Origin of the sequence: Kitasatospora sp. NPDC058218 (assembly GCF_042882445.1) — a bacterium.
In the GTDB taxonomy this organism is placed as follows: Bacteria; Actinomycetota; Actinomycetes; order Streptomycetales; family Streptomycetaceae; genus Kitasatospora.
The window spans coordinates 51341-165694 of record NZ_JBHVWC010000002.1 but is presented as its reverse complement, the minus strand read 5'-3'; the positions used below and the strand labels follow the sequence as shown (position 1 = coordinate 165694).

Sequence of the window (114354 nt, the reverse complement as noted above, 5' to 3'; positions counted from 1 at the left end):
GTCCGGCCTACCGGAACCGCCCACCCTGCCCTGCCCCGCCACCGCACGCTCCCCTTATTTCTTGTGGCTCGGCTCGCTCCGGGCCGCTCGACCCGGCGCCGACGGTCGGCGCTCCGTCGCTCCTTCGTCGCTCCCGCGCTTGCCCTCCTTGCCCGCCAGCGGGCAGGAGGGGCCCACCCTTTCGGCACCGGCGCGGCCCTTCGGCTCGCTCGCCCGTGCACGGGTGAGCGGAACCAGCCGCGGCCGTGGAACGGGTGGACGAACGGCCCGGCACCCGGGTTCGGGTGGCGGGCCGCCGTACCGCCTCAGCTGTCCGTGAGGTCCCGGACCGCTGCGGCGAAGAGGTCGCCGCGCTCGCCGTAGTTGGTGAACATGTCCATCGAGGCGCAGGCCGGAGCCAGCAGCACCGTGTCACCCGATCGGGCGAGCGACGCGGCCGTCCGGACCACCTCGGCCATCGCCACCGCGCCAGTCTGGCCCTCGGCCGCCTCGATCACCGGGACATCCGGCGCGTGTCGCGCCAGCGCCTCCCGGATCAGCGCACGGTCCTCGCCGATCAGCACCGCCGCGCGCAGCCGCTCGGCCGCGCCCTGCACCAGGTCGTCGAACGCGGCGCCCTTGGCCAGGCCGCCGGCGATCCAGACGACCGGCCGGTACGCGGCCAGCGAGGCCGCGGCGGCATGGGTGTTGGTGGCCTTGGAGTCGTCGATGTACGTGACCCCGTCGACCACACCGACCTCGGCGATCCGGTGGGCGTCCGGACGGAAGGCCCGCAGGCCCTCCCGGACGGCCGCGGCGTCCACCCCGTACGCCCGGGCGAGGGCGGCGGCGGCGAGGGCGTTGGCGATGTTGTGCGGGGCCGGCGGGTGGACGTCAGCGACCGAGCCCAGCTCGGCGGCGTTCTTGGCCCGGTCCGGCACGAAGGCGCGGTCCACCAGCAGGCCGTCGACCACGCCGAGGTTCGACGGGCCGGGCGAGCCGAGGCCGAACCCGATCGCCCGGCAGCCCTCCTCGACGTCGGCCTCGCGGACCAGCGCCTCGGTGGCCGGGTCGGCCAGGTTGTAGACGCAGGCGACGACGTTGCCCTCGTAGATCCGGCCCTTGTCGGCGGCGTACGCCTCCATCGAGCCGTGCCAGTCGAGGTGGTCGGGCGCCAGGTTGAGCACGGCCGCCGCGTACGGGCGCAGCGAGGGCGCCCAGTGCAGCTGGTAGCTGGAGAGTTCGACGGCGAGCACGTCGTACGGCTCCTCGTCGAGCACCGCGTCCAGCACCGAGACCCCGACGTTGCCGACGGCGGCGGTGCGCCGGCCGGCGGCGGTCAGGATCGAGGCGAGCATCTGGACGGTGGTGGTCTTGCCGTTGGTGCCGGTGACGGCCAGCCAGGGGGCCGGCTCGCCGGTGGACGCCAGCGGCCTGCGCAGGCGCCAGGCCAGTTCGACGTCGCCCCAGACCTCGGCGCCGGCCGCCTCCGCGGCGGCGAACAGCGGGCTGCTGGGCGGCCAGCCCGGCGAGGTGACGACCAGCCGGGTGCCCTCGGGCAGGCTGTCGCCGTCGCCGAGGCGGACGGTCACACCCTGGGCCCGCAGCTCGGCGGCGCGGGCCTCCAGGCCCGGGCCGGAGCCGCCGTCCACGACGGTGACCAGCGCGCCGAGGCCGTGCAGCACCCGGGCGGCGCTGATCCCGGAGACACCGAGGCCGGCGACGGCGACCGGCAGTCCGGTCCACTCCGGTCCGGTCATCCCGTCACCCATCCCGCGTAGAAGAGGCCGAGGCCGACGGCCACGCAGAGGCCCTGGATGATCCAGAACCGGACCACGATCAGGACTTCGGTCCAGCCCTTGAGTTCGAAGTGGTGCTGCAGCGGGGCCATCTTGAAGACACGCTTGCCGGTCATCCGGAAGGAGCCGACCTGGATGATCACCGAGAGGGTGATGATCACGTAGAGGCCGCCGAGCAGCGCGAGCAGCAGCTCGGTGCGCGAGCAGATCGCCAGACCGGCCAGGGCGCCGCCGAGGGCCAGCGAGCCGGTGTCGCCCATGAAGATCTTGGCGGGCGAGGTGTTCCACCACAGGAAGCCGAAGCAGGAGCCCATCAGGGCGGCGGCGACCACCGCGAGGTCCAGCGGGTCGCGGACGTCGTAGCAGTTGGGGGTGGCCGAGATCGAGTAGGCGCAGCTCTGGCCGTACTCCCAGACGCCGATGAAGGTGTAGGCGCCGAAGACCATCACCGAGGCACCGGTGGCCAGACCGTCCAGACCGTCCGTCAGGTTCACGCCGTTCGACATCGCGGCGATCATGAAGTACGCGAAGATCACGAACAGCACCGGGCCGACGGACCAGCCGAAGTCCCGGACGAAGGAGAGGTGCTGGGAGGCCGGCGAGAGCCCGCGGTCGTCGCTGAACTGCAGGGCCAGGATCGCGAAAGCGAGGCCCACGAACGACTGGCCGAAGAGCTTCGCCTTGGCCCGCAGGCCGAGCGAGCGGCGCTTGACGACCTTGATGTAGTCGTCCAGGAAGCCGACCAGGCCCAGACCCACCGTCAGGAACAGCACCAGCAGACCGGAGGCGGTCGGGGACTCGCCCGTTATCGCCTTGGTCGCGAAGTAGGCGATCAGCGTCGCCAGGATGAAGGCGATGCCGCCCATGGTGGGCGTGCCCTTCTTGCTGTGGTGCGCCTTGGGGCCGTCGTCGCGGATGTACTGGCCGTAGCCGCGCTTGGCGAGCAGCTTGATCAGGGCCGGGGTCCCGAGCAGCGAGAGGACCAGGCCGATCATGCCGGAGAAGAGGATCTGCTTCATTACTCGGCCGCACCGTCCGCGAGAAGTGTCTCGGCCACCTTCTCCAGCCCCACCGAACGGGACGCCTTCACCAGGACCACATCCCCCGGCCGAAGCTGACTGCGCAGCAGTTCGACCGCCGCGTCCGCGTCGGACACCAGCACCGACTCCTCACCCCACGAACCTTCGTTCCTAGCGCCCAGTTCCATGCAGGCCGCCTCGCGTCCGCCGACCGCCACCAGCTTGGTGACGTCCAGCCGTACCGCGAGCCGCCCGATGGCGTCGTGCTCGGCCAGGCTCTCCTCGCCGAGCTCCCGCATCTCGCCGAGCACCGCCCAGGTGCGGCGGCGCTCCGGACCGCGCCCTCCGATCGAGACCAGCGCCCGCAGCGCGGCCCGCATCGAGTCGGGGTTCGCGTTGTAGGCGTCGTTCACGACGGTGACACCATCGGCCCGGTCGACGACCTCCATGCGCCAGCGGGACAGCGCACCCGCCTCGCTCAGCGCTTCGGCGGTGTCGTCGACGGACATCCCGAGCTCCACCGCCACCGCGGCGGCGGCGAGGGCGTTCGAGACGTGGTGCTCACCGTACAGGCGCAGCTGCACGGGTGCGGAACCGGCCGGGGTGGTCAGCGTGAACGATGGCCGTCCGGTGGAGTCCAGGCGAACGTCCTGTGCCCGGATGTGGGCTTCCCGGGACTCCCCGAAGTACACCACCCGGGCCCTGGTGCGGGAGGCCATCGCGCGCACCAGCGGGTCGTCGGCGTTGAGGATCGCCGCGCCGTCCGCCGGCAGTGCCTCGACCAGCTCGCCCTTCGCCTCGGCGATCGCCTCCTGGGAGCCGAACTCGCCGACGTGCGCGGTGCCGACGTTCAGCACCAGGCCGATCCGCGGCGGGGTGATCGAGGTGAGGTACTCGATGTCGCCCTTGTGCCGGGCGCCCATCTCCATCACCAGGTGCCGGGTGCCGGACTCGACCCGCAGCGCGGTCATCGGGTGCCCGATCTCGTTGTTGAGCGAGCCTGGCGGGTAGACGGTCTCGCCGAGCCGCTGGAGCAGCTGGGCGATCAGGTCCTTGGTGCTGGTCTTGCCGGCCGAGCCGGTCAGCGCGACCACGGTGGTGGCCTCGGCCCGGGCCACCACGGTCCGGGCCAGCTTGCCGAGCGCGTCCACCACGCTGTCGACCAGCACGGCGGGCACCCCGACCGGGCGGGAGGCCAGCACCGCGACGGCGCCGGCGGCGACCGCCTGCTCGGCGTAGTCGTGGCCGTCCACGTGCTCGCCGGCGAAGGCCGCGAACAGGCAGCCGGGGCGCACCTTGCGGGAGTCGACCTCGACCGGGCCGGTCACCGGGGTGTCCGGGTCGGCGCCGTCCAGGGTGCCTCCGACGGCTGCGGCCACCTCTGCGAGGGTCAGTGCGATCACGGCTGCTCTACTCCTCCGGTGCCCCGGGCGGCCGTGGTCCGCGTGATCGAGTCCCGCAGTACCTCCCGGTCGTCGAAGGGGCGGATCTCGTCTCGTACGTACTGGCCGAGCTCGTGGCCCTTGCCGGCCACCAGCACGGTGTCGCCGGCCTGGGCGCGGGCCACCGCGAGGTGGACCGCCTCGGCCCGGTCGGGGACGACCAGGACGGCGCCCCGCTCGGCCTCGGGCACCGAGGCGGCGCCCGTCAGCATGGTGGCGAGGATCGCCAACGGGTCCTCGCTGCGCGGGTTGTCACTGGTCAGCAGGGCGGTGTCGGCGAGCCCTGCGGCGATCGCGCCCATCGGGGCGCGCTTGTGCGGGTCGCGGTCGCCGCCGCAGCCCACCACCACGTGCAGCCGGCCCTTGGTGACCTCGCGCAGCGAGGCGAGCACGGCCCGCAGGGCGTCCGGCTTGTGGGCGTAGTCGACCACCGCGACGAACGGCTGTCCGGCGTCCACCCGCTCCAGCCGGCCCGGCACGCCGGGCACCGCGGCGATCCCGGCGACGACCTGCTCCAGCGGCAGCCCGGCGGTCACCAGCACGGTGATCGCGGCCAGCGCGTTGGCGACGTTGAACGGTCCCGGCAGCGGGACGGAAGCGTCGGCCTCGGCACCGTCGGGGCCGAGCACCCGGAAGGTCGACCCGACCGGGCCGAGCTGGACGTCGACCGCCCGCCAGTCGGCCTGCGCCGCGCCGGTCGCCGAGAACGAGGTGACCGGGATCTTCGCCTCGGCGACCAGCCGGCGCCCGTACGCGTCGTCCAGGTTGGCCACGCCGAGCCGGGACTTGCCGGGCTGGAAGAGCCGGGCCTTCGCCTGGAAGTAGTCCTCCATGTCCGGGTGGAAGTCGAGGTGCTCGGGCGTGAGGTTGTTGAACAGCGCGACGTCGTAGACCACGCCGTCGGTGCGGCCGAAGACCAGTGCGTGGCTGGAGACCTCCATGGTCACCGCGTCCGCGCCGCGCTCGCCCATCACGGCGAGGATCGCGTGCAGGTCGGTGGCCTCGGGGGTGGTGCGCTCGCTCTTGATCCGCTCGTCGCCGACCCGCATCTCCACGGTGCCGATCACCCCGGGGCTGCGCCCGGCGCCGCGCAGGCCGCCCTCGACCAGGTAGGACGTGGTGGTCTTGCCGTTGGTGCCGGTCAGCCCGATCATCAGCAGCCGCTCGGAGGGGCGGCCGTAGACCGCGGCGGCGAGTTCGCCCATCCGGGCCCGCGGCCGGTCGACCACCAGCGGCGGCAGGCCGGAGCCGGCCGCCAGCTCGGCGCCGGCCGGGTCGGTGAGCAGCGCCACCGCGCCCGCGGCGGCGGCCTGGGCCGCGAAGGCCGCGCCGTGGTGGTTGGCGCCCGGGAAGGCCACGTAGACATCGCCCGGGCGCACCGCGCGGGAGTCGTGGGTGACACCGGTGACCGGTGCCCCCTCGACCGGCGCGAGGCCGAGCAGACGGGCCAGCTCGGCGAGCGGCAGGGCCCGCACCCCGACGGGGCGGGGCGGGCTCACGGTGATTTGATCGGGTTTCGGCACGGCGGGAAGGCTATCCGCCGGAGGGCGTCCAGGGCCAAACCGGGCCTTCGCCGTGCCGTCGTGCCGCCCGGCCCGCTCGTTGCTCATGGTCGATCACGGCTTCCACTCGACGGGCAGGTTGGGTGCCTCGCTGCCGCTCGGCGGCACCTGCAGGGTCTTCAGGGTGAACTCCATCACCTGCTTGAACACCGGGCCGCAGAGCTGGCCGCCGAAGTGGCCGTTGACCGGGTCCTGGATCACGCAGGAGACGGTGACCCGGGGCTGGTCGGCCGGGGCGAAGCCGATGAAGGAGGCGGTGTAGCCGCGGTAGCCGCCGGTCTTCGGGTCCACCCGGTTGGCGGTGCCGGTCTTGCCGGCCACCCGGTAGCCGGGGATGGCCGCCTTGCCGCCGGTGCCCTGCTCGTCGGTGACGACCGACTCCAGCATCTCGGTGAGCGTCTTCGCGGTCTGCTCGCCGACCACCCGGGACTGTGCCCCGGGTGCGGCCGGGGTGAACCGCCCGTCCGGCGCGGTGGTGCCCTGGACGACGCTGGGGGCCACCCGCACCCCGCCGTTGGCGATGGTGGAGAAGACCGAGGTGGCCTGCAGCGCGTTCACCGAGAGGCCCTGGCCGAACGGGATGGTGTACTGCTTCGAGGCCTTCCAGTCCTCCGGCTTGTCCAGCAGGCCGGCGGTCTCGCCGGGGAACCCGAGGCCGGTCTGCTCGCCGATGCCGAACTTGCGCAGGTAGTCGTAGAGCACCTTGTTGGCCTCGGGCTGGGTCGCGCCGAGGGTCTGGGCGGCCTCGATGGTGCCGATGTTGGACGACTTGGCGAGCACGCCGGCCAGCGTCAGGTACCAGGTGTCGTGCCAGACGTCGTCCTTGAACGCCACGTCGCCGCGGACCAGCGGGTACGGCACGGTCACCTTGGTGTCCCAGGTGGCCTTGCCGGTGTCCAGGACGGCGGCCATGGTCATCAGCTTGGCGGTGCTGCCCGGCTCGTAGGCGTCCTGCAGGGCCGTGTTGCCGAGCTGGGAGGACTTGGCCGTGCTCAGGTCGTTGGGGTTGAAGCCGGGCGAGGTGGCCATCGCCAGGACCTGGCCGTTCTTCACGTCCTGGACGATCACGTAGCCCTTCTCCGCCCCGGCGTTGGCGACCTGGTCGGTGATGGCGCGCTGGGCGGCCCACTGGATGTCCCGGTTGATGGTCAGCCGCAGGTCGGTGCCGGGCACGGCCGGGTCCAGCGAGCCCCCGGCGGTGGGCACCAGGCGGCCGCCCGCCTGGGCGTAGCTGCTGTGGCCGTCCTTGCCGGCCAGCACCTTCTGGTACTGCGACTCCAGGCCGCCGGCGCCCTCGCCCTCGGCGTTGACGAAGCCGACCAGGTTGGCGGCCAGGCCGTCCGAGGGGTAGACCCGCTTCTGGGTCTCCCGGTTGAACACCCCGGCCAGCGGGTTGACGCACTCGTTGTCCAGCCTGGTCCGGCCGCCCTCGTCCACGGTCTTGTTGAGCAGGCGCTTCTGGGCCGCGCAGGCCCGCGAGCCGGCCTGCTTCTCCAGGCCCGCCTTGAGGTCGCTGATCTGGTTCTTGACGTCCGGGCTCTGCTGGGCGGCGAGCCGCTTGTAGCGGGTCTTGGGGGTGTGCAGATCGGCGGCGATCTTCTCCTTGGGCAGGCCGAGGATCGGGGCCAGCAGCGCGGCCGCCTGCTCGGGGGCGTCCGGGATGCCGGCCGCCCCCGGGGTGAACATGGCCGGGTCGGCGGTGATGTCGTACGCGTCGACGGTGGTGGCCAGTGCCACGCCGTCGGCGGACGTTATCGAGCCGCGCTCGGCGGTGATCGGGATGTCCAGGTAGCGGTTGGTGTTGGCGTCGGCGGCCAGCGCGTCGGAGTCCAGCAGCTGGAGCTGGACGAGGCGGCCGGCGAAGACCGAGAACACCAGGGAGAGCGCCACGGTGACCACCCGCAGCCGGCGGCGCGGGTCGGCCAGCCGGATCGCCCTCGACTGCGGGCGCTGCGCCGGACGGGACTTCGGGCGCGGCCGGCCGGCTGCCTGGCCCCGCAGGGGCGGGCGGCCCTCCGGGCGGCGCTGCTGCGGGGTCCGGGCCGACCGGCCGGCGGCATTCGGGTCCCGGGCCTTGGCCGGCTGGGCCGCCCTGGACGCCTGGGCCTTGGGTGCCTGGGGCTTGGGTGCCTGGGCTTTCTGGGGCTGCGCCGCCGGCGGCTGCTTCGACCGGGCGGGCTGCGGCTTGGCCGGCTGCGCCTTGGCGGGCTGTGCCTTCGGGGGCTGGGCCTTGCCGGCCTGGCCGCGCGGGGTCTGCCGCGGGGCGGCGCCCTTGGCGACGGGTCGGCGGCCACCGGCGCCGCCGGTCCCACCGGTGGGCTGTCGGGGCGTGCTCATGCGCCCACCTCGCTACGCTCGGCAAGCGCCTCGCACAACGCGCACCCTCCGATGACTCGCTCGCTCCGCTCACTCATGCGCCCACCCCGCCACACTCGGCAAGCGCCTCACGCAACGCGCACCCTCTGACGACTCGCTCGCTCATCGGCCCGCACCTCCGGTCGTGGTCGGCGCCGGCTGGGGCGCGGCCGGCGAACCGGCGGGAACGGGAGCGGCCGGAGCGGCCGGATTGATCTGGACGGTGGTGTCACCGCCGGGCGCCGGAGCGGCCGGGGCACCCGGCTGGGTGCTCGGCGACGGCTGCTTCCCGGGCCACGGTTCGGTGGTGGACCGTTTCACCGGGGGGCTGTCCTGGGCCGGTCCGGGCGTACCGAGCACCTTGCCGCCGTTCGGGACGTCCAGGAAGGCCATCCCCCCGGCAGGCACCATGCCGAGCTCGGCGGCCCGGCGGGCGAGCGCGTCCGGCGCGGAGTTCTGGTCGATCTGGTGCTGCAGGCCCTGCTGCTCGTCGGTGAGCACGGTGGTCTGCCGCTGGAGTCTGGACAGCTCGAAGGAGCCCTCGTTGAGTGCGGTGTTCAGGGCCAGCAGTCCGAGCAGCCCGGCCGCGAGCAGGACCACGACCAGGACCGCGAACGGCGTCCTCCCCCGTACTGGGCGCCGCCCCGGCCGGACCGTGATCCGCGCCCTGCCGCCCTGCCCGGGGAGCACCGCGCTCCCCGCCCCGCCTCCGGCCAACGGCCCCACGCTGTCTCCTCCGCCCTTCGGACCCGCCCCGCGAACCTGGTCAGCCCCGGGTGCTTCGGTCCCTGATCCTCTCCGCCACCCGCAGCCGCACGGGCGCGGCGCGCCGGTTCTCCTCGATCTCCGCCTCGGTGGCCAGCTCGGCACCGCGAGTGATCAGCTTCAGCCAGGGCTGGTGCTCCTCCGGGACGAACGGCAGCCCCGGCGGGGCGGTGGTGGTCGCGCCCGCCGCGAGGTACTGCTTGACCAGGCGGTCCTCGAGCGACTGGTAGGACATCACGACGATCCGCCCGCCCAGCGCCAGCGCCTCCAGCGCACCCGGGATCGCCCGGTCCAGCACCTCCAGCTCGCCGTTGACCTCGATCCGCAGCGCCTGGAAGGTGCGCTTGGCCGGGTTCCCGCCGGTACGGCGGGTGGCGGCCGGAATGGCGTTGCGCACCAGATCGACCAGACGCGCGCTGTTGGTGAACGGTTCCTTCTCCCGCTCGCGCAGGATCACCGAGGCGATCTTCCCGGCGAACCGCTCCTCGCCGTACACCTTGAGGATCCTGGCCAGCTGCCCGTGGCTGTAGGTGTTCAGCACCTCGGCCGCGCTCAGGCCCCGGGTCTGGTCCATCCGCATGTCCAGCGGGGCGTCCTGGGAGTAGGCGAAGCCGCGCTCGGCCTCGTCCAGCTGCATCGAGGAGACGCCGAGGTCGAACAGGACGCCCTGCACCCGGGGGATGTCCAGGCGCTCCAGCACCTCGGGGATCTCGTCGTAGACGGCGTGCACCAGGGTGGCCCGGTCGCCGAACGGCGCCAGCCGCTCGGCGGAGAGCTTCAGGGCCGCCGGGTCGCGGTCCACCGCGACCAGCCGGACCTCCGGGAACTGGGTCAGCAGGGCCTCGCTGTGCCCGCCGAGGCCGAGCGTGGCGTCCACCACCACGGCGCCGGGCTGCGAGATCGCCGGGGCCAGCGCGTCCATGCACCGCTGCAACATCACGGGGACGTGCTTGGGGGCCGGATCGTTGGTGCTCATGCGCGGTGGCGCCCTTCTTCGGTGCGAAGCAGCCCGACGTCCGGGAGCTCCGACCATTTTGGCCCACTGTGTGCCGGAGTCGGCGCCTGGGGCGGCGGGTGGCAGCCGCCGGCGGCCGGGACGCGGCCCGTGGTCCCCGCCCGCTCAGGGGGAAGATCGTGACCGCCCGGCGCCGGGGAAGGTGCGCCAGGTGGCACGGAGCGGGTGGAGGCCACCGGCCGCGTCGGCCGTCGCACCGGCCGGAAAACGCCCGGTTGACGGGCCTCGGCGAGTGTGCTCCACTGCGCCGCAACTCTATCGCGGACACCCCGTCAGTCAATGGTCCGCTCCGGCGCACCACCCGGGCGGCGGTACGGATCACCGCAGGTCGCGGCCGTCCGACGGGCCGTCGGGGGCGCCGCCCGGAGGTCGCGCGGCGCGGCCGCGCGCCCCGACCCCGACGAGGCCGGACAAACCCGCCCGGAACACCTCACCGGCCCGTCCGCGATCCCGCCCCGTTGTCGATATGCACTCGGTCACAGCCGCCCGCTCTGTAGCCCTCGGCCCCACCACGGACGCCGAAATCGCACTAACGTCTTCACCATGACAGTGACCCCCGACCGGCCCACGCCGACAGCCGCTGCCGACACCACCGAACCGAACATCATCGACCGCTTCGTGGCGGCCAACCGCGAGTACGCGGTGACCTTCCGCGACGGCGGCATGGACGCCCGACCCGTCCAGCGCATCGCCGTGGTCGCCTGCATGGACGCCCGACTCGACCTGTTCGCCGCGCTCGGCCTCGAACTGGGCGACGCCCACGTCATCCGCAACGCCGGCGGCGTGGTCACCGACGACACCATCCGCTCGCTCACCATCAGCCAGCGCGCCCTCGGCACCCGCTCGGTCGCCCTGATCCACCACACCGGCTGCGGTCTGCTCGGCCTCACCGAGGACTTCCGGCGCGAGCTGGAGCTGGAGGTCGGCCAGCGTCCGCAGTGGGCGGTCGAGGCCTTCGTCGACCTCGACAGCGACGTCCGGCAGTCCATGCAGCGGGTCCGCACCTCGCCCTTCCTGCCGCACACCGACGACGTCCGGGGCTTCGTCTTCGACGTCCACACCGGGCTGCTCCGCGAGATCGCCTGACCCACCCCCCACCGGCCGCTTCCGGCCCGGCCAACGACGTCCGGGCCCCGCCGGAACCCCTCCGCCGCACTCCCCCGCTCCCGACCGGGTGCCCCGCCACCCCACGGCTTCCCGGGCGCTTTCGGCCGGGTGGTGACTTCTGGCCACCGCCCGGGGGAGAATGCGCCTGCCGGTCGGACCCCGAACCACCTGGGGCGGCCAGCCGCAGGCCCCACCCCGGCACCGGCTCCCGCCACGGAACCGCTCCCGGAGGAGCCGCGTCCAGCATGGGGTGGGGGCCCGCCTCGGGGTGAGGCGGGCGCAGTGTGCCAGGGAGCGTACGGGTGACGAGCTACAACGATCAGGCCGGTCTCGAAGGTCGCGCGGGGAGCGACCAGGGGGCGCAGGGCTACCGCCCGGTCGGCCTGCCCGAGCTCGCCGCCGTGGTGGAGCGGGTCCGGGCCAACATCGAGAGCGTGATCGAGGGCAAGCCGGAGGCCGTCCGGATCGCGCTGACGGTCCTGCTCGCCGAGGGCCACCTGCTGCTGGAGGACGTCCCCGGCGTCGGCAAGACCATGCTGGCCAAGGCGCTGGCCCGGTCCGTCGACTGCACGGTGCGACGCATCCAGTTCACTCCGGACCTGCTGCCCTCCGACGTCACCGGCACCAACATCTTCGACCAGCACCAGCGCGACTTCGAGTTCCGCCCGGGCGCGATCTTCGCCCAGATCGTGGTCGGCGACGAGATCAACCGGGCCTCGCCGAAGACCCAGTCCGCGCTGCTGGAGTCGATGGAGGAGCGCCAGGTCACCATCGACGGCACCAGCTACGAGCTGCCCTCGCCGTTCATGGTGGTCGCCACCCAGAACCCGGTCGAGATGGAGGGCACCTACCCCCTCCCGGAGGCCCAGCGGGACCGCTTCATGGCCCGGATCTCGATCGGCTACCCGAGCCCCGAGGCCGAGTTCGCGATGCTCGACGTGCACGGCGGCGCCAGCCCGCTGGAGGACCTCCAGCCGGTCGCGCACGCCTCCGACATCCTCAAGCTGATCGACCTGGTGCGCACCGTGCACATCGCCGACCCGGTCCGCCGCTACGCCGTCGACCTGGTCGGCGCCACCCGCACCAGCCACGAGCTGCGCCTGGGCGCCTCGCCGCGCGCCACCCTGCACCTGGTCCGGGCCGCCCGCGCCGCCGCCGCGCTGGACGGACGCGACTACGTCACCCCGGACGACATCCAGCGCCTGGCCGTCCCGGTGCTCGCCCACCGCCTGATGCCGACCGCCGAGACCCAGCTGAGCCGCCGCACCTCCGAGCAGATCGTGGCCGACCTGGTCGCCCGGCTGCCGCTGCCGCGCCCGCAGGGCCAGGCCGGCCCGGCCCTGCGGAGGGGCTGAGGTGGGACCGTCCGACGCACCGTCGGGCCTGCGCGCCGGCCTGAACGGCCTCACCACCCGGGGCCGCTCCTTCCTCGCCGCCGGGGCCACCTCGGTGGTCTGCGCCTACCTGCTCGACCAGGACGCGCTGCTGCGCGTCGGCGTCCTGCTGGCGGCGCTGCCGCTGGCCGCCGCCCTGCTGCTGGCCAACACCCGCTACCGGGTGGCCAGCGGACGCCGGCTCAGCCCGCGCCGCGCCGTCGCCGGCCACGAGGCCCGGGTCCACCTGCGGGTGGACAACGTCTCCCGGGTGCCCACCGGCCTGCTGCTGCTGGAGGACAAGGTCCCGTACGTGCTCGGGCCGCGCCCGCGCTTCGTGCTGGACCGGGTCGAGCCGCACGGGCACCGCGAGGTCTCCTACCGGGTCCGCTCCGACCTGCGCGGCCGCTACCCGCTCGGCCCGCTCCAGCTGCGGCTCTCCGACCCGTTCGGGATGTGCGAGGTCAACCGCTCCTTCACCGCCGCCGACGTGCTCACCGTCGTGCCGCAGGTGCAGCGGCTGCCGCACGTACGGCTCAGCGGCGAGTGGGTCGGCCAGGGCGAGAGCCACACCCGCACCCTGGCGCTGGCCGGTGACGACGACGTCATCCTGCGCGAGTACCGGCCCGGTGACGACCTGCGCCGGGTGCACTGGAAGTCCACCGCCCGGTACGGCGAGCTGATGGTCCGGCGCGAGGAGCAGCCGAAGAAGGCCCGGGCCACCGTCCTGCTGGACACCCGGGAGACCGGCCACCGCGGCAGCGGCCCGGCGTCCTCCTTCGAATGGGCGGTCAGCTGCGCCGCCTCGGTCTCCGTGCACCTGCTGGAGCTCGGCTACCAGACCCGGCTGCTCACCGACACCGGCCACTGCGTACCCGGCCCGGCCGCCGGCGGCGGGAACACCGCCGCCGACGCCTCCGGCCAGATCCTGGACGCGCTCGCGGTGGTCGACCTCTCCGACGGCGGCGGGCTCTCCCGCGCCGAGGAGCCCCTGCGCAACTCCGGCGAGGGCCTGCTGGTCGCCGTCCTCGGCGACCTGGACGAGGCCCAGACCGCCCGGCTGGCCCGACTGCGGGGCCGCACCGGCGGCGCCGTCGTCTTCCTGCTCGACACCGGCACCTGGGCCGGCCTGCGGATGCTCGCGCCCGACACCGGCGGGGAGGAGTTCCGCGACCGGGTGCGGCAGCTGCGCGAGGCCGGCTGGACCGTCCTGCCGGTCCGCGCCGGGGACTCCGCGCCGGAGCTCTGGCAGGCCGCCGACCGGACTGAGTCGCCCTCCCCCTACCGAGATGAGGCCGGCGCGTGACCACCCGGGCCAAACTGACCGTGTACTCGGCGCTGGCCACCGCCCTGGCCGCGCTCTGCCTGATCCCGCTGCTCACCACCAAGGGCTGGATCACCCACGCCTACCTGGTGATCGCGGTGGTCGCGGCAGCCGGCGCGGGTCTGCGCCGGACCCCGTTCTACCGCTGGACGGTGCCGCTCGGGCAGCTGCTCGTCCTGTTCGTGCTGCTGCTGGTCGGCTTCGCGAGCTCCACCGCCCTCTGGGGCGGCGTGCTGCCCGGCCCCGAGTCGGTGCACACCCTCGGGCAGGTCCTGCGCAGCGGGCTGGACGACATCCAGGAGTACGCCATCCCCGCGCCGCCCGACCCGGGCCTGCGGCTGATCCTGGTCGGCTCCGTCGGTCTGATCGCCATCGCGGTGGACACCGTCGCGGTCACCTACCGGCGCTCCGCGCTGGCCGGGCTGCCGCTGCTGGCGCTCTACTCGGTCGGCAACGGGCTGGCCGGCGACGGCGGCAGCTGGGTCTGGTTCGGCCTCGCCGCCGCCGGCTACCTGGTGCTGCTCTTCGCCGAGGGGCAGGACCGGGTCTCCCGCTGGGGCCGGGTCTTCCGCGGCACTCGCCAGGGCGAGGGCTCCGGCACGCTCAGCCAGGGCGGCCAGCGGATCGGTGTCCTGGCGCTCGCGCTGGCCCTGCTGGTGCCGGCCTTCCTGCCGCGCTGGGAGGGCGGCCTGGTCCACACCGGCTCGGCCGGCGGCTCGGGCGGCATCGGCGCCGGAGGCGTCACCACCCTCGATCCGATGGTCACCCTGGAGGCCGCCCTGGCCGCCCCCAGCGACGTCGAGCTGCTCACCTACCGGATGGACAGCAGCCTCGCGGACACCGCGTACCTGCGCACCGGCTCGCTGGACCAGTTCGACGGCACGGCGTGGAAGCTCAGCAACCCCGCGACGACCGACCTCAAGGACGGCCTCCTCGCGCCCGAGGGCCTGGCGAAGACCGACATCCCGACGGAGCAGGGCGACTTCCAGGCCACCGACAAGCTGGAGTCGAGCTGGCTCCCGATGCCCTACCCGGCCAGCGGCGTCAGCGTCCCCAACCCCGGCGACTGGAAGGTGGACACCCTCACCGGCACGGTGCTCTCCACCAAGGACAAGGCGATCAAGGGCCTGCGCTACAAGGCCACCGCCTACGACGTCCGGCCCACCGCGGCCGAGCTGCGCAGCGCGGGGCCGGTACCGCCCAGGCTCGTCGAGCACTACACCGAGCTGCCCAAGGACCTTCCGCCGGTGGTCCGGGAGAAGGCCCAGGACATCACCAGGAACGCGTCCAACGCGTACGACCGGGCGCTCGCGCTGCAGGACTGGTTCACCGGTCCCGAGTTCTCCTACAACACCAAGATCAAGGCCGGTACCGGCAGCACCGCGATCGCGGACTTCCTGCGCGACCGCAAGGGCTTCTGCGTGCACTTCGCCTCCACCATGGCGGCGATGTCCCGCACCCTGGGCATCCCCTCGCGGGTCGCGGTCGGCTTCACCCCGGGCGACGCCAAGGGCGGCGACCGCTACTCGGTGAACGGCCTGATGTACCACGCCTGGCCCGAGCTGTACTTCCAGGGCTTCGGCTGGCTGCGCTTCGAGCCCACGCCGACCCGTGGCGTGCAGCCCCGCTACACCGAGCCGGTCGCGGCGCCCACCACCGCACCGACCCAGCAGCCGAGCGCCGCCGCGCAGAGCACCGCCCCGGTCGCGGCGCCCTCCAGCAGCAGCGACTGCGACCCCAAGCTGCGCCGCATGGGTGAGTGCGGGGACACGGGCAAGGCCGCGGCCGGCGCCCACGAGGACTCGTGGCTGCTCTCCTGGCAGGTGCTCACCACCCTGGCCGCGGTGCTGCTGGTGCTCGCCCTGCTGCTCACCCCGATGGTCTGGCGGGAGTTGCTGCGCCGCCGCCGGCTCGGTGCGGCCGGGCGACGCCGGCCCGGCGGGGACGGCCCGACCGAGCCGACCGACGCGCAGGTGCTGGCCGCCTGGGACGAGCTGATCGACTCCGCCTGGGACCTCGGCATCCCGCCGGACGAGTCGCGCACCCCGCGCGCCGCCGTCCGCCGGATCGCCGAGGCGGCCGAGCTCGACGAGGCCTCGGCGGCCGCCGCCGGGCGGGTCGCCCTGGCCACCGAGCGGGTGCTCTACGCCCGCTCGGCCGAGGTGTCCACGCCCGTGGCGGCGGACGTCCGGACCGCCCGGAACGGCCTGCGGGCCGGCGCCGGCCGGGCCGGCCGGACGAAGGCGGTGCTGCTGCCGCCGTCCTCGGCCAAGCTCTGGTGGCAGCTCTCGGACGCGGTGCTGGCGGCCCGGCTCGCGGCACGCGGCCGGGTCTCCCGAGCGGCCGCGCCGCTGCGCCGGGGCCGGGAGCGGCTGCGCCGCCGCAAGAGTGGGGACCGCGAGGCGTCCTGACACGGGACGCACACGGAACGCCGACACCGGGCGCACACGAAACGCGAGGGCGGGCAGTCGGATCGACTGCCCGCCCTCGCGGTGTTCCTCGGTGCGGCCGGTGGCTCAGAAGCCGCCGGTCTGCTCGTCCCGGCGGCGCTGCCAGCGCTGCTCCACCCGGTCCATCACCCCCGCCTTGCGGCGCGGCGCCGCAGCCGGCCGGGGGCCGGAGGCCTGGCCCGCGGGCCCGCGGCGCCAGCCGGTGACGGCGAAGACCGCGCACCCGAGCATCACCAGGAACCCGACCACGCTGACCCAGATCTGGTCCGGGACGACCATGCCGCCCATCAGCAGGCCGATGCCCACCACGAAGCCACCGACGGCCAGGTAGACCCGCCGACGTGTGTAGGTGCGCAGGCCGGTTCCCTCGAGCGCCGTCGCGAATTTGGGATCTTCGGCATACAGCGCTCGCTCCATCTGGTCGAGCAGTCGCTGCTCGTGCTCCGAGAGCGGCACGGAGTCCTCCTACTCGTCGGTCGCCGGTGCGACCGGTCCGCCGCCCCGGTCGGGGTGGCAAAGTCCAATCAGCCTTCAGAACACGCGGTCGGACGCCTGTACGGGGGCCCAGGCCCGTGTCGTCCATATGCCCCATGCATCCGGCTGTCATGCTTTCCGGCTTTACCCAGATCATACGGTCCACGGGCCCGTTGCGGGGTGGTCGGCCACGCGAGGGCCGGGCCGTACCGGGCGGTCCGGGCCGCACAGTGCTCAACGCGGCCGGTCCCGGACAAGTGCCCGAGCCGGTGGAATCGGCCGGGACCTGGGGAGCTTCGGCGCAGACGACGAGGAGACCGGCCGGAGAACCGTGGGAGACGCCGGGGTCAGGCCAGGGTGGCCAGCAGGTGGAGCTGGGTGGCCACGGCGTGGAAGGCCGGCTGCTCGGCGGCGGCCGCCTCCAGCTTGAGCAGCGCCTCCAGCGAACCCGGCTCGGTGTCCACCAGGACCCCGGGCACCAGGTCGGCGAAGACCCGGACGCCGTGCACCGAGTCCACCCGCAGGCCGGCGCCGACGGCCAGCCGGTCGAGCTCCTCGCCGGTGAAGCGGCGCGGCATCGGGTCGCTCGCGCCCCAGCGGCCGTCGGCGGCCTCCAGGACGGTGCGGGCGTCGGTGAAGTGGCCCCCGAGCGCGCGGGCCAGCACCGCGCCGTTGCGGTTCGCGGCCAGCAGGCTGACGAAGCCGCCGCGGCGCAGGGTGCCGGCCAGGCTGCCGAGCGCCTCGGCCGGGTCGTCCACGACCTCCAGCACCCCGTGGCAGAGCACCGCGTCGACGGTGCCGGGGGCGACCAGCTCGGGCAGCGTCTGGGTGTCGCCCTGGACGGCGCGGACCAGGTCGGTGACACCGGCCTCGGCGGCCCGGCGCTCCAGCGCGAACAGCGCGTCGGGGCTCGGGTCGACCACGGTCACCCGGTGGCCGAGCCGGGCGACCGGCACCGCGAAGTTGCCGGTGCCGCCGCCGGTGTCGACCACGTCTAGCACGGGCTGGTCCAGCTCGGCCGCCCGCTTCTCCAGGGCTGCCCGCACCACCTCCCACACCACGGCGGTACGCAGGGCGCTGCGGGGACGCGTCGGGTACAAGGTCGGGCTCCTTGGCACGTGCAGATCGATCAGGATGCCTCCACCTTAGGCCCTGTCCGGGCCGGGGGCCGGGCCGCTCCGGCCGTCACCGCCGCGGGGCCGGGTCGTGGCCGTCGCCCTCTCCGTCGTCCGGCGGCAGTCGCGGGGCGGGCGGCGTCGAACGCAGGCCGAGCAGCCGCTCGACCAGCCGGAGGAAGAGCGCGGAGTTGCGGATCAGGTCGTCGGCGTCGCGGGCCGAGGCGGCGCCCCGGATCCCGGCCTCGGCGGCGGCCCGGCGGCGGGCGCCGGCCGCGAAGTACACCGCCCACTCGGCGAGCTCCGGGGCGATCTCGGGCAGCACCTCCCAGGCGCTGCGGATGGCCTGGCGGCGCCGGGGGCTCTTCTCCGGCCGGCCACGCGCGGCGAGCACCGCCGCGACGGTGCGCAGCGCGGCGAGGTGGGCGGCGGCGTACCGCTCCAACGGGTCCTCCCGGGCGCGGGCCCCGGCGAGGGTGCGGTGCGCGTCCGCGAGCAGGTCGAGGGCGGCGGGCGGAGCGGCGACCCGACGCACCACCGGATGGACGTCCCCGGCGGCGGGGCGGTGGGCGTCCGGTCGGTGCGCGGCGGAGTGGAGGCGGGTGGTGACGGGCTCAGGACGGCTGATGGTCATGGTCTCCCCCGGTCCGAGGCAGCGCACGGACCGGGTGGTCCGTGCTCCTCCATCGTGACCGGGGCCACTGACAATGCGGCCGTGCGGCGGTGCACACCCGTTCCGGCCGCGGACACGCGTGCGGGCGGCGGTCCGCCGGCCGGCTCCCGCCGGCCCTGCGCCCCACCGCCCCGCGCCCCGCCGAAGCGCCGCCCCCCACGGTCGCCGCTTCGCAACCCCCTCCGGGTCGCCGGTCCCCCTGACCCCGCTCCGCCGCCCCGTGTCGGCGGTGCGCGGCCTGCGACCGGCTCCGGTGCGGACTCACCGGTGACGTCCGCGGCCCCCGTGCCCGCTGGACGGCACCTGTCCGCCGTCCCGGGGCCGCAGCGCCCGACGCGCCGCCGTCCCGGTGTCACTACTGTCCCGTCTCCGCAGGTCGGAGGCCATCCGCTCAACTACTCAACCGGGCTTCTGAGTATCCGTACTCAGTTCCGCGGGGGCGGGAACCGGCGGCCGCCCGACCGGCGTCCCGGTACGGTACGGCGAGCCGGGCGGATCCCGGCGGGCGCCACGAGGAGGAACGGATGACGATCGTTCCGCTGATCTTCACCAGCGGACTGGCGAGCGGGATCAACGCGTACGCGGTGGTGCTGCTCCTCGGGCTGCTGGGCCGGTTCGCCGGGGCCGAGTCGGTGCCGCCCGCACTGGAGCGCACCGATGTGCTGGTCGCCGCCGCGGTGCTGTTCCTGCTGGAGGCGGTGGCCGACAAGATCCCGTACGTGGACAGCCTCTGGGACACCGTCCACACGGTGGTCCGCCCGATCGCGGGCGCCACCGTCGGCGCGCTGCTGGCGAGCGCCGACCCGGGCTCGCTGGGCGAGGTCGCGGCGGGGGCGATGGGCGGCACCACCGCGTTGGTCAGCCATCTGGTGAAGGCCTCGCTGCGGATGGCGGTCAACACCTCGCCCGAACCGGCCAGCAACATCGTGGTGAGCCTGGCCGAGGACGTCTCGGTCGCCGCACTGGTCACCCTGGCGATCTTCCACCCGTGGCTGGCCGCCTCGATCGCCGCCGTGCTGCTGGCCGTCGGCCTGCTGCTGGTCTGGTTCGCGATCAGCCGGATCCGCCGCTTCCGGGATCGCCGCCGCGAGCGCCGGGCCGCCCGTGCGGCGGGCGTACGACCGGCCGAGAGGGTGCCCGTACCCCGGCCGTAGGATGCGGTCCATGGCACGGATCGTCATCATCGGCGCAGGAATGAGCGGGCTCGCGACGGCCTCCCGGCTGGCGACCCTCGGCCACCGGGTGACGGTCTGCGAGGCGGGCGGGACGTACGGCGGCATGGTCGGCCGGTACGAGCGCGACGGCTTCGCGTTCGACACCGGGCCCGGGCTGCTCACCCTCCCGGCCGTCTACCGCGACCTCGCGCTGAAGACCGGCCGGGAGCCGCTGGAACAGCTGGTCGAGCTGGCCCCGGTGGACCCGGAGAGCCGGCACCTGTTCCCCGACGGCACCGACCTGCTGCTGCCCAACGCGTCCCGCGGCGGCGTGATCCAGGCCCTGGACGCGGCGTTCGGCGCCGGCTCGGGCGCCCGCTGGGCCGAGGTCGTGAACGACGGCCGCACGGTCTGGGAGGCCACCCGCCGCCCGCTGCTGGAGGAACCGCTCCCGGCCGACCCCGGGCCGCTGCGCACCGACCCGTACCCGGCGGCGCCGCCCGCGCCCGGCCTGCTCGCCCGCCTGTTCGGCGCCAAGCCGTGGACCCTCGCCGACGTCGCCGCCCGGCAGCTCGGCGGCCACGACGGGCTGACCGCCCTGCTGCACGAGCACGCCCTGCGCTTCGGCTTCGACCCGCGCACCGCGCCGGCCGGGGCCACCGTACTGCCGTACATGGAGCAGTCCTTCGGCGTCTGGTACGTCAGGGGCGGCATCCGCGCGCTGGCCGACGCGGTGTACCGGCGGTGCGAGCAGCGCGGGGTGGAGTTCCGCTTCGACACCCGGGTCGAGGAGGTGGTGGAAGCGGACGGCCGGGCGTGCGGCGTCGAGACCACGGCCGGCCGGATCGACGCCGACGTGGTGGTCTCCGCGATGGACGCCCGGGTGGTGTTCTCCGAGTACCTCGGCACGGCCGGCTCCCAGGACGACTGGCCGTCGTCGATGCAGCGGCTGCACGACGCCCCCGGCCGCGTCGTGGTGCTCCTCGCGCTGCGCGGGGAGCGTCCCGCCGGCACCGCGCACCGGACGGTGGTGCACGCCGCGGACCGCGCCGCCGAACTGGACGGGATCTTCGGCGCCGGCACCCCGCTCGCGGAACGGCCGACCGTCCAGGTGCTGCGTCCGGACGACGCCTCGCTGCACCCCGTGGGTCACGAGGCCGTGGTGCTCACCGCGACGACCCCGGCGATGGGGCTCGACTGGACCGCTCCGGGCGTTGCCGACCGCTTCGCCGACCGGATGGTCGCGCACGTGGACGCCGCCGGTCTGGGCCTCGGCGAACGGGTGCTCTGGCGGGTGGTGCGCACCCCCGCGGACACCGAGCGGGAGACCGGGTCCTTCTTCGGCTCCGTCCCGCTGCCCGCGCTGGCCGGCGCGCGCGGCGCCTACCTGCAGGCCCCGACCGAGGAGGCGCCCGGTTTCTACCTGGTGGGCGGCGCGGCCCACCCCGGCGGCGGGCTGGCCCGGGTCGGCATGTCGGCCTGCATCGCGGCCAACCTCATCGGCCCGGCCTGAAGCGGCGGCCTGAGAAGTCGCCCGAGCGGTCCGAACAGCGGTCCGGGGAGCGGGCTCAGCCCTGCTGCTGCCAGGTGGTCTGCTGCTGGTAGCCGTAGTCGTAGCCGGGCTGCTGCGGGATGCCCTGCTGGGGCTGCTGGGCCTGCTGCTGGTCGAACTGCTGCTGCGGCTGCTGCCACTGCTGCTGGGCCTGCTGGTCGTAGCCGTACTGGTCGGGCTGCTGCTGGCCGTGCTGCTGCTGGAAGGCGCCGTACGCGTCCACCTGCTGCTGCTGGTACCCCGCGTACGGGTCCGGCTGCTGCTGGTAGGTGCCGTAGCCCTGGTCGTAGGCGAAGGCCGGCTGCTGCTGGGTCTGCCACTGCTGCTGGGCGTTCGCGTCCCAGACGGGCTGCTGCTGCGGGGCGTCGTAGCCGGCCTGGTAGGCCTCGGCGTACGGGTCGGGCTGGGCCTGCGGGGCGGGCTGCTGCTCGTAGTAGCCGGGGGCGTAGACGCCGTCCGCGGCGAGCTCCTGCATCTCGAAGGCGGCGGTCTGCTCGACGGCCGGGACGTCCTCGGTCACCGCGACCGGCACCGGGGTCTCCTCGACCGCGCTGACCGTGCCGATCCGGTCGGCCGCCACCGCGGTGGCCACCGCCGCGCCACCGGTCAGCGCGGCCAGCAGGGGCACCTTGGCCAGCGGGCCGGGCAGGCCGCCGTCGGCCCGGCGCAGCGACCAGCCGGCCGCGTAGCCGCGCTTCACGGAGAGGGTGACGAGGGTCTGGCCGAGCGCGAACAGCGCGGCGCCCGCGCCGATCACCACGACCGAGCCGGCCGCCATCCCGGCGGACACCCCGAGGAAGCCGGCCAGGGCGAGCGCGCGCCAGTGCACCGGGGCGCGGTTCTGCAGCAGCAGCTCGGCCAGCAGCCAGAGCGCCACCACCGCCAACGCGGCGTACAGCAGCAGGTATCCGATGCCCATCCGCCCGCTACCTCCAGTCGTGCCCGCGCGCGCCGCGCGTGTGCGGCGACTGTACCGGTTGAACGGCCCGGGTACCGCATTGCGTTCCCGGCCCGTCCGTGGGCCGGGCCGGCCGGGAACGGCGGCCCGATCAGCGCTGGTGCAGGCCGAGGTTCTGGTAGATCTCCAGCGTCGCGGTCGAGTGGTTGAGCGTGATGAAGTGCAGCCCGGGGGCGCCCTCCGCCAGCAGCCGCTCGGACATCGCGGTGGCGTGCTCCATGCCGATCGCGCGCAGCGCCGCCGGGTCGTCGATGGCGCCCCGCAGCCGCTCCTCCAGGTCGACCGGGAAGGCCGACCCGCTCAGCTGCGGGAAGCGCTCCAGCTGCTTGGCGTTGGTGACCGGCATGATCTCCGGGATGATCGGCGCCTCGCAGCCCGCGGCCGCGACGCGGTCGCGCAGCCGCAGGTAGTCGTCGACCTCGAAGAACATCTGGGTGATCGCGTAGTCGGCCCCGGAGCGGATCTTCGCCACGAAGTGCCGGATGTCCTCGTCCCAGTCGGTCGAGCGCGGGTGCATGTTCGGCGAGGCGGCGACGCCCACGCAGAAGTCGCCGATCCCCTTGATCAGCTCCACCAGCTCGTAGGCGTAGGTGACGCCCTCCGGGTGGCTCACCCACTCGCCCGTCGGGTCGCCGGGCGGGTCGCCGCGCACGGCGAGGACGTTCCGCACGCCCTGGTCGGCGTAGTGGCCGATGATGTTGCGCAGCTCGGCGACCGAGTGGTCCACCGCGGTCAGGTGGGCCACCGGGGTCAGCGTGGTCTCGGTGGCGATCCGACCGACCATGTTGACCGTGCGCTCGCGCGAGGAGCCGCCGGCTCCGTACGTCATGCAGACGAAGTTTGGGTCGAGCGGTTCGAGGCGGCGGATGGCGTCCCAGAGGCGGTGCTCGCCGACCTCGGTGCGCGGGGGCATGAACTCGAAGGAGAAGGACCGCTTGCCGGCCGCCAGAAGCTCGCGGACCGTCGAAGCGCGGTCTGTTCTGGTGGTAGCGATGCCTAGTGCCATGGTGGCAGGTTAACCGTCGGCTCAAGGGCACGGACAACCCGGTTCCAGGTATTGAGACAATCGATGGACGACATTCCGCTTGTCGCACGACCGGATGCCGGGCCTCGTCCGTACAGCCGTTCGCGTCCGCCCGGCTACGCTTGCCGCACCCCCAGCGAAACCTCCGGAGCCTCATCGTGACCTCGTCCAGCAACCGGCCGGCCAACCCGATTGACGTGGAGGACGTGCGCGAGCGCGTCAACGCCGCCCTCGCCGGGTTCATGGACGGCCAGTCGGCCCTGCTGGGGAAGATCTCCCCGCAGCTGACGCCCGCCGTCGAGGCACTGCGCGACTTCCTGCTGGACGGCGGCAAGCGGCTGCGCCCGGCGTTCTGCTACTGGGGCTGGCGCGGCGCCGGCGGCGCCGCCGACGGCGAGGGCATCGCGCACGCCGCGGCCGCCCTGGAGCTGCTGCAGGCCAGCGCGCTGGTCCACGACGACCTGATGGACCGCAGCGACACCCGGCGCGGCCTGCCCTCCGTCCACCGCCGCTTCGAGGCGCTGCACCGGGCGAGCGGCTGGCGCGGCGACCGCGAGCAGTTCGGCGCCTCGGCGGCGGTGCTGCTCGGCGACCTGCTGCTGATCTGGTGCGACGAGCTGTTCCTGCGCTCGGGCCTGGACCCGGCCGCCGTGCTGGCCGCCAAGCCGGTGTTCGACCTGATGCGCACCGAGGTCATGGTCGGCCAGTACCTGGACGTCCTGGAGCCGGTCGCCGGGGACTCCACGGACGAGGGCGCGCTGGACCGGGCGCGGACCGTGCTGCACTACAAATCGGCCAAGTACACGATCGAGCGGCCGCTGCAGGTCGGCGCGCTGCTGGCGGGCGCCGGGCCGGAGCTGGTCGAGGCGTACGGGGCGTTCGGGCTGCCGCTGGGCGAGGCGTTCCAGCTGCGGGACGACCTGCTCGGCGTCTTCGGGGACCCGGCGGTCACCGGCAAGCCCGCCGGGGACGACCTGCGCGAGGGCAAGCGGACGCTGCTGGTCGCGCACGCGATGCGGGGGCTGCCCGCGGCCGACGCCCGTCATCTGGACGAGCGGCTCGGCGCGCCGGACCTGGCGCCCGAGGAGGTGGCCCGGCTGCGCGAGCTGGTCGGGCGCAGCGGCGCGCCCGAGCGGGTGGAGCAGCGGATCGAGGAGCTGATGCGGCAGTCGCTGGCCGCGCTGGAGGCGGCGCCGCTGGCCGACGAGCGGGCCCGCGAGGCGCTGCTGGCGCTGGCCGAGGCCGCCACCGTCCGCAAGTACTGAGAGCCTCCGGCACGGGGGCGTCCACCCCTGAGGTGCCGGAGGCTCCGACCGCGGGTCCGGGAACCCGCGGCCCGGGACCGGCTGCCCGGGCCGCCGGGGACGGCGGCGGCCGTCCGGGTCAGACCGCCCGCAGCCGCCGGGCGAACGCGGCGGCCGCCGCCTGCGGGTCGTCCGCGGCGGTGATGGCGCGCACCACCACGACCCGGCTCGCGCCGGCCGCCAGCACCTCGTCCAGGTTGTCGAGGTCGATGCCGCCGATGGCGAACCACGGCCGGTCGGTGGTCCGCTTCGCCGCGTAGGCGACCAGGCCGAGGCCGGGCGCGTGACGGCCCGGCTTGGTCGGGGTGGGCCAGACCGGGCCGGTGCAGAAGTAGTCCACGCCGGGCTCGGCGATCGCCGCGTCCACCTCGGACTCGGCGTGGCAGGAGCGGCCGATCAGCACGTCCTCGCCGAGGATCGCCCGGGCGGCCGGCACCGGCAGGTCGTCCTGCCCGAGGTGCAGCACGTCGGGCCGGGCCGCGTGCGCGACATCGGCGCGGTCGTTGACGGCGAGCAGCTTCCCGTGGCGGCGGCAGGCGTCGGCGAAGACCTCCAGCGCCGCCAGCTCCTGCTTGGCCTCCAGGCCCTTGTCGCGGAGCTGGACGACGTCCACCCCGCCGGCCAGCGCCGCGTCCAGGAACTGCGCGAGGTCGCCCTGCTCGCGGCGGGCGTCGGTGCACAGGTAGAGCCGGGCGTCGGCGAACCGCCGGCGCGGCGTGTCCGCCGCCATCAGATCAGCATCGCCTGGGCGCGGCGCTTCACCTCGGTGCCACGGTTCTCCTGCAGCGCCTGGATCGGGCTGCCGGGCAGCGACGGGTCCTCGGTGAAGAGCCACTCCAGGATCTCCACGTCGTTGTACCCGCAGTCGCGCAGCACCGTCAGGGTGCCGGACAGGTGCTTGACCAGGCCCGGGCCGTCGATGAACGCGGCCGGCACCTGGAGCGACCTGTTCGGGCCGCGCCGGACGGCGATCAGCCCGCCGTTCTTGACCAGGTCGCGCACCTCGGTGACCCGGACCCCCCACTGCTCCGAGATGTCGGGCAGGTACATCCACTCGGTGACCAGGGCTTCAATCTTGCTTTCGATCTCACTCACGTCACCAGACTGCCACCTCCACGGCCCGCCGCGCACCAATCCGCCGCCGGGGCTACCCCGCGACGGCCGACTTCAGCGCCACCGCCGGGTCCGCCGCCCGCACCGGATCGAGCACCGCCGCGCGCTCGACCAGTCGGCGGCCCTGGGTCAGATCGCGCGGGCGGTCCACCGTCAACAGGGCGCGCAGCGCGCCGTCGCGCAGCCAGAGCACCGCCCAGGAGCGGTCCTGCGGTGAGCCGCGCCAGAGCAGCTCGTCGCCCTCGCCGTGCCGCCCGGCGTACTGCACCATCCGGCCGAACTGCTCCGACCAGAAGTACGGCACCGGGTCGTACGGCAGGTCCGCGCCGAGCACGGCGGCGGCGGCCGCCCCGCCGGACTGCAGCGCGTGGTCCCAGTGCTGGACGGTCAGCCGGGCGCCGGCGCGGGCCGACGGGTAGCTCACGCAGTCGCCGGCCGCGTAGACGCCGGGCAGGGTGGTGCGCAGCCGCTCGTCCACCAGGACGGCGCCGGCGGCGTCCAGCCCGACTCCGGAGCCGGCCAGCCAGTCGGTGGCCGGGCGGGCGCCGATGCCGACCACGACCTCGTCGGCGGGCAGGTGCGAGCCGTCCGCCAGCAGCACCGCGCCGGGCTCGACCGCCGCGACCCCGACCCCGCAGCGCAGCTCCACGCCGGCCTCCGCGTACCAGGCCGCCATCGCCCGGCCGATCCCGGCCGGCAGTGCGCCGGGGACGGGCGCCGGGCCCGCCTCGACGACGGTGACCTCGCAGCCGGCCGCCCGGGCGGCGGTGGCCACCTCGGCGCCGATCCAGCCCGCGCCGACCAGGACCAGGCGAAGACCCGGGCGGAGCAGGGCGCGCAGCGCCAGCGCGTCGTCCAGGGTGTGCAGCAGATGGGCGCGCTCGGCGCCGGGCAGCGCGCGCGGGGTGGCGCCGGTGGCGAGCACCAGGGCGTCGTACGGCAGGTCGCCGCCGTCGGTGCGCAGCACGCCGGGGGTGAGACCGGTGGCACGGCGGCCGGTGAGCAGCTCGACGCCCAGCTGCGCGAGGTCGAGGTCGAGCGGGGTGGCGTCGGCCTTGCCGAGCAGCACCTCCTTGGAGAGCGGCGGCCGGTCGTACGGCTGGTGCGGCTCCTCGCCGACCAGGACGATCCGCCCCCGCCAGCCGCCCCGCCGCAGGCCCGCGGCGCAGTGCGCCCCGGCCAGCCCGGCCCCGACCACGACCACCTGATCCGTCCCGCTCAGCTCTGCCACGCCCGTCACTGTACTGGCGCCCGCCCGGGGCACCAGAGGGCCGTCGGCCCTCGCGCCCGACCCGCCGGGTGGCCCGCCGTCCACCCCGCCGTCCACCCCTCGTACGCGCCTTCGGCGGCGACAACCCCCGGAGTTATGGTGGGGGCACCATCACGGGAGCCCGGCGGACCGGGCTGAGAGGCGGGCTCACACGGCCTGCGACCGTCCGAACCTGATCCGGGTCATACCGGCGAAGGGAGAGCAGCGACTTTGACACGCTTGGCAGCGGACACCCATGCCGACGTCCTGGTCGTCGGCGGCGGCATCATCGGCCTCGCCGTCGCCTGGCGGGCGGCCCGGCGCGGGGTGAAGAACATCGTGGTGGTCGACCCGGACCCGGGCGGCGGCGCCGCCCGGGTGGCGGCCGGCATGCTCGCCCCCGTCACCGAACTCCAGTACGGCGAGGAGCCGTTGCTGCGCCTCGGGATGGCCTCCAACGAGCGGTACGCGGCCTTCGCCGCCGAGCTCGGCGAGGCCTCCGGCGGCCAGGACACCGGCTACCGCCAGTGCGGCACCGTCGCCGTCGCCCTCGACTCCGACGACCGCGAGGAACTGCGCGAACTGCACGCCTTCCACCGGCGGCTCGGCCTCGACTCGCAGTGGCTCACCGGCCGGGAGGCCCGCAAGCTGGAGCCGATGCTCGCCCCGGGCGTCCGCGGCGGCCTGCACGTCACCGACGACCACCAGGTGGACGGCCGCCGGCTGGCCGGGGCCCTGGTCCTCGCCTGCGAGCGGGCGGACGTGCGGCTGCACCGCGCCGAGGCCACCGAGCTGCTGGTCGAGAACGGCCGGGCCGTCGGCGTCCGGCTGGGCACCGCGCAGACCCTGACCGCCGACCGGGTCGTGCTCGCCGCCGGCTCCCGCAGTCATCTGCTGCCGGGCCTGCCCGAGGGCGTGCTGCCGGCGATCCGCCCGGTGAAGGGCCAGATCCTGCGGCTGCGGATCCCGCCGGCCTACCGGCCGTTCCTCTCCCGCAACGTCCGCGCGGTGGTGCGCGGTCAGCACCTCTACCTGGTGCCGCGCGAGAACGGCGAGCTGGTGATCGGCGCGACCAGCGAGGAGCAGGGCTACGACACCACCGTCACCGCCGGCGGGGTGTACGAGCTGCTGCGCGACGCCCACGAGCTGGTCCCCGGCATCACCGAGCTGCCCCTGGTGGAGACCTCCGCCGGGCTGCGCCCGGGCTCGCCGGACAACGCACCGCTGCTCGGGCCGACCGCCCTGCCCGGCCTGGTCGCCGCCACCGGCCACTACCGCAACGGCGTGCTGCTCACCCCGGTGACGGCCGACCTGATCGCCGAGTACCTGGTCACCGGCACGACGCCCGAGCTCGCCGCGCCGTTCTCCCCCACCCGCTTCACCACGAAGGTCCCCGCATGAGCGAGATCGAACTCACCGTCAACGGCGAGCCCCGCCGGGTGCCCGCCGCCACCACCCTGGCCGAGGTGGTGACCACCCTCAGCCGGGCCAACTCCGGCGTCGCCGCCGCGCTCAACGAGGCCGTGGTGCCGCGCGGTTCGTGGCCGCTGACCCAGCTGGCCGCCGGCGACCGGGTCGAGATCCTCACCGCCGTCCAGGGAGGCTGACCATGGCCGACGACGTGTTCACCATCGCCGGGACGGCCTTCGGCTCGCGCCTGATCATGGGCACCGGCGGCGCCCCCAGCCTGGAGGTCCTGGAGCAGGCGCTGCGGGTCTCCGGCACCGAGCTGACCACCGTGGCGATGCGCCGGGTCGACGCCACCACCCAGGGCTCCGTCCTGGACGTACTGACCCGCAACGGCATCCGCGTCCTGCCCAACACGGCCGGCTGCTTCACCGCCGGCGAGGCCGTACTGACGGCCAGGCTGGCCCGCGAGGCGCTCGGCACCGACTGGGTGAAGCTGGAGGTCATCGCCGACGAGCGGACCCTGCTGCCCGACCCGATCGAGCTGCTGGACGCGGCCGAGACACTGGTCGACGACGGCTTCACCGTCCTGCCCTACACCAACGACGACCCGGTACTGGCCCGGAAGCTGGAGGACGTCGGCTGTGCGGCGATCATGCCGCTGGGCTCGCCGATCGGCTCCGGCCTGGGCATCCGCAACCCGCACAACTTCCAGCTGATCGTGGAGGGCGCCGGCGTCCCGGTGATCCTGGACGCCGGCGCCGGCACCGCCTCGGACGTCGCCCTGGCGATGGAGCTGGGCTGCGCCGCGGTGATGCTCGCCTCGGCGGTGACCCGTGCCCAGGAGCCGGTGCTGATGGCCGACGCGATGCGGCACGCCGTCGAGGCCGGCCGGCTCGCCCACCGGGCGGGCCGGATCCCGCGCCGCTTCCACGCCGAGGCCTCCTCGGCGATGGCCGGCCGGGCCGACCTGGACACCCGCGAGCGCCCGGCGTTCTGGGGTCCGCCTTCGGACTCCCGTCTGCGGGGCGCTTGAGGACGGACCCAGCGGCGTGTCACAAGCCGGGCACAGACCGCCCCGGGAGCGCTGCCTCCCGGGGCCGGCGCCGGCCCGAGCACTAGACTCGCCGGGTGGACATGGCATTGCACGACCCCCTGATCGGTACCCTGCTCGACGGCCGGTACCGGGTCGAGCAGCGCATCGCGGCCGGCGGGATGTCCACCGTCTACCGGGGCACCGACACCCGGCTGGACCGGGTCGTGGCGGTCAAGGTGATGCACCCCTCGCTCGCCGGCGACGAGGACTTCACCGGCCGGTTCATCCGCGAGGCCAAGGCGGTGGCCCGGCTCGCGCACCCCAACGTGGTCAACGTCTTCGACCAGGGCGCGGACGGCGCCAACGTGTTCCTCGCGATGGAGTACGTCCCCGGCCGGACCTTGCGCGACCTGCTGCGGGACCGGGGCGCGCTGTCCATCCGGGCCGCCCTGGACGTCCTGGAGCCGGTGCTCGCCGCGCTCGGCGCCGCCCACCGGGCCGGCCTGGTCCACCGCGACGTCAAACCCGAGAACGTGCTGATCACCGACGGCGGCCTGGTCAAGGTCGCCGACTTCGGCCTGGTCCGGGTGCTGAACGCCGGCGACGGCCAGGCGAGCTCCGGCACCGCGACCACCGGCACCGTCCTCGGCACCGTCTCCTACCTGGCCCCCGAGCAGATCCGCCCCGGCGCCGGGACCGACCAGCGGGTGGACGTCTACGCGGCCGGCATCCTGCTGTACGAGATGCTCACCGGCCACCGCCCGCACACCGGCGAGAACCCCGTCCAGGTCATGTACCGGCACCTGCACGAGGACGTCCCGGCGCCGTCGCTGACCGTGCCGGGCGTCGTCCCCGAGCTGGACGCGATAGTGGCCGCGGCCTGCGCGCGTGACCCCCAGGCCCGCCCGTACGACGCGGTCGAGCTGCTGGCCGCCCTCCAGCGGGCCCGCCGCGCGCTCACCCCGGCCCAGCTGGACGCCGAGCCGCCCGCCTCCACCCGGCCCAGCCCGCAGTACCCGACCAATGAGCCGACCTCGGTGATCCGGCCGGCCGTCGTGGCGCCGCCGGTCGAGCGCACCAGCGTGCTGGACGTCCCGCCGGAGGTGATGGACCAGCTGCTCACCGAGCCGCGCCCGTACGACGAGCCGCCGCCGGTGCGCACCCGACGCCGCGGCCCGTGGCGCCGCCTCCCGCGCAAGCCGCTGATCTGGACCTCCGTGCTGGCCGCCCTGGTACTGCTGGTCGGCGGCACCACCTACGCGCTCTCCGGCGCGCTGTACGCGACGGTGCCCGGCGTGATCGGCAAGGACCGGGCCGAGGCGCAGCGGATCCTGGACGGCGCGGGGATGCACGGGCGGTTCAGCGAGGTGTACAGCGAGAGCGTCCCGGCCGGGCAGGTGATCTCCACCGATCCCGGGGTCGGGGCGCGGGCCCGCAAGAGCGACGCGGTCGGTGTCACCGTCTCCCGGGGCCCGAAGCGGATCGCGGTGCCCGAGCTGGTCGGCCGGCCCGCCGAGCAGGCCGCCGCCGCCCTGACCGGGGTCCAGCTGGCACGCGGCGGTGTCACCGAGACGTACAACGACACCGTGCCGGAGGGCTCGGTGATCAGCAGCTCGCCGGTGGCCGGACAGCAGGTGCCGGAGAACACACCGGTGTCGCTGGTGGTCAGCAAGGGCATGGTGCCCGTCCCGGACGTCACCGGGATGTCCAAGGACGACGCCGCGAAGGCGCTGCAGGCGGCCGGGTTCGCGATGCAGAGCAGCGGCGTCAACCTGTTCGGCACCGGCAAGGTCTCCAGCCAGTCCCCCGCCCCGGGCGAGCGCCGCCCGCAACGCTCCGTGGTGACGGTCAACTTCCCTTTCCTCTAAGGATTTTGCCCAGCCTTGGGGTCACCCGGCGTAGCGTGGAACCAGGCCTGCCCGGCCCCGCCTGCCACGGCCAGGAGGGCTGCGGCGCCGGGACCTCCGGACGGGGCTGCGCGGCGGCCGGTACCCGAGGATGTGGTCGTCATGGGCGGACAAGCCGTCGACGGCTTGAGGGAGCGCGTACGGGGCGCGGTGATCACCCCCGCGGACGAGGGCTACGAAGAGGCCCGCCGGGTCTACAACGGCATGGTGGACCGCCGGCCGGCGGCGGTCGTCCGGGTGGCCAACGCCGGGGACGTGATGGCCGCCGTCGACTTCGCCCGGGAGAACGCGCTGGAGCTGGCGGTGCGCGGCGGCGCCCACAGCGCGCCCGGCTTCGGCACCTGCGACGACGGCCTGGTGATCGACTTCTCCGGTCTGCGCGGCGTCCGGATCGACCCGGTGCGCCGGACGGCCCGCTGCGAGGGCGGCGTCACCTGGGGCGATCTCAACGACGCCGGGTACGCCTTCGGACTGGGGGTGACCGGCGGGATCATCTCCACCACCGGCATCGCCGGGCTGACCCTCAACGGCGGCTTCGGTCACCTCGCCCGGGGGCTGGGGCTGAGCAGCGACAACCTGATCTCGGCCGACGTGGTCACCGCCGACGGGCGGTTCCGGACGGTGAGCGAGGAGGAGGAGCCGGACCTCTTCTGGGCCCTGCGGGGCGGCGGCGGCAACTTCGGCGCGGTGACGTCCTTCGAGTACCGGCTGAGCCCGGTCAAGGACGTGGTCGCCGGGCCGTTCGTCTACGAGCTGGAGCACACGGCCGATGTGCTGCGGTTCTACCGCGAGTACATCCGGGAGGCCCCCGAACAGCTGGGCCTCTTCCCCGGCTTCCACCTCGCGCCGCCACTGCCGTTCGTCCCCGAGGACCGGGTCGGCGACCCCTTCATCCTGCTGATCCCGTGCTGGTCGGGGCCGCCGGAGCAGGCCGAGGAGGTGCTGGCCCCGCTGCGGGACGCCGCGCCCGTGTTCGCCGAGGGGGTCGGCCCGGTGCCGTACCCGGCGTTCGCGTCGGCCTTCGACCCGCTGGTGCCGCCCGGCCTCCAGCAGTACTGGAAGGGCGTCTTCGCGAGCGAGCTGACGGACGGCGCGATCGCCGCGCACGCCGAGCACGGCCCGCTGGTGCCGACGGTCAACTCGGCGGTGCACATCTACCCGATCAACGGCGCCTGCCACCGGGTGCCCGCCGACGCGACGGCCTTCGCGCACCGGGAGGCGACCTTCGCCACCGTGATCCTGGCGGCCTGGCCGGACCCGGTCGACGACGCGGCGAACACCGCCTTCGTGCGCGACTACTACGCCGCGCTCGCCCCGCACTCCGACGAGGGCGGCTACGTCGGCTTCATGGACCACGACGACCAGCACCGGATCGAGGCCAACTACCGGGGCAACTACACCCGCCTGGCCGAGCTGAAGCGGCGGTACGACCCGGGCAACCTGTTCCACCTGAACCAGAACATCCGGCCCTAGCCGGCCGTCCGGCTACCGCAGCGGGCCGTCCCCCGGCTCCTCCTGGTGGGAGTAGCGCTGCTCGCGCCAGGGGTCGGCCAGGTTGTGGTACCCGCGCTCCTCCCAGAAACCGCGCCGGTCGGCCCGCATGTACTCGACCGCCCGCACCCACTTGGGCCCCTTCCAGGCGTAGAGGTGCGGGACGACCAGCCGGACGGGGAAGCCGTGCTCGGCGGTGAGCGGCTCGCCGTTGCGGTGGGTGGCGAAGAGCGTCGCGGGGTCGGCGAAGTCGGCCAGCCGCAGATTGGCGCTGTAGCCGTACTCGGCCCAGACCATCACATGGGTGACGCCGGGTGCCGGAGGCACCTGCTCCAGCACGGCCGAGGCCGACACGCCCGTCCAGTCGTTGCCGAGAATCGAGAACTTGGTCACGCAGTGGAAGTCGGCGCGGACGGTCGTACGGGGCAGGGCGGTGAAGCCGGCGAAGTCCCAGCGGTGCTTCTCGGCCGAGGCGGTGGCGCCGAACACCTGGAAGTCCCAGGTCAGTGGCTTGAAGCGGGGCACGGGCCCGTAGTGCAGGGCGGGCCAGCCACGTTGCGTCCGCTGCCCCGGGGGGAGTCTCGGGTCAGACGGCGGAAGTGGTTCTTGTTCGGACTGACCCATGGCTCCATGGTGACAGACGGCGGACGACGCCCGACGCGCGCCCCTTTCGGGTGCCGTGCGCCCCGCCCGGACGGCCCATTGAGCGACCAAATCGGATATTCCGACACATGTCCTAGTGAGTGTGAACTTACTGGAATTTCGCCCCGGCGCGGTGCCAGGATGCGTGCAGCCGGAGGGTACGGCCGTGATTCCCGGACGCGAAGCAGGAAGGCACCGCCATGAAGGGCGACGCAGAGGTCATCGAATTCCTCAACGAGCAGCTCACCGCCGAGCTGACCGCCATCAACCAGTACTTCCTGCACGCGAAGATGCAGGAGAACTTCGGCTGGACGAAGCTCGCCAAGTACACCCGGCACGAGTCCTTCGACGAGATGAAGCACGCCGAGGTGCTCACCGACCGGATCCTCTTCCTGGACGGGCTGCCCAACTACCAGCGGCTGTTCCACGTCCGGATCGGCCAGACCGTCAAGGAGATGTTCGAGGCGGACCGCCAGGTCGAGGTCGAGGCGATCGACCGGCTGAAGCGCGGGATCGTGGTGATGCGGGCCAAGAACGACGTCACCTCGGCGAACATCTTCGAGTCCATCCTGGCCGACGAGGAGCACCACATCGACTACCTCGACACCCAGCTGGAACTCCTGGAGAAGCTCGGGGAGGCGCTCTACCTCGCCCAGCTGATCGAGCAGCCGGAGTCCTGAGCCCCCGGCCGTGCCCTCAGGCCGCGCGCAGCGCCCGGGCCGGTGGGGCGACCGGAGCCCCGGCCCCGTCCTGCGGCTCGGCCTCCGAGTCGGCCAGCCCCAGCTTGGCCGCCAGGCGGGCGGTCGGGCAGGGCCGTGCGCCGTGCTCGCCGAGCAGCGCCTGGATGCGGCGGACGCAGGAGCCGCAGTCGGTGCCGGCCTTGCAGCCCCGGGCTATCTGGCGCGGGGTGTTGGCACCCGCGTCGATCTCCTTCTTCACCTGGGCCTCGGTGACCGCATGGCACATGCACACGTACATCGCGGGCTCTCCCGGGGTGGCGCGAGGACGACTGGCTCGAATCGATCTTGACTAAGGCATGCCTTAGCTCACTAAGCCTCACCTTACCCGGCGATCCGGGCATGAAAAAGCCCCTCCGGGCTCGGGAATCCCGAATCCGGAGGGGCTTTCGTCACATCGCGGCCGGCCTCGGGGCCTGCCGGGGGCGACGGCTCAGTTGCCGCCGCGGTACATCTCGGCCACCAGGAAGGCCAGGTCCAGCGACTGGCTGCGGTTGAGCCGCGGGTCGCAGGCCGTCTCGTAGCGCTGGTGCAGGTCGTCGACCAGCACCTCGTCGCCGCCGCCGACGCACTCGGTGACGTCGTCGCCGGTCAGCTCCACGTGGATGCCGCCCGGGTGGGTGCCGAGCCCGCGGTGCACCTCGAAGAAGCCCTTGACCTCGTCGAGCACGTCGTCGAAGCGGCGGGTCTTGTGGCCGCTGGAGGCCTCGAAGGTGTTGCCGTGCATCGGGTCGCAGATCCAGACCGGCTGGGCACCGGAGGCGGTGACCTTCTCCACCAGGGTGGGCAGGTGCTCGCGGATCTTGCCCGCGCCCATCCGGGTGATGAAGGTGAGCCGACCGGGCTCGCGCTCCGGGTCCAGCTTCTCGATCAGGGTGAGCGCCTCGTCGACCGAGGTGGTCGGGCCGAGCTTCACCCCGATCGGGTTGCGGATCTTGGACGCGAACTCGATGTGCGCGTGGTCCAGCTGGCGGGTGCGCTCGCCGATCCAGACCATGTGGCCCGAGACGTCGTACAGCTCGCCGGTGCGCGAGTCCACGCGGGTCAGCGCGGTCTCGTAGTCGAGGATCAGCGCCTCGTGCGAGGAGTAGAACTCGACGGTCTTGAACTCCTCCGGCGCCACGCCGCAGGCGTTCATGAACGCCAGCGCGTTGTCGATCTCGCGGGCAAGCTGCTCGTAGCGCTGGCCGGCCGGCGAGTTGCGCACGAAGTCCTGGTTCCAGGCGTGCACCTGGCGCAGGTCCGCGTACCCACCGGTGGTGAAGGCGCGGACCAGGTTGAGCGTCGCGGCGGAGGCGTTGTACATCCGCTTCAGGCGCTCGGGGTCCGGGTTGCGGGACTCGGGGGTGAAGTCGAAGCCGTTCACCGAGTCGCCGCGGTAGACCGGCAGCGTCACGCCGTCGCGGGTCTCGGTCGACTTGGAGCGCGGCTTGGAGTACTGGCCGGCGATCCGGCCGACCTTCACCACGGGGACGGAGGCGGCGTACGTCAGCACGGCCGCCATCTGCAGCAGGGTCTTCAGCTTGTTCCGGATGTGCTCGGCCGAGACACCGTCGAAGGCCTCGGCGCAGTCACCGCCCTGCAGGAGGAACGCCTCACCACGCGCCACGGCACCGAGCCGGGCGCGCAGCTGGTCGCACTCGCCGGCGAAGACGAGCGGCGGATAGGAGGCGAGCTCCGCAAGGGTCTTGCGCAGAGCCTCGTGGTCCGGCCATTCAGGCTGCTGCGCCGCGGGCAGGGACTGCCAGGGGTGGGGATTCGTCACGGTCACACGGCAAGGCTACGGGGTGGGACAACCGATTTGTGACCGCCGCTCGCTGGGTGAGACACCCGGTGGACAATCGTGTGAGGCGCCTCACGCCGCCCGCGGGATCCGCTACTCTCGACGCATGAACACGCCGCACACCTTCTCCTGGTGGTGGGCCGACCCCTCGGGTGGCCCACAGAACGCGCGTTCCTAGACGAACACGACGGCCGCCCCTCGGGGCGGCCGTCGGCGTTTGCGCAGACGGCCCTCCCGGGAGCGGAACCCCGAGCCACACCCCGCCCTCCCCGGAAGGAAGCCGCCACCGTGACCACCGCTGCCGACCTGCTCGCCCGCCTCACCGGCCCCGACGCCCCGGCCTTCGCCCTGCTGCACCGCCGCGCCCCCCGGCTCGCCCCGGACACCGTCGAGGTGCTGCTCGGCACCGTCGACAGCTACGAGCGCCTCGCCGACCTGCCGGTCCGCGCGGGCGTCCCGGCCGGCGGCCCGGTGCACGACCTGCTCGCGCTCGTCCCCTACCGGCAGATCCGCGAGCGCGGTTTCGAGGCGGTGGACGACGCCACCCCGTTGCAGGCGCTGTCGGTGACCGAGCAGTACGCCCTCCCGCTGGCCGAACTGACCCGCGCACTCCCGCAGGTGCCGGTCGCGCTGACCGGCGGCGCGTTCGACATCGACGACCAGGAGTACGCCGGCATCGTCCGCCGGGTGATCGCGGACGAGATCGGGCGCGGCGAGGGCGCCAACTTCGTGATCCGGCGCGACTTCACCGCCACCCTGGAGGACTACTCCCCCGCACTCGCGCTGACGCTGTTCCGCCGGCTGCTCGAACAGGAGCGCGGCGCCTACTGGACCTTCCTGGTGCACACCGGCGAGCGCGTCCTGGTCGGCGCCTCGCCCGAGGTGCACGTCCGGCAGAGCGGCGGCACGGTCGTGATGAACCCGATCTCCGGCACCTACCGCTACCCGGCCGGCGGCTCCGACATCGACTCGCTGCTCGCCTTCCTCCGCGACCCCAAGGAGCTGGAGGAGCTCACCATGGTGGTCGACGAGGAACTCAAGATGATGTGCACCGTCGGCGACCTCGGCGGCCAGGTGCTCGGCCCCCGGCTCAAGGAGATGTCCCACCTCGCGCACACCGAGTACGAGCTGCGCGGGCGCACCTCGCTGGACGTCCGCGAGGTGCTGAAGGAGACCATGTTCGCCGCCACCGTCACCGGCAGCCCGGTCCAGAACGCCACCCGGGTGATCAGCCGTTACGAGCGCGGCGGGCGCGGCTACTACGCCGGCGCGCTCGCCCTGATCGGCCGCTCGGCCAGCGGCGGTCAGCAACTGGACTCCCCGATCTGCATCCGTGCCGCCGACGTCGACCCGGCCACCGGCGGCCTGGTCGTCCGGGTCGGGGCGACCCTGGTCCGCCACTCCGACCCGGAGTCCGAGGTCGCCGAGACCCATGCCAAGGCGGCCGGGGTGCTCACCGCGATCGGCGCCCGCCCGGCCCCCGCCCGGGTGCCGAACCCGTCCGGCCCGCGACTCGCCGACGACCACCGGGTCCAGGCCGCGCTGGACGCCCGGCGCGCCGACCTCGCCCCGTTCTGGCTGCGGATGCAGGAGCCGGCCGCGGTCACCCAGGCCGCGCCGACCCTGGTGGTGGACGGCGAGGACACCTTCACCTCGATGCTCGCCCACCTGCTGACCTCGCTCGGCCACCAGGTCACCGTGGCCCGCTTCGACGAGCCCGGCCTGCGCGAGCGGGTCGCCGCCCACCCCGGCCCGCTGGTGCTCGGCCCCGGCCCGGGGGACCCGGCCGCCGCCGACGACCCCAAGATGGCCGTGCTGCGCCCGATCGTCGCCGACGCGCTGGCCGCCGTCCGCTCCGGCGCCCGCACCGCGCCGCTGCTCGCCGTCTGCCTGAGCCACCAGCTGCTCGCCGACGTCCTCGGCCTGCCGCTGACCCGCAAGGCCGTGCCCCACCAGGGTGCGCAGGAGACGATCGACCTCTTCGGCGCCCGGCACACGGTGGGCTTCTACAACACCTTCACCGCGCGCTGCTCGGACGAGGACGCGGCCCGGCTCGCCGCCGAGGGCGTCGAGGTCTCCCGGGACGTCCTGACCGGTGACGTCCACGCGCTACGCGGCCCCGGCTTCGCCGGCCTGCAGTTCCACCCCGAGTCGGTGCTCACCCGGGACGGCGTCGGCATCGTCGCCGGACTTCTGCGGGCGGCCGCCGCCGTCCGCGGCTGAGGCCCCGGGCGGGGCGTGCCGGACGGCGCGCCCCGCCCGGATCGGGTCGGACCGCGTCAGATCTCGTCGTCCAGGCCCTGCTCGATCGCGTACCGGACCAGCTCGACCCGGTTGTGCAGCTGGAGCTTGCCGAGGGTGTTCTGGACGTGGTTCTGCACCGTGCGGTGGGAGAGCACCAGCCGGTCGGCGATCTGCCGGTAGGACAGGCCCTTGGCGACCAGCCGCAGCACCTCGGTCTCCCGCGCCGTCAACTGCGGGGCGGCGGGGGCCGTCGGGGCGGCCGGCTCGGCGGCCAGCCGGCGGAACTCCCCGAGCACCAGCCCGGCCAGGCCCGGGGTGAAGACCGCGTCGCCGACGGCGGTGCGGCGCACCGCGTCCAGCAGCTCCTCGCGGCCGGCCGACTTCACCAGGTAGCCGGTCGCCCCGGACTTCACCGCCTCCAGCACGTCGGCGTGCTCACCGCTCGCGGAGAGCACCAGGACGCGCACCGAAGGGTCCTGGGCGACCACCTGGCGGCAGGCCTCGGCGCCGGACAGGCCGGGCAGGTTGAGGTCGAGCACCACCACCTGCGGGGCGCAGGCGCGGGCCCGCCGGACGGCCTCCTCGCCGTCCCCGGCGGTGGCCACCACGTCCAGCCCGGCCTCGGCCAGGTCGCGCGAGACGGCGTCGCGCCACATCGGGTGGTCGTCCACGACCATCACCCGCACCGGCGCCTCGGCGGCCGCCTGCCGGTCGGTCATCGGCTGGTCAGTCATCAGAGCCCTTCCTCGGGACGCGCAGTTCGACCTCGACGCCCTCCCCGGGCACCGAGTACAGCTCGGCCGTGCCGCCGAGGTCCAGCAGCCGGCCGCGGATCGACTGGGAGACGCCCAGCCGGCCGGCCTGCTCCGCCTCGCCGAGCCGGCCGGGCGCGAAGCCCGGACCGTCGTCGCGGACGCTGACCGTGACGGCCTGCGGCTCGTCCTCCAGCAGGATCCAGGCGCGCGCCCCCGGACCGGCGTGCCGGCGGACGTTGTCCACCGCGGCGCCGACGGCCGCGGCCAGCTCGCCCGCCACCGGGCCGGGCAGCAGGACCGGGGTGCCGGGGGCGGAGAGGGTGATCCGCTCGTCCGTGTGGGGGCCGAGCAGGGTGCGCAGGTCCTGCGGCTCCAGCGGCGCGCGCTGGGCGGGCAGCGGGCCGCCGCTCATCAGCGCCCGCAGCGCGCGCTCCTGCTCCCCGGCCAGCCGGCCGAGCTCGGCGAAGTCCGCCCCCCGGCCGGCGCCCTGCTCGCCGCCGCGGCGCTGGACCAGGGCGAGCACCTGGAGCACGCCGTCGTGGATGTCCCGGGAGAGCCGCTCGCGCTCCCGGTTCGCGGCCTCGACCTGGAGCGCCCGGGTCAGCGTCGCCTCGCTGGCGCGGGCGAGTTCGATGACGTAGCCGATCGCGCAGCCGGCCACCATCAGCAGCACGATGTTGTGGATGTTGTCGCCGGTCGGACCGCCGTGGCCGAGGATGTTGGCCACCCCGATCACCGACCCGGCCGCCGCCGCCCAGCGCCAGCCGCCCCGGCCGGCGAAGCCCAGGACGGTGCCGGCCGCCCAGATGGTGGGCAGGGTGGGCGCGCCGTGGGCGATCCGGGCCGGGTCGTCGGTCATCCCGCTCATCACGATGCCGGTGACGACGAGGGTGAGGTCGGTGCCGAGCACGTACCAGGTGCAGCGCTGCGGTCCGGCGAAGGCACGGGTGCTGGCCAGCGTCCAGAGCGTCAGCGCGCCGAGGTAGATCCAGCCGGCGACGGGGTGCAGGAAGTCCAGGTAGGAGTTGAAGTAGCGCAGCACCGCGTAGCAGAGCGCCAGCACCCGGAAGAACGAGATGGCCCGCCAGAGCGGCAGTTCGACGGACATGCCGCCGGCCGCGACCGCTGCGCCGACCGACCCCGTTCTGCTGCCGTCCGCCATCTCCGCGCCCCTCCCCCGGCGGGCGGGCCTACGCCGACCCGCTCTCCTTCTGCTCCTGCTCGGCGGCCTTCTGGGCCTTCTCCGCCTCGGCCTTCTCGGCCTTGGCGGCGGCCTGTTCGGCCTTCTGGACGGCCTTGCGCTCGGCGTCGGCGCGCTTCTTGTCGTCGGCGATCTGCCGCTTGGCGGCGGTCGCGTAGATGTCCACGTACTCCTGGCCGGAGAGCCGCATGATCTCGTACATCACCTCGTCCGTCACCGAACGGAGGATGAAGCGGTCGTTCTCCATGCCGTGGTAGCGGGAGAAGTCCAGCGGCCGGCCGATCCGGATGCCCGGACGGGTGCCGAAGTTGGGCACGACCTGACCGGGCGGCTGCACCTTCTCGGTGTCGATCATCGCGACCGGGATCACCGGCGCGCCGGTGGCCAGCGCGACGCGGGCCAGGCCGCCGACCTTGCCGCGGTACAGCTTGCCGTCGGGCGAGCGGGTGCCCTCCGGGTAGACGCCGAACAGCTCACCGCGCTCCAGCACGGCGATCGCGCTGCGGATCGCCGCCTCGCCGGCGCCGCGCACGCCCGAGCGGTCCACCGGCAGCTGGCCGACGCCCTTGAAGAAGGCGGCCGTCAGCTTGCCCTTCAGGCCGGGCGTGTTGAAGTACTCCGCCTTGGCGATGAAGGTCACCCGGCGCTTGATCAGCGCGGGGAAGAAGAAGGAGTCCGAGAACGAGAGGTGGTTGCTCGCGATGATCGCGGCGCCCTCGGTGGGGATGTTCTCCTCACCCTCGATCCACGGCCGGAAGAAGATCCGTAGCAGTGGCGCGACGATCATCTTCATCAGTCGGTAGAACAACCCGGGCCTCCTGTTATGCGGACCGGTCGATCCTAATGCCCCGCGGCCACCGCCCGCGCCCCGCCCCGCCCCGGCGGGGTGTCCGGCAGGGGTGTACGGCGTGTGCGGGCGCGTGGGACGATGCGGTTTCCGCAGCCTGCCGTTCCACCGCCCCCCTTTCCCAACGCGCCGCCGCCCGCGAAGGAGCCCGCCATGCCGCTGCTGCCCGGTGCCGAACCGTACCGCCACCGGGGCGGGCCGGTGGGCGTCCTGCTCTGCCACGGGTTCACCGGGTCACCGCAGTCGCTGCGCCCGTGGGCCGAGGAGCTGGCGGCGGCCGGGTTCACCGTCTCGCTGCCGCTGCTGCCCGGCCACGGCACCCACTGGCAGGACATGCAGGTGACCCGCTGGGAGGACTGGTACGCGGAGGTCGAGCGGGAGTTGCTGGCGCTGGCCGCCGAGTGCGAGCAGGTCTTCGTGTTCGCCCTGTCGATGGGCGGCGCGCTGGCACTGCGGCTGGCCGCGCTGCACGGCCCGGTGATCTCCGGACTGGTGCTGGTCAACCCGTCGGTGCGTTCCGACAACCCCGCGAGTGTGCTGCTTCCGGTCCTGCGCCACCTGGTGCCGAGCCTGCCAGGGATCGCCGACGACATCGCCCGTCCGGGCTCGGTCGAGGTCGGCTACGACCGGACGCCGCTGCACGCCGCCTGGTCACTGGCCCGGCTCTGGAAGGACGTCCAGAAGCGGCTGCCGCAGGTGACCCAGCCGGTGCTGCTCTTCCACAGCCCGCAGGACCACGTCGTCTCCTCGGCCAACTCGGAACTGGTGCTGGCGCGGATATCCTCGACCGATGTGACGGAGCGGTTGTGCCAGCGCAGCTACCACGTCGCGACGCTGGACCACGACGCGGCGGAAATATTCGCGGCCGGCCAGGACTTCATCCGACGGCTGGCTCCCGCACACGCGGCGGGCGTCACCCGGGTCGAATCCGACGATCACCAAGGCTGAAGGGCCGGAAGTGCACGAGAGCAGCACGGCGGGCGGCGAGGACGAGGCGCCCCGCGAGGACGCGGAGAACACGAAGGCCGACGCCGCCAAGGCCGACGGGGTGAAGGCCGAGGGCGCCAAGGGCGGGGGCGCCGCGGGAGAGGCCGCGGAGGCTGCTCCGGCGCCCGAACCGCCCCGGGTGCGGCGCGCGCCCGAGCGCAGCCAGGCCGAGCAGGACGCGATCTTCGCCGCGCTGGTCGCCCAGTTCGACGACCCCGTCGATCTCAACAACCCGAACTGGCCGGAGGTCGAGGACCTCCGGGCGCGCGGCGAGTTCAAGGGCGGCTTCAAGGAGGGCCCGGACCACCGCGCCGGCCCGGACGACCTCGCCGACCTGGCGCCGCAGCCCCGGCCCCGCTCCGGTCGGCCGGTGATGCCGGCGGGCGGCTCGGGCCCGCGCGACTTCGAGCTGACCGAGGAGGCGGACGAGGGCCACTTCGTCCCGCCGGAGCCGCCGCCGCTGCCCGCCGCCGACGTCACCGCCAAGTTCGCCTGGCTCGCCGTGCTCGGCGGGCCGGCCCTGCTGCTGTTCGACGCGGTGGTCTGGCGCGAGGTGTCCGGCTGGCCGGCCTGGGTCGGCGTGACCGCCTTCCTCGGCGGCTTCGTCACCCTGGTGGTCCGGATGAAGGAGCGCGACGAGGACGAGCCGGAGGACCCGCACGGCGGTGCCGTCGTCTAGGACCGGTCCGGCGTCGCGCGCCCGACCGGTCCGGCCGGATCGGTCCGGGGTCCGGTCCGGCCGGTCCTTCGGCCCCGGCGGTCAGCCGGCCGGGAGCTCCAGGACGGCGAGCACCGGCAGGTGGTCGGTGGCGGCCCGCAGATCGGCCTCGGTGACACCCGGCAGGCCGTGCGGCACCCCGCAGGCGAGGACCCGGATGCCGGGGCCGGCGAAGACGGCGTCGATCCGCTGGTAGGGGTTCTCCGGGACGGACGTGAAAGTGCCGCCCCAGGGCGCCGCGAGGTGGCCGTCCTGCAGCCGGCCGGCCAGCAGCCGCCAGCCGGCGCCGTCCGGGTGCTCGTTGAAGTCCCCTGCCACGACGCCGAGTTCGGTGATCTTCAGCTGGTCGAGCAGCAGCTCGAACTGGCCGTACCGCTCCTCGGCGTCCAGGCTCAGATGGCAGCTGGTGACGGTGAACGGCGCCGAGCCGGCCACCCGGACCAGCGCGCTCGCGAAGCCGCGCGCGTGCAGCCCGCGGGTCTTGGGCAGCAACCGGTCGTGGACGGCGAGCACCTCCACGCCGAGCCGGCCGAGCAGCAGCGGTCCGGCGGCGGTCCGGCCGCCGCCGGCCAGCACCACGGTGCCGGTCTGTTGCGCGAGCCAGGCCGCCCGGCCCTCCGGGCGCCAGTAGCGCGGTGACTCCTGGATGCAGACCACGTCCGGTTCGCAGGCCCGGATCACCCGAACGAGGGCACGCCGGTCGTCGCGCAGCGAGCGGATGTTGTAGCTGAGCAGCCGCAGCCGCCGCGGCCCGGGCGGCGGCAGGTCGGTCGGTCCGGTGGTCATGGCGGTCCTCCCCTTTCGTCCGGTGACGACCGTACGGCAGGGGGCCGCCGGGGCGGGCGGAACACGACGGCGGGCGCGGGTCAGACGGTACGGGCCAGGTCCGCCGCGCCGGCGATCCCGGCGGCGGAGCCCATCGAGGCGAGCACCACCTCGGCGCGCGGGCGGTGCACCCCGCCGGTCAGGTAGTGCTCGAAGGCCTTGACGACCGGGTCGAGCAGCAGCCGGCCGGAGTCGGAGACCCCGCCGCCCAGCACGAAGACGGCCGGGTCGAAGAGCGCGGCGAGGTCGGTCATGCCCCGGCCCAGCCAGTCGGCCAGCTCCGCGTAGCACTCCAGGGCGAGCGGGTCGCCCGCCTCGGCCGCCTCGGTGATGTGGATGCCGCGGATGGTCTCGGCGACACCGTCGTTGAGCTCCAGCATCCGCAGGCCGCGCACCGGGTCGGCGGCGGCCAGCTCCCGGCCGTAGCGGCGCAGCGCCCGGCCGGAGCCGTACTGCTCCCAGCAGCCCTTGCCGCCGCAGCCGCAGGGCAGGCCGTCGGGGACCATGTTGAGGTGGCCGATCTCGCCGGCCACGCCGAAGCGGCCGCGGTGCAGGCGGCCGTCCAGCACGATCCCGCCGCCGATGCCGGTGCCGACGGTGATCAGCACCATGTCCGAGTACTCGGCGGCGGCGCCGAAGCGGAACTCGGCCCAGGCGGCGCAGTTGGCGTCGTTCTCGACCACGGTGTCCAGGCCGGTGAGCTCCTCGATCCGGCCGCGCAGCGGCTCGTCCTCCCAGTCGATGTTGGGGGCGAAGATCACCGTGGAGCGGTCGCGGTCGACGAAGCCGGGGGCGCCGACACCGGCCGCCACCACGTCGGGGTACTGCTCCTTGAGCTCGCGCACGGCCTGCGCGATGGCGTCGACCGCCCACTGCGGGTCGGCCGGGGTGGGCACCCTGGTCCGGGCCAGGATCTCGCCCGCCTCGTTGACCACGCCTGCCGCGATCTTGGTCCCGCCGACGTCGACGCCGATGGTCAGAGCCATGTGTCCCTCAGCTATTCACTCGTTCCCGCTGGACGGAACGGTACCGCCCAACCCTGCCCCCGTACACACCGTCGCCTACATTAACCGAAGACAATTCGCATCCAAGCTCGCCGATCAGCTTCAAAAGTCGTACATTCCGCCCCGCTCCGTCACAGCGAGGGTCCACACGGTCACTACACGGGGGTCAGGGCTTCACTGCTTGTCGGACGGTCCGTCAGGCGTGTCGAGGTCGATCCGCTCGCTGCGGGCGCCGTCGCCGGCCGTCCAGCGGTACTCGTGGCCGGCCACGGCGGCCCGGTAGGCGGCCAGCAGCTCGCTGCCCGCGGCGGCCAGGCCGGTACCGGCGGCCGACAGGTGCTCGTACACCTCGGGCTGCTTCTCGCGCAGGCGGTCGGCGAGGCCGGCCAGCGAGATCAGGGTCTCGGCGCTCGTCTCCTGGGCCTTCTGGCCGACGACGGCGGCGAACCGGCGCACCTCGTCCACCAGCGGGCCCAGCTCCGGGCCGAACGGGTGCTCGGCGGCCTGCTCGGTGCGGTCGTCGGCAGTGGTCATCGCGGGCGTCTCCTCAGCTCCGGCCGCGCCTGCGGCCCCTGGGCCCGACGCTACCGGACGGACTCCACCGCCCCGACGGGCTCCGCCCCGGGGCGGGAAGGCACCGCCGGCGGTGCCGAAGGCGGCTCAGCCGCGCGGCCAGAGCGCCGGATCGGGCGCGAAGCGGACGGCGAGCGCCCCGTCCTGCAGGCCCGCGCCCGCGACCGTGCAGCGGCGCAACGCCGAGGGCAGCGCGAGCACCCGCCGGTGGGCGCCGAGGCCGACCACGAGTTCGTCGCCGCGCCGCACCAGGTCCAGGTCGGCCCGCTCCGCGCCGGGCAGCGGGAGGTGCCAGACGAGCAGCCCGTCCTCGGCCAGCCGGTCCTCGACGGTCCACGGCTCGGGGTCGAGCGGAGCCGGGCCGGGGCCGGGGCCGTAGAGGCGGTCGGCGACCGCCTCCAGGGTGACCTCGGCGAGACCGGTGACCAGCACCGGGACGTCGCTCGCGGCCGCCAGCGCGGCCAGCTCCTCCTGCCGGCGGCGGGCCAGCCCGGCCAGCCACGGGTCCGCCGAGTCGGCGGCGGCGTCCGGCAGCGCGCCGTGCACCACCACGGCGTCCGGCCGGTGACCGTGCAGGGCCAGGCCGGCCCGGATCCGGCGCAGCTCCTCGTACGGGTGGGCGTCGGCGGCGGTGACCAGGCGGACACCGGTGCCGGGCGCGGCGATCGCCGCGCGGGCCTCGGCGAGGACGGCGGCCGCCTTGGTCCGGCCCTCGTAGAGCCAGTCGGCGGGCATCGGCACCCCGGCCAGGCCGGCCAGCAGCGGGCGCAGCGCCCGGGCGGCCTGACGCTGCTCGGGCACGAGCCGGGCCAGGTAGCGCTCCAGCTGTTCGGGCAGGGCGAGCGCGGCGATCAGCTCGGCGGGCGGCGGGGCGAGCACCACCAGGACGTCGGCCTCGGCGGCGGGCAGGGCGCGGAGCAGGGCGAGCCGGGCGGTGCCGGGCAGGGCGGTGAGCTCCTCGGGGTCGAGCGGCTCCGCGCCGAGCAGGTCGAGCGCGGGCTTGATCCGGCCGCCGATCTCGCCGAGGGCGTGGCGGAACGCGGCCTGCTCGTCGATCCGGGCCACGGTCAGGCCGGGGGCGTACACGGCCGGTTCGGGCTCCAACCGCGCACCGAGGACGGTGTCCAGGGTGCGGTGCGGGTCGTCGGCGGCCAGCAGCAGGGTGCGCCGGCCCTGCCGGGCGGCGTGCAGGGCGGTGGCGGCCGCCACCATGGGTGCCCCCGAGTCGCCGCTGACCAGGATGGTGCGTGTCGCCGTCATGCCGTGCGGCCCCGTCTTCTCGGCGTCAGCCTTCGACGCGCTTCTTCAGCCCGGCCAGGGCCCGGTCGATGATGACCTTCTCGGCCTTGCGCTTGATCATCCCGAGCATCGGGATCTTCACGTCGACGGCCAGCTGGTAGGTGACCTCGGTCCGGCCGCCGTCCAGCGGGGCGAGCGAGTAGGAGCCGTCCAGCGAGCGGAGCATCTGGCTGCGCACCAGCGTCCACCCCACCTCGCGGTCGCCGTCCCAGGTGTAGGCGAGGACGTGCTCGTCACGGATGGCGCCGGCGTCGAGCAGCAGGCGCACCTGGGCGGCGCGGCCGTTCTCGGCGGTCTCCAGCACCTCGATCTCCTTCACCTCACCGGTCCAGGCCGGGTAGGCGGCGAAGTCGGCGATCACGGCCATGACCTTCGCCGGGGTCGCGTCGATGGTGATGCTCGACCTGGTGTGCTCCGCCATGGAATGGCCCTCCGCGTCGTCCCGTGCTGCCGGCCCGGCCGAGCCTGCTCGGTCGGGTGCGCCCGGAGCAGGCTATCGCGACCGGCGATCCCTCAGGTCCAGGGCTCTCAGGTGCGAAGTCCCGGGCGCGGGGGCACCCGCAGGCTACCGGTCGGTCACCCTCGGGCTGCCGTAGGGTGCCATTCGAACGACCCGGTCACGGCCTGGTCGGACCGGGTAAAGGTGTGACACTTCGAACACCGGAGCCGACCCCCCTGGTCGAAGCTGCCTACCGGGCAGTAACGTCCTGCCGTCCCGCAGCGTCGCGAACGAGGAGCAGTCTTGCTCGACTTCAGCCTTCCGGCCCTCTACCAGGTACCGAGCGGCGGTAACCTCTCCGACCTCGTGCACCAGAACGCCGAGCGACACCCGGACGTCGTGGTGCTCAGCCGCAAGGTGGACGGCCGGTGGCAGGAGTTGACCGCCGCCCAGTTCCTGGTCGAGGTGCACGCCGCCGCGAAGGGACTGATCGCCGCGGGCATCGAGCCCGGCGACCGGGTGGGCATCATGTCCCGCACCCGCTACGAGTGGACGCTGCTGGACTTCGCGATCTGGACGGCCGGCGCGATCACCGTGCCGGTGTACGAGACCTCCTCCGCCGAACAGGTGGAGTGGATCCTCGGCGACTCCGGGGCGGTGGCCGTGCTCACCGAGACCGCCCAGCACGCGACGGTGGTCGAGGAGGTCCGCCGGCGCCTGCCGCTGCTGCGGCAGACCTGGCAGATCGAGGGCGGCGCGCTGGCCGCGCTGGCCGAGGCGGGGCAGCACGTCCCCGACACCACCGTCACCGAGCGCCGCTCGATGGCGACGGCCGACTCGATCGCCACCATCGTCTACACCTCGGGCACCACCGGCCGCCCCAAGGGCTGTCAGCTGACCCACGCCAACTTCATGGCCGAGTGCGGCAACATCGTGGAGCGGCTGGCCCCGCTGTTCCGCACCGGCGAGAGCTCGGTCCTGCTCTTCCTGCCGCTGGCCCACGTGCTCGGCCGGATCGCGGAGATCGCCCCCGCGATGGCCCCGATCAAGCTCGGCCACGTGTCGGACATCAAGGACGTCACCGCCGAGCTGGCGGCGTTCCGGCCCACCCTGATCCTGGGCGTGCCGCGCGTGTTCGAGAAGGTCTACAACACCGCCCGTGCGAAGGCCCAGGCCGACGGCAAGGGCAAGATCTTCGACCGGGCCGCCGACACCGCGATCGCGTACAGCCGGGCGCTGGACGCCGGCGGTGCGGGCCTGGGCCTGCGGATCAAGCACAAGATCTTCGACAAGCTGGTCTACAGCAAGCTGCGCGCCGCGCTCGGCGGCCGGGCCACCCACGCGATCTCCGGCGGCGCCCCGCTCGGCGAGCGGCTCGGCCACTTCTACCGGGGCATCGGCTTCACCGTGCTGGAGGGCTACGGCCTGACCGAGACCTGCGCGGCCACCGCCTTCAACCCGTGGGACAAGCCGAAGATCGGCACGGTCGGCCAGCCGCTGCCCGGCGCCGCGGTACGGATCGCCGAGGACGGCGAGGTCCTGTTCAAGGGCCCGCAGGTGTTCACCGGCTACTGGAACAACCCGCGGGCCACCGCCGACGCGCTGAAGGACGGCTGGATCTCCACCGGGGACATCGGCTCGCTGGACTCCGAGGGCTACCTCACCATCACCGGCCGCAAGAAGGAGATCATCGTCACCGCGGGCGGCAAGAACGTCGCCCCGGCCGTGATCGAGGACCGGATCCGCGCGCACGCGCTGATCGGCGAGGTGATGGTGGTCGGCGACCGCAAGCCGTTCATCGGCTGCCTGGTCACCGTGGACGAGGACTTCTTCCCCAAGTGGAAGGAGCTGAACGGCAAGCCGGCCACCGCCACGGTGGCCGAGCTGCGCGAGGACCCGGACCTGCTCGCCGCCGTCCAGGCCGCCGTGGACGACGGCAACGCCGCCGTCTCGCACGCCGAGGCCGTGAAGAAGTTCCGTCTGCTGGACACCGTCCTCTCCGAGGAGAGCGGTCACCTCACGCCGTCGCTCAAGCTCAAGCGCAACCTCGTGCTGAAGGACTTCGCGGCCGACGTCGAGGCGATCTACCAGCGCTGACCGTACGGTGCGGGGCCCTGCCGCGGCGGGGCCCCGCACCGCGCCGTCAACCGGCCAGCAGCGAGGTGAGCCGCCCGGCGAGCAGGTCCCACCGCCAGGAGCGGTCCACCCAGCGCCGTCCGGCCTCGCCGAGGCGCCGGCGCAGCTCCTCGTCGTTCAGCAGCCGGACGATCCGCTCGGCCGCGGCGGCCGGCGAGCCGCCCGGCACCACGTAGCCGGTCTCCCCCTCAAGCACCGCGTCCGGCGCGCCGCCGGAGTCCCCCGCCACCACCGGCAGTCCGGTCGCCGAGGCCTCCAGGTAGACGATGCCCAGGCCCTCGACGTCCAGCCCGCCCCGCCGGGTGCGGCAGGGCATCGCGAAGACGTCCCCGGCGCCGTAGTGCGCGGGCAGCTCCGACCACGGCACCGCCCCGGTGAACCGCACCGCCGCGCGGACGCCCCGGGCGTCGGCGAGCTTCTCCAGGTCCGCCCGGTAGGGGCCGTCGCCGACGATCAGCAGTACGGTGTCCGGCACCTCGGCGAGGATCTGCGGCATCGCCTCGATCAGGGTGTCCTGGCCCTTGCGCGGCACCAGTCGGGAGACGCAGACCACCACCGGCCGGTCGGCGAGCCCGAGCCGGCGGCGCAGCTCGGCGCCGCCCGAGTCGGGGTGGAAGGTCTGCTCGTCGACCCCCGGCGGCAGCTGCACCATCCGGGCCGCCGCCTGCGGGCCGACCGCGTCGGCGATCCGGGAACGGGTGTACTCGCCGAGGTAGGTGAGGGTGTCGGTGCCGGCGCCGATCCGGCGCAACAGCTGCCGGGCCGCCGGGAGCTGGGCCCAGGCGGCCTCGTGCCCGTGCGTCATGCCGAGCAGCCGCCGGGCCCCGGCGCGGCGCAGCGCGGGTGCCATCAGCCCGAGCGGGGCGGCCGCCCCGAACCAGACCGAGTCGCACTTCTCGGCCCGGAGGATCTCGGCGGCCCGGCGGGTGACCCGCGGTGTGGGAACCATCACCTTCGTCCGGTCGCGGATCACCGGGAACGGCTGTTCGGCGTCGAAGCGGGCGACCTCGCCGCCGTCACGCCAGGTCGACGCGTAGACCACCACGCTCCCGGCGGGCTGACGGACAGCCATGTTGTGGACGAAGGCCTGGATGCCGCCGGGTCGCGGCGGGAAGTCGTTGGTGACGATCAAGGTCTTGTGCATCAGGCCACGGCTCGCTCGGTCGGGGGGTGCTCGGTGTACCGCTGGGTGATCCGTACGATAGGTCAACACCATGACCCGCCGGGAACGGATCCGCGCACGGCAACCGTTTCACCCCCGGGTCTGTCCTAGAACCTAGGCAGCCGTTGTGGCCCCGCCGAACGTGGCGCCGCGCCCGGCACCGGCCGCCCGGGCGTCCGTCGCGCGACGCCTCCGGTGGGACGTCCGAGACGAACGAGGGAGCGCAGTGGAGTTGGCCCCGGCCACCAAGTCCGGTTCACCCAGCGGCGCCGACGGATCCGGCACGGCGCTGGCCGTCCGCCAGGAGCCCGTACCGGCCCCCGCAGGCCCCTCCCGGCGCACCGGGGCACTCTGTGCGCTCGTCGGAACGTGGCTGGCCTCCCGGACCCTGCTGCTGCTGCTGGTGACCGGCGTGCTGCGGATGGCCGGCGGGGACATCACCACCGACGTCTGGCTGATCTACCACGGCTGGTACGGCGTCCTGCAGACCGGCACCTTCCCGCTGGACGACGTGACCTGGCAGTACCCGCCCGGCGCCGCCCTGGTGATCATGCTGCCCGGGCTGCTGCCCTGGTCGTACGTGGTCTCGTTCTGGGTGATCTGCGGGATCGCCGACGCCGCCGCGATGGCCCTGCTGGTGCGGACCGGACTGCGCAAGGGCCGGGCGCTGACCGGCGCCTGGGTCTGGGTGGCCGGCGTGCCGCTGCTCGGCCCGATGATCTACAACCGGTACGACGTCATCGTCACCGCGGTCGCGGTGGCCGGCCTGCTCGCGCTGATCCGGCGCCCGGCGATCGGCGGGCTCCTGCTGGGGCTGGGCGGGATCATCAAGGTCTGGCCGCTGATCGGCCTGATCGGCACCCCGTCCGGCCGCCGCACCCGCCGTGCGTGGACCGCCGCCGCGGCCACCGCCGTCTCGGTGGGCTTCCTGCTCACGGCCGGGATGAACGGCGCGTTCGAGTTCCTGACCTTCCAGAAGGACCGCGGCGTCGAGGTGGAGTCGGTGGGCGCCCTGCCCCTGCACTTCGCCCGGATGGCCGGCGCCTGGGACGGCAGGGTGACGATGAACTACGGCTCGGTCGAGATGCTCGGGCCGTGGGTGTACGTGGTCGGCAAGGTGATGATGGCCGGCAGCCTGCTGGGCTTCGCCTGGCTGCTGCTCTGGCGCTTCACCGCCAAGCGCCGCAACGCGGCCACCATGTACGACGCGGCGCTGGCCGCGCTGCTGATCTTCATCGTGACCAGCCGGGTGATCAGCCCGCAGTACCTCGTCTGGCTGGTCGGCGTGGCGGCGGTCTGCCTGACCGTGCGCGGTACCAGCCAGCGGCCGGTGGCGCTGCTGATCCTGGCCGCGACGCCGCTGACCCTGGTGGAGTTCCCGCTGCTCTTCAGCGACCTGGTCAACAGCGAGCCCTGGGCCGTCACCGCGCTGACCCTGCGCAACCTGCTGCTGCTGGCCGCCACCGGGCTCTCCTGCGTCCGGCTCTGGCGTTCGACCCGCGGGTCCGCCCAGCTCCCGGCCACCGTCGTGCTGGACCGCGCGGAGCCGGGGTCGGCCACCGGCTACCCGGTGCGCCCGGGGATCGCGTACGAGCAGGACCTGCTGGACGGCATCGACCGGCCGGGACCGCCGGCCCAGCGACGCCGCTAGGGTCCGTCCGGTCGGCCGGACGCCGTCGGTGCGGGGCCTACCCCGCGAGCCGGCGGACCTCGGCGGCCCAGAGCTCGGTGAACTCGCCCAGTCCGAGCCCCAGCTCGTCCCGCAGGACGCGGTCCGACTGCTGCTCCCGGCCGGCGCCCGCACCCGCCGCGCCGACCGCCCGGTAGTAGGCGACCAGCCGGTCCGCCCCGAAGCGGCGGGCGATCAGGTCGCAGGCCAGCCAGGACTGCTCGTAGGCCTGGGCGATGCCGGCCGCGCCCGCGGTGAAGTCCCGGTCGGCGGGCAGCGCCGAGGGCACCTTCCCGGCGGCGACGTCACGGGCCAGCTCGGGGGCGATCTGCCGCGGGGAGCGGCCGGAGTCCCGGTAGCCCGTCCAGTCGGCGACGCCCTCGGAGAGCCAGAGCGGCGTCCAGGCGCGGGTGTCGGCCCGGGTCGCCACGTGCACCGCCTCGTGGGTGGTCACCACCTGGCGGCCGAAGTCGCTGAGCCCCTGGTAGGCCTCGGGGTTGACCAGCACCCGGTCCGCCGGGGTGTGCCAGGGGGCGCCGGGCGCCGCGGTGGTGACGGCCGCCATGCCGGTCCAGCCGGCCGGGTCGGCGTCCAGCAGCCGGCCGAACTGCTCCTCGGTGGCGGGCAGCTCCAGCAGCAGCCGGCCCGCCCAGGCGGTGCCCCAGAGGGCGGTGACGGCCGGGACGGCCCGGTCGGCCACGGCCGCGAGCTGTGCTGGGTCCGGCCCGCCGGCCAGGCCGAGCACCAGGCAGTGCGCGCCGCTCGCCGCGCGGACGCTCCCGAGGTCCCAGAGCGGCGCCGGCCCGCCGGTGCCCTCCTCCCGTTCGACCCGCCAGCCGTCGCGCGCGCGCAGCAGTACCAGCCGGCGCGGGTGGACCACCGGGTACTCGTCGTAGCCGGCCACCCGGACGGTCAGTTCGGCGGTGACTGTGAGCCGGTCCGGCTCACCGGCCGGCCCGAGCACGAGGTTCCGGTAGGCCGCCTCGACCGGGGGTGCGGCCGGCCCGGCGCCCAGCGCCCGGGCCCGCTCGGCCAGCAGCCCGCTCACCTCGGCCCGGTGGTCCGCCGGCAGCCCGGCCAGGGGGGCCGCCGGAGCCGCCCGGGGCAGCGAGAGCTGGGCCAGTCCACCCGCCGCGAGCAGCAGCGCACCGCGCCGGGACAGCACGCGGCGGCGTACCCCGGCTTCGGCGGGAGGTGTCGGGCCGGGCCGGCTCAGAGCCGGATCACCTCCGCGACGGGCATCGCGTTGACGCTCTCGTAGCGGACCTTGGCGCCCGGGTAGGGGGCGTGCACGATCACCCCGCCGCCGGCGTACATGCCGACGTGGTGCATGTCCCGGTAGAAGATCACCAGGTCTCCCGGTCGCGCGTCGGAGATGCCGACCCGCCGGCCGGCGTACGCCTGGGCCTGCGAGGTGCGCGGCAGGGTCACTCCGGCCTGCCGCCAGCTCCAGTACATCAGACCGGAACAGTCGAACGCCCGGGGCCCGGTGGATCCGTACACATAGGGCGAACCGATCATCTTCACGGCGGCGGCCAGCGCGGCGGCGCCGCGTTCGGAGGCGGGCGGGGCGGTGCCGAGGTCGAGCCGGTCGGTGCCGCGGGTGGCGCGCTGCTCGGCCTCGCGGGCGTCCTGGGCCGCCATCCGGGCCCGCTCGCCGACACCCAGGCTGTTGAGCAGCCGCTGCGCCTTGGCCAGCCGCTGCTGGATCTGCTGCTTGCTCTCGGCGAGGGCGCTGCGGGTCTGCTCCAGTTCGGAGAGCTTCACGGAGGTCTCGGCACGGCGCTGGTCGAGCCGGCGCTGACGGGCCACCACCTCGTGCAGCGTCTCGTTCTGCCGCTCGGCGGCCTGGTCCAGGGTGCGGGCCCTGGTGAGATAACCCTCCGGGTCGCTGGAGAGCATCAGCTGGACGGTCTGCGCCATCCCGCCGCCCCGGTACTCGGCGCCGGCCACGGTGGCGAGGTCGCCGCGCAGCTGGTTGAGCTCGTCCTGGCCGACGGCGACCTGCTGCTGGAGCGTGCCGGTCTCGTGCTGGAGGCGCTGCTGGGCGTCCAGTGCCGCGTTGTACTTCTCCGAGGCCTGCTCGGCCTCGTCGTACAGCTGCTCCACCTGCGCCTTGACGTCCTTGCGGTTCGACGGCCCGTCCGGCGCGCCCGGGGCGGCCTGGGCGGTACCACCCGTCGCCACCCCCAGCGCGGTGGTGGCCGCGGCGGTCAGCACCAGCGCGCGGGCGAGCGCGCCCGGCAGGGGGGAACGGCGGTGCACGGCCATACGACAGTGGCTCCGATCCTGCGACCCGGCCCCGCCGCCGCACCGGAGCGGGCGGCTCTCAAGCGGGAGTCCGGTGGCAGACGTTAGCGAGTCCGGGCGATCGAGTCCAAACCCCTCCCAACCCGAATATTTGACCCGCAATCGGACACCAGCGCGGTCCTGCCCGAAAGCCGCAGGCCCGGCCTCCCGCGAGGGGAGACCGGGCCCGTGCAGGCGGACGCCGGATCAGACGCGCACGATGGCGTTGATCGGCAGCATGCTGGCGGTCTCGTACCGGACGTTCGCACCGGGCTTCGGCGCGTGGATGACCTGGCCGCCGCCCACGTAGATCGCGACGTGGCTGCGGTCCGAGCGGTAGATGATCAGGTCACCGGGCTGGGCGTTGGCGATGTTGGTGCCGACGTTGGTGCCGATGGTGGCCTGGGCCTGCGAGGTGCGCGGCAGCGACACGTCCGCCTGGGCGTAGGCCCAGCTGGTGAGGCCGGAGCAGTCGAACGAGCCCGGGCCGGAGGCGCCGTAGACGTACGGCGCACCCAGCTTGCTCTCGGCGGCGGCGATCGCGGCGGCGGCGCGCGAGCCGTTGGCGGCGGGCGCGGACGGCGCGGGGGCCGGGGAGGACGCGGCGGGCTTGGCAGCCGTCGACGAGGACGAGCCGGCCAGGTTGTCGCGGCTGTTGTCGCGGGAGGCGCGGTCGGCGTCCGCCTTGGCCTTGGCCTCGGCCTTGGCGGCGTCCGCCTTGGCCTTCGCCTCGGCGGCGGCCTTCTCCTCGGCCGCGCGCAGCGCCTCGCGCTCCTGCTCGGTCAGCGTGTTGAGCAGGTCCTGGGCCTTGGCCAGCTTGCCCTGGACCTCGTCCTTGGAGGCCTTCAGCTGCTGGGTGGTGGCCTCGAGCTCGCCGAGCTTGCCCTGCGCCTCGTTGCGGTCCTGGTCGAGCCTGCGCTGCTGCTCCTGGAGGTCCTTCAGCGCGTTGGACTGGGTGCTGCCGGCCTGGTTGATCGCACCGGCCTGGGTGAGGAAGCTGTCCGGGCTGGACGAGAGCATCAGCTGGACGGTCGGCGATATGCCGCCGTTGCGGTACTGCTCGCCGGCGATCTCGGCGAGGCCGCCCTGGGCCTCGGTCACCGAGGCCTGCTGGCGGGCCACCTTGTCCTGCAGCTCACCGACCTGCTTCTGCAGCTCCTGCTGCTTGGCCTGGGCGCCGTTGAGCTTCTCGGTCGCCTGCTCGGCCTGCTCGTTGAGCTGGTCGACCTGCTCCTTGACCTGGTCCTTGGTCGGCGTCGGGTCGGCGTGGGCGCCGGACTGCGCGGAGAGGGCGACCGCGGCAGCGGCGACACCGGTCATGATCGAGACCCGGGCGCGGCCGGCGGGCTTGGGACGACGATGGGACGCCACGAAGGCGGACTCCTTCTTCCTACGTCCGCCTACCGGGTGAGCTGACGGGTTCGGGCCGGAAGCATTGCCCTACGACGCCTCACCGACCGCTGCTGCGGTCGCCCTGGCGCCGATTCACCCCGGAGGAACATGGTTCCCCGGCTCCGTTCCACAGCGCCCCCGACTACTGGGCTCCCCGTCGGGCAGATGCTCTGCCCCGCTGCTTCGCGAACTCGGCGGTAAACCTCCGCCGCCACCCCTGCTGGGTGATCGACTGTGCGGTGGTTCGAGGCACGACCCTAGTAACAGAACCGTGATCCGTTCAAATCCTTGTCAGAAAAATGCCGAAAGAAGATCCAAGGTCATGCGCGAATATGACCGGGCGTGATCACTTGCCCACACGGAGCTGATCGTTTGTCATCAAGCAGCCGCAGACGCCGACGCCACCCCCGATCAGGAGGTGGCGCGGATCACAGGGCCGGATCCCGGCCCGTGGGCGTGTCGGTCCGTCAGACCCGGCGGATCGCGTTGATCGGCATCGCGTCGGCCTTCATCACCTTGACCACGTCACCGGTGTGCGGCGCGTGGACCACCATCCCGTTGCCGATGTACATCCCGACGTGGCTGCGGTCGGCGCGGTAGATGATGAGGTCGCCCGGCTGGGCCTCGGCGAGCGAGGGCACCTTCGAGCCGTAGTTGGCCTGCGCCTGCGAGGTGCGCGGCAGCGAGACACCGGCCTTCGCGTACGACCAGACCATCAGGCCGGAGCAGTCGAAGCCGCTCGGGCCGACGGCGCCCCACTGGTACGGCGAGCCCTGCTTGCTCATCGCGTTGGCGACGGCCGCCCCGGCCATGCCACTGCCCTGCGGCAGGCTGCCCAGGTCGGTCCGCTCGCTGCCGCGCGAGGCGCGGTCCGCCTGCTGCTGAGCGGCCTTCAGCGCGGCCCGGTCCGCCGCACTGAGGGAGTTCAGCAGGTCCTGGGCCTCCTTGAGCTTCTTGTTGACCTCGGCCTTGGACTGGTTCAGGTCCTTGGTGGTGCTGTCCAGGGAGGCCAGAATCGCGGCCGCCTCGGCCTTCTGCTGGTCCAGCCGGCGCTGCTGGTCCTGCAGGCCCTTGAGCGCCTCGGTCTGGCTGGAGCTGGCCTGCTGGACGCTGGAGGCCTTGTCCAGGTAGCCGGAGGGGTCGGAGGAGAGCATCAGCTGGACGGACGGGTCGATGCCGCCGGTGCGGTACTGCTCGGCCGCCACCTCGGCCAGCCCGCCCTGGAGCTGGGTCATCTGGTCCTGGCCGCGGGCCACCTGGTCCTGGAGCTGGTCCGACTGCTTGCGCAGCTGGTCGGCCCGCTCCTTGGCGCCGTTGAACTTCTCGGTGGCCTGCTCGGCCTCCTCCTGCAACTGGTCGATCTGCGCCTTCACGTCCTCCTTCTTGGGGGAGGGAGTGGGCGCGGCGTGCGCGGCGACCTGGGCGGAGAGGGCGACCGCGGTCGCCGCGGCAGCGGTGAGCACGGAGACCCGCGCGCGGCTCGGCTGCTTGGGACGGCGGTGGGTGGCCAAGAGACCGGCTCCTTCTTCCAACGGGACTCACCCGATTGGGTGAGAATCCGGAAAATAGGTTTGACGCCAGACCCTAGTGAAGATCCACGCTTTCCGCCACTCCCCCGATGGCGTGAACTTCCGCTCCCCGCCATGACTTCACCGGACCCACACATCCCCGCAAACCGGGCGCTGACCAGGCGTCACTTCGACCTGGACAGCACCCGGACGCGGTCAGGGCCGGGCCAACCGGTTCAACAGCAGAACGGAAGCCACGGGGCGCGCGCCCGCCTTCCGCACGCCCTCCGCGACCTCCCGGTCGGCGGAGACCACCACCACCGGACGCCCCTGCGGCTCGGCCCGCACCAGCCGGCGGATCAGCTCGTCCGCCGTCTCCCCGGTCCGACTGAACCGCACCCGGACCCCGCGCGGCGGCGCCATGATCACCGGCACGTCGAGGTCCTGCCCGTCGAACACGCAGGTGACCTCCGCCTGCGTGCGCTGGGCCAGCATCGCCAGCCCGCCCAGCAGCCGGATCCGCTGCTGCTCCAGCGGCAGCGTCGGATAGCCGGTCTTGGTCACGTTGTAGCCGTCCACCACCAGGTGGACCTGCGGGATCGCCAGCAACTGGTCCAGCAGCGCCGGGTCGTCCTCGGCCAGGCCGCGCCGCGCCACGTCGTGCGGCGAGGCCGAGCCCGGCACCACCGCCTCCACCAGGTCGGCCGGACGGATCTGGGAGACCGGCAGGGCCAGCTCCCGCTGGAGCCCCTGCGCCGACTGCAGCACGGTGTCCAGCAGCAGCCGCAGCCGCATGTCCTCGACGCTGCGCCCCTCGCGGGCCGAACGGCGGCCCTGCTCGGCGGCGTTCTCCAACTCGGAGATCCGGTGCCGCAGCCGGCGCACCTCGCTCTCGCCGGCGCCGCGCTCGGCGGCCGACTGCGCCTTCAGCGCCTCCAGCTCCCCGGTGAGCCGACGGGTCTCGGCCTGCGCCCGGCGGGTGTCGCTCTCCAGCGAACGCACCTTCTTGCGCAGCGACTCCGCCTCCTTGCGGACGTCCTCCGACTCGGCCCGCTGCCGGTCCAGGTCGGCCCGGGCGGCGGTGCGCACCTCGGCCAGCTCCGCCTGCAGCTTCTCCGCCAGCCTGGTCGCCTCCGCCGCCGCGCCCTCGGCGCCGGCCCGTTCGGCCTCCTCGCCGGCCTCGGTGACCAGCCGACTCCAGCCCGCCGAGCGCACCAGGTAGGCCGCGGCCGCCACGTCCATCGGATCGGCGGCACCCGGCACGTTGCCCGACTCCAGCGCCCTGACCAGGTCCGGCTGCCCGAGCCGCAGTCGCTCCGCTATCCGCACCCGGAACGCCGGCTCGGACTCCAGCGCCGCGGCCAGCGCGGTGGCTGCGTACTTGGCCCGGCGCGCCGGGGTGAACTTGGCGTACGGGCGCAGGGTCTGCGGCAGCTCAGCGAGCGGCAGCCCGCCGAGCGCGTCCGCGGCGAGGCCCACCACGCGCCGGCGCACCCCCTCGGGCAGCGGCCGGTCGAGCTTCTCCGCCGCGCGGCCTGCCGCCGGCTCCTCACCGCCGGAGCCGCCCGACTCCTCGCCGGCGGCCTCCTCGGCGGGGGCGCCGGTACCGGGTGCGGCAGCCTCGACCGCGTCCGGCGCCTGCGCGTCCACAGCGGGCTGCCGCCCCTGCGGCCCGGCGGGCTCCTTCGCTGCGTCCACCACGTCCTCGGCTCCGATCCTCGTCCAGCGGGGTACGGCCGTCGGCCGTACCCCTGGTCGTCACGCTCCGTGCGCTCTGTCTGTATTGTCCCGCGCGGCGGACGGCCGTGCCGCGCACCGTCCGCCGCGGGGGGCGGGCATCAAGCCTGCTCGGCGGCCTCGGCGGCCTCGGCTCCCGGGCGGGCCACCAGCTCGACCTGGTCCACCGCGTTGCACCAGCGGCAGCGCACCGACTCGATGGTCTCGCTGAGGACCTCGGTCTCCTCCACCTTGGACTCGCCGGCCAGGTCGAAGTGCAGGAACTCGGTCACCCGGGCGGAACGGGTGACGTCGAAGCGGGTCAGGTTGCCGCACAGGGTGCAGCGCCAACGCGTCTCTGCGGTCAGGGCGGGGACGGTCATCTGGGGTCCTCTCGGGTGGTCCCTGGGTGGGCTCAGGCGCTCCCCCCGGAGCCCCGGCATCGGCGGCGGGAGGCGGGATTGCCCGCCCCAAGCCTATTGCCTGAGGCAACCGGCCCGGCCACCGGTCACGGCGATCGCGGGGGTGGTCCACCTGCCGTACAACGCGGTGTCGCCCGCGCCGGACGGAGGGATGCTTGGTCGCATGGCGCTCCCGGTCCTCGACCACACCGGCGCGCGGGGCGGCCGCCCGGCCGCACCCGTCCCGGCCGTCAGCTACGCGCTGATCGCACTCAACGTCCTGGTCTTCCTGATCGGCCCGGCGGCCGGGCTCAATCCGCTGTACGGCCGCGGCCAGGACCGGGTCTGCGCGGAGCAGCGGTACGAGCAGCGCTGGGGTGCCGTCCCGGCCGAGCTGCTGGCCGGGCGCCCGCTGAGCGCCGAGCAGCTGGCCGAGGCCCCCGATCCGGTACCGGGCTGCCCGGCCGCCCCGACCCCGGGCAAGCACCCGGCCCTGTCGGTCCTCAGCTCGCTCTTCGTGCACGCCGGCTGGCTGCACCTGCTGGGCAACCTGCTCTTCCTCCAGGTCTTCGGCCCCACGATCGAGGAACGCTTCGGCCGGGTCCGCTTCGCCCTCTTCTACCTGGCGGCCGGCTCGCTGGCCACCTACGGCTTCGCGCTGGCCGAGGCGCACTCGGCGAACTCGACCCGGGTGCTGATCGGCGCCTCGGGGGCGATCGCCGCCGTCCTCGGCGCCTACCTGCGGCTGCACCCGCGCGCCCGGGTGACCACGCTCGTCCCGCTGCTGCTCTTCCTGCCGCTGCGGTTCCCGGCCTGGCTGGTGCTCGGCCTCTGGTTCGCGCTGCAGTGGTGGTCGGTGCACTCGGCCGGGCCGGGCGTCGCCTACCTGTGCCATGTGATCGGCTTCTCGGCCGGCTTCCTGTACGCCTGCACGTTGGCCACCCGCCCCTCGCGACGGCCCGGCTGACGCCCGATACCCTGGCGACACCTCACAAAGGAGCCCGAAAAGTGATCACCGCCATCGTCCTGATCAAGACCAGCGTCGACCGCATCCCGGAGATCGCCGAGGCGATCGCGGCCATCGAGGGCGTCAGCGAGGTCTACTCGGTCACCGGCGGCTACGACCTGGTGGCGATGGTGCGGGTACGCCGGCACGACGACCTCGCCGAGGTGATCCCCGGCCGGCTGAACAAGGTCCCGGGCGTGGCCCACACCGAGACCCAGATCGCCTTCCGCACCTACTCCCAGCACGACCTGGAGACCGCCTTCGCCCTGGGCCTCGGCGAGTAGCCTCCCCCGCTCAGCCCTCGCGCCGGCCCCTGTCGATCTGCACAGTGGCGACGCAGCGGCCGCCCTCGTTGCGGTAGCTCCAGGCCGCGCCGTCCGTGACCAGCTCGCGGACGGCGGTCAGGAACCGCTCGATGTGCTCGTCCGGGGTGCCCGCACCGAAGCTGACCCGGATCGCGTTCAGGCTGCGCTCCCCCGGCAGCGACGCCTCCGGCGCACCGCACTCGGAGGGCGCCACGTCCTCGTCGCCGAGCAGGGTGCGCACCAGCGGGTGCGCACAGAACAGGCCGTCACGCACCCCGATGCCGTACTCGGCGGAGAGCGCGGCCGAGAAGTGCGAGCTGTTCCAGCCCTGGACGACGAAGGAGAGCACACCCACCCGGGCCGAGTCGTCGCCGAACAGGTTCAGCACCCGCACCTGCGGGACCTCCGCCAGGCCGGCCTTCAGCCGGGCGACCAGCTGCCGCTCACGGGCCTCCAGCGCGTCGAAGCCGGCCTCGGTCAGCGCCCGGCAGGCCGAGGCGATGGAGTAGGCGCCGATCACGTTCGGCGAACCGGCCTCGTGCCGGGCCGGGCCGGTGTGCCACTGCACGGCCACCGAGCCGTCGGCCTCCCGGGCCACCGTGCGGGTCGCACCGCCGCCGGCCAGGTACGGCTCGGCCTCGTCCAGCCAGTCCGCCCGGCCGGCCAGCACCCCGGCGCCGAACGGCGCGTAGATCTTGTGCCCCGAGAAGGCGATCCAGTCCACGCCCAGCTCCCGCACCGAGACCCGGTGGTGCGGGGCGAGCTGCGCGGCGTCCAGCACCACCCGGGCCCCGTGCCGGTGGGCGGTCTCGGTCAGCTCGGCGACCGGCCAGAGCTCACCGGTGACGTTGGAGGCGCCGGTGACGCAGAGCAGCTTGGGGCCCTCGGGGGCCTCGGCCAGCGCGGCGTCCAGGGCGGCGACCGCCTCGGCCCGCGAGCGCGGGGCGCGCAGGTAGGTGACGCTCAGCCCGGCGTGGCGCCAGGGCAGCAGCGAGGCGTGGTGCTCGGTCTCGAAGGCGAAGACCCGGGTACCGGCCGGGACGGCGCCGGCCAGCAGGTTCAGCGAGTCGGTGGTGGCCCGGGTGAAGACCACCTGGTCGCCCTCCCGCAGGTCGAGGAAGTCCGCGACGGTGCGGCGGCTCTGCTCGAAGAGGTCGGTGGAGAGCTGGGAGAGGTAGCCGGCGCCCCGGTGCACGCTGCCGTAGTAGGGGGCGTAGGCGGCGACGTCGTCCCAGACCCGCTGCAGCGCCGGGGAGCTGGCGGCGTAGTCGAGCGCGGCGTAGGTGACCTTGTCACCGTTGACCAGCGGGACCTCGACGTCGTGGCCGAGGACGGGGAGCGGGGCGCAGATTTCGGTGGCGACGGACATGGGGGTGCACTCCTTCGACGGGTAAGGACCCCGGGAGTGCGTGTCACCGGCGTCCGCGCTTGTCGCGCGGACGGATTGCCGCGAGACCCGGTCCTCACCCAGGGCACCCCGCCACGGACGGAGGGTTGCCGGACAGCCAGCTGGGGCTTGACGCTGTCACTCATGACCTGGCGAAGACTCTAGGTCGCGTCCGCCGAGTGGTCAAACAAGAGTCCACCATCCGGACTGCTTTGTCGCCCGCTCGCCTCCGGGCCGCTTAACCCGGCGCCGACGGTCGGCGCGGCCCTTCGGCTCGGGGCGGGTTTGGCGCGGGGCGGGGCTCAAGACGGGTGGGGCGGGGCTCAATGCGGGCGGGGCGGGGCTCAATGCGGGCGGGCGGGGCGGGGGTTCGGCTCCGGGTTGGGGCGGGTGGGGCCGGAGGGTGCGCGAAGGCCCGCGGGGGGTGTCCCCCGCAGGCCTCAACTGTCGGTTCATGACCTGGTGGTGGCCTCCGACCAGCGGCGGAGCAGGTCCTGGGCGGCGCCCGAGTCGATGGCCGCCGCGGCCCGCTCCATCCCGGCCGCCAGTTGCTCGGCGAGCGGTGCGTCGGTGAGGTCCAGCGCCACCAGCGCCGTCGCCGTGTTCATCAGGACGGCGTCCCGCACCGGCCCGCGCTCGCCGGCCAGCAGCCGGCGCGCGACGTCCGCGTTGAAGGCCGGGTCGCCGCCGCGCAGTGCCTCGATGCCGGTCAGCTCGATGCCGACCTCGCGCGGGTCGAAGGAGGTCTCGGTGACCTCGCCGTCGCGCACGATCCAGATCCGCGAGGTGGTGGTGATGGTCAGCTCGTCCAGGCCGTCGTCGCCGCGGAAGACCAGCGCGGTGGATCCGCGCCGGGCCAGCACTCCGGCGATCAGGGAGGCCAGCCGGGTGTCGAAGCAGCCGATGGCGTGCGCGGTCACCTTGGCCGGGTTGGTCAGCGGGCCGAGGGTGTTGAACGCGGTGGGCACCCCGAGGCCGCTGCGGGCCGGGGCGGTGTGCCGCATCGCGGGGTGGAACTTGGCCGCGAAGCAGAAGGTCAGCCCGACCTCCTCGGCGACCTCGGCGACCCGTCGGGCCGAGAGGTCCAGATTGACGCCGAGCTTCTCCAGCACGTCCGAGGAGCCGCTCGCCGAGGAGGCGGCCCGGTTGCCGTGCTTGACCACCTTGGCGCCGGCCGCCGCGGCGACGATCGCCGACATGGTCGAGATGTTGACGGTCTTCGCCCGGTCGCCGCCGGTGCCCACGATGTCCACCGCCGGGCCGGGGATGGAGAGCGGTTCGGCGTGCGCGTACATCGAGTCCACCAGGCCGACGATCTCGTCGACCGTCTCGCCCTTGGCCCGCAGGGCGACCATGAAGCCCGCCATCTGCACCGCGGACGCCTCGCCGCTCATGATCCGGTCCATCGCCCAGGCGGTGTCCGCCCGGCTCAGGTCCTCGCCCCGCAGCAGTGCCGAGAGGATGTCCGGCCAGGTGCGGACCACCTGCACGGGGTCCTTGCCGCCGTTCGCAGGGTTCACGTTCACCATGGCTGACTCCAGCTCTTGTCGGTTCCCCGAGGGGATGTCCGTAAGGATGGAGCCAGCCTATCGAGCGGCGGGACGCCACCGCCCCGCCGCGGCCTTCACTTCTCTCGTACTGAGACGCGCCCCTCTACCGGGCGGCCGGCGCCCGCTTCGCCAAGCGGGCCCGGAGCAGGGCGGCGGCCGCCTCGGCCAGCGCCACCGGGTCGACCGGGTGGGAGATGGCGGCATCGGCCCGGCTCCAGGCGGCCAGCCAGGAGTCCTGCGGCCGGCCGATCAGCACCAGCAGCGGCGGGCAGCCGTAGATCTCGTCCTTCAACTGCCGGGCGAGCCCCAGGCCGCCGGCCGGCACCGCCTCGCCGTCCAGCACGCAGAGGTCCACGCCCCCCTTCTCCAGTGCCTTCAGCACCGCGGGGGTGGTCGCGCACTCCAGGTAGGTCAGCTCCGGCAGATCCTCGGCGGGCCGGCGGCCGAGGGCCGTCAGCACCTGCTCGCGGGTGTTGCGGTCGTGGCTGTAGACGAGAACGGTCAGCGTCTCGTCGGTGGTGTCCGCCATGGGCCCTGCTCCCTCAAGTGTGATCCGGACCACGTTCGCCTCAACCCGGATGCTACTCCCGATCACCGCCCGCCGAGCCACTCCCGCGCGATCCATCTCAAGCCGCCGCGCCCACGACTCACCCGCTCGGAGGACAGCTCGTCACCCCCGGCGGCGCGGTCCACCCGTACGGCCGACGCAACGGCCGATCCCTTACTCCCGACCGCCCCCGAAGGGGTGGAGCGACACGCGGGGCAACAGGGTCGAAGGCGCCTTCGAGGAACCGTCAGAAAAGGGACACGCCGCTGCTCAGCCGCCATCCGGACCCCTCGACGGCCGTCACCGGGGCATACCGCACGCACCGGACACTCCGAGGGAGACCCCCCGGCGTGAAGACGGAATAAGGGACCGACATAATGTCCGTCGTGGCGACAGCAACAGCAGTAGAAACCGGGCACGCGCACGGATCGGTCAACCGGCCGAACATGGTCAGCGTCGGAACGATCGTCTGGCTCAGTTCCGAGTTGATGTTCTTCGCGGCCCTCTTCGCGATGTACTTCACGCTCCGCTCCGTCAAGGGAGCCGAGTTCTGGAGCGAGAAGGCGCACGCCCTCAACGTGCCCTTCTCCTCGGTCAACACCACGATCCTGGTGCTCTCCTCTCTCACCTGCCAGCTCGGCGTGTTCGCTGCCGAGCGCGGGGACGTGAAGAAGCTCCGCTCGTGGTTCGTCATCACCTTCGTGATGGGCGCGATCTTCATCGGCGGCCAGATCTTCGAGTACACCGAGCTGGTCAAGAAGGACGGCCTCTCGCTGTCCTCCGACCCGTACGGCACGGTGTTCTACCTGACCACCGGCTTCCACGGTATGCACGTGACGGGTGGTCTGATCGCCTTCCTGCTGGTCCTCGGACGGACGTACGCAGCCAAGCGCTTCACGCACGAGCAGGCCACCGCCGCCATCGTGGTGTCGTACTACTGGCACTTCGTCGACGTCGTGTGGATCGGCCTGTTCGCGACCATCTACCTGATCAAGTAACCAGCTGATCAGGTCGCTGGCCACCGGCCCCGGGTCCCGCCCTCACCGGCGACGGCCCGATTTGCCGGTGCCTACGCTCCCAACCGACCGACCGCGCGCGCAGCCCTAGACAGGCCGCCTCGTGCCGGCCAGACCGGCCGCCGGGTGCACCCACCAGTCGACCAGATCCTGACACCGGGGTTATTCCGTGAAAAAGCTCTCCGCACGACGGCGCCACCCACTGGCGGCGCTGGTCGTCCTACTTCTCGCCCTGGCGGCAACCGGGGGGCTGTACGCCGCGTTCGCGCCCGCCGACAAGGCGCAGGCCGACGTCGCCGCGCAGTCGCTCGCGATCGATGAGGGCAAGAAGCTCTTCGCCGTGGGCTGCTCCTCCTGCCACGGCCTGAACGGCCAGGGCAGCAGCGACGGTCCCAGCCTGGTCGGCGTCGGCTCCGCCGCAGTCGACTTCCAGGTCGGAACCGGCCGCATGCCGGCCCAGCAGCCCGGCGCCCAGGTGCCGGCCAAGAAGAACATCTACGCGCAGGCGGAGATCGACCAGCTCGCCGCCTTCGTGGCTTCGCTCGGCCCCGGCCCGGTGATCCCGACCGAGGAGCAGTACACCTCGACCAACCCCGAGGACCTCTCCAAGGGTGGCGAGCTGTTCCGCACCAACTGCGCCCAGTGCCACAACTTCGCCGGTCAGGGCGGTGCCCTGACCAAGGGCAAGTACGCCCCGTCGCTGGAGGGTGTGGACGCCAAGCACATCTACGAGGCCATGCAGACCGGCCCGCAGAACATGCCGTCGTTCCCGGACACCACCATGCCCGAGGAGCAGAAGAAGCAGATCGTGGCCTTCGTCCGCCACACCACCAACGATGAGCCCAACCCCGGCGGTCTCACGCTCGGCAGCCTCGGTCCGGTGACCGAGGGTCTGTTCGGCTGGATCTTCGGTCTCGGCACGCTCATCGCGGTCGCGATCTGGGTCGCCGCCCACACCACCAAGGCCAAGAAGTCATGAGCCACGACATGTCAGAAGAGAAGCTCCCGGAGTCGCACGGCTCCGCCGGGCACCACGAGGTGGCCGCCCACGGCGATCCGTTCGCCGACCCGGGCCTGCCGGCCCACGAACCGCGTCGCACCGACATCGACGAGCGGGCCGCCAAGCGGGCCGAGCGTCAGGTCTCGCTGATGTTCGTGGTCTCGATGCTCGCCACCGTGGGCTTCATCGCCTCCTACGTGGCCATCGACCCGGACAAGATCGTCTTCATCTGGCCGCTGGGCCACATCAGCGCGCTGAACTTCGCGCTGGGGATGACGCTCGGCGTCGCGCTGTTCTGCATCGGCGCGGGCGCGGTCCACTGGGCCCGCACGCTGATGTCGGACCACGAGATCCCGGCCGAGCGCCACCCGATCGAGGCCGACGACGAGGTCCGCGCGGACGTCATCGAGCAGTTCAGGACCGGCGCCGCCGAGTCCGGCTTCGGCCGCCGCAAGATGATCCGCAACACCCTCATCGGTTCGATGGCGCTGGTGCCGCTCTCCGGCGTGGTGCTGCTGCGCGACCTGGGGCCGCTGCCCGAGGACAAGCTGGCGCACACCGGCTGGCGCGAGGCCACCGATGCCAAGCCGCTGCAGCTCATCAACATGAACACCAACCTGCCGATGAAGGCCGAGGACCTCATCGTCGGCTCGCTGACCTTCGCCATGCCGGAGGGTCTGAGCACGCACGACGAGGACTTCCAGCAGCAGATCGCCAAGGACGCCCTGATGCTGGTGCGCATCGCACCGGAGGACATCAAGGACAACGAGTCCCGGGAGAAGGGCTTCGAGGGCATCCTCGCCTACTCCAAGATCTGCACCCACGTCGGCTGCCCGATCAGCCTGTACGAGCAGCAGACCCACCACGCGCTCTGCCCCTGCCACCAGTCGACCTTCGACCTGGCGGACGGCGCGCGCGTCATCTTCGGCCCGGCCGGCCACCCGCTGCCGCAGCTGAAGATCACCACTGATGAGAAGGGCTTCCTGATCGCCACCGGCGACTTCGACGAGCCCGTCGGCCCGAGCTACTGGGAGCGTGCTCGATGAGTAGCGCGAGCAGCACCACCTCCGGTGCCGCCAAGCCCGCCGGCAGCACGCGTGCCAAGCCCGCCAACAAGTGGGAGCAGGCTGCTGACTGGACGGACGGCCGGCTGGGGATCTACTCCCTCGCCAAGGCCAACCTGCGGAAGATCTTCCCGGACCACTGGTCCTTCATGCTGGGCGAGATCTGCCTCTACACCTTCGTCATCATCATCCTGACGGGTGTCTACCTGACGCTGTTCTTCAAGCCCAGCATGGGCGAGGTCATCTACGACGGCTCGTACGTCCCGCTCAAGGGCATCCCGATGTCCGAGGCGTACGCGTCGACGGTGGACATCAGCTTCGAGGTCCGCGGCGGTCTGCTGGTCCGCCAGATCCACCACTGGGCCGCGCTGGTCTTCGTGGCGGCGATGCTCGTGCACATGCTGCGCGTGTTCTTCACCGGCGCGTTCCGCAAGCCCCGTGAGATCAACTGGGTCTTCGGCTTCCTGCTGCTGGTCCTGGGCATGTTCGACGGCTTCTTCGGCTACTCGCTGCCCGACGACCTGCTCTCCGGCACCGGCATCCGGTTCATGGAGGGCGCCGTCCTGGCGACTCCGCTGATCGGCACCTACATCCAGATGTTCCTGTTCGGGGGCGAGTTCCCCGGCCACGACATCGTGCCGCGGTTCTTCACCATCCACGTCCTGCTGATCCCGGGCATCATGCTCGGCCTGCTGGTCGCGCACCTGATCCTGGTCTTCTACCACAAGCACACCCAGTGGGCGGGCCCGGGCAAGACCGAGAAGAACGTCGTCGGCATGCCGCTGATGCCGGTCTACATGGCCAAGGCCGGTGGCTTCTTCTTCCTCGTCTTCGGTCTGATCGCGGTCATCTCCGCGGTCGCCTCGATCAACCCGATCTGGGCGTACGGCCCGTACCGCCCCGACCAGGTGTCCACGGACGCCCAGCCGGACTGGTACATGGGCTTCTCCGAGGGCCTGATCCGCATCATGCCGGGCTGGGAGATCGGCCTCTGGGGCCACACCCTGAACCTGGGTGTGTTCATCCCGCTGATGGTGGTCTTCCCGCTGGTCCTGGTCTCCATCGCGGCCTACCCGTTCATCGAGGGCTGGGTCACCGGCGACAAGCGCGAGCACCACATCCTGGACCGCCCGCGCAACGCCCCGGTCCGCACCGCGCTGGGTGCCGCCTGGATCAGCCTGTACCTGGTGCTGCTGGTGGCCGGTGGCAACGACCTGTTCGCCACCCACCTGCACCTGTCGCTGAACGACGTCACGTACTTCGTCCGGGTCGGCTTCTTCGTGATCCCGGTGCTCACCTTCATCATCACCAAGCGCTGGTGCCTCGGCCTCCAGCGCCGGGACAAGGAGAAGGTGCTGCACGGCCGCGAGACGGGCGTCATCAAGCGCCTGCCGCACGGCGAGTTCATCGAGGTGCACGCGCAGCTGCCGCAGGGCGAGCTGCACAAGCTCACCGCGCACGAGCAGCAGCAGCCGTTCGAGCTGCCGGCCGAGACGGACGAGAACGGCGTGGCCCGCAAGGCCGGCATTCTCACCCGTACCCGGGCGAAGGTCTCCCGCGGTTACTTCGGTGAGGGCAGCCAGATCCCCAAGCCCACCGCCGAGGAGCACCACGAGATCACCAGCGGCCACGGCCACCACTGATCCCGTACGCACCCCCGCGTCACCCCCGAGGGCCGCTGACCAGAGTTCTTCCTGGTCGGCGGCCCTCGGGCTTTCCCCGTCCGCACGTCCCACCGCGCGTCCCACCGTCAGGAGCCCTCGTGGAGCTGTCCGTCGACCCCGCCGCCGCCACTCCCCCGTACGAGCAGATCCGCGAGCAGATCGCCGAGCAGGCCCGCACCGGCGTACTGCCGACCGGGCTGCGGCTGCCCACCGTCCGGGCCCTGGCCGAGCGGCTCGGACTGGCCGCCGGAACGGTGGCCCGGGCCTACCGCGAGCTGGAGGCGGACGGGGTGGTGGAGACGCACGGCCGGCGCGGCACCCTGATCGCCGCCACCGGCGACACCGCGCACCGGCTGGCCGCCGCCGCGGCCACCGAGTACGCCGAGCGGGTCCGGCGGCTCGGGGTGCCGGCGGCGGACGCCCTGGCGGCCGTGGCGACCGCGCTGCGGCTGGCCCCGCAGGGGCCCGGTCAGGAGGGCTGAGCGGGCCTGCGGGGCCGGGAGGGGCGGCAGGGGTCGGGAGGGGCCGCCGGGGGCCGGGAGGGGGTGTCAGATCTCCGGGCGGATCATCCCGGTGGCGGGGGCCCGGGAGGCCGGCGGCGTGGTGCTGAGGGGCTGTCCGAGGGCGCTGTGCTTGACCCAGTCGGTCCAGGAGACGTTCCAGTCCCCGAAGCCGTTGCCGAACGGCTCCATGCTCGAACCCTGGCTGTTGACCACCGTGACCAGGTCGCCGACCCGGGTGTTCTGGTAGAACCACTTGGCGTTCTCGGTGCTCATGCCGGTACAGCCGTGGCTGACGTTCGCCACGCCCTGCGAGCCCACCGACCAGGGGGCGGCGTGCACGTACTCACCGCTCCAGGTCACCCGGGTGGCCCACTCGACGTTCAGGTCGTAGGCCTCCGAGCTGCCGGAGGCTATGCCGATCGTCTCGCCGCTCATCCGCACCTGGCGCTCCTGGCCGAGCACCACCTTGACGCCGTTGCGGGTGTCGAAGCCGGGCTTGCCGGTGGTCACCGGTATGGTCCGGACGACCTCGCCGCCGCGGGTCAGGGTCAGCTCGTGGGTGGCGGCGTCCACCACCGACTCCACCCGCTCGCCGATCCGCAGCGACAGCGCGGAGCGGTCGCCGCCGTACAGGCCGTCCGCGATCCGGCTGCCGGTGCCGTCGAAGACGAGGCTGACGGTGGTGCCGGTCGGCCAGTACTCCGCCGGCCGGAAGTGCAGGTTCTTGTCGTCCACCCAGTACCAGCCGCCGGTGACGGCGGGCTGCGAGGTGACGGCGAGGGATCGCTCCACCTCCTGGCGGGCCTGCGGGTCCTTCACCGCCTCGGAGAGCTGGACGGTGAGCGGCTGGCCGACCCCGTAGAGGCCGGTGCCGGAGGAGTCCGGGCCGAGCTTGGCGGTGAGCAGCCGCTGTCCGGCCAGCGTGCTGAACCCGGCCGTGGTGTCGCCGCGGCCGCCCTTGCCGTCGTCGGCGGCGATCCGGACGGTGTACGCGGTGGCCGCCTTCAGCCGCCCGGTGGTCTGCCAGCTGAGCTGGTCCGCCGAGAGCTGTCCGGCCACCACCCGGCCGTCCGGGCCGACCACCGTGACGTCGGTGAGCCGGCTGCCCGGGACGGCGGTCACCGTGACGGGCTGGGACGGATCCACCGTTCCCTCGGCCGACACGTGGACCAGCGGGGCCGCGTCGACCCGGTGGACGCCGCCCGAGGCGTCGTCCTCACCACCGGACGAGCAGGCGGCCAGCGGGGCCAGCACTGCGAGAGCCAGCGAGATGGTGCCTATACCTGCGATACCGCGCCTGTCGGCCATGACCGCCTCCGAGGGGTCGCACGATTGATCAGATCGTAGGAACGGAGAGCGGAGGAGCGACATCCGAGCGACCCCCCGTTGGACCAGGGGGGTGAGGCCGTCACTCCGGGGACGCAAAAGGGCCGGGCATCCCGTGCGGGATGCCCGGCCCTGTGCGAGGGGGAGGCCTACTGGTTCTGGTTCTCGCCCCGGTAGAACTCGAAGACCCAGCCGAACAGGCCGATCAGGATGATCGGGATCGACCAGTAGAGCAGCCACCAACCGAAGATCACGCCCATGAAGGCGAGCGCGCCACCGATCGCCAGCGAGAGCGGCTGCCAGCTGTGCGGGGCGAAGAAGCCCTGCTCGCCGGAGTCGTCCGCGACCTCGGCCTCGGGGTTGTCACCCGCGCCGCTGTCCACCCGGCGGGCGGTGAAGGCGAGGTAGTACCCGATGAAGGCGCAGAGGGCGAAGGCGAGGAACAGCGCGGTGGTACCGGCTGCCTCCACCCCGAGGTCGGAGTGGTTGGTCCAGACGCCGTAGGTGATCGCCATCGCGAGCACGAAGACCGCGAGGCCCAGGAAGATCTTGCCCTGTTCCTTCATCAGGCGTCGCCTTCCTTCTTGCCCTTGTCCAGCTGCGGGGCGTCGTACTTGGCCGGGGTCACACCGGCGAGGTGCTTGGCCGGCTCACCGTGGTTCTCCAGGTAGTCCAGCGCCGCGATCTCCGGGTGGTGGAGGTCGAAGGCCGGGGATTCGGAGCGGATCCGGGGCAGCGTGAGGAAGTTGTGCCGCGGCGGCGGGCAGGAGGTCGCCCACTCCAGCGAGCGGCCGTAGCCCCACGGGTCGTCCACCTCGATCTTCTCGCCGTACTTGGCCGTCTTCCAGACGTTGTAGAGGAACGGCAGGATCGACAGGCCGAGCAGGAACGAGCCGATGGTCGAGACGGTGTTCAGCGTGGTGAAGCCGTCCGCGGCCAGGTAGTCGGCGTAGCGGCGGGGCATGCCCTCCGCGCCGAGCCAGTGCTGCACCAGGAAGGTGGCGTGGAAGCCGATGAAGAGCGTCCAGAAGGTCATCTTGCCGAGGCGCTCGTCCAGCATCTTGCCGGTCATCTTCGGCCACCAGAAGTGGAAGCCGGCGAACATCGCGAAGACGACCGTGCCGAAGACCACGTAGTGGAAGTGGGCGACGACGAAGTACGAGTCCGAGACGTGGAAGTCGATCGGCGGGGAGGCGAGCAGAACACCCGTCAGACCACCGAAGAGGAAGGTGACCAGGAAGCCGACCGTCCAGAGCATCGGTGTCTCGAAGCTCAGCGAGCCCTTCCACATGGTGCCGACCCAGTTGAAGAACTTCACACCGGTCGGGACCGCGATCAGGAAGGTCATGAAGGAGAAGAACGGCAGCAGCACTTGGCCGGTGACGTACATGTGGTGGGCCCACACCGTCACGGACAGACCGGCGATCGCGATGGTGGCCGCGATCAGGCCGGAGTAGCCGAACATCGGCTTGCGGCTGAAGACCGGGATGATCTCCGACACGATGCCGAAGAACGGCAGCGCGATGATGTACACCTCGGGGTGGCCGAAGAACCAGAAGAGGTGCTGCCAGAGCAGCGCTCCACCGTTGGCCGGATCGAAGACGTGTGCCCCGAATTTGCGGTCCGCCTCCAGGGCGAACAGCGCGGCGGCCAGCACCGGGAAGGCCAGCAGGACCAGCACGGCGGTCAGCAGGACGTTCCAGACGAAGATCGACATCCGGAACATCGTCATGCCGGGCGCGCGCATGCAGATGATGGTGGTGATGAAGTTGACCGCACCGAGGATGGTGCCGAAGCCGGAGAAGGCCAGGCCCATGATCCACATGTCGGCGCCGATGCCCGGCGAGCGGACGGCGTCCGACAGCGGGGAGTAGGCGAACCAGCCGAAGTCGGCCGCACCCTGCGGGGTGACGAAGCCGGCCACCGCGATGGTCGAGCCGAACAGGTACAGCCAGTACGCGAACATGTTCAGACGCGGGAACGCCACGTCCGGGGCGCCGATCTGGAGCGGCATGATCCAGTTCGCGAAGCCGGCGAAGAGCGGGGTCGCGAACATCAGCAGCATGATCGTGCCGTGCATCGTGAACGCCTGGTTGAACTGCTCGTTCGACAGGATCTGGGTCCCGGGACGAGCCAGCTCGGCGCGCATGACCAGGGCGAGGATGCCACCGATCAGGAAGAAGGCGAACGACGTGCCCAGGTAGAGCGTGCCGATCGTCTTGTGGTCAGTGGTGGTCAGCCACTTGATGATGGTCGAACCCGGCTTCCGGGTCCGCTGCGCCCCGACCGTGACGGCCCCGGCGCCCCCGCCGGCCGCGGCGGGCTCGTTGAGGATGGTCACTTCTCTTCACTTCCCATGGTCGTGATGCCGGAGGGCACCGCGCCGGTCTGGCCCTTGGCCCGGAGGTCCGCCAGGTGCTTGTCGTACTCGGCGCGGTCGACGACCTTCACGTTGAAGAGCATGCGCGAGTGGTCGACGCCGCAGAGCTCGGCGCACTTGCCCATGTACTCGCCCTTGACGTTCGGGGTGACCTCGAACTGGTTCACCACGCCCGGGACGACATCCATCTTCATCAGGAAGTTGACGGGCCAGAAGTCGTGGATGACGTCACGCGAGGTGAGGACGAACTTGACCGACTCGTTGACCGGCAGGTACAGGGTCGGCACCTCCTTGGGGGTGCCCACGTCGTACGCGGCGTCCTTGTTGGCCGGGTCGGGGTGCTCGGTGTTCTCGTAGTTGAACGCCCAGCTCCACTGGAAGCCGACCACGTTGACCGTGTGCTGCGGCTTCTCGGAGACGGAGATCAGCCTCGACTCGTCGCGGGCGACGAAGTAGAAGAGCACCGACACGATGATGATGGGGACCGCGGTGTAGAGCGCCTCGATGGGCACGTTGTACCGGGTCTGCGGAGGGATCTGCACGCCGGAGCGGCTGCGCCGGTGGAAGATCACGCTCCAGAGGATCAGACCCCACATCAGTGCGCCCACTGCCAGAGCCGCGATCCAGGAGCCCTGCCACATGTGGAGGACCAGTGGCCCTTCCTCGGTGACGGGGCTCGGGAGGCCAAGCCTGGGGAGGTCATTGGCCGAGCAGCCGGTAGCGGTCGCGATGACGAGGCCCAGTGCCAGCGCCTGAGGCAGCTTCCGCCGCATCGTGCGCCGCGGCGAGCGGTCGGAGCCGTTGGGACTCACGTAGCGCCTTCCCGAAGTCTCGCCCGCCTTCGCGTCGCCCCGCGGAGGATTGTGAGCCTCCCCGGCGACCCGTCCACGGGCACGGTTTGAATGCTTATGCGGGCCAAACCCTACTCCAGCCTTATGCGCTGCTGACGGGCAGGTCCCGGTAACGCGCCGCCCGGTCGCCCGATCAGGCCCCGCAAGGGCTGCGCCGCAGGTCATCGTAGGCATTAGAGGTCCGTTCGCCCGATCGGGGGATGAGCTCGGACAACGTGGGTGACGGTTCGTCGGACGCGGACGAATCGGACATTCGGGTTGATCGACTGACGGCCGGTAAGCAGTGACCGGAGGCCTGAAAGCGCCCGGGAGTGTCGTTAAATGTGACCGTGTACTTCGATGTGGCGTCCACGGCCCCGCTCCACCCCGTCGCGCGGCAGGCACTGACCGCCGCCCTGGACGAGGGGTGGGCCGATCCCGCACGGCTCTACCGCGCCGGGCGGCAGGCCCGGATGCTGCTGGACGCCGCCCGCGAGACGGTCGCCGAGGTGCTCGGCACCCGGGCCGACGAGATCTCCTTCACCGCCGGCGGGACGCAGGCCGTCCAGCTGGGCATGCTCGGCGCGCTGGCGGGCCGCCGGCGCCACGGCGCGCACCTGGTGCACTCCGCGGTCGAGCACTCCAGCGTGCTGCACACCGCGGAGCGGCACGAGGCGTCCGGCGGGGAGGCCACCGTGGTGCCGGTCGACCGGTACGGGCGGGTCGCGCCGGAGGGGTTCGCCGCCGCGCTGCGGCCGGACACCGCGCTCGCCGTGCTGCAGTCGGCCAACCACGAGGTGGGCACGGTGCAGCCGGTGGCCGAGGTGGCCGAGCTCTGCGGTGACGTCCCGCTGCTGGTGGACGCCGCGCAGAGCGCCGGGCGGGTGGACGTCCCGGGCGGCTGGTCGCTGCTGACGGCCAGTGCGCACAAGTGGGGCGGCCCGGCCGGGGTCGGCGTCCTGGCGGTGCGCAAGGGGGTCCGGTACTCCTCGCCGCTGCCGGCCGACGAGCGCGAGGGCGGCCGGGTGCCCGGCTTCGTCAACGTCCCGGCGATCGTGGCCGCGGCCGCCTCGCTCCGGGCGGTACGGGCCGAGGCCGAACGGGAGAACGCCCGGCTGCACGCGCTGGTCGAGCGGATCCGGGCCCGGGTGCCGCGGTCCGTGCCCGAGGTGGAGGTGGTCGGCGACCCGGTGCGGCGGCTGCCGCACCTCGTCACCTTCTCCTGCCTGTACGTCGACGGCGAGGTGCTGCTGACCGAGCTGGACCGGGCCGGCTTCGCCGTCTCCTCCGGCTCGTCCTGCACCTCCTCCACCCTGACGCCGAGCCATGTGCTGGCGGCGATGGGCGTGCTCACCGAGGGCAACGTCCGGGTCTCGCTGCCGTTCGGCGCGGCCGAGGCCGACGTCGAACGGTTCCTCACGGTGCTGCCGGAGGTGGTGGCCCGGGTCCGCGCCCCGCTCGGGCTGGACCTGTCGCTGCCGGAGCCGGTACCGGCGGGCCGACCGGCCCCGGTGACCGACGCCCTGGTGGTCGACGCCCTCGGCAAGCGGTGCCCGCTGCCGGTGATCGAACTCGCCAAGCGGATCGGCGAGGTGCCGGCCGGCGGGACGGTCGCGGTGCTGGCCGACGACGAGGCGGCCCGGCTGGACATCCCCGCCTGGTGCGGCATGCGCGGCCAGGAGTACCTGGGCGAGGCCCCGGCCGCCGACTTCGGCGGCGACCGGGGCTCGGCCTACCTGGTGCGGCGCACCGCCTGAGCGGGTGCGCCGGGCCGGCTACTTGACCAGGTGCGCGCGGACGTCGGCCGCGGCCTCGGCGCCGTAGGCGGCCTCGAAGCGCTGCAGGAAGGTGACCGGGCGCAGCTCGTACTCCTGGGTGCCGACGGTCTCGATCACCAGGGTCGCGAGCATGCAGCCGAGCTGGGCCGAGCGCTCCAGGTCCAGCTCCCAGGAGAGACCCGCCAGGAAGCCGGCCCGGAAGGCGTCGCCGACGCCGGTCGGGTCGACCTTGGCCTCCTCGGGCGCGCAGCCGACCACCACCGGGGCCTCGCCCTTGCGGTCGATCCGGACGCCCTTGCTGCCGAGGGTGGTGATCCGGGTGCCCACCCGGGTCAGGATCTCCTCGGCGTCCCAGCCGGTCTTGGTCTCGATCAGCGCGGCCTCGTACTCGTTGGTGAACAGGTACGCGGCGCCGTCGACGATCTCGCGGATGTCCTCGCCGTCCAGGCGGGCCAGCTGCTGGGACGGGTCGGCGGCGAAGGCGTAGCCGCGGGTCCGGCACTCCTGGGTGTGGCGGACCATGCCCTGCGGGTCGTCGGCGCCGATCAGCACGAGGTCCAGGCCGCCGACGCGGTCGGCGATCGGCTTGAGCTCGATGTTGCGGGCCTCCGCCATCGCGCCGGTGTAGAACGAGGCGATCTGGTTGTGGTCCTCGTCCGTGGTGCACATGAAGCGGGCGGTGTGGCGGGTCTCGGAGATGTGGACCGACCGGCAGTCCACGTTGTTGCGCTCCAGCCAGCTGCGGTACTCGCCGAAGTCCGCACCGGCGGCGCCGACCAGGATCGGGCTCAGGCCCAGGACACCCATGCCGAACGCGATGTTCGGCGCGACACCGCCGCGACGGATGTCGAGGGTGTCGACCAGGAAGGACAGCGACACGGTGTGCAGCTGCTCGGCGACGAGCTGGTCGGAGAACCGACCGGGGAACGTCATCAGGTGGTCGGTGGCGATCGAACCGGCGACGGCGATACGCACGGGAAGTCTCCTCAGGCGGGCGGCATGGCCACAAAGAAAGCAAGGGGCGGAACCCACTCACGGTACCGGGCGAGGGCGGGGCGACAGCAAGACCGCCTGCATTGGCACCGGCCACCGTCGAACGTGTACTACCCCCGGGTAGCTCTGGTGGGGGCCGGAAGGGCGGCCTAGGGTCGCTGGCAGGGGCCGGAACGGCCCTGACCGAGCCGTGGCAGTGCGGCCGCGGCACCGTGGATCGGAGCGATGCCCGATGATGCCAAGTCACCACCCGCTGCGTGTTCCGCCCGCCCTGCGGGGCGACACCGACGGCGAGACCCTGGACGCGCTGGTGGACTCCTCCCGGCAGCTGCGGCGCTTCTGGCCGCTGCTGGCGACCGGCCCGGAGCCCAGCGCACCCGCCCGGATCGGCATCAGCGTGCCGTCCGGGGCGCAGCGGCTGGTCGCGGGAATGGCCGAATACGGCATGTGATCCCTCCCCGGGGGCGGCCCGCGGGAGAGCGGGAACCGGATTCGTCCGAGGCACGTCACATCCGCGCGGTGCGGCCGTCGAGGCGGCGCCGCTGAACCCTCGGGAGGATGTTCAGATGGATCTGGAGACGATGCCCCGGCCTACCGGTGGAGCAGGGGCCGGTGGAGCACGGGCCGGCCGGCCGCGCGGACGGCGGGCGGCCGCGCTGGCGGGTCTGCTGCTGGCGGGGGCCGCGCTGGCCGGATGCGGTGACGGCGACGGCAAGTCGGCCGCGGATTCGGCGCCCGGCTCGGCGCAGCCGACGGCGAGTGCGACGGCCTCCCCCGGCGCCTCGACCTCCCCGGCCGCGCCGACGGACCCCGCCACCGCCTCGCCACCGGTGTCGACCCCGCCGACCGATCCGGCGGCGAGCACCCCCGATCCCCGGCCTGCCACCCCCACGGGCCCGGCGCGGACACCGACGCCGGCGCCCACTCCCCCGGGCATCGCGGTCGGCGAGCCGGCGCCGAACGGGCAACCGGTCCACCCCGCGATCACCTACCGGGTGGACGGCTCCAAGCTGACGGTCTGGTTCTACGGCGGGATCTGCGAGAAGTACGCGCTGAAGGCGGACGAGTCCAAGCCCGGGCGGGTGGACGTCCGGGTCGCGGTGGCGGCGCCGATGCCGGCCGGGCAGGCCTGCGCCGAGCTGGCCAAGCGGCAGACGGTGACGGCCGAGCTGAAGCAGCCGCTGATGGGCCGGGCGGTGACGGACCTGGCGACCGGCCAGCCGGTGCCGCTGGAGAGCGACCCGCACGTCGGCCCGGACCCGGTCGGCCCGGAGATCAGCGGGCAGTAGGACCACCACGAGAACGGCGAAGGCGGCCCCGGAGGATCCGGGGCCGCCTTCGCCGTCTGCCGACTAGCTGAACGAGTCGCCGCAGGCGCAGGAGCCGGTGGCGTTCGGGTTGTCGATCGTGAAGCCCTGCTTCTCGATGGTGTCCACGAAGTCGACGGTGGCGCCGCCGAGGTACGGGGCGCTCATCCGGTCGGTGACGACCTTGACACCGTTGAAGTCCTTGAGCACGTCACCGTCGAGCGAGCGCTCGTCGAAGAACAGCTGGTAACGCAGGCCGGAGCAACCACCGGGCTGGACGGCAACGCGCAGCGCAAGGTCGTCGCGGCCCTCCTGCTCCAGCAGGCCCTTGACCTTGGCCGCGGCGGCATCGGTAAGGAGGATGCCACTCTCGACGGTGGTCTCGTCCTGGACGGTCATCTGCTTTCTCCCGGTCTTGACGACGGTCTGCCGCCAGTGCCAACCAACGACCGTCCGGATTCATTTCCCGGACGGCAGTGTGTTTTCGGCGGCTTTCGGCGGCGGAATGTTTTCGTGGGCCGGGTGTACCACCCGCTCCCCTACGCTCCCCATGCTCGCACAACCCGCGCGGGTCGGACACCGCCTCGACCTCCGATCCGGCCGAACCGGCCCCGGGCGGACACCGCGGCGGCCAGGATGGTGGGCATGATCCTGCGCCTGGTCCAGGACACCGCCGCCGACGCGGAGGCCGTCCAGCACATCGCCCGCGCCTCGTTCGCCTCGCTCGCCGACTCCCCCGGCACGGCCGCGCAGGACCGGTCGCCGGTCCGCCGGCTGGCCCGGATCAGACACCTCGTCCGCACCGACCAGCAGGGCTGCTGGCTGGCGGAGAGCGACGGCGAGCCGGTCGGCGCGGTGCTGTCGCTGCGCCGCGAGGGCCTCTGGATCCTGGCGCTGCTCGTGGTGCGGCCCGAGGCGCAGGGCCAGGGGCTCGGGCGGCTCCTGCTGGAGCGGGCCGCCGCGTACGGGCGCGGCTGCCTGCGCGGGATGCTCTGTGCCTCGCCGTCCCCGGCGGCCGCCCGCCGGTACCGGCTGGCCGGGTTCACCCTGCACCCGGCCATGACGCTGACCGGGCAGGTGGACCGGGCCGGGCTGCTCGACCCCGGGGACATCCCGGTGCACCCCGGCAACGCCACCCACCGGCACCTGCTGGACTCGGTGGACCGGCGGCTGCGCGGCGCCGCGCACGGGCCGGACCACGAGCTGATGCTGGCCCACTGCGAGGAACTGCTGATCGCCGACGCGCTGGCCGGCAGCGGCTACTGCTACCGGGACGGCGGCGAGGTGAAGCTGCTGGCCGCGACCTCGAAGCGGATCGCCGCCCGGCTGCTGCGCGAGGCGCTGGCACGGGTGCCGGACGGCGTGGAGGCCCGGGTGGAGTACCTGACGGCCGAGCAGGAGTGGGCGCTGGACGTCGGCCTGGAGGTGGGCCTTACCCTGCGGACCCGGGGCTACCTGGGCCTGCGCGGGATGCGCCCCCCGGCGCCCTACCTGCCCAACGGCGCCCTGCTGTAGACGGCGAAACCCCCGCCGGGCACCCGGCGGGGGTTCACACACCGCACCGCTCTCCCGGGCCCCACCGAGGTTCGGCCTGGGCCCGTCACAAAGGCCCCGGCCCCACGGGGTTGCCCCTGAGCCAAAGGGGCGCGCCGGTGCCCTCCCACTCCCCCGGCCCCCACGGGGTTACCCCTGAGCCAAAGGGGCGCGCCGGTGCCGAAAGGGAGAAGCGACGGAGCGACGAAGGAGCGACGGAGCGACGACCGTCGGCGCCGGGTCGAGCGCCCCGGCGGCGAAGGGGCCTTAAATCATGGTGTCCAGGATCTCCCGGACCATCTCCATGGTCGTGCCCGGGTGCAGGAAGGCGAAGCGGGCGACCGTCTCGCCGTCCCAGCCGGTCGGGGTGACGAAGCCGATCTGGTCCGCGAGCAGCTGCTGCGACCAGCGGTAGTAGTCGTCGTTGGTCCAGCCCTTGCGGCGGAAGCAGACCGCGGAGAGCTGCGGGTCGAACAGCAGCTCCAGGTGCTCGGTGTCGCGGATCAGCTGGGCGGTGTCGCGGGCCAGGGTGAGGCCGGTCTCGATGGCGTCGGTGTAGGCCTGGGTGCCGTGCACGGCCAGCGAGAACCAGAGCGGCAGGCCGCGGGCGCGCCGGGTCAGGTGGTAGGCGTAGTCGGTGGGGTTCCACTCGTCGCCCTCGGTGTGCAGCACGTCCAGGTAGGAGGCGTCCTGGGTGTGCACGGCGCGGGCGAGCTGCGGGTTGCGGTAGATCAGCGCGGCGCAGTCGAAGGGGGCGAACAGCCACTTGTGCGGGTCCACCACGAAGGAGTCGGCGTGCTCGATGCCGTTGTAGCGGGCCCGGACGGAGGGGGCGAACAGGCCCGCGCCGCCGTAGGCGCCGTCCACGTGGAACCAGAGGCCGCGCTCGCGGGCCACCTCGGAGAGGCCCTGGAGGTCGTCGATGATGCCCTCGTTGGTGGTGCCGGCCGTCCCGACGACGGCGATCACCGTCTCGGGGTTCGGGTCGGCGGCCAGGGCGGCGCGCAGCGCCTCGCCGGTGAAGCGGCGGTCCACGGTGGGGACCTTGAAGGCCTCCACGCCGATGATGTTGAAGGTGTTCTTGACCGAGGAGTGCACCTGGTCGGCGACGGCGATCCGCAGCCGGGCCTCCGGCCCGACGCCGAGCCGGCGGCGGGCGGTGTCGCGGGCGACCACCAGGGCGGAGAGGTTGCCGGCCGAGCCGCCGGAGACGAAGGTGCCGCCGGCCGACTCGGGCATTCCGGCCCGGTCCGCGATCAGGCGCAGCACCTGGTTCTCAGCGGCGATGGCGCCGGCCGCCTCCAGCCAGGAGATGCCCTGGAGGGAGGCGCAGGAGACGACCATGTCGAAGAGCAGGGCGGCCTTGGTCGGCGCGCACGGGATGAACGAGAGGTAGCGCGGGCTGTCGGCGGAGATCACCGCGCGGGAGAGCTCGTGGTCGTAGAGCTTCAGCACGTCGGCCGGGTTGTTGCCGTCCGGGTTGAGCAGGCCGGCCAGCTGGGTGCGCAGGTGCTCGCCGTCGCCGGGGTGGTCGAGCGGGACGGGGTCGTACTGCAGCCGCTCCCGCATGTAGTCGAATACCAGGTCGACCAGCTCGTTGTCGGGCCGGTGCATGCGGTCGGGGGCTGCGGACACGGGGGTCCCTCTCGGCTGTGGGGTGTCGGGGGGAGGGCCGGCGGCGCGGGACGTCTCACCGCTCCGCCGGTTGTGATCAGCCTAGGCAGCGCAGGGCCTCCGCCGCGCGTCCGAACGCGGCTGGTCAGGCAGGATTCGAGCGTCTTCGCCGGGGCGTGCGCAGGATTCCTGCGCAGGCCCCGGGGCGGGCCCCGGCCGGGGGGGGCGGAGCGGCCCTTCGCGGGACCGGACTGGACCGTTCGGGTCAGCCGATGAGCTGGGACAGGACGACGGAGGAGCGGCTGCGCTGGACGCCGGGCTCCCGCCGGATGCGCTCGATCACGGCCTCCAGGTGCCGCATGTCGGCGGCCCGCAGATGGACCAGGGCGTCGGGGTCACCGGTGACCGTCCAGGCGGCGACCACCTCGGGGAACTGGCGCAGGCTCGCCAGGATCTCCTCGGGGGCGGTCCGCTCACGGCAGTAGACCTCGACGAAGGCCTCGGTCTGCCAGCCGAGCACCGAGGGGTCGAGGACGACGGTGAAGCCGCGGACCACCCCGCGCGCCCGCAGCCGGTCGATCCGGCGGCGGACGGCGGTGGCGGAGAGGTTCACCTGCAGGCCGATCTCGGCGTACGAGGCCCGGCCGTCGCTGCCCAGCCGGGCGAGCAGGAGACGGTCGGTCTCGTCGAGGTCGGCCCCGACCGTCTCGTGTGCTCGACTGCTGGTCATCGGTGCGGGGCTCCACAGGTCGTACGGGGTCGGCGGGGGGCGGCAGCCGCCGAAACGGTTCTGCACCATTCTGGCGGATGACAGGACCGAGTCCACCGCTGACAGATGACGGATCGGGGTCCGTCCCCGGTCCGGCGGGCTCAGTCGACCAGGAGGACGATCTTCCCCCGGGTGCGGCCCTCGGCGCTCAGCGCCTGGGCGGAGCCGGCCTGCGCGAGCGGGAAGGTGGAGGCGACGGTGACGGTGAGCCGGCCGTCGTCGGCGAGCGCGGCCAGCTCGGCCAGCCCGGCGGCGTCGGGGCGGACCCAGACGTAGTGGCCGCCGAGCGCCCTCACCCGGTAGTCGGTGACGGAGGCGATCCGGGACGGGTCCGCGACCAGGGCGGCCGAGACGTCGACGGCCCCGCCGCCGACCAGGTCGAGGGCGGCGTCCGCACCGTCGGGCGCCAGCGCCCGGACCCGCTCGGCCAGGCCCTCGCCGTGGGCGACCGGCTCGGCCCCGAGGCCGCGCAGGTAGTCGTGGTTGCGCACGCCCGCGGTGCCGATCACCCGGGCCCCGAACGCCCTGGCGATCTGCACGGCCAGGTGGCCGACCCCGCCCGCGGCGGCGTGCACCAGCACGGTGTCGCCCGCCCGCACCCGCAGCGCCCGCAGGCTCTGCAGGGCGGTGAGACCGGCCAGCGGCAGGCCGCCGCTCTGCGCCCAGTCCAGGGCCGCGGGCCTGCGGGCCAGCGTACGGACGGGTGCGGCGACCAGCTCGGCGTAGGTGCCGTGCTCGACGGAGTCCTTGCGCACGTATCCGTAGACCTCGTCGCCGGGCGCGAACTCGGTCACCCCGCCACCGACCGCCCGGACCACCCCGGCCGCGTCCCAGCCCATCACCAGGGGGAAGTGGGCGTCCAGCAGACCGTCCAGGCTGCCGTCCCGGACCCGCCAGTCCACCGGGTTCACCCCGGCCGCCCTGACCTCCACCAGTACCGAGTCCGGCCCGACCTTGGGGTCCGGCAGGTCGAGGTACTCGACCACCTCGGGGCCGCCGTAGCGGCGGATCGCGATTGCCTTCATGGACCCAGCCAAACCCGGCCGGGCCCGGATATCGATTCGGCCACGCCGGACCTCGTCATATCGTGCTTCCGGCGCCACCGAACGGGTCCGAAGCGGAGAGCGGTTCTCGTCACATCGACAGGATGGCCATCGTCAGTCTGACGCTAAGCGGTTATCATAGATAGCGTCAGATAGACGAGAAGGCTGCACCGACTGATCGGCCGCACAGAAGGGCACCCGCCCGTGACCACCACCATCACCGAGACCTACGGCGTCGACCCCACTCCGACGCCGCTCGCTCTGCTGCTGCTCGGCCGTGAGGCCGACCCGAACAGCGAGCGCGGCGTCGAGTGCCCCGGAGACCTTCCCGCCGCCTCCGACCCGGACCTGGTCGCCCGCGCCCGGGCCGCCAAGGAGGCACTCGGGGAGCGCGTCTTCATCCTCGGCCACCACTACCAGCGCGACGAGGTGATCGAGTTCGCCGACGTCACCGGCGACTCCTTCAAGCTCGCGCGCGACGCGGCCGCCCGCCCGGAGGCCGAGTACATCGTCTTCTGCGGCGTGCACTTCATGGCCGAGTCCGCGGACATCCTCACCGGCGACGCCCAGCAGGTCGTCCTGCCGGACCTCGCGGCCGGCTGTTCGATGGCCGACATGGCCACCGCGGAGCAGGTCGCCGAGTGCTGGGACGTCCTGACCGACGCCGGCATAGCCGACGTCACCGTCCCGGTCTCGTACATGAACTCCTCCGCCGACATCAAGGCCTTCACCGGCAAGCACGGCGGCACCATCTGCACCTCGTCCAACGCCCAGCGGGCCCTGGAGTGGGCCTTCGAGCAGGGGCAGAAGGTGCTCTTCCTGCCCGACCAGCATCTGGGCCGCAACACCGCGGTGCGCGAGATGGGCCTCTCGCTGGACGACTGCGTGCTCTACAACCCGCACAAGCCGGGCGGCGGCCTGACCGCCGAGCAGCTGCGGGACGCCAAGATGATCCTCTGGCGGGGCCACTGCTCGGTGCACGGCCGGTTCTCGCTGGACTCGGTCAACGACGTCCGCGAGCGCATCCCGGGCGTCACCGTGCTGGTGCACCCCGAGTGCAAGCACGAGGTCGTCGCGGCCGCCGACATGGTGGGCTCGACCGAGTACATCATCAAGGCGCTGGACGCCGCCGGGCCCGGCTCCAAGTGGGCCATCGGCACCGAGCTGAACCTCGTCCGCCGCCTCGCCAAGGCGCACCCGGACAAGGAGGTCGTCTTCCTGGACCGGGCGGTCTGCTTCTGCTCCACGATGAACCGGATCGACCTGCCGCACCTGGTCTGGGCACTGGAGTCGCTGGTCGAGGGCCGGGTGCCGAACGTGATCCGGGTCGACCCGGAGACCGAGAAGTACGCCAAGGCGGCGCTGGACCGGATGCTCGCCCTGCCGTAGCCACGCACCGCACGCCGAAGGGCGGGCTCCTCCGTGATGGAGGAGCCCGCCCTTTCGTCTGGCGCGAGACGGCGGCTACTCGGGGAAGCCGGGGATCAGGCCGTCACCCTCGGCCCGCAGCAGCTGCCGAACCTGGTCGATCGTCGAGTCGGCATCGGGGAGGATCAGGTCGGAGGGCTCCAGCGAGGCGTCCGGCAGCGGGGTGCCGAACTCCTTCACCGCGCCCAGCAGCTCCCCGAGCGCTCGACGGAAATGCTCTTCGTCCCCCGACTCCAGCGCGGCGAGAAGCTCGTCGTCGAGCTTGTTCAGCCGGTTCAGATGGGCGTCGCCCACCTCGAACTGGCCCTCCCCCATGACCCTCATGATCATGCCTTGCGTCTCCCTGGTTCAGTGGGGTGAAGCTCAGGTCACTTGTTGTAGTTGATCCGCGGGTTGTCCGGCTGGGCGTCCTGCGGCTGCGCCTTGCCCGGCTCGATGGCCTGCGGACCGGAGGCCGGCGAGCCACCCGTCAGCTCGGCCTTCATCCGGGCCAGCTCCAGCTCGACGTCCGAGCCACCGGCGACCCGCTCCAGCTCCGCCTCGATGTCGTCCTTGCGGCCGAGCCCACTGGCGTCGTCGAGCGCGCCGGAGGCCAGCAGCTCGTCGATCGCACCCGCGCGGGCCTGCATCTGGGCGGTCTTGTCCTCGGCCCGCTGGATCGCCAGGCCGACGTCGCCCATCTCCTCGGAGATGCCGGAGAAGGACTCGGCGATCCGGGTCTGCGCCTGGGCCGCGGTGTAGGTGGCCTTGATCGTCTCCTTCTTGGTGCGGAAGGCGTCGACCTTGGCCTGCAGCCGCTGGGAGGCGAGCGTGAGCTTCTCCTCCTCCGCCTGGAGCTGCTGGTACTGCACCTCCAGATCGGTGATCTGGGACTGCATGTTCGCCTTGCGGGTCAGGGCCTCGCGCGCGAGGTCCTCCCGACCGAGCGAGAGCGCCTTGCGGCCCTGGTCCTCGTACTTGGCGGACTGCTGCTGCAGCTGGGTCAGCTGGAGCTCCAGGCGCTTGCGCGAGGTGGCCACGTCCGCGACGCCGCGACGTACCTTCTGCAGCAGTTCGAGCTGCTTCTGGTACGAGTAGTCGAGCGTCTCACGGGGATCCTCCGCCCGGTCCAAGGCCTTGTTCGCCTTGGAGCGGAAGATCAACCCCATACGCTTCATGATTCCGTCGCTCATGGGCCTCGGGTGCCCCCTTCTCCGGCCTGCGGTCTTTATCTCGTTACCAGACACGACGAGTGTATGTGCAGCGAGCCCGTCGCCGCAGTGCACCTGCCTGCAACAAGACTGCTACAGCGACCCGGCGGCGGCCTCATCCCCGGGGTGGATCCGCCCCTCATCCCAGCCACCGTCCGCCGGTGTGATCCCCTACGGGAAGACCCCCGCAAACCCGGCTCCGGGCCCGGACCGGCACGATCGATATGCGTTTGGGTCCGAGGGCACCCGTGGAAGCGGTCGCGCACCCCGTACGCTGGTGGTGTGTTCCGACGCCGTTCAGATGATGCCGCTGCCTCCGCCGCCGTGCTGGAGAAGCAGGACGAGACGACCCAGACCCGCGACCCGCAGGCGAAGAAGGGCCGGCCCACGCCCAAGCGCAGTGCGGCCGAGGCCAACCGGCGCACCCGGGTGACCGTGCCCAAGGACCGCAAGGAGGCCTCCCGCCAGGCGCGCGAGCGGATGCGCAGCGAGCGCGAGAAGCAGCGCACCGCGCTGCTGGAGGGTGACGAGCGGCACCTGCCGGCCCGTGACAAGGGCCCGGTGCGCAAGTTCACCCGCGACTACGTGGACGCCCGCTGGTCGCTCGCCGAGTTCTTCCTGCCCGCCGCCGTGGTGATCCTGGTCCTCAGCATCGTCAAGGTGCCGGCCCTCCAGCTGCTCTCCACGCTGCTCTTCCTGGCCTTCTTCGTGCTGGTGGTGCTGGACTTCGTCCGCCTCGGCTTCGGTCTGCGCAAGCAGCTCACCGAGCGGTTCGCGGACCAGAACACCCGCGGTGCGGTCGCCTACGGCCTGATGCGCATCCTGCAGATGCGCCGGCTGCGCCTGCCCAAGCCGCAGGTGCGGCGCGGAGAGAAGCCCTGACCGCCGAACCGGTGGACTCCGGCTGGGCCCCTCCCGCCTGGGAGGGGCCCGGCCTGTACGCGCTTCCGGGCCAGGGCGACGGCGGCCACGACCGGATCGCCCAGGAGCGCCGGCTGCCCTCGCGCAGCGGCTCCTTCGCCGGCGGCGCCGGCCCCTGGCTGGAACGCCTCGGCGGCCTGCGCAACCTCGTCCGGCAGGAGCTGGTCGCCCGGCAGCTGGCCGAGCAGCTCGCCGGCCGCGCCGAACAGCGCGTCCTCGACATCGGCTGCGGCCAGGGCACCCAGGCGCTGCGGCTGGCCCGGGCCGGCCACTACGTCACCGGGATCGACTCCGACCCGGTCGCGCTCGGCGTCGCCCAGGGGGCGCTGGCCGAGGAGCCGCCCGAGGTGCGCGGCCGGATGCAGCTGCTCAGCGGCGACGGCCACCAGTGCGGCCGCTGGTTCGGGCCGCGCAGCTTCGACGTGGTGCTCTGCCACGGCGTCCTGATGTACCTGCCGGACCCGGATCCGATGATCGCCTCGCTGGCCCGGCTGCTCGCCCCCGGCGGGCTGCTCTCGCTGCTGGTCCGCAACCGCGACGCGCTGGCCCTGCGGCCCGCCGCCGCCGGGGACTGGCGGGCCGCCCTGCACGCCTTCGAGAGCGACCGCTACTACAACCGGCTCGGACTGGCCGCCCGGGCCGACCGGCTCGCCGACCTCGCCGTCACCCTCTCCGAGGTGTCCGTGCCGCTGCGGCACTGGTACGGCGTACGGGTCTTCACCGACAACGCGCCCGACGACGCGGCGCCGCCGGTGGACGGCCGGCAGCTCGCGCAGCTGCTGGAGGCCGAGGAGCGGGCCGGTCGCACCGACCCGTACCGGCAGGTCGCCGCGCTGCTGCACGTGTTCGGGGCCAAGTAGAGGGCTCAGGCCTCGTGCAGGCTCATCGAGTAGATCTCCCGGCCGTCGTCGAGCAGGACCGCGGTGTCCACGCCGTCCTCGGCCAGCTGCTTCCAGCTCTCCCCGATCCAGGTCTCGGCGTCCCCCTGGCCGGCGAACTCCTCCTCCTGGCCGCCGCTCGGGGCCACCACGGTGCCGTCCGCCTTCTCGTACCGCCACGTCCAGACCATGTCCGGTTTCCTCCCACTGACGACCTGTGCGCTGCCTGTGTACTGCGCGTGTGCTGCGCACCTTAGCCTTCCCGGCCCGATCTTCCGTATGCCTGGCCGGGGCCGCGTTGTCGGTCGGTCCGGGCCCGACCGGGGCGGTGCGCCGCCCCCTTGGCAGGATGGACGCATGGCAGCCCACCCCGCACTCCCCCGCACCCTGGTCCTCGGCGGCGCCCGGTCCGGCAAGTCCACCAGGGCCGAGCAGTTGCTCGCCCGGCACCAGGACGTCCTGTACGTGGCCACCAGCGGCACCCGGGACGGCGACACCGAGTGGGCGCAGCGGGTCGCGCTGCACCGCGACCGGCGGCCGGCGAGCTGGCGCACCGCCGAGACCTGCGACCTGGAGGCCGTGCTGGCGGACGCCGCCGACCCGGCGCCGGTGCTGATCGACTGCCTGGCGCTCTGGCTGACCGCGGTGATGGACGAGTGCGGCGCCTGGGACGACGCGGTCTGGGCGGACGGCGGCGAGGCGGCGGTCCAGCGGCGCTGCGAGGGGCTGGCGCGGGCCTGGGCGGCGACCCGGCGACCCGTGATCGCGGTCAGCAACGAGGTGGGCATGGGCATCGTCCCGGCGACCGCCTCGGGCCGCCGCTTCCGCGACACCCTGGGCCGGCTGAACATGGCGGTGGCCGACGCCTCGGAGCGTGTGCTGCTCGTCGTGGCGGGGCAGGTTCTGACGGTCAAGCCCGCCGCAGGCTGACCATCTGCGGCGTGTAGCCTTCCGACCGATGGACACGACCGTGGATCTCGATACGTTCTCCTCGCTCGTCGAGCGCCCCGACGAGAGCGCCCGGCGGGCCGCCGAAGAGCGCTGGCAGGCGCTGGACCGCCCGCGCGGCGGGCTCGGCCGGCTGGAGGAGCTGGGCAGTTGGCTGTCGTCCGTACAGGGGTGCTCCCCGGTGCGGCCGCTGTCGGCGCCCAAGGTGCTGCTGTTCGCCGCCGACCACGGGGTGGCGGCCCTCGGGGTGTCCCGGCTGCCCGCGCGGGGCGGCACGGCCGCCCGGGTGCGGGCGGTGCTGGACGGCACCGCGCCGGTCGCCCTGCTCGCCCGGCGCTTCGGCGCCGAGGTGCGGGTGGTGGACGTCGCGGTGGACGCGGACCCGTCCGACTTCCCGGACGACGTGGTCGCGCACCGGGTGCGGCGCGGCTCCGGCCGGATCGACGTCGAGGACGCGCTGAGCGCCGAGGAGACGGCCAAGGCCTTCCGGGCCGGGATGGCCGTCGCCGACGAGGAAGCCGACGCCGGTACCGACCTGGTGGTCCTGGGCGACCTCGGGGTCGGCGCGACCACGGTGGCGGCGGTCCTGGTCGGCGCGCTCTGCGGGACGGACGCGGCCGCGGTGACCGGGCGCGGCTCGGGCATCGACGACCGGGTGTGGATGGTCAAGTGCGCGACCGTCCGGGACTCGCTGCGGCGGGCCCGGCCGGTGCTCGGCGACCAGCTGGCGCTGCTCGGCACCACCGGCGGCGCCGACTTCGCGGCGATCACCGGCTTCCTGCTGCAGGCCGCCGTGCGCAAGCTCCCGGTGGTGCTGGACGGCGTGGTCTCCGCGGCCTGCGCGCTGGTCGCCCAGCGGATCGCGTTCCGGGCGCCGGAGTGGTGGCGGGCCGGGCAGTCCACCGGCGAGCCGGCCCAGGCCAAGGCCTACGACCGGCTCACCCTGACGCCGCTGCAGGAGCAGGAGATCACCATGGGCGAGGGCATCGGCGCGCTGATGGCGCTGCCGCTGCTGCAGGCCGCGGCGGACGCCCTGGCCGAGCACGCGCCCGTCCCGAGGACTCCGGCGACGCCCAAGGAGCAGCCGAAGCTGCCCTCGGCGGCGGAGCTGCTCGGCCGGGTCTGACCGCCCGGCTCCGCGGCCGCCCGGCTCCCGCCGCCCCGAAGGCCGGGCCGCCGCGGAGCGCGGCGCGGCACGGGGCCGCGCCCCGACGTACGGATGTGAGGAGCGGCGGGCCATGCGGGACGGGTCACCGGAGGCAGCGGCCGGCTGGGGTGAGGGACTGCGGTTCGCCTTCGGCACGCTCTCGGTGCTGCGGGTGCGGGTCGAGCGGTGGGACCGCCCGACGGCGGGCCGGGCGATGACGGCGGCGCCGGTGGTCGGCCTGGTGCTCGGGGCCCTGGCCGCCGGCGCGGGAGCGGCGGTGGCCTGGCGAGCGGGCGGGCCGCTCGGCGCGGTGACCGCCGTCGGCGTCCTGGCCGCGCTGACCCGGGGCCTGCACCTGGACGGTCTGGCCGATGTCGCCGACGGGCTGGGCAGCGGCAAACCGGCGCAGGACGCGCTGCGCATCATGAAGCAGTCCGACATCGGGCCGTTCGGCGTACTCACGCTGGTGCTGGTGCTGCTGGCCCAGATCGCCGCACTGGCCGGGCAGTTCGACGCCTCGCCGGCGCGCGGCGCGCTCGCGGTGCTCGCCTCGGCGACGACGGCCCGGTGCGCACTGGCCTGGGGCTGCGCGCGCCCGGTGCCGGCCGCCCGTCCGGGCGGGCTCGGCGCGATGGTGGCGGGTACCGTGCCGCCGGGCGCGGCGGCGGCGTCGACGGCCTGCTCGGCGCTGCTGCTGGCCGCCCTCGGCCTGCTTGACGGCTGGTCAGTTCTGCGGCTGCCGCTGGCCGTTGCGGTCGGCCTGGGCTGCTCCTGGCTGCTGCTGCGGCGCTGCGTACACCGGTTCGACGGCATCACCGGGGACGTCCTCGGTGCGATGGCCGAGACCGCCGCGACCGGCGCGGTGTTCGCCCTCGCGCTGCTGGGCTGAGGCGCACCGCCGGGCCCCGGAGCGGACGGCGGGACACCGGGCGGCGCGTGATTCCAGCATGCGGACTACCATGCGGGGAGCACCGCAGCCCTGCACCGTCGCAGGTCCGGCCCGGCCGACGCGCGTCGAGGAGCCGGGGTTTCTGGTGTGTGCGGCCGCCGAGACCGGTAGACGCACGCGCCAGGGGCCCCGGACCAGACCCGCACCGGCGGGACGGCCCGCAGTGGCGGCCCCGGGCTGCGCCGGTGCGGCAGCCGTGCCGTCACCGGTGCCGTGGACCGCGATAGAACAGGACGCATTACGTGACTGCATTGTCTGTGAGCACCTCCTCCGCCGCCTCGCTGCGCGCGGACGCGCTGGTGATCGGTGTGGCGAAGGGCCCGAAGGGCATCGTGCTGGCGCCGGGCGCCGAAGCCGTGAGCGAGGCGTTCGAGGGCAAGCTGGCCGAGGTCCTCACCACCCTGGGCGCGACCGGCGCCGAGGGCGAGGCCGTCAAGGTCCCCTCCCCCGCCGGCCTGAAGGCCGCGCTCGTGCTCGCGGTCGGCCTCGGCGAGGCCGCCGACGGCGGCTACGGCCTGGAGACGCTGCGCCGCGCCGCCGGTGTCGCCGCCCGCACCCTGGCCGGCAGCAAGAAGGCCGCGCTGGCCCTGCCGGTCGAGTCCGCCGACGAGGTCGAGGCGGTCGCGCTGGGCGGCCTGCTCGGCGCGTACTCCTTCGGCACCTACAAGGGCAACGGCAGCGCCAAGGAGCCGGTCGGCGAGCTGGTGCTGCTGACCGCCCGCAAGGGCAGCAAGGACGCCAAGGCCGCCGTCGAGCGCGCCCTGGTCGTCGGCGAGGAGATGAACCGCGCCCGCGACCTGGTCAACACCGCGCCGAACGACCTGAACCCGAAGATCTTCGCCGCGATCGCCCAGGCGGCCGGCAAGGAGCACGGCCTCAAGGTCGAGGTGCTGGACGAGAAGGCGCTGCTCAAGGGCGGCTTCGGCGGCCTGCTGGGCGTCGGCAACGGCTCGGCCAACCCGCCGCGGCTGGTGAAGGTGGCGTACACCCACCCGAAGGCCAAGGCGAGCCTGGCGTTCGTCGGCAAGGGCATCACCTACGACTCGGGCGGCATCTCGCTGAAGCCGGCCGGCCACAACGAGACCATGAAGTGCGACATGGCCGGCGCCGCCGCGGTGTTCGCCGCCGTCGTCTCCGCCAAGCGCCTGGGCCTGGCCGTCAACGTCACCGCCTGGCTGGCGCTGGCCGAGAACATGCCGTCCGGCACCGCCACCCGCCCGGGTGACGTGCTGAAGATGTACGGCGGCAAGACCGTCGAGGTGCTCAACACCGACGCCGAGGGCCGCCTGGTGCTGGCCGACGCCATCGTGCGGGCCGGCGAGGAGAACCCGGACGTGATCGTCGACGTGGCGACGCTGACCGGCGCGATGATGCTGGCGCTGGGCAGCCGCACCTTCGGTGTGATGGCCAACAACGACGAGCTGCGCGAGACCCTGCACACCGTCGCGGGCGAGGCCGGCGAGCAGTCCTGGCCGATGCCGCTGCCGGCCGAGCTGCGCAAGGGCATGACCGAGTCGACCATCGCCGACCTGGCCAACATGGGCGAGCGGATGGGCGGCGGCCTGGTGGCCGGCCTGTTCCTCAAGGAGTTCGTGGCCGAGGGCATCGACTGGGCCCACCTGGACATCGCCGGCCCGGCCTTCCACGAGGCCGCGCCGTTCGGCTACACCCCCAAGGGCGGCACCGCGAGCGCGGTGCGCACCCTGGTCCGCTTCGCCGAGCGGACCGCGGCGGGCGACAAGGCCTGATCCGGGGTTCGGACGGACGGGGTTCGGCGCGCTCGCGCCGGACCCCGTCCGTCTTCCCGGGTCCGCCCGCGCTCACGACCCCGCCCGCGTTCGCGACCCCGCCCTCAGCGCGGTTACCTGCGAGTAGAAGGCGGGACCCCGCCCGCACCTCTGTTCGCTGCGGGCGAAACTTTGTTCCACAGTGCGGAACCAGGCGCGGCCCGGCCCGCCCAATACGCCGCTCCCGCCGCTGTCAACCCCGCGTTGAGCTGCGATGATGCCCTTCCGTCGGGGGCATTCCCGCCCCTGTGACCACCCTTCGGGACACCCCTGGGGCGGACCCGGACATCAGCTGCCGTGAACAAGTGCGAAGATGTATTTCCGGCACGACTGGGCGCCCCACAAAGGCTTCCGACCCACCGGACCGCGACCGGCCCGGCGACCCACCCCATTGCATGGAGGACGTGACGTGGCGAACGACGCCAGCACCGTTTTCGACGTAGTCATTCTCGGAGGCGGAAGCGGCGGTTACGCCGCGGCGCTCCGCGCCGCTCAGCTGGGCCTGAGCGTCGCCCTGGTCGAGAAGGGTGAGCTGGGCGGCACCTGCCTGCACCGCGGCTGCATCCCGACCAAGGCGCTGCTGCACGCCGCCGAGATCGCGGACGAGACGAAGGAGGCCGCCGAGTTCGGCGTGCTGGCCACCTTCCAGGGCATCGACATCAACGGTGTCCACAAGTACAAGGACGACGTCATCGCCGGCCTGTACAAGGGCCTGCAGGGCCTGGTCGCCTCCCGCAAGGTGACCTTCATCCAGGGCGAGGGCAGGCTCTCCTCGCAGACCTCGGTGGACGTCAACGGCCAGCGCATCGAGGGCCGCCACATCGTCCTCGCCACCGGCTCCGTGCCGAAGTCGCTGCCGGGCCTGACCATCGACGGCGACCGCGTGATCTCCTCCGACCACGCGCTCAAGCTCGACCGCATCCCGAAGTCCGCCGTGATCCTCGGCGGCGGCGTGATCGGCGTCGAGTTCGCCTCGGTCTGGAAGTCCTTCGGCGTCGAGGTCACCATCGTCGAGGCACTGCCGCACCTGGTCCCGCTGGAGGACGAGAACTCCTCCAAGCTGCTGGAGCGCGCGTTCCGCAAGCGCGGCATCAAGTTCGAGCTGAAGGCCCGCTTCTCCGGCGTCGAGTACACCGAGACCGGTGTGCGCGTCTCCACCGAGAACGGCAAGCAGATCGACGCCGACCTGCTGCTCGTCGCCATCGGCCGCGGCCCGGTCTCGGCCGGCCTCGGCTACGAGGAGAACGGCGTCGCGATGGACCGCGGCTACGTGCTCGTCGACGAGTACATGCGCACCAACGTGCCCACCATCTCCGCCGTCGGCGACCTCGCCCCGACCCTGCAGCTGGCCCACGTCGGCTTCGCCGAGGGCATCCTGGTCGCCGAGCGCCTGGCCGGCCTCAAGGCCGTGCCGATCGACTACGACGGCGTCCCGCGCGTGACCTACTCCAACCCCGAGGTGGCCTCCGTCGGCATCTCCGAGGCCAAGGCCGTCGAGCTGTACGGCAAGGAGAAGGTCGTCACCCTCAAGTACAACCTGGCCGGCAACGGCAAGAGCAAGATCCTGAAGACCGCCGGCGAGATCAAGCTCGTCCAGGTCAAGGACGGCGCCGTGGTCGGCGTCCACATGGTCGGCGCCCGGATGGGCGAGCAGGTCGGCGAGGCTCAGCTGATCTACAACTGGGAGGCCCTGCCGGCCGAGGTCGCGCAGCTCATCCACGCCCACCCGACCCAGTCCGAGGCCCTGGGCGAGGCGCACCTGGCGCTGGCCGGCAAGCCGCTGCACGCGCACGACTGATCGCGCCCCACACCCCCCATTCCAGTACGCAAGACTTGATAGGAGTCGCTGAAACCATGGCGGTCTCAGTAACACTGCCCGCGCTGGGCGAGAGCGTTTCCGAGGGCACCGTCACCCGTTGGCTGAAGGCCGAGGGTGAGCGTGTGGAGGTCGACGAGCCGCTGCTCGAGGTCTCCACCGACAAGGTCGACACCGAGATCCCGGCCCCGGCCTCGGGCATCCTGGCCTCGATCAAGGTCGGCGAGGACGAGACCGTCGAGGTCGGCGCCGAGCTGGCGATCATCGACGACGGCTCCGGCGCCCCGGTCGCCGCCCCGGCCCCGGCCGCCGAGGCCGCTCCGGCCCCGGCTGCCGCCCCGGTCGCGGAGGCGCCCGCCGCCCCCGCCCCGGTCGCCGAGGCCCCGGCGGCTCCGGCCGCCGCCCCGGCCGCCGACGCCACCCCGGTGCTGCTGCCCGCGCTGGGCGAGTCGGTCACCGAGGGCACCGTCACCCGCTGGCTGAAGGCCGAGGGTGAGACGGTCGAGGTCGACGAGCCGCTGCTCGAGGTCTCCACCGACAAGGTCGACACCGAGATCCCGTCGCCGGTCGCCGGCGTCGTGGTGAAGATCCTGGTCGGCGAGGACGAGACCGCAGAGGTCGGCGCCCAGCTCGCGCTGATCGGCGCCCCGGGTGCGGCCGCTCCGGCCCCGGTTGCCGCCCCCGCTGCTCCGGTCGCTGCCCCGGCCCCCGTCGCCCCGGCTGCCCCGGTCGCCGCTCCGGCCCCGGTTGCTCCGGCCGCCCCGGTCGCCGCTCCGGCCCCGGTTGCTCCGGCCGCCCCGGTCGCCGCTCCCGCTCCGGTCGCCGCTCCGGCCCCCGTCGCCCCGGCTGCCCCGGTCGCCGCCCCGGCTCCCGTCGCCGCCGCGCCGGTCGCCGACAGCGGTGACGCCTACGTCACCCCGCTGGTGCGCAAGCTCGCCGCCGAGCAGGGCGTCACGCTGGCCTCCGTCACCGGCACCGGTGTCGGCGGTCGCATCCGCAAGCAGGACGTCATCGCCGCCGCCGAGGCCGCGAAGGCCGCTCCGGCCCCCGTCGCGGCCGCGCCGAAGGCCGCCGCCGCGCCGTCCCCGCTGCGTGGCCAGACGGTCAAGATGACCCGCATCCGCAAGGCCATCGGCGACAACATGCTGAAGGCCCTGCACGAGCAGGCTCAGCTGACCAGCGTGGTCGAGGTGGACGTCACCAAGATCATCTCGCTGCGCGGCAAGGCCAAGGACGCCTTCCTCGCCCGCGAGGGCGTGAAGCTGTCCCCGATGCCGTTCTTCGTCAAGGCCGCCGCCCAGGCGCTGAAGAGCCACCCGGTGATCAACGCCCGCATCAACGAGGCCGAGGGCACCATCACCTACTTCGACTCCGAGAACATCGGGATCGCGGTGGACTCCGAGAAGGGTCTGATGACCCCGGTCATCAAGGGTGCGGGCGACCTCAACATCGCCGGCATCTCGAAGAAGACCGCGGAGCTGGCCGGCAAGGTGCGCGGCAACAAGATCACTCCGGACGAGCTGTCCGGCGCGACCTTCACCATCAGCAACACCGGCTCGCGCGGTGCGCTGTTCGACACCGTCATCGTGCCGCCGAACCAGGTCGCCATCCTGGGCATCGGCGCGACGGTCAAGCGCCCGGTCGTCATCGAGGCCGACGGCGGCACCGCCATCGGCATCCGCGACATGACCTACCTGTCGCTCTCCTACGACCACCGCCTGGTGGACGGCGCCGACGCCGCCCGCTTCCTGGTGGCCGTCAAGGAGATCCTCGAGGCCGGCGAGTTCGAGGTCGAGCTCGGCCTGTAAGGCAGCAGCCCGCGAGGCAGCCACGGCAGTAGGGAGCCCCGCGTCGTCCTCGGACGGCGCGGGGCTCCGCGTTAGGGTCCGCCCGCCCGGTGCCGGCCGCGGGGTGGTCGTCCGCCCGCGGGGCGCCCGGCGGCGGTCGCGACCGCCCGCGTTTCGCCGGGCCCATCGCATGCGATCGCGCGGGCGAACAGGGATGCTGGAGCGGTGATGGACGAGACCGACTTCTGGCAGATCATCGACGACACCCGGGAGGACGCCGACGGCGACCCGGACGAGCAGGCGGAACGGCTGGTGGAGCGGCTCGTCCAACTGACCCCGGACGACGTCATCGACTTCGCGCGGCTCTTCGAGGCCCGGTTCCAGCGCGCCTACCGCACCGACCTGTGGGGCGCCGCCTACCTGTTGCTGGACGGCGCCTCCGAGGACACCTTCGACTACTTCCGCTGCTGGCTGATCGGCCAGGGCCGGGAGGTGTTCGAGGGCGGGCTGCACGAGCCGGACGATCTGGCCGACCTGCTCCCCGACTTCGACGAGGAGGAGGACGGCGAGGCCGAGGACCTGGGCTACGCGGCCGACGAGGCGTACGAGCAGCTGACCGGGCTGCCGCTGCCCGAGGTGGGCGAGCGGCAGCCCGCGCGGCCGTCCGGCGCCGCCCTGGACTTCGACGACCCGGACGCCATGGCGAAACGGTTCCCCAAGCTCTGGGAGCGCTACGGGGACTGACCCGGGGACGGCCCGGGGACCGGGGGCGGCCGGCTCAGGTGCCGGAGCCGGAGCCGCTGCCGTCCTGCTTGATGCCCTTGAGGATCTGGTCGAGCACGGTCGGGTCGGGCGCGCCCGCGGCGTCGTCCACCCCGCCCTCGAAGGCCACGAAGCCGCCGCCCTTGGCGGGGACGGCCGCCAGCAGGATGTAGCCCTTGGTGCCGTCCGAGGTGGTGATGTGCCACCGCACCGCGTAGCCCGAGACGCCCGCCACGGTGGTGTTGGCGGAGCCGGCATCGGTGTGCGAGGTGATGCCGGTGAAGATCGCCGCCGCGTAGGTGGGCATCGCCGCCTCGGCCGCCGCCCGGGCCGAGGCCCCCGCGATGGTGTCCTTCTCCACCGAGAACTGGCCCCGGATGCAGGATCCGCCGGTCGGGCAGGTGTAGCGGCCGCTGCCCAGGAAGACCGTCGAGTGCGTGGTGTCGGTCTGCGCGTCCCAGCCCTGGAAGATCGGCACCGTGATGGCGTGCTGGGCGTCGGCGGCGGTGTCCTTGACCACCGGCACCGGCGGCAGGCTGGGCGCGGGGGTGGGAGTGGCGGTGGGCGCGGGCGCGGGCGTGCGCGTGGCCGGCCCGCGGGTCGGCGTCGGGCTCGGGACGTCCGTGACGGTGACCGTCGGCACGGGCGCCGGGTCCGCCTTCGGATCGCCGCCGCTGTTGAGGGCGATCGCGGCCACCACACCGACCACGGCCAGCACCCCGGCCACGATCGCCACGACCACGCCCGGCTTCATCCGGCCGGACTGCGGTGGCGGCGGCGGATAGCCGCCCTGCGGGTAGCCGTAGCCCTGCTGGTCCTGCGTCGGGTAGCCGTAGCCGGGCGCGCCCTGCTGCGGGGCGCCGTAGCCGTAGGCGGGCGGCGGGGAGACGGGGGCCGGCGGTTGCGGGGTCTGCCAGGAGACCTGGGTCGGGGCGTCGGCGAGCCCGCCGCCGCCCGCCTGGACGGGGCGGACGTCACTGGTCCAGGCGTTGCCGTCCCACCAGCGCTCATGACCGGCTGTGCCGTCCGCACCCGGTACCGGGTACCACCCGGGAGGCGTCGAGTTGCTCACGGCCGTACGGTACCCGGCGCGGCACTGCTCCAGACAGGTTGGGTTTGTCACGAGTCTGCACCACCCTCGCACCCGATCTGACGACCAGTCAGTAACCTGTGCGCGCGTGTGGGCGGCGGGGCGCGGGGACGCTCGCGTGACGCGGGAGGCCGGGCGCGGGGACGCTCGCGGCCCGCCGGGCCCGTCTGCTCAGGACGCCAGCGAACGGGCCATCCAGATGTCGTCCACGTACCGGCCGTCGATCAGGAACTCCTCGGCGAGCGAGCCCTCGACCACGAAGCCGCAGGCCTCGTACAGCCGGCGGGCCGGGGCGTTGTGCCCCAGCACCCGCAGGGTGATCCGGCGCGCTCCCTGCTCCCTGGCGGCCGTGCAGCCCGCCTCCACCAGCGCCCGGCCGATGCCCCGGCCGCGGGCCGAGGAGGAGACCGCCAGGCCCTGGATCTGCCGCACGTGCCGGTTGCTGGCCAGCGGAGTGGGCGCCACCACCCGGATGTGGCCGACGATCCGGCCGTCGAGCAGGGCGAGCAGGAACTGGTCCGGGGTGTGCCGCTCGTCGAACACGCCGTCCCCCTCGGCCGGCTGCGGGGCGACGTCGCTCTGCCAGGACCAGGCGGCCCGGTTGAGCTCGGAGAGCTCCTTCTCGTCCTCGGTCTGCGCGGGACGGATGATCAGATCTTCGTCGTACATGCGCGTCATGCTAATCAGCGGCGCCCGGGGCGTACACGGAATTCCGGCCGCCCGGAGCTGCAAGGATGGCCCCATGCGCATCGCGGTCACAGGATCCACGGGATTGATCGGCTCGACACTCGTCCGCTCGCTGCTCGCCGACGGCCACCAGGTGGTCCGACTGGTCCGGCACCGCTCCAGAACCGGGCCGCAGTCGGACGGGACGACGGCGATCGGCTGGAACCCGCTGCTGGGGCAGGTCGACCGGGCCGGGCTGGAAGGCGTCGAGGCGGTCGTGCACCTGGCGGGCGCCGGGGTCGGCGACCGCCGGTGGACGGACGCGTACAAGCGGGAGATCCGGGAGAGCCGGGTGCTCGGCACCGAGACGCTGGCCGTCGCGCTGGCGGAACTCAAGGAGCCGCCGCGGGTCTTCGTCAGCGCCTCGGCCGTCGGGGTCTACGGACAGACCGGCGACCGGGTGATCGACGAGGACTCCCCCGCCGGGGACGACTTCCTGGCCGAGGTCTGCGTCGAGTGGGAGGCCGCCGCCCGGCCCGCCGAGCGGGCCGGGATCCGGGTGGTCCACCCGCGCACCGGGCTGGTGCTCTCGGCCGCCGGCGGGGCCGGCGGCCGGCTCTTCCCGCTGTTCCGCCTCGGCCTCGGCGGGCGGCTCGGCGACGGCCGGCAGTACTGGAGCTTCATCTCGCTGGTGGACGAGGTCGCGGCGATGCGGTTCCTGCTCGACCGGGACGACCTGAGCGGCGCGTTCAACCTCAGCGCGCCGGAGCCGGTCACCAATGCCGAGCTGACGGCGGCCCTCGGCCGGGTGCTGAAGCGGCCGACGCCGTTCCCGGTGCCGGAGGCGGTGCTCAAGGCGGTGCTGGGCGAGTTGGCGGTCGAGGTGACCGGCAGCCACCGGGTGGTGCCGCGGCGGTTGCTGGAGGCCGGCTTCCGCTTCGAGCACCCGGATGTGGACGCGGCGGTGCGGGCGGCGCTGTAACGGCGGGGCGGGGCGTCGCCGGGGAGCCGGGAGCGCACGCGGGGCGGCGGGCGCGGTAGGCCGGGTGCGGTAGGCCGGGTGCTCCCGGTGCGGCACCCCGCACGGGCGGTCCCGCGTACGCCCCGTACGGCATCCGCCCTGGCCGGGGGCATATGCCGAGCGGGGGTCGGGCGGGGCTCCGGGAGGGGGCGCACAGGAGCACGCAACAGGCGCGCCGCACGCCCCTGGTGACCGTGCGCGCCCGCCGACCCCGAACCCGGCCGGTTGCGCGCACCGAGCGTGACCGCACCCCCACCGCATGCTGTCGAACCCTCCCCGGGGCCCGGATCGGGCCCGGTGTGCTTGTCTGACGCTCGCACTGACTGGGCATCACATCGTCGGACCGTGTCCCGGCACCCCGCTGCCTGCGTCGGCCGAAGCTCCGGGACCAGGGAGGGAGCACGCCAGTGCCCACATACGACTTCACTCGCCGCACCCGCCGACAGTCCGATCCGGACGTCGTCGTGGTGGGCGCCGGACTCGCGGGCCTGGCCGCCGCCCGCGCGCTCACCGGCCACGGCCTGACCGTCCAGGTCCTGGAGGCCGCGGGCCGGATCGGCGGCCGGATGGCCACCCGCGAGCTGGACGGGTTCCGGCTCGACCACGGCAGCCAGTTGCTGAACACCGCCTACCCCGAGCTGGGCCGCGCGCTCGACCTCGACCGGCTCGGCCTGCACCCACTCGCGCCCGGCGTGCTCGTGTACAGCGGCGGCCGCCGGTACCGCGCCGGGGATCCGCAGCTGACCGCCGCCCGGCAGGCGGCCTCCCGGGCGCCGCTCGGCAGTCCGCTGGACAAGGCCCGGCTGGGCGGCTGGCTCAGCCGGCTGGCCGCCACCCCCGCCGGCCGGCTGCAGGCCCGGCCGGAGACCACCACCGCCCGCGCGCTCGGCGAACGCGGCCTCGCACCGCGCACCGTCGACGGCTTCCTGCGGCCGCTGCTCGGCGCCCTTCTCAGCGACCCGGCCCTGGGCACCAGCAGCCGGATCGCCGACCTGGTGCTGCACTGCTACGCGCGCGGCCGGCTCTGTCTGCCCGCCGACGGGATCGCGGCCGTGCCCGCCCAGGTGGCCGCCGCCCTGCCGGCCGGGACCCTGCGGACCGGAGTGCGGGTCACCTCGATAGCGGCCGACGGCGTGGAGACCGCCGGCCACGGCCGGATCGGCGCCCAGGCCGTCGTGGTGGCGACCGACGCGCGCTCCGCCGCCGGACTGCTGCCCGGGCTGCGGCTGCCGGACTTCCACCCGGTCACGACCTTCTACCACGCGACGGACCGCACGCCGATCGGCGAGGCCGTGCTGCTGCTGGACGGCGACCGGCCGAACGGCCACCCGCCGCTGGTCTCGCACTCCCTGGTGCTCAGCGAGCTGCACCCCTCGTACGCCCCGGCCGGACAGGCGCTGGTCGCCACGACGGTGCTGGGGCGGCGGTCCTTCGACGCCGGCGGGCCGGCCGCGCTCGAACCCGCGGTACGCGCGCGGTTGGCCGAGCTGTACGGCGCCCCGGCCAAGGGCTGGCAGTTCCTGAGCGTGCGCCACGTCCCGGACGCGGTGCCCGCCATGCCGCCGCCGCACAACAGCCGGCGCCCGGTGCGACTGCTGGCCGGGCTGTACGTCTGCGGCGACCACCGGGACACCAGCAGCGTCCAGGGCGCGCTGGTCTCGGGGCGGCGGGCGGCGCAGGCCGTGGTGCGCGACCTCGGGCTGCCGGCCACCGCCCGGGAGGCGGAGGCGGCGGCCTGAACACGCGACCGGCGGCCTGCCGAGGCGGCAGGCAACGGCATGCCAGTATGCCGATATGACCGCTAATCGGATGCTTTCCGTCCAGAACCCCGGGCCCGTCGCCCGGTGAGCGCCGACTTCCAGGTCGAGCCGCTCACGCTGATCCTGATCCCGGCCGCCGCCGTGGCCGCGCCGCTGCTCGCCGACCGGCTGCTGCGGTGGGTCGCCGTCCCCACGGTGGTGTTCGAGATCGTGCTCGGCGTCCTGATCGGCCCCGACGTACTGGACTGGGCGCAGGTCGGCGGTCTGGTCGACGCGCTCTCCGAGTTCGGCCTGGCGATGCTGATGTTCCTGGCCGGTTACGAGATCGACTTCGCCAAGCTGCGCGGCGGCCCGCTGAAACGGGCGGGCGCCGCGTGGCTGGTGTCCCTCGTGGTGGCCCTCGGCGTGGGCGCGATGGTCAACCGGGACCCCCTGAACGGCGCCTTCGCCGGACTCGCCCTCACCACCACCGCGCTCGGCACCATCCTGCCGATCCTGCGGGACGCCGGGGAGCTGCCGACCCCGTTCGGCTCGCTGGTGATGGCCACCGGCGCGGTCGGCGAGTTCGGGCCGATCATCGCGATCGCGATCCTGCTCAGCGGCAACAGCCCGCTGCGGACCGCCGTCATCCTGGCCGCCTTCGCGGTGATCACGGCGGCCGCCGTCGGCTACGCCCGCCGGCCCCGGCCGGACTGGATGACCCGGCTGATCCGCCGGACCCTGCGCACCTCCGGCCAGTTCGCGATCCGCACGGTGATCCTGGTGCTCACCGCGATGGTGTCCGCCGCGGTCTGGCTCGATCTGGACATGCTGCTCGGCGCGTTCACCGCCGGGATCGTCTCCCACCTGCTGCTCACCGATGTGCCGGAGGCCGAGGAGGAGGTCATCGAGGCCAAGCTGGAGGGCATCGGCTTCGGGTTCCTCGTCCCGGTGTTCTTCGTGGTCAGCGGGATGAAGTTCGACCTGGAGGCGCTGCTCCGGGACCCGGGCAACCTGCTGCTCGTCCCGGTGTTCCTGCTGCTGCTCCTGACCGTGCGCGGACTGCCGGCCGCCCTCCTCGCCCCGATCGGGCTCGGCCGGCGCGACCGGGCGGCGCTCGGCCTGTACGGCGCGACCGCGCTGCCGCTGGTCGTGGTGATCACCACGATCGAGGTGGACGCCGGGCACCTGCCGTCCTCCACCGCGGCCGCGCTGGTCGGCGCGGGCATGCTCTCCGTCCTGGCCTTCCCGTTGCTGGCCCAGCGGCTGCGCGGGACCGTCCGCCCGCCCGCCACCGAGGGCGACCGGCAGCGGGTCAACGCCGAGAGCTGGTAGCCGCGGCGGGCCGGTCGGGGGGCGCGCTCGGCCGGCCCCGGCCCGGCCCGCCCTCGGATCACCCCCGGCCGTCGTCGGATCGCCCTCGGCCGCCCGCCCTCGGATCGCCCCCGACCGTCGTCAGATCACCCCCGCCTGACGCGCCGTCTCCTCGAAGGCGCGGGCCACCGGGCTGCCCCGGTAGGGGGTGAGCCGGCGGTGGAAGTCCCGGACGTACTCCAGCGAACGGGCCGAGCGCATCTCCCCGGCCGCCCGCAGCGCGTCGGTGGCCATGGTGCACGCCTCGTCCAAGTCCCCCATCCCGAGCCGGGCGGTGGCCAGCACCAGCCGGCAGAAGATCCGGCTGCGGGCGTAGGCGGGCGAGCGCAGCCGCAGCGACTTCTCGGCGTGCTGGGCCGACGTCCGCCACTGCTGGAGGTCGCGATAGCAGTGGGCGAACTCGTCGGAGAGCTGCGCCTCGTCGAAGTAGCGTGCCCAGGAGGGAAGTTCGTCGCCGGCCCGGGCCCCGGCCAGGGCCCGCTCGGAGCGCACCAGCGCGGTCGTGCAGGACCGGACGTCACCGAGCAGGCCGTGCCCGCGGGCCTCGGCGGCGTGCAGCAGCGACTGCACGGTGGGCGGTACCGCGGTGCCCACGCCCTGCTGGGCGACCCGGGCCAGCTGGACCGCCTCCCGGCCGTGGCCGAGGTGGACGGCCTGCTGGCTCATCGTCACCAGGATGTAGCCGCCGAGCGCGCGGTCCCCCGCGGCCTGGGAGAGCCGCAGGGCCTGGACGAAGTAGCGCTGGGCCAGGCCGTGCGCGGCGATGTCGAAGGACGTCCAGCCGGCGAGCCTGGTCAGGTCGGCGACGGCTCCGAAGAGCGCCCGCCCGATCTGCTCGCCGTAGCGGCCGCGCAGCATCGGCTCGGCCTCGCTCTCCAGGTACCGGACCAGCGCCTGGCGGGCGTGGCCGCCGCCGTAGGCGTGGTCCAGCGCTCGGAAGAGGTCCCCGACGGCGCGGATCGCGGCGATGTCGCCCCGGCCGACCCGCAGCGCCGGCCTGGGCTCGCGGGCCGGGTCGGTGCACGGCGGCTCGACGGCGACGGGCGGGCGGCGGCTCTGGGTCGGCACCCGGCCGAGCGCGGCGGAGGCGGCCGGGGTGGCGGGGACCGGGGCGGCCGTCGCTGCGGTGGCGTTCCGGGCGGACGGCGCTGCGGGCGCGCCGGGTGCGGTGGACGCGCCGGGCGCCGTACCGCGCGCCGGGGGCGCGGCGGCCCCGCCGGGCGCGGCCGACCCGGCGGACGCCGCCCCCGGGCCGGCCTCGGGCCGGGGCAGGGTGGAGCCGTCCCGGGCGACCCGCTCGTCGGTGCGGCCGATCAGCCAGTCCCGGCTGGGGACGACCAGACCGGCCGGGGTGAAGGCGATCCGGCGCAGCTCGGACTGCGGGCCGTTGTCCTTGCGCCACATGCTCGCCACGATGTCCACCGCCTCCTGCGGCGTCTCGGCGAACTCCAGGCCGGCGTAGACCGGGGCGCAGGCGTCCAGGCCGAGGTCCTGGGCGGTGAGGCGGCGGCCGAGCCGACGGGTGAACACCTCGGCGATCAGCGCGGGGGTGGCGCCGCGCGGCTGCTGGCCGCGGAGCCAACGGGTGACCGAGGTCTTGTCGTACCGCAGGTCCAGACCGTGCTCCAGACCGAGCTGGTCCACCCGGCGGGCCAGGCCGGCGTGCGAGAAGCCGGCCTCCTCGATCAGGGCGGCCAGCCGGCCGTTCTGCGGGGCCGGGCCGGTGGGCGCGGCCGCCGGGGGTTGGGCGGGCGCGGGTGCGACGGGCGCCTCCGCGGGCGCCGGGGCGCTCCGGTGCCGTGCGGTCGTGACCTGCGCGGGCAGCCGCATGTCGTCGGTGGCCAGGGCGTCGGGGGCGTCCGGAAGGGCCCGGCCGACCGGACCTCGGTGCTGGTCGAGCGGGTCGAGCGGTCCGTACGCCGGGCTGTCGGTTGCAGGCCGTTGGGGCATAGTCAGTCAACACCTCTCGGACGCCGCACCGGCTCCACCAGCACTTCGGCTGCCCGTGGCGGCGCCCCCTGTCGGGAATCGGCGTGAATGTAGCGAGCATTCGGGCGCTATGGGCGGTTCTGACCGAGCAATCCTCCGAACGGGTGAAGCATCGGCGCCCATTGTGGGGAAGCCCGGACAGCATGGGTTTGGCCCGAGGTGGCCGAACCGCCGATCGACCGTCGTAGCGGTGACCACCACAGGTGGCCCGATCACTGTGGTGCACCATCACATGGGAGCCGGGCCGCTGGATTCCTACCGTTCTCGGCCATGGACACCACTTCAGCCCGCCCGCTGGACGGCCGTACGGCCCTGGTCACCGGGGCGGCCTCGGGCATCGGCCGGGCCTGCGCCGAAGCCTTCGCCGAGGCCGGCGCCCGGGTCTACGTCGTCGACCTCGCGGCCGCCCCGGCCCGGGAGCTCGCCGACCGGATCGGCGGCGTGGCGCACGTCGCGGACCTCGCCGACCCCGAGGCGGTGGAGGCGCTGCCGGACGACGCCGACATCGTGGTCAACAACGCGGGCCTCCAGCACGTCGCGCCCGTCCACGAGTTCCCGGTCGACCGCTTCACCCTGATCCAGCGGGTGATGGTCGAGGCGCCGTTCCGCATCCTGCGCCGCACCCTGCCGCACATGTACGCGCAGGACTGGGGGCGGGTGGTCAACATCTCCTCCGTCCACGGCCTGCGGGCCAGCGCCTTCAAGTCGGCCTACGTGACGGCGAAGCACGCGCTGGAGGGGCTGAGCAAGACGGTCGCCCTGGAGGGCGCGCCGTACGGCGTCACCAGCAACTGCATCAACCCGGGGTACGTCCGGACCCCGCTGGTGGAGCAGCAGATCGCCGGCCAGGCGCTGGCGCACGGCATCCGCGAGGACGAGGTGGTGGAGCGGATCATGCTCGACCGCACCGCCGTCAAGCGGCTGATCGAACCCGACGAGGTGGCGCAGCTGGCCCTCTGGCTCTGCTCCGCGCACGCCTCCTACATCACCGGCGCCAGCCTCCCCGTCGACGGCGGCTGGACGGCGCGCTGATGCCCCCTCACCACACTCCCCCCTTCGAGGTGACCCCGCCCATGGCCAGTACCGCCGCTGTCGCGAGACCAGGATCCCCCCTCTGGAAGGTGGTCGGTGCCAGTCTCATCGGCACCACCATCGAGTGGTACGACTACTTTCTGTACGGCACCGCCGCCGCGCTCGTCTTCGGCAAGCTGTTCTTCCCCAACAGCGATCCGCTGACCGGGACGCTGCTCTCCTTCCTCACCTACGCGATCGGGTTCGCGGCCCGGCCGCTCGGCGCCCTGGTGTTCGGACACTTCGGGGACCGGATCGGCCGCAAGAAGCTGCTGGTGGTGAGCCTGCTGCTGATGGGCGGGTCCACGACGCTGATCGGGTGTCTGCCGACGTACAACTCGATCGGCGCCGCCGCGCCGGTGCTGCTGACCGTGCTGCGGATGGTGCAGGGCTTCGCGCTCGGTGGCGAGTGGGGCGGCGCGGTGCTGCTGGTCTCCGAGCACGGGGACGCCCGGCGGCGCGGTTTCTGGGCCTCCTGGCCGCAGGGCGGCGCACCCGCGGGCAACCTGCTGGCGGCGGGCGTGCTGTCGCTGCTCACCACCGTGCAGTCGGACGCCACCTTCCTGTCCTGGGGCTGGCGGGTGCCGTTCCTGCTGTCCGCGGTGCTGGTGGCGGTCGGGATGTGGATCCGGCTGGCGGTGGACGAGTCCCCGCTGTTCCAGCAGGCACTGGCCGCCACCGAGGCCCGGAAGGCGGCCGGCCGGGCGGTGGAGCAGCCCCCGCTGGTGGCGGTGCTGAGGCACCACTGGCGGGAGGTGCTGGTGGCGATGGGCGCCCGGATGGCGGAGAACATCTCGTACTACGTGATGACCACGTTCGTGCTGGCGTACGCGGTGACCCAGGTGCACCTGCCCAAGCAGACCGCGCTGAACGCGGTGCTGGTCGCCTCCGCGATCCAGTTCGCGCTGATCCCGGTGTTCGGAGCACTCTCCGACCGGGTCGGGCGCAAGCCGGTGTACCTGGTGGGCGCGGTGGGCGTCGGGGTCTGGGCGTTCGTCTTCTTCGGGCTGGTGGACACCAGGTCGTTCGGGTCGCTGCTGCTGGCGGTGACCGTCGGGCTGGTCTTCCACAGCGCGATGTACGCGCCGCAGGCGGCCTTCTTCTCGGAGATGTTCGCGACCCGGATGCGGTACTCGGGCGCCTCCATCGGCGCCCAGTTCGCCTCGGTGGCGGCCGGTGCGCCGGCGCCGCTGATCGCGACGGCGCTGCTGAAGGACTACGGCAGCGCGACGCCGATCGCCGTGTACGTGGCCATCGCCGCGGTGATCACCGTCCTCGCGGTGCTCTGCGCCCGGGAGACCCGCGGCACCGACCTGACCGAGGCCGAACCGGGAGCCGGAGCGGAGGCCACCGGTCCGGCGGTGAGGGAGCCGGAGGACACCGGGGTGACCAAGGCCGCCCGGGCCTGACGAACCGGTGGCCGGCGCCCGTCACCCCGGGGCACCGGCCACCCGCGTCCGCCGGGGCCGAGCCGCTACGATCGCGCTTCCGTCCCTGGGGCCAGAGACCCACTGCCGATTGGCGGCCGCACCGTGAACGACCTCCGTCCCGACACCAGCGCGGCGCCGGCGCTGCGGCGGTTGCTCGACCTCCTCGCCTCCGGCGCCGCCACCGAGGACTTCGCCGACGTCCTGGCCGACGCGCGCCGCCGGGGCGCGCCGGCCGCCGTGCTGAGCGAGATCGACGACGCCACCTGGCAGGCGCTGCGTGTGCACCGGACGCTGCGTCAGCACCGACGCCGCGAGGCCGAGTTGACCGCTCTCTTCGACACCGCCGGGGACCTCGCCGCCTCCCGGGACCTGGACACCGTGCTCCAGGCGATCGTCCGCCGGGCCCGACTGCTGCTCGGCACCGACACCGCCTACCTGACCCTCCCGGACGAGGCCGCCGGCGACACCTACATGCGGGTCACCGACGGCTCGGTCTCGGTGCTCTTCCAGACCCTGCGGCTCAGCCTGGGCGACGGCCTCGGCGGCCTGGTCGCCCAGAGCGCCCGCCCCTACGCCACCCCCGACTACCGGACCGACGAACGGTTCCACCACACCGGCACGATCGACGCGGGCGTGCTGGACGAGGGCCTGGTCGCGATCATCGGGGTGCCGCTGCTGCTCGGCGGGCGGGTGATCGGGGTGCTGTTCGCCGCCGACCGCTCCCCGCGCGCCTTCTCCCCCGACGAGGTCGCGCTGCTCTGCTCACTGGCCGCGCACGCCGCGATCGCCCTGGACACCGCCAAGTCGCTGGCCGACACCCGGGCCGCGCTGGCCGAGCTGAACAGCGCCAACGAGCTGATCCGGGCCCACTCCGCCGCCGTCCAGCGGGCCGAGCAGGGCCACGACCGGCTCACCGACCTCGTCCTGCGCGGCGCCGAGGTGCCGGACGTGGCCGCCGAGGTGGCCGCCCTGCTGGGCGGCGGGATAGCCGTACTGGACACCGAGGGCGAACCGCTGGCCGGCCGACCCGCGCCCGCCGAGGGGCTGGCCGAGGCGGTCGCCGCCTCCCGGACCGAGGGCCGGTCGGTGCGGCACGGCGAGGACTGGGTCTGCGCCGTGCTGGCCGGTCAGGAGCCGCTGGGGGCGCTCGTGCTGAGCGGGCGGCCCGGCCTGGAGGACGCCGACCGGCGGCTCTTCGAACGGGCCAGTGTGGTGACCGCGCTGCTCCTGCTGCTGCGCCGCTCGGTGGCCGAGACGGAGAACCGGGTACGCGGCGAACTGCTGGCCGACCTGCTGACCGCCCCCGACCGCGACCCGGCCGGCCTGACCGCGCGCGGCCGCCGGCTGGGCGTGGACCTGGGGCGCCCGCACCTGGTGCTGGTCGCCGAACCGGCCGGCGCCCCCGGCACCGCGGCGACCGACCGCGGCCGGCTGGCGGGCGCCGCCGGGCGGTACCTGTTCGGCTCGCGGGGCATCAGCGCGGAGCACGGCGAGGCCGTCGTCCTGCTGCTCCCGGACGACAGCTCGGCGCCGGGCGCGGCGGGTGCGGCGGGCACGGCGGGTGCGGCGGGTGCGGCGGGTGCGGCGGGTGGTGCTCAGCAGGTGGCCGAGCTGGCGGCCGAACGGCTGGCCCGGCTGGCCGGGTTCCCCGTCACGGTCGGCGCCGGCCGCCCGGCCGCCGGGCCGGTCGCGCTGGCCTCCTCCTACGCCGAGGGCCTGCGCTGCGTCCGGGCCCTGCGGGTGCTCGGCCGGGCCGGGGACGGCGCCTCGGCCCGCGCACTCGGCTTCCTGGGCGTGCTGCTCGGCGACGGCCACGACGTGGACGGCTTCGTCGGCGCGACGCTCGGCCCGCTGCTGGACTACGACGCCCGACGCGGCACCGAACTGGTCCGCACCCTGCGCGCCTACTTCGACTGCGGGGGCAGCCTGACCCGCGCCAAGGACGAGCTGCACGTCCACGTGAACACCGTGGTGCAGCGACTGGACCGGGTCGAGGTGCTGCTCGGCCGGGACTGGAACCACCCCGAGCGCTCGCTGGAACTCCAGCTGGCGCTGCGCCTGCAGCTGCTCGCGGGCGGCTGAAGCGGGCCGCCGGCGGCTCCCGCGCGGGCCGCTCCCTCGGCCCGCCCACCGGTTCCTCCCGGGGCTCCCCCTCGGCCGCTCCCGGGCACCCTCGGGCACCTGAACGGCCGAAAGCGGCTCGGGCGTACAGTGGCGAGGTTGGTCTCGAACGCCTGGCAAGGAGCAGCAGTGGCCACAGAGCGCAACGAGGTGGGCGCATGAGCGAGAACGTACGGTTCGTGCGGATGGGCATAGGCGAGGGCGCGGTGCCCTACCAGGAGGCCTGGGAGGAGCAGCAGCGGCTGCACGCCCTGCGGGTCGCGGACGAGATCCCCGACACCGTGCTGCTGCTGGAGCACCCGCCGGTGTACACGATGGGCCGCCGCACCAACCCGGCCGACCTGCCGCTGGACGGCACGCCGGTGGTCGAGGTCAACCGGGGCGGCGAGATCACCTGGCACGGCCCCGGCCAGCTGGTCGGCTACCCGATCGTGAAGCTCCCCGAGCCGATGGACGTCGTCGCCTACGTGCGTCGGCTGGAGGAGGCCCTGATCCGGGCCTGCGGCGAGTTCGGCGTGGAGACCACCCGGATCGAGGGCCGCAGCGGGGTCTGGGTGCTGGGCGCGACCATCCCGGACGCGGTGGTGGACCCGGCGCAGGTGGTGGACATCGGCAAGCTGACCCTGCGGATGGGCCTGCCGCTGGGCATCGACCCGCGGCTGGCCGGCCCCGAGTACGCGCCCTCCAACGCCGGTCAGCGCGGCGACGACCGCAAGCTCGCCGCGATCGGCGTCCGGGTCTCGCGCGGGGTGACGATGCACGGCTTCGCGCTGAACTGCAATCCGGACATGACCTGGTTCGACCGGATCGTGCCGTGCGGGATCCGGGACGCGGGCGTGGCCTCGCTCTCCGGCGAGCTGGCCCGGCCGTTCGAGGTCGGCGAGGCGCTGACCGTGGTCGAGAAGCGCCTGGCGGAGGTGTTCGCCGAACTGCCGGAACCGGCACTCGGCCGCTGAGCCCGCACCCGGGCGCCGACCGACCGCGCCACCCGGGAATCTACCGGCCGGTAGCACTGTTGCCCTGCGTTTGCGGGCCACAGGCCCGGCGAAGGCCGTACAAGCACAGGCGTACCCTGGGGGTACCCCGTCTAGTTCTAGGAGTCGCACGTGTCCGCTGTCGCACCCGACGGCAGGAAGCTGCTCCGCCTGGAGGTCCGCAACAGCGAGACCCCCATCGAGCGGAAGCCCGAGTGGATCAAGACCCGCGCGAAGATGGGTCCGGAGTACAACGCCCTCCAGTCGCTGGTGAAGAAGGAGGGGCTGCACACGGTCTGCCAGGAGGCCGGCTGCCCCAACATCTTCGAGTGCTGGGAGGACCGCGAGGCGACCTTCCTCATCGGCGGTGACCAGTGCACCCGCCGCTGCGACTTCTGCCAGATCGACACCGGCAAGCCCGCCGATTTCGACCGCGACGAGCCGCGCCGCGTCGCCGAGTCCATCGTGACCATGGACCTCAACTACGCCACCATCACCGGCGTCGCCCGCGACGACCTGGAGGACGGCGGCTCCTGGCTGTACGCCGAGACGGTCCGCCAGGTGCACGCGCTGACCGCCGGCCGCGAGACCGGCCGCACCGGCGTCGAGCTGCTGATCCCCGACTTCAACGCGGTGCCGGAGCAGCTGGCCGAGGTCTTCTCGTCCCGCCCCGAGGTGCTGGCGCACAACGTCGAGACGGTGCCGCGGATCTTCAAGCGGATCCGGCCCGCGTTCCGCTACGAGCGCTCGCTGGACGTCATCACCCAGGCCCGCGCGGCCGGGCTGGTCACCAAGTCCAACCTGATCCTGGGCATGGGCGAGACCCGCGAGGAGGTCAGCCAGGCGCTGGCCGACCTGGTCGGCGCCGGCTGCGAGCTGATCACCATCACCCAGTACCTGCGCCCGTCGCTGCGCCACCACCCGGTCGAGCGCTGGGTGAAGCCGCACGAGTTCGTCGAGCTGCAGCAGGAGGCCGAGGAGCTCGGCTTCGCCGGGGTCATGTCCGGCCCGCTGGTGCGCTCCTCGTACCGCGCCGGGCGGCTGTACCGGCAGGCGCTGGAGCACCGCGAGCGGACGGCGGCGGTCTGACCACGGTCCGGTCCGATCCCGGCCCGGTCCGGTCCGGCCGGGGGTTCCGGTCCGACCACGGTTCCGGTCCGGCCACCGCTCGGTTTGAGCCATCAGAGGGGCGGAGCTTCGGCTCCGCCCCTTCGGGTTCACCGGGCTTTGACTGACAGGTCACGGGCTGGTAACACGGGGTGGTGAGGATGGAACCGTTCGAATCATTTCCGCCACAAGAGGAGCTGTTCGACATGCAGGTCGGCATCCGGTCGGTGGGCACCGCGCTGCGGCTGGCCGAGAGCGTGCTGCTGGCGGGCGGGCAGCGGCAGGCCCGGCGCAACGCCTGGGCCGCGGTCTGCGAGAACCGCCGCTACGCGGCGGACCGCGAGCGCGACGCCCTGCCGGGCGGCCGTGCGGTGGAGTCCGCGCGCCGTTAGACCCCGCCCGGACCGGCCCCGGAACCGCCACTGTGCGCGATCGCCCGGGGGCACCCGGGTCACGGTTCGGGCGAACGGGTACCCGGGCTTGGTTATCCCGTACCCACGGCACGTACCATGAGCGTTATGGCGAGGGAAACATCCGAGAACCCCGGGCGACTGAAGCAGATCCGCCTGGCTTACACCATGACCAAGAAGGTCGACACCAAGATCGGCCTGATCATCGGCGGCGTCGGCCTGCTGACCTTCGGCGTGTTCCTCGCCATCGGCTTCGCAATCGACCACCCGATCTATCTGGGCATCCTGGGCTTCATCGTGGCCTTCCTGGCCATGGCGATCGTCTTCGGACGCCGGGCCGAACGCGCCGCGTTCGGGCAGATGGAGGGGCAGCCGGGGGCCGTGGCGGCAGTGCTGAACAACATCAAGCGAGGGTGGAGCGCGAATTCCACCCCGGTGGCGGTCACCCGTAACCAGGACGCGGTCTACCGCGCCGTGGGCCGGGCCGGCATCGCGCTGATCGGCGAGGGCAACCCGAACCGGGTCCGCCAACTGCTGGCGTCCGAGAAGAAGAAGATGGCCCGGGTCGTCGGCGACGTACCGGTGCACGACATCGTGGTGGGCACCGGCGAGGGCGAGATCCCGCTCAAGAAGCTGCAGATCCACCTGATGCGACTGCCCCGTGCGATCACGCCCGCCCAGGTCACCGAGACCAACGACCGCCTCCGCGCGCTGGGCGATCTGCTCTCCAAGGCGCCGATCCCCAAGGGCCCGATGCCCAAGGGCGCCCGGATGCCCAAGGGCGGCCAGGTCCGCTGACCCCCTCCCCCATCGACACGAACGGCCCCGCCGCGGAATCTCCGCGGCGGGGCCGTTCGTCGTTCGGGGGTTCGCCGTTCGGGCGGGCGGCTCGTCGGCCGGGCCGTACGGGCTGGATGCGGACCTCCCAGATGCGGACCTCGGCCTAGATGCGGACCTCGACCGTACCGACCGCCTTGTCGTGCAGGCCGCGGGTGTCGCGGTCCCAGACCAGGGCCGGCACCACCAGGCAGAGCAGCACGGTGCGCAGCAGCACCTGCGGGATGGTGGCCCGGCGGCCGTCCAGGCGGACCACCCGCAGGCCGAACAGCCGCTTGCCGACGGTCGTCCCCGTGGTGGCGAGCAGCAGCACGGTGACGGCGAAGAACAGCGGGGTGGTCCACAGGTTGGCCGAGCCCGCGGAGCCCTTCCCGAGCAGCCCGTAGGCGACCAGGGCGACCAGCCAGCCGTCGACGAACAGCGCGCCCACCCGGCGGCCCGGGCCCGCGATCGAGCCGGCGCCCTCCCGGGGCAGTCCGAGGCGCTCACCGCGGTGGCCGAAGTCGGCACCCATCTTCTCGGCGGCCGCCTTCGGGCCGTCGATCCACGATCCCAACGCTTCTCTGGTGTCCACGAATCCACACTAACCGGGCGGACGCCGCAGCCCGGCACCGGCTCCCCCGGAGGGTGAATCGCGTCTCCCGGGACTCCCCCAGGTGGTCCAGACCACTCAGCCTCCGCGACCCGGGCGGGCGAAGCATTTTGCCCCGGAGCGTACGACTTTGCCGCCCACCCGAGGGCGGCGGTTAACATTCAGGAAACGGCCGGGTCACCGGTTGGAAACGGGCCGTTCCTAGGGTGAGCCCGCCCCATTCGCACGCCGAGGAGGATGGATGTTCAACAACGCCGCCGAAGTGAAGCAGTTCATTCAGGACAACGATGTCAAGTTCATCGACGTCCGGTTCTGCGATCTCCCGGGCGTCATGCAGCACTTCTCCGTGCCCGCGGCGACCTTCGACCCGTCCGAGACCCTGATGTTCGACGGTTCGTCGATCCGCGGCTTCCAGGCCATCCACGAGTCCGACATGGCACTCGTCCCGGACCTGGCCACGGCCCGGCTCGACCCGTTCCGCAAGGAAAAGCACCTCAACATCAACTTCTTCATCCAGGACCCGGTCACCGGCGAGGCCTACAGCCGCGACCCGCGCAACGTCGCGAAGAAGGCCGAGGCGTACCTCGCCTCCTCCGGCATCGCCGACACCGCGTACTTCGGCCCGGAGGCCGAGTTCTACGTCTTCGACTCGGTGCGCTTCGACACCAGCGCCAACGCGTCGTACTACCACATCGACTCCGAGGCCGGCGCCTGGAACAGCGGCTCCGCCGAGGGCGACGCGCGCGGCTACAAGGTCAAGTACAAGGGCGGCTACTTCCCGATCCCGCCCGTCGACCACTTCGCCGACCTGCGCGCCGAGATGTCGCTGGAGCTGGCCGCGGCCCACCTGGAGGTCGAGCGCCAGCACCACGAGGTGGGCACGGCCGGCCAGGCGGAGATCAACTACAAGTTCAACACGCTGCTGCACGCGGCCGACGACCTGATGCTGTTCAAGTACATCATCAAGAACGTCGCGTGGCGCAACGGCAAGACCGCCACCTTCATGCCGAAGCCGATCTTCGGCGACAACGGCTCGGGCATGCACGTCCACCAGTCGCTGTGGACCGAGGGCTCGCCGCTCTTCTACGACGAACAGGGCTACGCCGGACTCTCCGACACCGCCCGCTACTACATCGGCGGCCTGCTCAAGCACGCCCCCTCGCTGCTCGCCTTCACCAACCCGTCGGTGAACTCCTACCACCGGCTGGTGCCCGGCTTCGAGGCGCCGGTCAACCTGGTGTACTCGCAGCGCAACCGCTCGGCCGCGATCCGGATCCCGATCACCGGGTCCAACGCCAAGGCCAAGCGCATCGAGTTCCGCGCGCCGGACCCGTCGTCCAACCCGTACCTCGCGTTCGCCGCGATGCTGATGGCCGGCCTCGACGGCATCAAGAACAAGATCGAGCCGCTGCAGCCGGTCGACAAGGACCTCTACGAGCTGGCCCCCGAGGAGCACGCCAACGTGCCGCAGGTGCCGTCCTCGCTGCCGGCCGTGCTGGAGGCGCTGGAGGCGGACCACGAGTACCTGCTCGCGGGCAACGTCTTCACGCCGGACCTGATCGAGACCTGGATCGACTTCAAGCGCACCAACGAGATCGCCCCGATCGCCCTGCGCCCGCACCCGCACGAGTTCGAGCTGTACTACGACCTGTAAGGACGCCGAGGCGTCGGACGTGCCGCGGCGGGCCGGAGCTGCCAACAGGCCCCCCCGCGGCGGGGGGGGGGGCAGGG

The 114354-nt window shown here is 73.4% G+C and carries 101 protein-coding genes, 1 pseudogene and 3 riboswitches; of the genes and pseudogenes, 50 read left to right on the top strand and 52 right to left on the bottom strand.

The genetic code is table 11. From position 1 onward, the window contains the following. Positions 1–305: 305 nt before the first annotated feature. The 7 genes from murD to rsmH all read right to left on the bottom strand — a co-directional run bounded on the left by murD (position 306) and on the right by rsmH (position 9897). The gene (gene murD, locus ACFVYI_RS01735) at positions 306–1739 is read right to left on the bottom strand and encodes a UDP-N-acetylmuramoyl-L-alanine--D-glutamate ligase (protein WP_387880326.1); all 1434 of its coding nucleotides are present in this window, start codon (positions 1737–1739) and stop codon (positions 306–308) included. Next, positions 1736–2797, bottom strand: a complete 1062-nt coding sequence (mraY, locus tag ACFVYI_RS01730; RefSeq protein WP_387880324.1) for a phospho-N-acetylmuramoyl-pentapeptide-transferase — start codon at positions 2795–2797, stop codon at positions 1736–1738. Before mraY ends, murD begins: the two co-directional genes overlap by 4 nt. Then, the gene (murF, locus tag ACFVYI_RS01725; protein WP_387880321.1) at positions 2797–4200 is read right to left on the bottom strand and encodes a UDP-N-acetylmuramoyl-tripeptide--D-alanyl-D-alanine ligase; all 1404 of its coding nucleotides are present in this window, start codon (positions 4198–4200) and stop codon (positions 2797–2799) included. Before murF ends, mraY begins: the two co-directional genes overlap by 1 nt. Further along, positions 4197–5849: a UDP-N-acetylmuramoyl-L-alanyl-D-glutamate--2,6-diaminopimelate ligase gene (locus ACFVYI_RS01720; RefSeq protein ID WP_387880318.1), complete on the bottom strand. Its 1653-nt coding sequence runs from the start codon at positions 5847–5849 to the stop codon at positions 4197–4199. The genes murF and ACFVYI_RS01720 overlap by 4 nt, the downstream gene beginning before the upstream one ends. Positions 5850–5855: 6 nt before the next feature. Next, the gene (locus ACFVYI_RS01715) at positions 5856–8138 is read right to left on the bottom strand and encodes a penicillin-binding transpeptidase domain-containing protein (protein ID WP_387880315.1); all 2283 of its coding nucleotides are present in this window, start codon (positions 8136–8138) and stop codon (positions 5856–5858) included. 141 nt (positions 8139–8279) lie between these two features. Further along, the gene (locus tag ACFVYI_RS01710) at positions 8280–8882 is read right to left on the bottom strand and encodes a cell division protein FtsL (RefSeq protein ID WP_387880313.1); all 603 of its coding nucleotides are present in this window, start codon (positions 8880–8882) and stop codon (positions 8280–8282) included. Between the two features lie 40 nt (positions 8883–8922). Further along, positions 8923–9897, bottom strand: a complete 975-nt coding sequence (gene rsmH, locus ACFVYI_RS01705; protein ID WP_387880310.1) for a 16S rRNA (cytosine(1402)-N(4))-methyltransferase RsmH — start codon at positions 9895–9897, stop codon at positions 8923–8925. 582 nt (positions 9898–10479) lie between these two features. On the opposite strand from rsmH, the gene ACFVYI_RS01700 reads away from it, so the two are divergent. The 4 genes from ACFVYI_RS01700 to ACFVYI_RS01685 all read left to right on the top strand — a co-directional run bounded on the left by ACFVYI_RS01700 (position 10480) and on the right by ACFVYI_RS01685 (position 16151). Next, positions 10480–11022 (top strand): beta-class carbonic anhydrase, encoded by a 543-nt coding sequence (locus tag ACFVYI_RS01700; protein WP_387880307.1) that lies wholly within the window; start codon positions 10480–10482, stop codon positions 11020–11022. Positions 11023–11345: 323 nt separating this feature from the next. Further along, positions 11346–12398, top strand: a complete 1053-nt coding sequence (locus ACFVYI_RS01695; protein ID WP_387880305.1) for an AAA family ATPase — start codon at positions 11346–11348, stop codon at positions 12396–12398. Position 12399: 1 nt separating this feature from the next. Beyond that, entirely contained in the window at positions 12400–13722 is a 1323-nt protein-coding gene (locus ACFVYI_RS01690; protein WP_387880302.1) for a DUF58 domain-containing protein, read from the top strand. After that, complete coding sequence (locus ACFVYI_RS01685) at positions 13719–16151, top strand: transglutaminaseTgpA domain-containing protein (protein ID WP_387880301.1); 2433 nt, start codon at positions 13719–13721, stop codon at positions 16149–16151. The genes ACFVYI_RS01690 and ACFVYI_RS01685 overlap by 4 nt, the downstream gene beginning before the upstream one ends. 105 nt (positions 16152–16256) lie before the next feature. Here the strand turns inward: ACFVYI_RS01685 and ACFVYI_RS01680 are convergent, their stop codons facing one another. From ACFVYI_RS01680 to ACFVYI_RS01670, 3 genes are all read right to left on the bottom strand, one after another. Continuing rightward, positions 16257–16646, bottom strand: a complete 390-nt coding sequence (locus ACFVYI_RS01680) for a DUF3040 domain-containing protein (RefSeq protein WP_329487266.1) — start codon at positions 16644–16646, stop codon at positions 16257–16259. 365 nt (positions 16647–17011) lie between these two features. Continuing rightward, entirely contained in the window at positions 17012–17764 is a 753-nt protein-coding gene (locus tag ACFVYI_RS01675; RefSeq protein WP_387880299.1) for a methyltransferase domain-containing protein, read from the bottom strand. A gap of 85 nt (positions 17765–17849) precedes the next feature. After that, a complete protein-coding gene (locus tag ACFVYI_RS01670) occupies positions 17850–18413 on the bottom strand; it encodes an SAV_6107 family HEPN domain-containing protein (protein WP_387880296.1) in 564 nt (187 codons plus the stop codon). A 563-nt stretch (positions 18414–18976) separates the two neighbouring features. Here ACFVYI_RS01670 and ACFVYI_RS01665 point away from each other — a divergent pair. Next, positions 18977–19606, top strand: coding sequence for a DUF4126 domain-containing protein (locus ACFVYI_RS01665; RefSeq protein ID WP_387880293.1), 630 nt, complete (start codon positions 18977–18979; stop codon positions 19604–19606). Between the two features lie 10 nt (positions 19607–19616). After that, positions 19617–21119 carry a phytoene desaturase family protein gene (locus ACFVYI_RS01660; protein ID WP_387880290.1) on the top strand — a complete coding sequence of 501 codons (1503 nt, stop codon included), beginning with the start codon at positions 19617–19619 and terminating at the stop codon, positions 21117–21119. Positions 21120–21174: 55 nt separating this feature from the next. Here ACFVYI_RS01660 and ACFVYI_RS01655 read toward each other — a convergent pair whose 3' ends face one another. Continuing rightward, positions 21175–22077 (bottom strand): hypothetical protein, encoded by a 903-nt coding sequence (locus tag ACFVYI_RS01655; RefSeq protein WP_387880288.1) that lies wholly within the window; start codon positions 22075–22077, stop codon positions 21175–21177. Between the two features lie 130 nt (positions 22078–22207). Continuing rightward, on the bottom strand, positions 22208–23122 hold the full coding sequence (metF, locus tag ACFVYI_RS01650; protein WP_360628152.1) for a methylenetetrahydrofolate reductase [NAD(P)H]: 915 nt from the start codon (positions 23120–23122) through the stop codon (positions 22208–22210). 176 nt (positions 23123–23298) lie between these two features. On the opposite strand from metF, the gene ACFVYI_RS01645 reads away from it, so the two are divergent. Continuing rightward, complete coding sequence (locus tag ACFVYI_RS01645) at positions 23299–24405, top strand: polyprenyl synthetase family protein (RefSeq protein WP_387880286.1); 1107 nt, start codon at positions 23299–23301, stop codon at positions 24403–24405. Positions 24406–24523: 118 nt separating this feature from the next. On the opposite strand, the gene thiE is transcribed toward ACFVYI_RS01645, so the two are convergent. The 3 genes from thiE to ACFVYI_RS01630 are packed head-to-tail and all read right to left on the bottom strand — an operon-like array spanning position 24524 to position 26797. Further along, the gene (gene thiE / locus ACFVYI_RS01640; protein WP_387880284.1) at positions 24524–25174 is read right to left on the bottom strand and encodes a thiamine phosphate synthase; all 651 of its coding nucleotides are present in this window, start codon (positions 25172–25174) and stop codon (positions 24524–24526) included. Further along, entirely contained in the window at positions 25174–25539 is a 366-nt protein-coding gene (locus ACFVYI_RS01635) for an Rv2175c family DNA-binding protein (protein ID WP_360628143.1), read from the bottom strand. The genes thiE and ACFVYI_RS01635 overlap by 1 nt, the downstream gene beginning before the upstream one ends. A 52-nt stretch (positions 25540–25591) precedes the next feature. Next, a complete protein-coding gene (locus tag ACFVYI_RS01630; RefSeq protein ID WP_387880282.1) occupies positions 25592–26797 on the bottom strand; it encodes an NAD(P)/FAD-dependent oxidoreductase in 1206 nt (401 codons plus the stop codon). Positions 26798–26930: 133 nt separating this feature from the next. Further along, positions 26931–27043, top strand: a riboswitch (TPP riboswitch). A gap of 3 nt (positions 27044–27046) precedes the next feature. Between ACFVYI_RS01630 and thiO the strand changes: the two genes are divergently transcribed. From thiO to ACFVYI_RS01605, 5 genes are all read left to right on the top strand, one after another. Next, positions 27047–28207 (top strand): glycine oxidase ThiO, encoded by a 1161-nt coding sequence (gene thiO, locus ACFVYI_RS01625; protein WP_387880279.1) that lies wholly within the window; start codon positions 27047–27049, stop codon positions 28205–28207. After that, positions 28204–28413, top strand: coding sequence for a sulfur carrier protein ThiS (thiS, locus tag ACFVYI_RS01620; RefSeq protein WP_387880277.1), 210 nt, complete (start codon positions 28204–28206; stop codon positions 28411–28413). Before thiO ends, thiS begins: the two co-directional genes overlap by 4 nt. A gap of 2 nt (positions 28414–28415) precedes the next feature. Continuing rightward, on the top strand, positions 28416–29249 hold the full coding sequence (locus ACFVYI_RS01615) for a thiazole synthase (protein WP_387880276.1): 834 nt from the start codon (positions 28416–28418) through the stop codon (positions 29247–29249). A gap of 101 nt (positions 29250–29350) precedes the next feature. After that, entirely contained in the window at positions 29351–31117 is a 1767-nt protein-coding gene (pknB, locus tag ACFVYI_RS01610; protein ID WP_387880520.1) for a Stk1 family PASTA domain-containing Ser/Thr kinase, read from the top strand. 141 nt (positions 31118–31258) lie between these two features. Continuing rightward, positions 31259–32629 carry an FAD-binding oxidoreductase gene (locus ACFVYI_RS01605; RefSeq protein WP_387880274.1) on the top strand — a complete coding sequence of 457 codons (1371 nt, stop codon included), beginning with the start codon at positions 31259–31261 and terminating at the stop codon, positions 32627–32629. Positions 32630–32641: 12 nt separating this feature from the next. On the opposite strand, the gene ACFVYI_RS01600 is transcribed toward ACFVYI_RS01605, so the two are convergent. Further along, positions 32642–33271 carry a sulfite oxidase-like oxidoreductase gene (locus ACFVYI_RS01600; protein WP_387880272.1) on the bottom strand — a complete coding sequence of 210 codons (630 nt, stop codon included), beginning with the start codon at positions 33269–33271 and terminating at the stop codon, positions 32642–32644. 218 nt (positions 33272–33489) lie between these two features. On the opposite strand from ACFVYI_RS01600, the gene bfr reads away from it, so the two are divergent. Further along, on the top strand, positions 33490–33969 hold the full coding sequence (bfr, locus tag ACFVYI_RS01595) for a bacterioferritin (protein ID WP_327676385.1): 480 nt from the start codon (positions 33490–33492) through the stop codon (positions 33967–33969). 16 nt (positions 33970–33985) lie between these two features. Here bfr and ACFVYI_RS01590 read toward each other — a convergent pair whose 3' ends face one another. Together ACFVYI_RS01590 and ACFVYI_RS01585 are read right to left on the bottom strand one after the other, a co-directional pair. Next, on the bottom strand, positions 33986–34267 hold the full coding sequence (locus ACFVYI_RS01590) for a bacterioferritin-associated ferredoxin (RefSeq protein WP_387880269.1): 282 nt from the start codon (positions 34265–34267) through the stop codon (positions 33986–33988). A gap of 192 nt (positions 34268–34459) precedes the next feature. Continuing rightward, entirely contained in the window at positions 34460–35797 is a 1338-nt protein-coding gene (locus tag ACFVYI_RS01585) for a class II 3-deoxy-7-phosphoheptulonate synthase (protein WP_387880266.1), read from the bottom strand. 300 nt (positions 35798–36097) lie between these two features. On the opposite strand from ACFVYI_RS01585, the gene ACFVYI_RS01580 reads away from it, so the two are divergent. Next, complete coding sequence (locus ACFVYI_RS01580; protein WP_387880265.1) at positions 36098–38032, top strand: anthranilate synthase family protein; 1935 nt, start codon at positions 36098–36100, stop codon at positions 38030–38032. Between the two features lie 56 nt (positions 38033–38088). Here the strand turns inward: ACFVYI_RS01580 and ACFVYI_RS01575 are convergent, their stop codons facing one another. From ACFVYI_RS01575 to ACFVYI_RS01565, 3 genes are read right to left on the bottom strand one after another with little or no spacing between them, the layout of a single operon-like run. Further along, positions 38089–38787, bottom strand: coding sequence for a response regulator (locus tag ACFVYI_RS01575; RefSeq protein WP_387880262.1), 699 nt, complete (start codon positions 38785–38787; stop codon positions 38089–38091). Continuing rightward, positions 38780–39970 (bottom strand): MacS family sensor histidine kinase, encoded by a 1191-nt coding sequence (macS, locus tag ACFVYI_RS01570; protein WP_387880259.1) that lies wholly within the window; start codon positions 39968–39970, stop codon positions 38780–38782. Before macS ends, ACFVYI_RS01575 begins: the two co-directional genes overlap by 8 nt. Positions 39971–39998: 28 nt before the next feature. Beyond that, positions 39999–40817: a lysophospholipid acyltransferase family protein gene (locus ACFVYI_RS01565; RefSeq protein WP_387880256.1), complete on the bottom strand. Its 819-nt coding sequence runs from the start codon at positions 40815–40817 to the stop codon at positions 39999–40001. Positions 40818–41009: 192 nt separating this feature from the next. On the opposite strand from ACFVYI_RS01565, the gene ACFVYI_RS01560 reads away from it, so the two are divergent. Beyond that, positions 41010–41804 (top strand): alpha/beta hydrolase, encoded by a 795-nt coding sequence (locus tag ACFVYI_RS01560; protein WP_387880253.1) that lies wholly within the window; start codon positions 41010–41012, stop codon positions 41802–41804. A 10-nt stretch (positions 41805–41814) separates the two neighbouring features. After that, on the top strand, positions 41815–42522 hold the full coding sequence (locus ACFVYI_RS01555; protein WP_387880250.1) for a hypothetical protein: 708 nt from the start codon (positions 41815–41817) through the stop codon (positions 42520–42522). Between the two features lie 81 nt (positions 42523–42603). On the opposite strand, the gene ACFVYI_RS01550 is transcribed toward ACFVYI_RS01555, so the two are convergent. The 5 genes from ACFVYI_RS01550 to ACFVYI_RS01530 all read right to left on the bottom strand — a co-directional run bounded on the left by ACFVYI_RS01550 (position 42604) and on the right by ACFVYI_RS01530 (position 46683). Continuing rightward, on the bottom strand, positions 42604–43347 hold the full coding sequence (locus ACFVYI_RS01550; protein WP_387880247.1) for an endonuclease/exonuclease/phosphatase family protein: 744 nt from the start codon (positions 43345–43347) through the stop codon (positions 42604–42606). Positions 43348–43427: 80 nt separating this feature from the next. Beyond that, positions 43428–44372: an ROK family glucokinase gene (locus tag ACFVYI_RS01545; protein WP_387880244.1), complete on the bottom strand. Its 945-nt coding sequence runs from the start codon at positions 44370–44372 to the stop codon at positions 43428–43430. Positions 44373–44564: 192 nt separating this feature from the next. Next, positions 44565–44924 carry a DUF5304 family protein gene (locus ACFVYI_RS01540; RefSeq protein WP_387880242.1) on the bottom strand — a complete coding sequence of 120 codons (360 nt, stop codon included), beginning with the start codon at positions 44922–44924 and terminating at the stop codon, positions 44565–44567. A 126-nt stretch (positions 44925–45050) separates the two neighbouring features. Next, positions 45051–46223 (bottom strand): ArsA family ATPase, encoded by a 1173-nt coding sequence (locus tag ACFVYI_RS01535; protein ID WP_387880239.1) that lies wholly within the window; start codon positions 46221–46223, stop codon positions 45051–45053. A 25-nt stretch (positions 46224–46248) separates the two neighbouring features. Continuing rightward, positions 46249–46683 carry an SRPBCC family protein gene (locus tag ACFVYI_RS01530; RefSeq protein WP_387880236.1) on the bottom strand — a complete coding sequence of 145 codons (435 nt, stop codon included), beginning with the start codon at positions 46681–46683 and terminating at the stop codon, positions 46249–46251. 321 nt (positions 46684–47004) lie between these two features. On the opposite strand from ACFVYI_RS01530, the gene ACFVYI_RS01525 reads away from it, so the two are divergent. Further along, positions 47005–48798 carry an AMP-dependent synthetase/ligase gene (locus tag ACFVYI_RS01525; RefSeq protein ID WP_387880234.1) on the top strand — a complete coding sequence of 598 codons (1794 nt, stop codon included), beginning with the start codon at positions 47005–47007 and terminating at the stop codon, positions 48796–48798. 46 nt (positions 48799–48844) lie between these two features. On the opposite strand, the gene ACFVYI_RS01520 is transcribed toward ACFVYI_RS01525, so the two are convergent. Beyond that, complete coding sequence (locus ACFVYI_RS01520; RefSeq protein ID WP_387880233.1) at positions 48845–49981, bottom strand: glycosyltransferase family 4 protein; 1137 nt, start codon at positions 49979–49981, stop codon at positions 48845–48847. A 244-nt stretch (positions 49982–50225) separates the two neighbouring features. Here ACFVYI_RS01520 and ACFVYI_RS01515 point away from each other — a divergent pair, with 244 nt between their 5' ends. Beyond that, positions 50226–51650, top strand: coding sequence for a glycosyltransferase 87 family protein (locus ACFVYI_RS01515; RefSeq protein WP_387880230.1), 1425 nt, complete (start codon positions 50226–50228; stop codon positions 51648–51650). Between the two features lie 37 nt (positions 51651–51687). Here ACFVYI_RS01515 and ACFVYI_RS01510 read toward each other — a convergent pair whose 3' ends face one another. From ACFVYI_RS01510 to ACFVYI_RS01485, 6 genes are all read right to left on the bottom strand, one after another. Beyond that, on the bottom strand, positions 51688–52833 hold the full coding sequence (locus ACFVYI_RS01510; protein ID WP_387880229.1) for a hypothetical protein: 1146 nt from the start codon (positions 52831–52833) through the stop codon (positions 51688–51690). Between the two features lie 47 nt (positions 52834–52880). Further along, entirely contained in the window at positions 52881–53939 is a 1059-nt protein-coding gene (locus ACFVYI_RS01505; protein WP_387880227.1) for an NlpC/P60 family protein, read from the bottom strand. 225 nt (positions 53940–54164) lie between these two features. Continuing rightward, positions 54165–55328 carry an NlpC/P60 family protein gene (locus ACFVYI_RS01500; protein WP_387880226.1) on the bottom strand — a complete coding sequence of 388 codons (1164 nt, stop codon included), beginning with the start codon at positions 55326–55328 and terminating at the stop codon, positions 54165–54167. 10 nt (positions 55329–55338) lie between these two features. After that, positions 55339–55494: riboswitch (cyclic di-AMP (ydaO/yuaA leader) on the bottom strand. Between the two features lie 322 nt (positions 55495–55816). Further along, the gene (locus ACFVYI_RS01495; protein ID WP_387880224.1) at positions 55817–56860 is read right to left on the bottom strand and encodes an NlpC/P60 family protein; all 1044 of its coding nucleotides are present in this window, start codon (positions 56858–56860) and stop codon (positions 55817–55819) included. 213 nt (positions 56861–57073) lie between these two features. Next, a complete protein-coding gene (locus ACFVYI_RS01490) occupies positions 57074–58558 on the bottom strand; it encodes an NYN domain-containing protein (protein WP_387880221.1) in 1485 nt (494 codons plus the stop codon). A gap of 137 nt (positions 58559–58695) precedes the next feature. Next, a complete protein-coding gene (locus tag ACFVYI_RS01485) occupies positions 58696–58956 on the bottom strand; it encodes a hypothetical protein (RefSeq protein WP_387880219.1) in 261 nt (86 codons plus the stop codon). 202 nt (positions 58957–59158) lie between these two features. Here ACFVYI_RS01485 and ACFVYI_RS01480 point away from each other — a divergent pair, with 202 nt between their 5' ends. Further along, positions 59159–59941, top strand: coding sequence for a rhomboid family intramembrane serine protease (locus ACFVYI_RS01480; protein ID WP_387880217.1), 783 nt, complete (start codon positions 59159–59161; stop codon positions 59939–59941). 41 nt (positions 59942–59982) lie between these two features. Next, complete coding sequence (locus tag ACFVYI_RS01475; RefSeq protein ID WP_329487307.1) at positions 59983–60264, top strand: Lrp/AsnC ligand binding domain-containing protein; 282 nt, start codon at positions 59983–59985, stop codon at positions 60262–60264. Positions 60265–60274: 10 nt separating this feature from the next. Here the strand turns inward: ACFVYI_RS01475 and ACFVYI_RS01470 are convergent, their stop codons facing one another. From ACFVYI_RS01470 to ACFVYI_RS01460, 3 genes are all read right to left on the bottom strand, one after another. Further along, positions 60275–61654 carry an aminotransferase class V-fold PLP-dependent enzyme gene (locus tag ACFVYI_RS01470; RefSeq protein WP_387880214.1) on the bottom strand — a complete coding sequence of 460 codons (1380 nt, stop codon included), beginning with the start codon at positions 61652–61654 and terminating at the stop codon, positions 60275–60277. Between the two features lie 50 nt (positions 61655–61704). Then, positions 61705–61822: riboswitch (SAM riboswitch) on the bottom strand. Positions 61823–62124: 302 nt separating this feature from the next. Next, positions 62125–63201 (bottom strand): anthranilate phosphoribosyltransferase, encoded by a 1077-nt coding sequence (gene trpD / locus ACFVYI_RS01465; RefSeq protein ID WP_387880211.1) that lies wholly within the window; start codon positions 63199–63201, stop codon positions 62125–62127. A 124-nt stretch (positions 63202–63325) separates the two neighbouring features. Beyond that, entirely contained in the window at positions 63326–63751 is a 426-nt protein-coding gene (locus ACFVYI_RS01460) for a hypothetical protein (RefSeq protein WP_387880210.1), read from the bottom strand. Between the two features lie 395 nt (positions 63752–64146). Between ACFVYI_RS01460 and ACFVYI_RS01455 the strand changes: the two genes are divergently transcribed. The 5 genes from ACFVYI_RS01455 to ACFVYI_RS01435 all read left to right on the top strand — a co-directional run bounded on the left by ACFVYI_RS01455 (position 64147) and on the right by ACFVYI_RS01435 (position 68995). Continuing rightward, positions 64147–64767 (top strand): heme-copper oxidase subunit III, encoded by a 621-nt coding sequence (locus tag ACFVYI_RS01455; protein WP_073923280.1) that lies wholly within the window; start codon positions 64147–64149, stop codon positions 64765–64767. Between the two features lie 187 nt (positions 64768–64954). Further along, positions 64955–65764: a c-type cytochrome gene (locus tag ACFVYI_RS01450; RefSeq protein WP_387880207.1), complete on the top strand. Its 810-nt coding sequence runs from the start codon at positions 64955–64957 to the stop codon at positions 65762–65764. A gap of 8 nt (positions 65765–65772) precedes the next feature. After that, positions 65773–66831: a Rieske 2Fe-2S domain-containing protein gene (locus tag ACFVYI_RS01445; protein ID WP_387880204.1), complete on the top strand. Its 1059-nt coding sequence runs from the start codon at positions 65773–65775 to the stop codon at positions 66829–66831. Beyond that, complete coding sequence (locus tag ACFVYI_RS01440) at positions 66828–68492, top strand: cytochrome bc complex cytochrome b subunit (protein ID WP_387880201.1); 1665 nt, start codon at positions 66828–66830, stop codon at positions 68490–68492. Before ACFVYI_RS01445 ends, ACFVYI_RS01440 begins: the two co-directional genes overlap by 4 nt. 119 nt (positions 68493–68611) lie before the next feature. Continuing rightward, positions 68612–68995, top strand: coding sequence for a GntR family transcriptional regulator (locus ACFVYI_RS01435; protein ID WP_387880198.1), 384 nt, complete (start codon positions 68612–68614; stop codon positions 68993–68995). 66 nt (positions 68996–69061) lie between these two features. Here the strand turns inward: ACFVYI_RS01435 and ACFVYI_RS01430 are convergent, their stop codons facing one another. The 4 genes from ACFVYI_RS01430 to coxB all read right to left on the bottom strand — a co-directional run bounded on the left by ACFVYI_RS01430 (position 69062) and on the right by coxB (position 73534). Then, positions 69062–70324 carry an Ig-like domain-containing protein gene (locus ACFVYI_RS01430; RefSeq protein WP_387880195.1) on the bottom strand — a complete coding sequence of 421 codons (1263 nt, stop codon included), beginning with the start codon at positions 70322–70324 and terminating at the stop codon, positions 69062–69064. A 167-nt stretch (positions 70325–70491) separates the two neighbouring features. Further along, positions 70492–70908 carry a cytochrome c oxidase subunit 4 gene (locus ACFVYI_RS01425; protein ID WP_387880192.1) on the bottom strand — a complete coding sequence of 139 codons (417 nt, stop codon included), beginning with the start codon at positions 70906–70908 and terminating at the stop codon, positions 70492–70494. Then, positions 70908–72683, bottom strand: a complete 1776-nt coding sequence (ctaD, locus tag ACFVYI_RS01420) for a cytochrome c oxidase subunit I (RefSeq protein WP_387880189.1) — start codon at positions 72681–72683, stop codon at positions 70908–70910. Before ctaD ends, ACFVYI_RS01425 begins: the two co-directional genes overlap by 1 nt. Beyond that, positions 72680–73534 (bottom strand): cytochrome c oxidase subunit II, encoded by an 855-nt coding sequence (gene coxB / locus ACFVYI_RS01415; protein WP_387880186.1) that lies wholly within the window; start codon positions 73532–73534, stop codon positions 72680–72682. Before coxB ends, ctaD begins: the two co-directional genes overlap by 4 nt. A 362-nt stretch (positions 73535–73896) precedes the next feature. On the opposite strand from coxB, the gene ACFVYI_RS01410 reads away from it, so the two are divergent. Next, entirely contained in the window at positions 73897–75309 is a 1413-nt protein-coding gene (locus ACFVYI_RS01410; protein ID WP_387880183.1) for a cysteine desulfurase/sulfurtransferase TusA family protein, read from the top strand. A gap of 18 nt (positions 75310–75327) precedes the next feature. Here the strand turns inward: ACFVYI_RS01410 and ACFVYI_RS01405 are convergent, their stop codons facing one another. After that, positions 75328–76305 carry a carbohydrate kinase family protein gene (locus ACFVYI_RS01405; RefSeq protein WP_387880182.1) on the bottom strand — a complete coding sequence of 326 codons (978 nt, stop codon included), beginning with the start codon at positions 76303–76305 and terminating at the stop codon, positions 75328–75330. Between the two features lie 250 nt (positions 76306–76555). On the opposite strand from ACFVYI_RS01405, the gene ACFVYI_RS01400 reads away from it, so the two are divergent. Both ACFVYI_RS01400 and ACFVYI_RS01395 read left to right on the top strand, forming a co-directional pair. Continuing rightward, on the top strand, positions 76556–76774 hold the full coding sequence (locus ACFVYI_RS01400) for a hypothetical protein (RefSeq protein WP_387880180.1): 219 nt from the start codon (positions 76556–76558) through the stop codon (positions 76772–76774). A gap of 115 nt (positions 76775–76889) precedes the next feature. Next, positions 76890–77612, top strand: a complete 723-nt coding sequence (locus ACFVYI_RS01395) for a hypothetical protein (protein ID WP_387880177.1) — start codon at positions 76890–76892, stop codon at positions 77610–77612. Between the two features lie 63 nt (positions 77613–77675). Here ACFVYI_RS01395 and erpA read toward each other — a convergent pair whose 3' ends face one another. Next, positions 77676–78029 carry an iron-sulfur cluster insertion protein ErpA gene (gene erpA / locus ACFVYI_RS01390; protein ID WP_329487322.1) on the bottom strand — a complete coding sequence of 118 codons (354 nt, stop codon included), beginning with the start codon at positions 78027–78029 and terminating at the stop codon, positions 77676–77678. Between the two features lie 246 nt (positions 78030–78275). Here erpA and ACFVYI_RS01385 point away from each other — a divergent pair, with 246 nt between their 5' ends. Then, on the top strand, positions 78276–79145 hold the full coding sequence (locus ACFVYI_RS01385) for a GNAT family N-acetyltransferase (protein ID WP_387880175.1): 870 nt from the start codon (positions 78276–78278) through the stop codon (positions 79143–79145). 285 nt (positions 79146–79430) lie between these two features. Here the strand turns inward: ACFVYI_RS01385 and ACFVYI_RS01380 are convergent, their stop codons facing one another. From ACFVYI_RS01380 to ACFVYI_RS01370, 3 genes are all read right to left on the bottom strand, one after another. Beyond that, positions 79431–80798: a pyridoxal phosphate-dependent decarboxylase family protein gene (locus ACFVYI_RS01380; RefSeq protein WP_387880172.1), complete on the bottom strand. Its 1368-nt coding sequence runs from the start codon at positions 80796–80798 to the stop codon at positions 79431–79433. Between the two features lie 244 nt (positions 80799–81042). Beyond that, a complete protein-coding gene (locus ACFVYI_RS01375) occupies positions 81043–81507 on the bottom strand; it encodes an Lrp/AsnC family transcriptional regulator (RefSeq protein ID WP_360628002.1) in 465 nt (154 codons plus the stop codon). A 140-nt stretch (positions 81508–81647) separates the two neighbouring features. Beyond that, complete coding sequence (locus tag ACFVYI_RS01370) at positions 81648–82571, bottom strand: NADP-dependent oxidoreductase (RefSeq protein ID WP_387880169.1); 924 nt, start codon at positions 82569–82571, stop codon at positions 81648–81650. Positions 82572–82793: 222 nt separating this feature from the next. Here ACFVYI_RS01370 and nadA point away from each other — a divergent pair, with 222 nt between their 5' ends. After that, on the top strand, positions 82794–83978 hold the full coding sequence (gene nadA, locus ACFVYI_RS01365; protein ID WP_387880168.1) for a quinolinate synthase NadA: 1185 nt from the start codon (positions 82794–82796) through the stop codon (positions 83976–83978). Between the two features lie 75 nt (positions 83979–84053). Here nadA and ACFVYI_RS01360 read toward each other — a convergent pair whose 3' ends face one another. Together ACFVYI_RS01360 and ACFVYI_RS01355 are read right to left on the bottom strand one after the other, a co-directional pair. Beyond that, positions 84054–84347, bottom strand: a complete 294-nt coding sequence (locus ACFVYI_RS01360) for a hypothetical protein (RefSeq protein WP_387880167.1) — start codon at positions 84345–84347, stop codon at positions 84054–84056. A 38-nt stretch (positions 84348–84385) separates the two neighbouring features. Further along, positions 84386–85189, bottom strand: coding sequence for a PspA/IM30 family protein (locus ACFVYI_RS01355; protein ID WP_387880165.1), 804 nt, complete (start codon positions 85187–85189; stop codon positions 84386–84388). A gap of 300 nt (positions 85190–85489) precedes the next feature. On the opposite strand from ACFVYI_RS01355, the gene ACFVYI_RS01350 reads away from it, so the two are divergent. Beyond that, the gene (locus ACFVYI_RS01350) at positions 85490–86089 is read left to right on the top strand and encodes a DUF3043 domain-containing protein (protein ID WP_387880163.1); all 600 of its coding nucleotides are present in this window, start codon (positions 85490–85492) and stop codon (positions 86087–86089) included. Positions 86090–86247: 158 nt separating this feature from the next. Continuing rightward, entirely contained in the window at positions 86248–86988 is a 741-nt protein-coding gene (locus tag ACFVYI_RS01345; RefSeq protein WP_387880517.1) for a class I SAM-dependent methyltransferase, read from the top strand. 5 nt (positions 86989–86993) lie between these two features. Here ACFVYI_RS01345 and ACFVYI_RS01340 read toward each other — a convergent pair whose 3' ends face one another. Further along, positions 86994–87197: a hypothetical protein gene (locus ACFVYI_RS01340; protein WP_329487330.1), complete on the bottom strand. Its 204-nt coding sequence runs from the start codon at positions 87195–87197 to the stop codon at positions 86994–86996. A 178-nt stretch (positions 87198–87375) separates the two neighbouring features. Here ACFVYI_RS01340 and cobU point away from each other — a divergent pair. The 7 genes and pseudogenes from cobU to ACFVYI_RS01305 all read left to right on the top strand — a co-directional run. Further along, positions 87376–87936 (top strand): annotated as a pseudogene (cobU, locus tag ACFVYI_RS01335) (bifunctional adenosylcobinamide kinase/adenosylcobinamide-phosphate guanylyltransferase); the annotation flags it as partial. Between the two features lie 28 nt (positions 87937–87964). Further along, positions 87965–89080: a nicotinate-nucleotide--dimethylbenzimidazole phosphoribosyltransferase gene (locus tag ACFVYI_RS01330; RefSeq protein WP_387880161.1), complete on the top strand. Its 1116-nt coding sequence runs from the start codon at positions 87965–87967 to the stop codon at positions 89078–89080. Positions 89081–89192: 112 nt separating this feature from the next. Then, positions 89193–89990: an adenosylcobinamide-GDP ribazoletransferase gene (locus tag ACFVYI_RS01325; RefSeq protein ID WP_387880159.1), complete on the top strand. Its 798-nt coding sequence runs from the start codon at positions 89193–89195 to the stop codon at positions 89988–89990. A gap of 302 nt (positions 89991–90292) precedes the next feature. Next, complete coding sequence (locus ACFVYI_RS01320) at positions 90293–91798, top strand: leucyl aminopeptidase (protein ID WP_387880157.1); 1506 nt, start codon at positions 90293–90295, stop codon at positions 91796–91798. A 448-nt stretch (positions 91799–92246) separates the two neighbouring features. Next, positions 92247–93635 (top strand): dihydrolipoyl dehydrogenase, encoded by a 1389-nt coding sequence (gene lpdA / locus ACFVYI_RS01315; protein WP_387880155.1) that lies wholly within the window; start codon positions 92247–92249, stop codon positions 93633–93635. Positions 93636–93691: 56 nt separating this feature from the next. After that, positions 93692–95461, top strand: a complete 1770-nt coding sequence (gene sucB / locus ACFVYI_RS01310; protein ID WP_387880152.1) for a 2-oxoglutarate dehydrogenase, E2 component, dihydrolipoamide succinyltransferase — start codon at positions 93692–93694, stop codon at positions 95459–95461. A 207-nt stretch (positions 95462–95668) separates the two neighbouring features. After that, complete coding sequence (locus ACFVYI_RS01305) at positions 95669–96184, top strand: DUF4240 domain-containing protein (protein WP_387880150.1); 516 nt, start codon at positions 95669–95671, stop codon at positions 96182–96184. Positions 96185–96218: 34 nt separating this feature from the next. Here ACFVYI_RS01305 and ACFVYI_RS01300 read toward each other — a convergent pair whose 3' ends face one another. After that, entirely contained in the window at positions 96219–97274 is a 1056-nt protein-coding gene (locus tag ACFVYI_RS01300; RefSeq protein ID WP_387880148.1) for a DUF2510 domain-containing protein, read from the bottom strand. 189 nt (positions 97275–97463) lie between these two features. Beyond that, positions 97464–97961, bottom strand: a complete 498-nt coding sequence (locus ACFVYI_RS01295) for a GNAT family N-acetyltransferase (RefSeq protein WP_387880146.1) — start codon at positions 97959–97961, stop codon at positions 97464–97466. 73 nt (positions 97962–98034) lie between these two features. Between ACFVYI_RS01295 and ACFVYI_RS01290 the strand changes: the two genes are divergently transcribed. The 3 genes from ACFVYI_RS01290 to ACFVYI_RS01280 all read left to right on the top strand — a co-directional run bounded on the left by ACFVYI_RS01290 (position 98035) and on the right by ACFVYI_RS01280 (position 102053). Beyond that, positions 98035–98940: a TIGR01777 family oxidoreductase gene (locus ACFVYI_RS01290; protein WP_387880143.1), complete on the top strand. Its 906-nt coding sequence runs from the start codon at positions 98035–98037 to the stop codon at positions 98938–98940. Between the two features lie 446 nt (positions 98941–99386). After that, complete coding sequence (locus ACFVYI_RS01285) at positions 99387–100718, top strand: NAD(P)/FAD-dependent oxidoreductase (RefSeq protein WP_387880141.1); 1332 nt, start codon at positions 99387–99389, stop codon at positions 100716–100718. Positions 100719–100823: 105 nt separating this feature from the next. Beyond that, a complete protein-coding gene (locus ACFVYI_RS01280) occupies positions 100824–102053 on the top strand; it encodes a cation:proton antiporter (protein WP_387880138.1) in 1230 nt (409 codons plus the stop codon). Positions 102054–102173: 120 nt separating this feature from the next. On the opposite strand, the gene ACFVYI_RS01275 is transcribed toward ACFVYI_RS01280, so the two are convergent. Then, positions 102174–104042 carry a regulator gene (locus ACFVYI_RS01275; RefSeq protein ID WP_387880136.1) on the bottom strand — a complete coding sequence of 623 codons (1869 nt, stop codon included), beginning with the start codon at positions 104040–104042 and terminating at the stop codon, positions 102174–102176. A 309-nt stretch (positions 104043–104351) separates the two neighbouring features. Here ACFVYI_RS01275 and ACFVYI_RS01270 point away from each other — a divergent pair, with 309 nt between their 5' ends. From ACFVYI_RS01270 to ACFVYI_RS01240, 7 genes are all read left to right on the top strand, one after another. Further along, positions 104352–105113, top strand: coding sequence for a 3-hydroxybutyrate dehydrogenase (locus ACFVYI_RS01270; protein WP_387880133.1), 762 nt, complete (start codon positions 104352–104354; stop codon positions 105111–105113). Positions 105114–105154: 41 nt separating this feature from the next. Further along, a complete protein-coding gene (locus tag ACFVYI_RS01265) occupies positions 105155–106561 on the top strand; it encodes an MFS transporter (protein WP_387880131.1) in 1407 nt (468 codons plus the stop codon). A gap of 123 nt (positions 106562–106684) precedes the next feature. After that, positions 106685–108664 carry a helix-turn-helix domain-containing protein gene (locus ACFVYI_RS01260; protein ID WP_387880128.1) on the top strand — a complete coding sequence of 660 codons (1980 nt, stop codon included), beginning with the start codon at positions 106685–106687 and terminating at the stop codon, positions 108662–108664. Positions 108665–108861: 197 nt separating this feature from the next. Then, the gene (gene lipB, locus ACFVYI_RS01255) at positions 108862–109659 is read left to right on the top strand and encodes a lipoyl(octanoyl) transferase LipB (RefSeq protein WP_387880126.1); all 798 of its coding nucleotides are present in this window, start codon (positions 108862–108864) and stop codon (positions 109657–109659) included. A 150-nt stretch (positions 109660–109809) separates the two neighbouring features. Beyond that, complete coding sequence (locus tag ACFVYI_RS01250) at positions 109810–110766, top strand: lipoyl synthase (protein WP_387880123.1); 957 nt, start codon at positions 109810–109812, stop codon at positions 110764–110766. Between the two features lie 179 nt (positions 110767–110945). Further along, positions 110946–111176: a hypothetical protein gene (locus ACFVYI_RS01245; protein ID WP_387880122.1), complete on the top strand. Its 231-nt coding sequence runs from the start codon at positions 110946–110948 to the stop codon at positions 111174–111176. Between the two features lie 126 nt (positions 111177–111302). Beyond that, complete coding sequence (locus ACFVYI_RS01240) at positions 111303–111992, top strand: DUF4191 domain-containing protein (protein WP_387880119.1); 690 nt, start codon at positions 111303–111305, stop codon at positions 111990–111992. Positions 111993–112137: 145 nt separating this feature from the next. Here ACFVYI_RS01240 and ACFVYI_RS01235 read toward each other — a convergent pair whose 3' ends face one another. Beyond that, positions 112138–112605: an RDD family protein gene (locus tag ACFVYI_RS01235; RefSeq protein WP_387880117.1), complete on the bottom strand. Its 468-nt coding sequence runs from the start codon at positions 112603–112605 to the stop codon at positions 112138–112140. Positions 112606–112864: 259 nt separating this feature from the next. Between ACFVYI_RS01235 and glnA the strand changes: the two genes are divergently transcribed. Continuing rightward, positions 112865–114277, top strand: coding sequence for a type I glutamate--ammonia ligase (glnA, locus tag ACFVYI_RS01230; protein WP_387880115.1), 1413 nt, complete (start codon positions 112865–112867; stop codon positions 114275–114277). Positions 114278–114354 lie beyond the last annotated feature (77 nt).

What these genes read in the sequence shown, in the direction of transcription:
- murD (WP_387880326.1), bottom strand. Translation starts at nt 1,739, where the DNA reads ATGACCGGACCGGAGTGGACCGGACTGCCGGTCGCCGTCGCCGGCCTC.
- mraY (WP_387880324.1), bottom strand. Translation starts at nt 2,797, where the DNA reads ATGAAGCAGATCCTCTTCTCCGGCATGATCGGCCTGGTCCTCTCGCTG.
- ACFVYI_RS01720 (WP_387880318.1), bottom strand. Translation starts at nt 5,849, where the DNA reads ATGAGCAACGAGCGGGCCGGGCGGCACGACGGCACGGCGAAGGCCCGG.
- ACFVYI_RS01715 (WP_387880315.1), bottom strand. Translation starts at nt 8,138, where the DNA reads ATGAGCACGCCCCGACAGCCCACCGGTGGGACCGGCGGCGCCGGTGGC.
- rsmH (WP_387880310.1), bottom strand. Translation starts at nt 9,897, where the DNA reads ATGAGCACCAACGATCCGGCCCCCAAGCACGTCCCCGTGATGTTGCAG.
- ACFVYI_RS01700 (WP_387880307.1), top strand. Translation starts at nt 10,480, where the DNA reads ATGACAGTGACCCCCGACCGGCCCACGCCGACAGCCGCTGCCGACACC.
- ACFVYI_RS01670 (WP_387880296.1), bottom strand. Translation starts at nt 18,413, where the DNA reads ATGACCATCAGCCGTCCTGAGCCCGTCACCACCCGCCTCCACTCCGCC.
- ACFVYI_RS01665 (WP_387880293.1), top strand. Translation starts at nt 18,977, where the DNA reads ATGACGATCGTTCCGCTGATCTTCACCAGCGGACTGGCGAGCGGGATC.
- ACFVYI_RS01660 (WP_387880290.1), top strand. Translation starts at nt 19,617, where the DNA reads ATGGCACGGATCGTCATCATCGGCGCAGGAATGAGCGGGCTCGCGACG.
- ACFVYI_RS01655 (WP_387880288.1), bottom strand. Translation starts at nt 22,077, where the DNA reads ATGGGCATCGGATACCTGCTGCTGTACGCCGCGTTGGCGGTGGTGGCG.
- metF (WP_360628152.1), bottom strand. Translation starts at nt 23,122, where the DNA reads ATGGCACTAGGCATCGCTACCACCAGAACAGACCGCGCTTCGACGGTC.
- thiE (WP_387880284.1), bottom strand. Translation starts at nt 25,174, where the DNA reads ATGGCGGCGGACACGCCGCGCCGGCGGTTCGCCGACGCCCGGCTCTAC.
- thiS (WP_387880277.1), top strand. Translation starts at nt 28,204, where the DNA reads ATGAGCGAGATCGAACTCACCGTCAACGGCGAGCCCCGCCGGGTGCCC.
- ACFVYI_RS01615 (WP_387880276.1), top strand. Translation starts at nt 28,416, where the DNA reads ATGGCCGACGACGTGTTCACCATCGCCGGGACGGCCTTCGGCTCGCGC.
- pknB (WP_387880520.1), top strand. Translation starts at nt 29,351, where the DNA reads ATGGCATTGCACGACCCCCTGATCGGTACCCTGCTCGACGGCCGGTAC.
- ACFVYI_RS01605 (WP_387880274.1), top strand. Translation starts at nt 31,259, where the DNA reads ATGGGCGGACAAGCCGTCGACGGCTTGAGGGAGCGCGTACGGGGCGCG.
- ACFVYI_RS01600 (WP_387880272.1), bottom strand. Translation starts at nt 33,271, where the DNA reads ATGGGTCAGTCCGAACAAGAACCACTTCCGCCGTCTGACCCGAGACTC.
- bfr (WP_327676385.1), top strand. Translation starts at nt 33,490, where the DNA reads ATGAAGGGCGACGCAGAGGTCATCGAATTCCTCAACGAGCAGCTCACC.
- ACFVYI_RS01590 (WP_387880269.1), bottom strand. Translation starts at nt 34,267, where the DNA reads ATGTACGTGTGCATGTGCCATGCGGTCACCGAGGCCCAGGTGAAGAAG.
- ACFVYI_RS01575 (WP_387880262.1), bottom strand. Translation starts at nt 38,787, where the DNA reads ATGACTGACCAGCCGATGACCGACCGGCAGGCGGCCGCCGAGGCGCCG.
- macS (WP_387880259.1), bottom strand. Translation starts at nt 39,970, where the DNA reads ATGGCGGACGGCAGCAGAACGGGGTCGGTCGGCGCAGCGGTCGCGGCC.
- ACFVYI_RS01560 (WP_387880253.1), top strand. Translation starts at nt 41,010, where the DNA reads ATGCCGCTGCTGCCCGGTGCCGAACCGTACCGCCACCGGGGCGGGCCG.
- ACFVYI_RS01550 (WP_387880247.1), bottom strand. Translation starts at nt 43,347, where the DNA reads ATGACCACCGGACCGACCGACCTGCCGCCGCCCGGGCCGCGGCGGCTG.
- ACFVYI_RS01545 (WP_387880244.1), bottom strand. Translation starts at nt 44,372, where the DNA reads ATGGCTCTGACCATCGGCGTCGACGTCGGCGGGACCAAGATCGCGGCA.
- ACFVYI_RS01540 (WP_387880242.1), bottom strand. Translation starts at nt 44,924, where the DNA reads ATGACCACTGCCGACGACCGCACCGAGCAGGCCGCCGAGCACCCGTTC.
- ACFVYI_RS01535 (WP_387880239.1), bottom strand. Translation starts at nt 46,223, where the DNA reads ATGACGGCGACACGCACCATCCTGGTCAGCGGCGACTCGGGGGCACCC.
- ACFVYI_RS01530 (WP_387880236.1), bottom strand. Translation starts at nt 46,683, where the DNA reads ATGGCGGAGCACACCAGGTCGAGCATCACCATCGACGCGACCCCGGCG.
- ACFVYI_RS01520 (WP_387880233.1), bottom strand. Translation starts at nt 49,981, where the DNA reads ATGCACAAGACCTTGATCGTCACCAACGACTTCCCGCCGCGACCCGGC.
- ACFVYI_RS01505 (WP_387880227.1), bottom strand. Translation starts at nt 53,939, where the DNA reads ATGGCCGTGCACCGCCGTTCCCCCCTGCCGGGCGCGCTCGCCCGCGCG.
- ACFVYI_RS01485 (WP_387880219.1), bottom strand. Translation starts at nt 58,956, where the DNA reads ATGACCGTCCCCGCCCTGACCGCAGAGACGCGTTGGCGCTGCACCCTG.
- ACFVYI_RS01480 (WP_387880217.1), top strand. Translation starts at nt 59,159, where the DNA reads ATGGCGCTCCCGGTCCTCGACCACACCGGCGCGCGGGGCGGCCGCCCG.
- ACFVYI_RS01470 (WP_387880214.1), bottom strand. Translation starts at nt 61,654, where the DNA reads ATGTCCGTCGCCACCGAAATCTGCGCCCCGCTCCCCGTCCTCGGCCAC.
- trpD (WP_387880211.1), bottom strand. Translation starts at nt 63,201, where the DNA reads ATGGTGAACGTGAACCCTGCGAACGGCGGCAAGGACCCCGTGCAGGTG.
- ACFVYI_RS01460 (WP_387880210.1), bottom strand. Translation starts at nt 63,751, where the DNA reads ATGGCGGACACCACCGACGAGACGCTGACCGTTCTCGTCTACAGCCAC.
- ACFVYI_RS01455 (WP_073923280.1), top strand. Translation starts at nt 64,147, where the DNA reads ATGTCCGTCGTGGCGACAGCAACAGCAGTAGAAACCGGGCACGCGCAC.
- ACFVYI_RS01445 (WP_387880204.1), top strand. Translation starts at nt 65,773, where the DNA reads ATGTCAGAAGAGAAGCTCCCGGAGTCGCACGGCTCCGCCGGGCACCAC.
- ACFVYI_RS01440 (WP_387880201.1), top strand. Translation starts at nt 66,828, where the DNA reads ATGAGTAGCGCGAGCAGCACCACCTCCGGTGCCGCCAAGCCCGCCGGC.
- ACFVYI_RS01430 (WP_387880195.1), bottom strand. Translation starts at nt 70,324, where the DNA reads ATGGCCGACAGGCGCGGTATCGCAGGTATAGGCACCATCTCGCTGGCT.
- ACFVYI_RS01425 (WP_387880192.1), bottom strand. Translation starts at nt 70,908, where the DNA reads ATGAAGGAACAGGGCAAGATCTTCCTGGGCCTCGCGGTCTTCGTGCTC.
- ACFVYI_RS01400 (WP_387880180.1), top strand. Translation starts at nt 76,556, where the DNA reads ATGATGCCAAGTCACCACCCGCTGCGTGTTCCGCCCGCCCTGCGGGGC.
- ACFVYI_RS01395 (WP_387880177.1), top strand. Translation starts at nt 76,890, where the DNA reads ATGGATCTGGAGACGATGCCCCGGCCTACCGGTGGAGCAGGGGCCGGT.
- erpA (WP_329487322.1), bottom strand. Translation starts at nt 78,029, where the DNA reads ATGACCGTCCAGGACGAGACCACCGTCGAGAGTGGCATCCTCCTTACC.
- ACFVYI_RS01385 (WP_387880175.1), top strand. Translation starts at nt 78,276, where the DNA reads ATGATCCTGCGCCTGGTCCAGGACACCGCCGCCGACGCGGAGGCCGTC.
- ACFVYI_RS01375 (WP_360628002.1), bottom strand. Translation starts at nt 81,507, where the DNA reads ATGACCAGCAGTCGAGCACACGAGACGGTCGGGGCCGACCTCGACGAG.
- ACFVYI_RS01370 (WP_387880169.1), bottom strand. Translation starts at nt 82,571, where the DNA reads ATGAAGGCAATCGCGATCCGCCGCTACGGCGGCCCCGAGGTGGTCGAG.
- ACFVYI_RS01360 (WP_387880167.1), bottom strand. Translation starts at nt 84,347, where the DNA reads ATGATCATGAGGGTCATGGGGGAGGGCCAGTTCGAGGTGGGCGACGCC.
- ACFVYI_RS01355 (WP_387880165.1), bottom strand. Translation starts at nt 85,189, where the DNA reads ATGAGCGACGGAATCATGAAGCGTATGGGGTTGATCTTCCGCTCCAAG.
- ACFVYI_RS01340 (WP_329487330.1), bottom strand. Translation starts at nt 87,197, where the DNA reads ATGGTCTGGACGTGGCGGTACGAGAAGGCGGACGGCACCGTGGTGGCC.
- ACFVYI_RS01330 (WP_387880161.1), top strand. Translation starts at nt 87,965, where the DNA reads ATGGACACGACCGTGGATCTCGATACGTTCTCCTCGCTCGTCGAGCGC.
- ACFVYI_RS01325 (WP_387880159.1), top strand. Translation starts at nt 89,193, where the DNA reads ATGCGGGACGGGTCACCGGAGGCAGCGGCCGGCTGGGGTGAGGGACTG.
- sucB (WP_387880152.1), top strand. Translation starts at nt 93,692, where the DNA reads ATGGCGGTCTCAGTAACACTGCCCGCGCTGGGCGAGAGCGTTTCCGAG.
- ACFVYI_RS01305 (WP_387880150.1), top strand. Translation starts at nt 95,669, where the DNA reads ATGGACGAGACCGACTTCTGGCAGATCATCGACGACACCCGGGAGGAC.
- ACFVYI_RS01295 (WP_387880146.1), bottom strand. Translation starts at nt 97,961, where the DNA reads ATGTACGACGAAGATCTGATCATCCGTCCCGCGCAGACCGAGGACGAG.
- ACFVYI_RS01290 (WP_387880143.1), top strand. Translation starts at nt 98,035, where the DNA reads ATGCGCATCGCGGTCACAGGATCCACGGGATTGATCGGCTCGACACTC.
- ACFVYI_RS01275 (WP_387880136.1), bottom strand. Translation starts at nt 104,042, where the DNA reads ATGCCCCAACGGCCTGCAACCGACAGCCCGGCGTACGGACCGCTCGAC.
- ACFVYI_RS01270 (WP_387880133.1), top strand. Translation starts at nt 104,352, where the DNA reads ATGGACACCACTTCAGCCCGCCCGCTGGACGGCCGTACGGCCCTGGTC.
- ACFVYI_RS01265 (WP_387880131.1), top strand. Translation starts at nt 105,155, where the DNA reads ATGGCCAGTACCGCCGCTGTCGCGAGACCAGGATCCCCCCTCTGGAAG.
- lipB (WP_387880126.1), top strand. Translation starts at nt 108,862, where the DNA reads ATGAGCGAGAACGTACGGTTCGTGCGGATGGGCATAGGCGAGGGCGCG.
- ACFVYI_RS01245 (WP_387880122.1), top strand. Translation starts at nt 110,946, where the DNA reads ATGGAACCGTTCGAATCATTTCCGCCACAAGAGGAGCTGTTCGACATG.
- ACFVYI_RS01240 (WP_387880119.1), top strand. Translation starts at nt 111,303, where the DNA reads ATGGCGAGGGAAACATCCGAGAACCCCGGGCGACTGAAGCAGATCCGC.
- glnA (WP_387880115.1), top strand. Translation starts at nt 112,865, where the DNA reads ATGTTCAACAACGCCGCCGAAGTGAAGCAGTTCATTCAGGACAACGAT.